General features: G+C 65.8%; 100 protein-coding genes and 1 other RNA gene (2 of these 101 only partly in view). 51 read left to right on the forward strand and 50 right to left on the reverse strand.

Translation table 11 applies throughout. From position 1 onward, the window contains the following. Positions 1–527, reverse strand: partial view of an NmrA family NAD(P)-binding protein gene (locus CRO39_RS02555; protein WP_097120286.1) — the 5' portion only. 373 nt of this gene lie to the left of the window's left edge; 527 of the gene's 900 nt are visible here — the first part of the coding sequence; it begins with the start codon at positions 525–527; its stop codon lies beyond the left edge, outside the window. 128 nt (positions 528–655) lie between these two features. On the opposite strand from CRO39_RS02555, the gene CRO39_RS02560 reads away from it, so the two are divergent. Continuing rightward, positions 656–1,039, forward strand: a complete 384-nt coding sequence (locus tag CRO39_RS02560; protein ID WP_097120287.1) for a winged helix-turn-helix transcriptional regulator — start codon at positions 656–658, stop codon at positions 1,037–1,039. Positions 1,040–1,195: 156 nt separating this feature from the next. On the opposite strand, the gene CRO39_RS02565 is transcribed toward CRO39_RS02560, so the two are convergent. The 5 genes from CRO39_RS02565 to CRO39_RS02585 all read right to left on the reverse strand — a co-directional run bounded on the left by CRO39_RS02565 (position 1,196) and on the right by CRO39_RS02585 (position 11,313). Further along, positions 1,196–4,366 carry an efflux RND transporter permease subunit gene (locus CRO39_RS02565; protein ID WP_097120288.1) on the reverse strand — a complete coding sequence of 1,057 codons (3,171 nt, stop codon included), beginning with the start codon at positions 4,364–4,366 and terminating at the stop codon, positions 1,196–1,198. Between the two features lie 12 nt (positions 4,367–4,378). After that, positions 4,379–5,524 (reverse strand): efflux RND transporter periplasmic adaptor subunit, encoded by a 1,146-nt coding sequence (locus CRO39_RS02570; RefSeq protein ID WP_217991830.1) that lies wholly within the window; start codon positions 5,522–5,524, stop codon positions 4,379–4,381. A gap of 725 nt (positions 5,525–6,249) precedes the next feature. Then, on the reverse strand, positions 6,250–9,393 hold the full coding sequence (locus CRO39_RS02575) for a multidrug efflux RND transporter permease subunit (protein WP_097120290.1): 3,144 nt from the start codon (positions 9,391–9,393) through the stop codon (positions 6,250–6,252). Positions 9,394–9,405: 12 nt separating this feature from the next. After that, positions 9,406–10,644 (reverse strand): efflux RND transporter periplasmic adaptor subunit, encoded by a 1,239-nt coding sequence (locus CRO39_RS02580; protein ID WP_097120291.1) that lies wholly within the window; start codon positions 10,642–10,644, stop codon positions 9,406–9,408. Between the two features lie 21 nt (positions 10,645–10,665). Then, on the reverse strand, positions 10,666–11,313 hold the full coding sequence (locus tag CRO39_RS02585; protein ID WP_097120292.1) for a TetR/AcrR family transcriptional regulator: 648 nt from the start codon (positions 11,311–11,313) through the stop codon (positions 10,666–10,668). Between the two features lie 757 nt (positions 11,314–12,070). Between CRO39_RS02585 and CRO39_RS02590 the strand changes: the two genes are divergently transcribed. From CRO39_RS02590 to CRO39_RS02605, 4 genes are all read left to right on the forward strand, one after another. Beyond that, positions 12,071–17,002 (forward strand): NAD-glutamate dehydrogenase, encoded by a 4,932-nt coding sequence (locus tag CRO39_RS02590; RefSeq protein WP_238394509.1) that lies wholly within the window; start codon positions 12,071–12,073, stop codon positions 17,000–17,002. Positions 17,003–17,304: 302 nt separating this feature from the next. Beyond that, the gene (locus tag CRO39_RS02595; protein WP_097120294.1) at positions 17,305–18,075 is read left to right on the forward strand and encodes an NAD kinase; all 771 of its coding nucleotides are present in this window, start codon (positions 17,305–17,307) and stop codon (positions 18,073–18,075) included. Between the two features lie 134 nt (positions 18,076–18,209). After that, positions 18,210–18,704 (forward strand): hypothetical protein, encoded by a 495-nt coding sequence (locus CRO39_RS02600; protein ID WP_097120295.1) that lies wholly within the window; start codon positions 18,210–18,212, stop codon positions 18,702–18,704. A gap of 195 nt (positions 18,705–18,899) precedes the next feature. Next, on the forward strand, positions 18,900–19,850 hold the full coding sequence (locus tag CRO39_RS02605; protein WP_097120296.1) for a 5'-nucleotidase: 951 nt from the start codon (positions 18,900–18,902) through the stop codon (positions 19,848–19,850). Between the two features lie 534 nt (positions 19,851–20,384). Here the strand turns inward: CRO39_RS02605 and CRO39_RS02610 are convergent. The 8 genes from CRO39_RS02610 to CRO39_RS02645 all read right to left on the reverse strand — a co-directional run bounded on the left by CRO39_RS02610 (position 20,385) and on the right by CRO39_RS02645 (position 28,579). Further along, positions 20,385–20,921: a DUF2939 domain-containing protein gene (locus tag CRO39_RS02610; RefSeq protein WP_097120297.1), complete on the reverse strand. Its 537-nt coding sequence runs from the start codon at positions 20,919–20,921 to the stop codon at positions 20,385–20,387. Positions 20,922–20,988: 67 nt separating this feature from the next. Next, the gene (locus CRO39_RS02615) at positions 20,989–21,675 is read right to left on the reverse strand and encodes a DUF2461 domain-containing protein (RefSeq protein WP_097120298.1); all 687 of its coding nucleotides are present in this window, start codon (positions 21,673–21,675) and stop codon (positions 20,989–20,991) included. Positions 21,676–21,784: 109 nt separating this feature from the next. Continuing rightward, the gene (gene sbcB / locus CRO39_RS02620) at positions 21,785–23,224 is read right to left on the reverse strand and encodes an exodeoxyribonuclease I (RefSeq protein WP_097120299.1); all 1,440 of its coding nucleotides are present in this window, start codon (positions 23,222–23,224) and stop codon (positions 21,785–21,787) included. After that, on the reverse strand, positions 23,224–24,606 hold the full coding sequence (locus tag CRO39_RS02625) for an FAD-dependent oxidoreductase (RefSeq protein ID WP_097120300.1): 1,383 nt from the start codon (positions 24,604–24,606) through the stop codon (positions 23,224–23,226). The genes sbcB and CRO39_RS02625 overlap by 1 nt, the downstream gene beginning before the upstream one ends. A 4-nt stretch (positions 24,607–24,610) precedes the next feature. Then, a complete protein-coding gene (gene kynU, locus CRO39_RS02630; RefSeq protein WP_097120301.1) occupies positions 24,611–25,885 on the reverse strand; it encodes a kynureninase in 1,275 nt (424 codons plus the stop codon). 98 nt (positions 25,886–25,983) lie between these two features. Beyond that, positions 25,984–26,994 (reverse strand): amidohydrolase family protein, encoded by a 1,011-nt coding sequence (locus tag CRO39_RS02635; protein WP_097120302.1) that lies wholly within the window; start codon positions 26,992–26,994, stop codon positions 25,984–25,986. A gap of 168 nt (positions 26,995–27,162) precedes the next feature. Continuing rightward, positions 27,163–27,402, reverse strand: coding sequence for a hypothetical protein (locus tag CRO39_RS02640; protein WP_097120303.1), 240 nt, complete (start codon positions 27,400–27,402; stop codon positions 27,163–27,165). A gap of 142 nt (positions 27,403–27,544) precedes the next feature. Next, complete coding sequence (locus tag CRO39_RS02645; protein WP_097120304.1) at positions 27,545–28,579, reverse strand: DUF4238 domain-containing protein; 1,035 nt, start codon at positions 28,577–28,579, stop codon at positions 27,545–27,547. 9 nt (positions 28,580–28,588) lie between these two features. Between CRO39_RS02645 and CRO39_RS20805 the strand changes: the two genes are divergently transcribed. Beyond that, positions 28,589–28,873 carry a hypothetical protein gene (locus tag CRO39_RS20805; protein ID WP_162125664.1) on the forward strand — a complete coding sequence of 95 codons (285 nt, stop codon included), beginning with the start codon at positions 28,589–28,591 and terminating at the stop codon, positions 28,871–28,873. A gap of 30 nt (positions 28,874–28,903) precedes the next feature. Here the strand turns inward: CRO39_RS20805 and CRO39_RS02650 are convergent, their stop codons facing one another. From CRO39_RS02650 to asnS, 21 genes are all read right to left on the reverse strand, one after another. Then, positions 28,904–29,227 (reverse strand): hypothetical protein, encoded by a 324-nt coding sequence (locus CRO39_RS02650; RefSeq protein ID WP_141400685.1) that lies wholly within the window; start codon positions 29,225–29,227, stop codon positions 28,904–28,906. 573 nt (positions 29,228–29,800) lie between these two features. Next, positions 29,801–30,301 (reverse strand): hypothetical protein, encoded by a 501-nt coding sequence (locus tag CRO39_RS02655; RefSeq protein WP_097120306.1) that lies wholly within the window; start codon positions 30,299–30,301, stop codon positions 29,801–29,803. Positions 30,302–30,376: 75 nt separating this feature from the next. Then, the gene (locus CRO39_RS02660; protein ID WP_097120307.1) at positions 30,377–31,051 is read right to left on the reverse strand and encodes a hypothetical protein; all 675 of its coding nucleotides are present in this window, start codon (positions 31,049–31,051) and stop codon (positions 30,377–30,379) included. A gap of 60 nt (positions 31,052–31,111) precedes the next feature. Further along, on the reverse strand, positions 31,112–31,417 hold the full coding sequence (locus CRO39_RS20380) for a hypothetical protein (RefSeq protein ID WP_141400686.1): 306 nt from the start codon (positions 31,415–31,417) through the stop codon (positions 31,112–31,114). Beyond that, on the reverse strand, positions 31,414–31,944 hold the full coding sequence (locus CRO39_RS02665) for a hypothetical protein (RefSeq protein WP_097120308.1): 531 nt from the start codon (positions 31,942–31,944) through the stop codon (positions 31,414–31,416). Before CRO39_RS02665 ends, CRO39_RS20380 begins: the two co-directional genes overlap by 4 nt. Beyond that, the gene (locus CRO39_RS02670; RefSeq protein ID WP_141400687.1) at positions 31,944–32,726 is read right to left on the reverse strand and encodes a hypothetical protein; all 783 of its coding nucleotides are present in this window, start codon (positions 32,724–32,726) and stop codon (positions 31,944–31,946) included. Before CRO39_RS02670 ends, CRO39_RS02665 begins: the two co-directional genes overlap by 1 nt. 14 nt (positions 32,727–32,740) lie before the next feature. Then, a complete protein-coding gene (locus CRO39_RS02675; RefSeq protein ID WP_097120310.1) occupies positions 32,741–32,986 on the reverse strand; it encodes a hypothetical protein in 246 nt (81 codons plus the stop codon). A gap of 293 nt (positions 32,987–33,279) precedes the next feature. Then, on the reverse strand, positions 33,280–33,660 hold the full coding sequence (locus tag CRO39_RS02680) for a hypothetical protein (RefSeq protein ID WP_097120311.1): 381 nt from the start codon (positions 33,658–33,660) through the stop codon (positions 33,280–33,282). 119 nt (positions 33,661–33,779) lie between these two features. After that, positions 33,780–35,159, reverse strand: coding sequence for a DNA primase family protein (locus tag CRO39_RS02685; protein WP_162125665.1), 1,380 nt, complete (start codon positions 35,157–35,159; stop codon positions 33,780–33,782). Between the two features lie 181 nt (positions 35,160–35,340). Further along, entirely contained in the window at positions 35,341–35,589 is a 249-nt protein-coding gene (locus tag CRO39_RS02690; protein ID WP_097120313.1) for a helix-turn-helix transcriptional regulator, read from the reverse strand. 48 nt (positions 35,590–35,637) lie between these two features. Further along, positions 35,638–35,949 (reverse strand): hypothetical protein, encoded by a 312-nt coding sequence (locus tag CRO39_RS02695; RefSeq protein ID WP_097120314.1) that lies wholly within the window; start codon positions 35,947–35,949, stop codon positions 35,638–35,640. A gap of 146 nt (positions 35,950–36,095) precedes the next feature. Then, entirely contained in the window at positions 36,096–37,361 is a 1,266-nt protein-coding gene (locus tag CRO39_RS02700) for a tyrosine-type recombinase/integrase (RefSeq protein WP_162125666.1), read from the reverse strand. Positions 37,362–37,752: 391 nt separating this feature from the next. Further along, the gene (locus CRO39_RS02705) at positions 37,753–38,298 is read right to left on the reverse strand and encodes a 3-hydroxyanthranilate 3,4-dioxygenase (protein ID WP_097120316.1); all 546 of its coding nucleotides are present in this window, start codon (positions 38,296–38,298) and stop codon (positions 37,753–37,755) included. A 69-nt stretch (positions 38,299–38,367) separates the two neighbouring features. Further along, positions 38,368–38,817, reverse strand: a complete 450-nt coding sequence (locus CRO39_RS02710; RefSeq protein ID WP_097120317.1) for a RidA family protein — start codon at positions 38,815–38,817, stop codon at positions 38,368–38,370. Then, the gene (can, locus tag CRO39_RS02715; protein ID WP_097120318.1) at positions 38,810–39,475 is read right to left on the reverse strand and encodes a carbonate dehydratase; all 666 of its coding nucleotides are present in this window, start codon (positions 39,473–39,475) and stop codon (positions 38,810–38,812) included. The genes CRO39_RS02710 and can overlap by 8 nt, the downstream gene beginning before the upstream one ends. A 108-nt stretch (positions 39,476–39,583) precedes the next feature. Continuing rightward, a complete protein-coding gene (locus tag CRO39_RS02720) occupies positions 39,584–41,011 on the reverse strand; it encodes an aldehyde dehydrogenase (protein ID WP_097120319.1) in 1,428 nt (475 codons plus the stop codon). 81 nt (positions 41,012–41,092) lie between these two features. Beyond that, positions 41,093–41,881: an SDR family oxidoreductase gene (locus tag CRO39_RS02725; protein WP_097120320.1), complete on the reverse strand. Its 789-nt coding sequence runs from the start codon at positions 41,879–41,881 to the stop codon at positions 41,093–41,095. A gap of 157 nt (positions 41,882–42,038) precedes the next feature. After that, a complete protein-coding gene (locus CRO39_RS02730; RefSeq protein WP_097120321.1) occupies positions 42,039–42,671 on the reverse strand; it encodes an FMN-binding negative transcriptional regulator in 633 nt (210 codons plus the stop codon). Positions 42,672–42,677: 6 nt separating this feature from the next. Then, a complete protein-coding gene (locus CRO39_RS02735; RefSeq protein WP_097120322.1) occupies positions 42,678–42,986 on the reverse strand; it encodes a hypothetical protein in 309 nt (102 codons plus the stop codon). After that, positions 42,983–43,285 carry a hypothetical protein gene (locus tag CRO39_RS02740; RefSeq protein WP_097120323.1) on the reverse strand — a complete coding sequence of 101 codons (303 nt, stop codon included), beginning with the start codon at positions 43,283–43,285 and terminating at the stop codon, positions 42,983–42,985. Before CRO39_RS02740 ends, CRO39_RS02735 begins: the two co-directional genes overlap by 4 nt. A gap of 123 nt (positions 43,286–43,408) precedes the next feature. Next, positions 43,409–44,809 (reverse strand): asparagine--tRNA ligase, encoded by a 1,401-nt coding sequence (gene asnS / locus CRO39_RS02745; protein ID WP_097120324.1) that lies wholly within the window; start codon positions 44,807–44,809, stop codon positions 43,409–43,411. A gap of 202 nt (positions 44,810–45,011) precedes the next feature. Between asnS and CRO39_RS02750 the strand changes: the two genes are divergently transcribed. The 9 genes from CRO39_RS02750 (at position 45,012) to CRO39_RS02790 (ending at position 54,647) form a co-directional block, all read left to right on the forward strand. Continuing rightward, a complete protein-coding gene (locus CRO39_RS02750; RefSeq protein ID WP_097120325.1) occupies positions 45,012–45,350 on the forward strand; it encodes a HesB/IscA family protein in 339 nt (112 codons plus the stop codon). A gap of 86 nt (positions 45,351–45,436) precedes the next feature. Next, a complete protein-coding gene (locus tag CRO39_RS02755; protein WP_097120326.1) occupies positions 45,437–47,203 on the forward strand; it encodes a DUF885 domain-containing protein in 1,767 nt (588 codons plus the stop codon). Between the two features lie 236 nt (positions 47,204–47,439). Further along, the gene (gene rpsF / locus CRO39_RS02760; RefSeq protein ID WP_097120327.1) at positions 47,440–47,871 is read left to right on the forward strand and encodes a 30S ribosomal protein S6; all 432 of its coding nucleotides are present in this window, start codon (positions 47,440–47,442) and stop codon (positions 47,869–47,871) included. 23 nt (positions 47,872–47,894) lie between these two features. Further along, entirely contained in the window at positions 47,895–48,125 is a 231-nt protein-coding gene (gene rpsR / locus CRO39_RS02765) for a 30S ribosomal protein S18 (protein WP_057657706.1), read from the forward strand. Between the two features lie 170 nt (positions 48,126–48,295). Next, positions 48,296–48,745: a 50S ribosomal protein L9 gene (rplI, locus tag CRO39_RS02770; RefSeq protein ID WP_097120328.1), complete on the forward strand. Its 450-nt coding sequence runs from the start codon at positions 48,296–48,298 to the stop codon at positions 48,743–48,745. Positions 48,746–48,978: 233 nt separating this feature from the next. Then, entirely contained in the window at positions 48,979–50,376 is a 1,398-nt protein-coding gene (locus CRO39_RS02775; RefSeq protein WP_097120329.1) for a replicative DNA helicase, read from the forward strand. A gap of 237 nt (positions 50,377–50,613) precedes the next feature. After that, a complete protein-coding gene (locus CRO39_RS02780; protein WP_097120330.1) occupies positions 50,614–52,035 on the forward strand; it encodes a cryptochrome/photolyase family protein in 1,422 nt (473 codons plus the stop codon). 346 nt (positions 52,036–52,381) lie between these two features. After that, a complete protein-coding gene (locus CRO39_RS02785) occupies positions 52,382–53,848 on the forward strand; it encodes a WS/DGAT/MGAT family O-acyltransferase (protein WP_097120331.1) in 1,467 nt (488 codons plus the stop codon). Between the two features lie 121 nt (positions 53,849–53,969). Continuing rightward, positions 53,970–54,647 carry a YiaD family glycine zipper/OmpA-like lipoprotein gene (locus tag CRO39_RS02790; RefSeq protein ID WP_097120332.1) on the forward strand — a complete coding sequence of 226 codons (678 nt, stop codon included), beginning with the start codon at positions 53,970–53,972 and terminating at the stop codon, positions 54,645–54,647. Between the two features lie 156 nt (positions 54,648–54,803). On the opposite strand, the gene CRO39_RS02795 is transcribed toward CRO39_RS02790, so the two are convergent. After that, positions 54,804–55,289: a DUF7004 family protein gene (locus CRO39_RS02795; RefSeq protein ID WP_097120333.1), complete on the reverse strand. Its 486-nt coding sequence runs from the start codon at positions 55,287–55,289 to the stop codon at positions 54,804–54,806. Between the two features lie 181 nt (positions 55,290–55,470). Between CRO39_RS02795 and CRO39_RS02800 the strand changes: the two genes are divergently transcribed. Both CRO39_RS02800 and CRO39_RS02805 read left to right on the forward strand, forming a co-directional pair. Further along, positions 55,471–57,834, forward strand: a complete 2,364-nt coding sequence (locus CRO39_RS02800) for a Tex family protein (RefSeq protein ID WP_097120334.1) — start codon at positions 55,471–55,473, stop codon at positions 57,832–57,834. A gap of 11 nt (positions 57,835–57,845) precedes the next feature. Beyond that, positions 57,846–58,397, forward strand: coding sequence for a sugar O-acetyltransferase (locus CRO39_RS02805; RefSeq protein ID WP_097120335.1), 552 nt, complete (start codon positions 57,846–57,848; stop codon positions 58,395–58,397). 115 nt (positions 58,398–58,512) lie between these two features. Here the strand turns inward: CRO39_RS02805 and CRO39_RS20385 are convergent, their stop codons facing one another. Beyond that, positions 58,513–58,755 (reverse strand): hypothetical protein, encoded by a 243-nt coding sequence (locus CRO39_RS20385; RefSeq protein ID WP_141400688.1) that lies wholly within the window; start codon positions 58,753–58,755, stop codon positions 58,513–58,515. Between the two features lie 126 nt (positions 58,756–58,881). Here CRO39_RS20385 and CRO39_RS02810 point away from each other — a divergent pair, with 126 nt between their 5' ends. Genes CRO39_RS02810 through CRO39_RS02820 form a run of 3 tightly spaced genes read left to right on the forward strand, consistent with a single transcriptional unit; the run spans position 58,882 to position 61,804 of the window. Continuing rightward, positions 58,882–59,646: an endonuclease/exonuclease/phosphatase family protein gene (locus tag CRO39_RS02810; RefSeq protein WP_097120336.1), complete on the forward strand. Its 765-nt coding sequence runs from the start codon at positions 58,882–58,884 to the stop codon at positions 59,644–59,646. Further along, positions 59,643–60,860, forward strand: a complete 1,218-nt coding sequence (clsB, locus tag CRO39_RS02815) for a cardiolipin synthase ClsB (RefSeq protein ID WP_238394510.1) — start codon at positions 59,643–59,645, stop codon at positions 60,858–60,860. Before CRO39_RS02810 ends, clsB begins: the two co-directional genes overlap by 4 nt. After that, positions 60,857–61,804: a lysylphosphatidylglycerol synthase domain-containing protein gene (locus CRO39_RS02820; RefSeq protein WP_238394511.1), complete on the forward strand. Its 948-nt coding sequence runs from the start codon at positions 60,857–60,859 to the stop codon at positions 61,802–61,804. The genes clsB and CRO39_RS02820 overlap by 4 nt, the downstream gene beginning before the upstream one ends. A 44-nt stretch (positions 61,805–61,848) precedes the next feature. Here CRO39_RS02820 and CRO39_RS02825 read toward each other — a convergent pair whose 3' ends face one another. Beyond that, positions 61,849–62,748 carry a LysR family transcriptional regulator gene (locus CRO39_RS02825; RefSeq protein ID WP_097120338.1) on the reverse strand — a complete coding sequence of 300 codons (900 nt, stop codon included), beginning with the start codon at positions 62,746–62,748 and terminating at the stop codon, positions 61,849–61,851. A 94-nt stretch (positions 62,749–62,842) separates the two neighbouring features. On the opposite strand from CRO39_RS02825, the gene CRO39_RS02830 reads away from it, so the two are divergent. After that, positions 62,843–63,910, forward strand: coding sequence for a YeiH family protein (locus CRO39_RS02830; RefSeq protein ID WP_097120339.1), 1,068 nt, complete (start codon positions 62,843–62,845; stop codon positions 63,908–63,910). Positions 63,911–64,141: 231 nt separating this feature from the next. Here CRO39_RS02830 and ssrA read toward each other — a convergent pair. Then, positions 64,142–64,495, reverse strand: a transfer-messenger RNA (tmRNA) gene (gene ssrA / locus CRO39_RS02835). Between the two features lie 160 nt (positions 64,496–64,655). Here ssrA and CRO39_RS02840 point away from each other — a divergent pair. After that, positions 64,656–67,091: a S8 family serine peptidase gene (locus CRO39_RS02840; protein ID WP_097120340.1), complete on the forward strand. Its 2,436-nt coding sequence runs from the start codon at positions 64,656–64,658 to the stop codon at positions 67,089–67,091. 95 nt (positions 67,092–67,186) lie between these two features. Here CRO39_RS02840 and smpB read toward each other — a convergent pair whose 3' ends face one another. Next, complete coding sequence (gene smpB / locus CRO39_RS02845) at positions 67,187–67,675, reverse strand: SsrA-binding protein SmpB (RefSeq protein WP_097120341.1); 489 nt, start codon at positions 67,673–67,675, stop codon at positions 67,187–67,189. A gap of 40 nt (positions 67,676–67,715) precedes the next feature. Here smpB and CRO39_RS02850 point away from each other — a divergent pair, with 40 nt between their 5' ends. Next, the gene (locus CRO39_RS02850) at positions 67,716–68,144 is read left to right on the forward strand and encodes a type II toxin-antitoxin system RatA family toxin (RefSeq protein WP_097120342.1); all 429 of its coding nucleotides are present in this window, start codon (positions 67,716–67,718) and stop codon (positions 68,142–68,144) included. A 25-nt stretch (positions 68,145–68,169) separates the two neighbouring features. Then, the gene (locus CRO39_RS02855; protein WP_425479645.1) at positions 68,170–68,430 is read left to right on the forward strand and encodes an RnfH family protein; all 261 of its coding nucleotides are present in this window, start codon (positions 68,170–68,172) and stop codon (positions 68,428–68,430) included. On the opposite strand, the gene CRO39_RS02860 is transcribed toward CRO39_RS02855, so the two are convergent. Continuing rightward, complete coding sequence (locus tag CRO39_RS02860; RefSeq protein WP_097120343.1) at positions 68,431–68,823, reverse strand: outer membrane protein assembly factor BamE; 393 nt, start codon at positions 68,821–68,823, stop codon at positions 68,431–68,433. 104 nt (positions 68,824–68,927) lie between these two features. On the opposite strand from CRO39_RS02860, the gene fur reads away from it, so the two are divergent. Then, entirely contained in the window at positions 68,928–69,332 is a 405-nt protein-coding gene (fur, locus tag CRO39_RS02865) for a ferric iron uptake transcriptional regulator (RefSeq protein WP_097120344.1), read from the forward strand. A 55-nt stretch (positions 69,333–69,387) separates the two neighbouring features. On the opposite strand, the gene recN is transcribed toward fur, so the two are convergent. Further along, positions 69,388–71,055 carry a DNA repair protein RecN gene (gene recN / locus CRO39_RS02870; RefSeq protein WP_097120345.1) on the reverse strand — a complete coding sequence of 556 codons (1,668 nt, stop codon included), beginning with the start codon at positions 71,053–71,055 and terminating at the stop codon, positions 69,388–69,390. A 95-nt stretch (positions 71,056–71,150) separates the two neighbouring features. On the opposite strand from recN, the gene hrcA reads away from it, so the two are divergent. The 9 genes from hrcA to dapB all read left to right on the forward strand — a co-directional run bounded on the left by hrcA (position 71,151) and on the right by dapB (position 80,898). Further along, positions 71,151–72,200 carry a heat-inducible transcriptional repressor HrcA gene (gene hrcA, locus CRO39_RS02875; protein WP_097120346.1) on the forward strand — a complete coding sequence of 350 codons (1,050 nt, stop codon included), beginning with the start codon at positions 71,151–71,153 and terminating at the stop codon, positions 72,198–72,200. A gap of 42 nt (positions 72,201–72,242) precedes the next feature. Beyond that, complete coding sequence (gene grpE, locus CRO39_RS02880; RefSeq protein WP_097120347.1) at positions 72,243–72,761, forward strand: nucleotide exchange factor GrpE; 519 nt, start codon at positions 72,243–72,245, stop codon at positions 72,759–72,761. 147 nt (positions 72,762–72,908) lie between these two features. After that, positions 72,909–74,831 carry a molecular chaperone DnaK gene (gene dnaK / locus CRO39_RS02885; protein WP_097120348.1) on the forward strand — a complete coding sequence of 641 codons (1,923 nt, stop codon included), beginning with the start codon at positions 72,909–72,911 and terminating at the stop codon, positions 74,829–74,831. A gap of 66 nt (positions 74,832–74,897) precedes the next feature. Beyond that, complete coding sequence (locus CRO39_RS02890; RefSeq protein ID WP_097120349.1) at positions 74,898–75,257, forward strand: four helix bundle protein; 360 nt, start codon at positions 74,898–74,900, stop codon at positions 75,255–75,257. Between the two features lie 79 nt (positions 75,258–75,336). Beyond that, entirely contained in the window at positions 75,337–76,455 is a 1,119-nt protein-coding gene (gene dnaJ, locus CRO39_RS02895; protein WP_097120350.1) for a molecular chaperone DnaJ, read from the forward strand. A gap of 287 nt (positions 76,456–76,742) precedes the next feature. After that, positions 76,743–77,855 (forward strand): prephenate dehydrogenase, encoded by a 1,113-nt coding sequence (locus CRO39_RS02900; RefSeq protein ID WP_097120351.1) that lies wholly within the window; start codon positions 76,743–76,745, stop codon positions 77,853–77,855. A 154-nt stretch (positions 77,856–78,009) separates the two neighbouring features. Continuing rightward, complete coding sequence (locus CRO39_RS02905; protein WP_097120352.1) at positions 78,010–78,498, forward strand: hypothetical protein; 489 nt, start codon at positions 78,010–78,012, stop codon at positions 78,496–78,498. Between the two features lie 174 nt (positions 78,499–78,672). After that, a complete protein-coding gene (locus tag CRO39_RS02910; protein ID WP_425479646.1) occupies positions 78,673–79,887 on the forward strand; it encodes an aminotransferase-like domain-containing protein in 1,215 nt (404 codons plus the stop codon). A 285-nt stretch (positions 79,888–80,172) separates the two neighbouring features. After that, on the forward strand, positions 80,173–80,898 hold the full coding sequence (dapB, locus tag CRO39_RS02915) for a 4-hydroxy-tetrahydrodipicolinate reductase (protein WP_097120353.1): 726 nt from the start codon (positions 80,173–80,175) through the stop codon (positions 80,896–80,898). Between the two features lie 53 nt (positions 80,899–80,951). Here the strand turns inward: dapB and CRO39_RS02920 are convergent, their stop codons facing one another. Then, positions 80,952–81,455 carry a hypothetical protein gene (locus tag CRO39_RS02920; protein ID WP_097120354.1) on the reverse strand — a complete coding sequence of 168 codons (504 nt, stop codon included), beginning with the start codon at positions 81,453–81,455 and terminating at the stop codon, positions 80,952–80,954. 239 nt (positions 81,456–81,694) lie between these two features. Here CRO39_RS02920 and carA point away from each other — a divergent pair, with 239 nt between their 5' ends. The 7 genes from carA to CRO39_RS02955 all read left to right on the forward strand — a co-directional run bounded on the left by carA (position 81,695) and on the right by CRO39_RS02955 (position 92,696). After that, a complete protein-coding gene (gene carA, locus CRO39_RS02925; protein ID WP_097120355.1) occupies positions 81,695–82,849 on the forward strand; it encodes a glutamine-hydrolyzing carbamoyl-phosphate synthase small subunit in 1,155 nt (384 codons plus the stop codon). After that, entirely contained in the window at positions 82,846–83,256 is a 411-nt protein-coding gene (locus tag CRO39_RS02930; protein WP_097120356.1) for a four helix bundle protein, read from the forward strand. The genes carA and CRO39_RS02930 overlap by 4 nt, the downstream gene beginning before the upstream one ends. Beyond that, positions 83,256–86,498, forward strand: coding sequence for a carbamoyl-phosphate synthase large subunit (carB, locus tag CRO39_RS02935; protein ID WP_097120357.1), 3,243 nt, complete (start codon positions 83,256–83,258; stop codon positions 86,496–86,498). The genes CRO39_RS02930 and carB overlap by 1 nt, the downstream gene beginning before the upstream one ends. Positions 86,499–86,506: 8 nt before the next feature. Further along, positions 86,507–86,971 carry a transcription elongation factor GreA gene (greA, locus tag CRO39_RS02940; protein WP_484564699.1) on the forward strand — a complete coding sequence of 155 codons (465 nt, stop codon included), beginning with the start codon at positions 86,507–86,509 and terminating at the stop codon, positions 86,969–86,971. Positions 86,972–86,978: 7 nt separating this feature from the next. Continuing rightward, positions 86,979–87,929 (forward strand): phosphoglycerate mutase, encoded by a 951-nt coding sequence (locus CRO39_RS02945; RefSeq protein ID WP_097120359.1) that lies wholly within the window; start codon positions 86,979–86,981, stop codon positions 87,927–87,929. Beyond that, positions 87,926–89,647, forward strand: coding sequence for a single-stranded-DNA-specific exonuclease RecJ (gene recJ, locus CRO39_RS02950; RefSeq protein WP_097120360.1), 1,722 nt, complete (start codon positions 87,926–87,928; stop codon positions 89,645–89,647). Before CRO39_RS02945 ends, recJ begins: the two co-directional genes overlap by 4 nt. A 160-nt stretch (positions 89,648–89,807) precedes the next feature. Continuing rightward, positions 89,808–92,696: a VIT domain-containing protein gene (locus CRO39_RS02955; protein ID WP_244904249.1), complete on the forward strand. Its 2,889-nt coding sequence runs from the start codon at positions 89,808–89,810 to the stop codon at positions 92,694–92,696. Between the two features lie 97 nt (positions 92,697–92,793). On the opposite strand, the gene CRO39_RS02960 is transcribed toward CRO39_RS02955, so the two are convergent. Next, positions 92,794–94,005, reverse strand: a complete 1,212-nt coding sequence (locus CRO39_RS02960) for an acyltransferase family protein (RefSeq protein ID WP_097120362.1) — start codon at positions 94,003–94,005, stop codon at positions 92,794–92,796. 156 nt (positions 94,006–94,161) lie between these two features. Here CRO39_RS02960 and CRO39_RS02965 point away from each other — a divergent pair, with 156 nt between their 5' ends. The 5 genes from CRO39_RS02965 to CRO39_RS02985 all read left to right on the forward strand — a co-directional run bounded on the left by CRO39_RS02965 (position 94,162) and on the right by CRO39_RS02985 (position 101,633). Beyond that, the gene (locus CRO39_RS02965) at positions 94,162–95,058 is read left to right on the forward strand and encodes a LytTR family DNA-binding domain-containing protein (protein ID WP_097120363.1); all 897 of its coding nucleotides are present in this window, start codon (positions 94,162–94,164) and stop codon (positions 95,056–95,058) included. Positions 95,059–95,109: 51 nt separating this feature from the next. Then, positions 95,110–96,235 (forward strand): peptide chain release factor 2 gene (gene prfB / locus CRO39_RS02970; RefSeq protein ID WP_097120364.1). Its coding sequence is split into 2 segments (ribosomal slippage): positions 95,110–95,184 and positions 95,186–96,235, totalling 1,125 coding nucleotides; the frame shifts between segments, so codons are not numbered across the junction. 215 nt (positions 96,236–96,450) lie between these two features. Continuing rightward, a complete protein-coding gene (lysS, locus tag CRO39_RS02975) occupies positions 96,451–97,974 on the forward strand; it encodes a lysine--tRNA ligase (RefSeq protein WP_097120365.1) in 1,524 nt (507 codons plus the stop codon). 320 nt (positions 97,975–98,294) lie between these two features. Next, positions 98,295–99,434, forward strand: a complete 1,140-nt coding sequence (locus CRO39_RS02980; protein ID WP_097120366.1) for a response regulator — start codon at positions 98,295–98,297, stop codon at positions 99,432–99,434. Positions 99,435–99,437: 3 nt separating this feature from the next. Further along, positions 99,438–101,633 carry an ATP-binding protein gene (locus CRO39_RS02985; protein WP_097120367.1) on the forward strand — a complete coding sequence of 732 codons (2,196 nt, stop codon included), beginning with the start codon at positions 99,438–99,440 and terminating at the stop codon, positions 101,631–101,633. A gap of 156 nt (positions 101,634–101,789) precedes the next feature. On the opposite strand, the gene CRO39_RS02990 is transcribed toward CRO39_RS02985, so the two are convergent. Together CRO39_RS02990 and CRO39_RS02995 are read right to left on the reverse strand one after the other, a co-directional pair. Then, positions 101,790–102,659: a crotonase/enoyl-CoA hydratase family protein gene (locus tag CRO39_RS02990; RefSeq protein ID WP_097120368.1), complete on the reverse strand. Its 870-nt coding sequence runs from the start codon at positions 102,657–102,659 to the stop codon at positions 101,790–101,792. 353 nt (positions 102,660–103,012) lie between these two features. After that, positions 103,013–104,698 carry a long-chain fatty acid--CoA ligase gene (locus tag CRO39_RS02995; RefSeq protein ID WP_097120369.1) on the reverse strand — a complete coding sequence of 562 codons (1,686 nt, stop codon included), beginning with the start codon at positions 104,696–104,698 and terminating at the stop codon, positions 103,013–103,015. A 95-nt stretch (positions 104,699–104,793) separates the two neighbouring features. Here CRO39_RS02995 and CRO39_RS03000 point away from each other — a divergent pair, with 95 nt between their 5' ends. Next, on the forward strand, positions 104,794–105,288 hold the full coding sequence (locus tag CRO39_RS03000; RefSeq protein WP_238394513.1) for a nuclear transport factor 2 family protein: 495 nt from the start codon (positions 104,794–104,796) through the stop codon (positions 105,286–105,288). 18 nt (positions 105,289–105,306) lie between these two features. Here the strand turns inward: CRO39_RS03000 and CRO39_RS03005 are convergent, their stop codons facing one another. The 4 genes from CRO39_RS03005 to acnA form a co-directional block, all read right to left on the reverse strand. Next, complete coding sequence (locus CRO39_RS03005; protein WP_097120370.1) at positions 105,307–105,861, reverse strand: hypothetical protein; 555 nt, start codon at positions 105,859–105,861, stop codon at positions 105,307–105,309. Then, on the reverse strand, positions 105,840–106,202 hold the full coding sequence (locus CRO39_RS03010; RefSeq protein ID WP_097120371.1) for a hypothetical protein: 363 nt from the start codon (positions 106,200–106,202) through the stop codon (positions 105,840–105,842). Before CRO39_RS03010 ends, CRO39_RS03005 begins: the two co-directional genes overlap by 22 nt. Positions 106,203–106,275: 73 nt before the next feature. Then, positions 106,276–106,728 (reverse strand): hypothetical protein, encoded by a 453-nt coding sequence (locus tag CRO39_RS03015; RefSeq protein ID WP_141400689.1) that lies wholly within the window; start codon positions 106,726–106,728, stop codon positions 106,276–106,278. A gap of 227 nt (positions 106,729–106,955) precedes the next feature. Next, on the reverse strand, positions 106,956–109,712 hold the full coding sequence (acnA, locus tag CRO39_RS03020) for an aconitate hydratase AcnA (RefSeq protein WP_097120373.1): 2,757 nt from the start codon (positions 109,710–109,712) through the stop codon (positions 106,956–106,958). 201 nt (positions 109,713–109,913) lie between these two features. Between acnA and CRO39_RS03025 the strand changes: the two genes are divergently transcribed. The 4 genes from CRO39_RS03025 to CRO39_RS03040 form a co-directional block, all read left to right on the forward strand. Beyond that, on the forward strand, positions 109,914–110,159 hold the full coding sequence (locus CRO39_RS03025; protein ID WP_097120374.1) for an AbrB/MazE/SpoVT family DNA-binding domain-containing protein: 246 nt from the start codon (positions 109,914–109,916) through the stop codon (positions 110,157–110,159). A 3-nt stretch (positions 110,160–110,162) separates the two neighbouring features. Next, on the forward strand, positions 110,163–110,567 hold the full coding sequence (locus CRO39_RS03030; RefSeq protein WP_097120375.1) for a type II toxin-antitoxin system VapC family toxin: 405 nt from the start codon (positions 110,163–110,165) through the stop codon (positions 110,565–110,567). Between the two features lie 28 nt (positions 110,568–110,595). After that, entirely contained in the window at positions 110,596–113,187 is a 2,592-nt protein-coding gene (acnB, locus tag CRO39_RS03035; RefSeq protein ID WP_097120376.1) for a bifunctional aconitate hydratase 2/2-methylisocitrate dehydratase, read from the forward strand. 791 nt (positions 113,188–113,978) lie between these two features. Continuing rightward, positions 113,979–114,513, forward strand: partial view of a ketoacyl-ACP synthase III gene (locus tag CRO39_RS03040; RefSeq protein WP_202926252.1) — the 5' portion only. It continues 470 nt past the right edge of the window; the window shows 535 of its 1,005 coding nt (coding positions 1–535); it begins with the start codon at positions 113,979–113,981; its stop codon lies off the right edge, out of view.

A 114,513-nucleotide genomic window follows, 5' to 3' on the forward strand; every position in this document is an offset into this window, starting at 1 on the left:
CGGCCTTCACCCGCTGCCGAGAACCATTGGCCGCCGGCCAATGCGCCGGGCACCGAATAGGCCAGGTTCTCGAAATACCAGGCATTGCGCAGCACGGTCCAGCCCAGCGGCGACGCCGCCAGTGCCTGTTCGGTGCCGAAATGGTCGGGCGCAAACGAGATGCGCGAACTGTCCGCCGACGGCAGTGAGGTATACGCCACATGCTTCACTCCGGCCTGCGCCGCGGCATGCACGGCGGCCCGGTGCTGGGCCAGACGCTTGCCTGGTTCGAGCAGCGCATCGGTGCTGACCAGCAGCAGGCGGTCGGCGCCGGCAAAGGCGGTTTGCAGCGACGCCGGGTCGTCGAAATCGGCGGCCCGCACGGTGACGCCGCGCGCGGCGAGATCGGCCAGCGCCTCGGGCTTGCGGCTGGTGGCGATGATGCGCCCGGCGGGAATCTGCAACGTGTCCAGCAGGTGGGTGACGGCGGCGCGACCGAAATGGCCGGACGCGCCGGTGACCAGCAGGGTGGGGGCGTTGGCGTTCATGCGGTTCCTTGTTAAGTAACGGAAAGGTTGTTGGTTACGGTATGGTACTAATGGCCGTCGCCCGCACAAGCAGGGCGGCTGGAGTAACCCGGTTACCGCGCGGTAACCGCCTGCTACCGGAACCTGCCATGACCCTGCACCGCCAATCCCTGATCCTTACCGAGGCCTGTCCCATCCGCGATGTGCTCGATCGCCTGGGCGACCGCTGGACCGTGCTGGTGCTGCACGAACTGGCCGCCGGCACACTGCGCTTCTCCGAACTGCGCAAGCGCATCGCCGACATTTCGCCGCGCATGCTGGCGCAGACGCTGCGCCACCTGGAGCAGGATGGACTGGTGAAGCGGGACGTATTCCCCACCGTGCCGCCGCGCGTGGACTACACGCTGACAGCGCTCGGGACATCGTTCTTCGAACGCGTGGAGATGCTGGCACGATGGGCCGCGGAGAACCACGAGGCGGTCAAGGCCGCGCGCAGGGCATACGTGGCGCCGGCGGCCAACGCACCGAAATAGGGAGAGGGGCCTTGGCCCCGGCCGCGCCCCGATAGCCGCCCGGTGCGCGCGGTGAAGAACGAGTGCCGCGCAGCCTGCCCGCATGGCGGCGGGCAGGTCTTGCCGCGGTCCGGTGGCGCGGCAAGACCGACGGCGCCATGCAGGAGACGGCCGCCTTCAGTACTGGCCGGCGGGTTCTCCCGGCAGCGCTCCTGCCGCTTCCTGGCGGCTTGCGCGCTCGTGCGCGTGGTCGCGTGCCAGGTACAGGTAGAACGCGGGCAGCACGAACAGCGTGAACAGCGTGCCGATGGTCATGCCCGAGGCGATCACCACGCCCATCGAGAAACGCGAGGCCGCGCCCGGGCCGCTGGCCATCAGCAGCGGGATCATCGCAAACACCAGCGCCGCCGTGGTCATCAGCACCGGACGCAGGCGGATGCCTGTGGCTTCCTCGATGGCCTCGCGCTTGGACAGGCCCTGTTCGATCTGCAGCTTGTTGGCGAACTCCACAATCAGGATGCCGTGCTTGGAAATCACGCCCACCAGCGTCACCAGGCCGACCTGGGTGTAGATGTTGATGCTCATGCCGGGAAACGCCTCGATCTGCATCATGCCCAGGATGCCGCTGATTATCGCCAGCACGTTGAGCGTCAGCAACGCGCCGCATATGGCCATGGGCACGGTCAGCAGCATGATCAGCGCATCGCGGAAACTCTCGAACTGCGCAGACAGCACCAGGAAGATCACGATCAGCGCCAGCGCCAGGGTCACCAGCATGGCTGCCCCCTCCTGCTTGAACTGGCGCGATTCGCCGGCGTAGTCCACCGAATAACCCGGCGGCAGCACTTCCCGCGCCGCCTGCTCCAGGATCGCCAAGGCCTCGCCTTTGCTGACACCCGGGCGTGGGGCGAAGGTGAACGACACCGCGTTGAGCTGCTGGAAGCGCTTGAGCGACTGCGGCTGCGCGCTTTCCTTCAGCGTCACCAGGGTGGACAGCGGAATCAGCTCGCCGTCGCGGGTGCGGGTGTAGTAGTTCTCCAGGTCGGTCGCGTTGAGGCGGCTGCTGCGCTGCACCTGCGGAATCACCAGGTAGGAACGGTTCTGCATGGCGAAACGGTTGGTGTAGCCGCCGGACAGCATCGCCGACATGTCCGCCGCCAGCGTACGCATGTCGATGCCCAGCGTGGCCGCCTTGTCGCGGTCGATTTCCACCTCGATGCGCGGCTTGTCGATCTTCAGGTCCTTGTCCAGGAAGATGAAACGCTTGCTGTCCATGGCCTTCTGCAGGATGGCATCGGCCAGTTCGTCGAGCTGGCTGAGCTCGCCCACGCCGCCGATGACGAACTCGCCGCCGCCGTCGCCACCGGCGCTGGGCAGCGAGGGGGGCACCAGCGCAAAGATGTTCAGGCCGCTGACCTCGCTCATCTTCGGCTGCAGTTCCTGCTGCAGCACCGCGTTGGTCGAGCGATCGCGCTGGCTCCAGGGCTTGAGCACGAAGCCGGCCATCGCCATTGGGCTGGCGCCGCCGCCGCTGCCGCCGAAGCCACCGTTGAACAGAAAGTAGTCCTGCACTTCCGGCACGCCCTTGGCGATCGCGGTGACCTCCTCGGTGTAGCGCTCCACGTAGTCCAGGGTGGAGTAGGGGTCGGCGTTGGCAATCGAGAAGATGAAACCTTCATCCTCCAGCGGCGCCGGCTCCTTCGGCGCGGTGGCGTACAGGAACACGCACGACACCAGCACCAGGATGCCGAACACGCCGATCACCGACTTGGTCTCCAGCGTGCTGTGCAGGCGCCGCTGGTAGCTCTGGTGCAGCCTGTCGAAGCGGGAGTCGAGCCACTTCTCAAGTCTGCCCTTGCCGCCTTCGGTGTGCGGCTTGAGGATCTTGGCGCACATCATCGGGCTGAGCGTCAGCGCGATCACGCCCGACAGCAGCACCGAACCCGCCAGGGTGAAGGCGAACTCGGTGAACAGCACGCCGGTCAGGCCGCCCTGGAAGCCGATCGGCAGGTACACCGCCACCAGCGTCGTGGTCATCGCCACCACCGGCCAGGCCAGCTCGCGCGCGCCCTTGACGGCGGCGTCATAGGGCGCCATGCCTTCTTCGATATGGCGGTGGATGTTTTCCAGCACGATGATGGCATCGTCCACCACGATGCCGATCGCCAGCACCATCGCCAGCAGGGTCAGCAGGTTGATGGTGAAGCCCATCAACAGCATCAGGAACAGCGCGCCGACCAACGACAGCGGCACCGTCACCGCCGGAATCAGCACGCTGCGCAGCGAGCCCAGGAACAGGAAGATCACCACGATAACGATGATCACCGCTTCCACGATCGTGCTGACCACCTCGTTGATGGCGTCCTGGATGGACTCGGTGCTGTCGTAGGGGATGGTGGCCTTGATGCCCTCGGGCAACTGCGGGACGATCTGGCTGTCCCACAATGCGCGCACTTCCTTGATCACATCCAGCGAGTTGGCGTCCGGGGCGACGAAGATGCCCATGAAGGTGGCGGCTTCGCCATTGATGCGCACCGATGTGCCGTAGTTTTCCGAGCCCAGCACCACGTCGGCCACATCGCCCAGGCGGACGATGGCGCCGTTTTCCTCGCGCACGATCAGCCGGCGGAACTCATCCGCGTTGCGCAGGTCGGTGCGCGCGGTCATGTCGATGGCCACCATCTCGCCCTTGGTGGAACCCACTGCCGACAGGACGTTGTTGGACGACAGCGCGGTGGCCACGTCGCTGGCGGTGACCCGCAGCGCCGTCATGCGGTCGGGTTTGAGCCACACGCGCATGGCGAAGGTGCCCGCGCCCAGGATGTCGGCGCGCTGTACGCCGGCCACCGTCACCAGCTTGGGCTGGACCACCCGGGTCAGGTAGTCGGTGATCTGGTTGTTGTCCAGCGTTTCGCTGGCGAAGGACACGTACATCGCCGCGATCTGCTGGCCTTGCTGCAGATCGATCACCGGGTCTTCCGATTCCGGCGGCAACTGGCCCCGCATCTTGTTGACCTTGGCGGCAATCTGGGTGAGGGCCTCGTTGGGGTCCTGGTCCAGCCGGATATAGGCCTGGATGGAGCTGACGCCGGCCGAACTGGTGGAGCTGAGATATTCGATGCCTTCGGCGCTGGCGATCTCGCGTTCCAGCGGCGTGGTGATGAAGCCCTGGATCAGGTCGGCGTCGGCGCCGTAATAGGTGGTGCTGACGTTGACCACGGCATTGCGCAGTTCCGGGTACTGGCGCACGTTCAATTCGGTGAACGAGCGCAGGCCGAACAGCAGGATGAACAGGCTGACCACGATCGCCAGCACCGGCTTGTTGATGAAGATGTCGGTGAATTTCATGCCGGCGGTCCGTCAACGGTTCTCGGGTGCCGGAGTGGCACTGGTGGTGGGCTGCACCTTGTTGTTGACCGCTACCTCGGCGTCGTTGCGCAGCTTCAGCAGGCCGCTGGTGGCCACGCGCTCGCCCGGTTTTAGCCCGTCCGTCACCGCTATCAGGTCGCCGCGGGTGGCGCCGGTCTTCACGAAACGCTGCTTCACCACCAGCTTGTTGCCGGTCAGCGGCTTGCCCTGCATGTCGGTTTCGCCCTTGCCGCGCGGCACTTCCTGGATCACGTAGACCGCGTTGCCATAGGGGTTGAAGCTGATGGCGGTCTGCGGCACCACCACGACCTTGCGCGTGCCGCCGGTGTCGAAGCCGACATGCGCGAAGGCGCCGGGGCGCAGGATGTAGTCGGGGTTGGCCAGCGTGGCCTGCACCTTGAAGTTGCGGGTGGCCGGGTCGACCTGCGGCTCGACGGCGGTCACCTTGCCATCGAACGTCCGCCCAGGCAGGGCATCGACCGTGGCGCGGATGGTGGCGCCGTTGGCGATCTGGCCGACCCGCTGTTCCGGCAGGGTGAAGTCCAGGTAGATCGGATCCAGCGCCTGCAGGCTGACGATCGCGTCGCCAGGATTGAGGTATTGACCCAGGTTGACCTTGCGGATGCCCAGCACACCGTCGAACGGGGCCCGGATCGTCTTTTGCGCGATAAGGGCGCGTTGCGCTTCGGCCTGCGCCAACGATGTCGCCGCCTGGGTGGCGCGCTCCTCGGCCTCGGCCTGCGAGACCAGCTTGTCGCGCGCCAGCGCCTGCCAGCGGTCGCGCTGGACCACCGCCAGTTTTGCCGATGCTTCCAGCGATTTCAGCACGGCCAGTTCGTTGGCGGTGTTGAGCTGGACCAGTACCGTGCCGGCCTTGACCGGCTGGCCGGCATCGATCGACAACTGGCGCACCACGCCGCCGGCCTCGGTGGTGACCTCGGTGCCGTTGATGGCGACGAATGTGCCGACCGCCTGCTGGGCATCGCTCCATTCCTCTTCCTTGGCGGTCCAGTCGGTCACCGAGGCGGCCGGCTGCGGCATGTTGTCGAAGAAGTCGTTCATGCCCTTGCCCATGATCGCCTTGACGGCGAATACGCCGCCGAAGATCACCAGCACGGCGACCAGCATTACGATCATGCGGCGGGTAGTGGAGGGCGGTTTCCTGGCGCTGGGGTCTTTCCGTGTCATGGGCAGGGTTCGCGAAAGAATGGGATCGGTAGGACGACGAATGGCGGGCATCCGGATCGACATCGTACGCTGCCGGATTATCACCGGCTGAGACCGCCGCGCAAGGCAGCATCGGCATGTTGCAGTCGCAACATTGTTCACTTTTGTTGTGGAAATGGACGGTTCTGCCCGTACAGCACGCTATGGACGCCGTCGCGAAGGCGGCACTCGCGCCGCAGGCAAGAAGAAGTTCATTCCCGTTTCTGGGTCGCCGGTCGTCAGGCTGGGGGGTGCTCCGCCCTCCTAACGACCTCGTGTCTTTAAGTCGGGCCGCAGGCTCGTTCCGCTTCGCGGCCGAACCGGCCCGGCGCAGTGCAGACCGGGCGTTCGCCAAGACGCGTGGCAGTGCCGCGCAAACCGCCTTGGCTCACCCATGGCCAGCTCTCCGCACCCCCAGCCCGCCGGCCGTCGCCTTTCGCGAGTTGGCAGGTCGCGACTTCGGAAGGCCATTCTTCGAGCGCCGATCAGGTGTCCAGAAGTCGGTGGCCAGGGCAGTGCGGGACCGTACGCGACATGGATGCATTTACGGCGTGTCCTGACATTGCCCTGTCACCGGCTTCCATAGCCATTCCGCTCATTTGGGAGAAAAAAAGCCCCGGCATGGCCGGGGCTCTGCGTTTGCCTGTACGGGCGAATCAGCGCGCCGGCGGCTTGTTGTGCTCTTCCAGGTATTCCCGCGATGGCTCGTCCATCTTGTCGCCCAGCATGCGGCGTACCGCGACGAAGAACACCGGGATCAGCAGCAGGCCCAGGAACGTGGCGAACAGCATGCCGCCAATCACGCCGGTGCCGATGGCATGGCGGGCGTTGGCGCCAGCGCCGGTGGAAATGGCCATCGGCAGCACGCCCATGATGAATGCGAACGAGGTCATCAGGATAGGCCGGAAGCGCAGGCGCGCCGCCTCCACCACCGCATCGCGCAAGGTCTTGCCTTCGCGGCGCTGTTCCACCGCGAATTCGACGATCAGGATGGCGTTCTTGGCCGCCAGACCGATGATGGTGATCAGGCCGATCTTGAAGAAGATGTCGTTCGGCAGGCCGCGCAGCAGCGCGAAGATGATGGCGCCCAGTACGCCCAGCGGCACCACCAGCAGCACCGACACCGGAATCGACCAGCTTTCGTACAGCGCCGCCAGGCACAGGAACACCACCAGGATCGACAGCACCATCAGCAGCGTCGCGGTGTTGCCGGCCAGGATTTCCTGGTACGACATGCCGGTCCAGTCGTAGCCGAAGCCCGCGGGCAGATCGTTGGCGACGATATCTTCCATGGCTTGCATCGCTTCGCCCGAACTACGCCCCGGCGCCTGCGAACCGACGATGTTGACCGACGCATAGCCGTTGTAGCGGGTCAGCGAGGGCGAGTTGGTCACCCATTCGGACTTCACCACATTGGTCAGCGGGATCATCGAGCCGCTCTGCAGACTGCTGGGTGTATAGAAGTTGCCCAGCGAATCCGGACTCATCCGGAACGGCGCGTCGGCCTGCATCGTCACCCGCTTGATGCGGCCTTCGTAGAAGAAGTCGTTGACGTAGACCGGAGCCAGCATCAGTCCGATGGCGTTGTAGATGTCGGACAGCGACAGTCCCATCGACTGTGCCTGCACACGGTCCACGTCGAGCTTCAGCTGCGGAGCTTCTTCCAGCGTGTTGGGGCGCACACCGGTCAACAGGTCCTGCTTCTCGGCGGCCTTGCCCAACAGGATGTTGCGCGCCTGCGTCAACGCCTCCTGGCCCTGGCCGGTGCGATCCTGCAGGTACATGTCGAAACCGCCGAACTGGCCCAGGCCGTTCACCGTGGGCAGGTTGACCACGAAGATGCCGGCTTCCTTGATCCCGAACAGGGCGCCGTTGGCCTGCTGGATGAAGGTAGCCGCATCGACGTCGCGCTCGCTCCAGTCCTTGAGCTTGATGAAGGCCATGCCGACGTTTTCGCCCTGGCCGACGAAGCTGAAGCCGGTGACCTGCATCATGCCCTCGAAGCCTTCCATGCCTTCCAGGATGCCGCTGATCTGGGTGAAGACCTTGTTGGTCCGCTCCATCGACGCGCCCGGCGGCAGTTGCACGATCGCCAGTGCGTAGCCCTGGTCCTCTTCCGGAATGAAGCTGCCGGGCATACGGGTGAACAGGAAGCCGCACAGCAGGGTCAGGCCGGCGAACGCCACCATCCAGCGCGGCGCGTGCTTGACCGCGCTGCCGATATGGCCGACGTAGGTATGGCTGATCTTGTCGTAGTACTTGTTGAACAGGCGGAACACGAAGTTGGACTTGTGGTGTTCGGTCGGCTTGAGCATCGTTGCGCACAGCGCCGGAGTGAAGCCCAGCGCCAGGAACGCCGAGAACGCCATCGCCATGGCGATGGTCAGCGCGAACTGCTTGTAGATTTCGCCGGCCGAGCCGCCCTGCAGCGCCGACGGGATGAATACCGCCGACAGCACCACGGTAATGGCGATCACCGCGCCGGTGATCTGATCCATCGCCTTGCGGGTGGCCTCCTTTGGCGGCAGGCCTTCCTCGGTCATGATGCGTTCGACGTTCTCGATCACCACGATGGCGTCGTCGACCACGATGCCGATGGCCAGCACCATGCCGAACAGGGTCAGCTGGTTGATGGTGAAGCCGATCACGGTCATGCCCAGGAAGGTGCCCAGCAGAGCGACCGGGATGACCAGGGTGGGGATGATGGTGGCGCGGAAATTCTGCAGGAAGATCAGCATCACCAGGAACACCAGCGCCACCGCCTCGAACAGCGTCTTGACCACCTCTTCAATCGAGATGCGGACGAAGGTGGTGCTGTCGTACGGCGAGAACCAGTTGACGCCCTGCGGGAAGGTGGGTTGCAGCTCGTCCAGCTTGGCGCGTACCGCACCGGCCACATTCAAGGCGTTTGCGCCGGGCAGCAGCTGCACTGCGAACGCACCGGTCGGCGCGCCGTTCCACTGGGTTTCGAAACCGTAGGAGGTGGCGCCGATGGCCACACGCGCAACGTCCTTCAGGCGCACGGTGGTGCCATCGCTGTTGGCGCGCAGGATGATTTCCTCGAACTGCTCCGGCGAGTTGAAGCGGCCTTCGGTGGTCACCGTGGCGGTGAATCCCTGGCCCTCCGGCGCCGGGTCGGTACCGATGGAGCCGGCGGCGAACTGCACGTTCTGGCCGCGGATGGCCGCCAGCACTTCGCTGGTGGACAGACCGAAGCCCTGCAACTTGTTCGGGTCCAGCCAGATGCGCATGGCGTACTCGGAGCCGAATTGCTGGGTGCTGCCGACGCCGGGGATGCGCGAGATCTGATCCAGCACGCGCGAACCGATGATGTCGTTGAGCTGGTCGCGGCCGACCGCCGGGTTTTCCGAGCGCAGCGCGGCCACCATCAGGAAGCCGGCATTGGCCTTGGCCACCACCACGCCCTGCTGCACCACTTCGGTGGGCAGGCGCGGCTCGGCCAGCGCCACCTTGTTCTGCACCTGCACCTGGGCGATATCCGGATCGGTACCGGTCTGGAATGTCAGCGTAATGCTGGCGCCGCCGCTGGCATCGGACGAGGAGCTGAAGTAAAGCAGGTTGTCGATGCCGGTGAGCTGCTGCTCAATGACCTGGGTGACCGCCTGCTCGGTGGTCGAGGCGCTGGCGCCGGGATAGGTGGCGCTTACCGTCACCTGCGGCGGCGCGATGTTGGGGTAGGACTCCACGCCGAGGTTGAAGATCGCGATCACGCCGCCGAGCGAGATCAGGATCGCCACCACCCAGGCGAAGATCGGTTTGTCGATGAAGAACTTGGGCATTGGGGGAGTCCCTTACTTCTGCTCAGCGTCGTCGGATGCGGCCGCCGCAGGCGGCGCCGGTTCGGCCTCGGCCTGAGCCTGCGCGGGCGGCTGTTGCCCGGCAGCGGGTGCACCGCCGGCCGGTGCGCCGGGCTGCCAGGGCGTGGCCTTGGCCGTCGCGCCGTCGCGGACCTTCTGCACGCCGGAAACCACAACCTGGTCGTTGGCCGCCAGGCCGCTGGTGACGATCCACTGGCCGTTGCGCGGGCTTTCGGCAACCACGTTCTTGCGCGCCACCTTGCCGTCGGCGCCGACTACGAAGACATACGCGCCGCTGGCATCGCGCAGCACCGCGTCCTGCGGCACCACGAAGGCGTTCTTGCGTTCGCCCAGCGTCGCCTTGAGGGTCACGAACATGCCCGGCAGCAGTTGCTGCTCGGGATTGGGAATCAGCGCGCGCAAAGTCACTGCGCCGGTGGCCGGATCGACCACCATGTCGGAGAAGTCCAGCACGCCGTCGTGGCCGTAGACGGTGCCATCGGACAGCACCACCTGCACCTTGGATTCGGAGGTGCCGGACAGCTCCACGCCGCCGTTGCTCTGCGCCCGCTGCAGCGATTCCAGCTCGCTGACGCTCAGCGAGAAATTGACATACAGCTGGTCGATCTGGTCCACCGTGGTCAGCAACGTGGCCTCGCTCTGGCCGACCAGCGCACCTTCGGTCACCTGCTGCTTGCCGGCGCGGCCGGAAATCGGCGCGGTGACGCTGGCATAGCCCAGATTGATACGGGCGGTGGAGACGTTGGCCTGGGCCTGCTGCACGGCGGCGGCGGCGCTGCGTTCGGCCGCTTCGGCGTTGTCGACATCCGACTTGGACACATAATTCTGCGGCGCCAGTTGGCGGGCACGGTCGGCGGCTACCTTGGCATTGGCGTAGGTGGCCTGGGCCGAAGCCAGATTGGCCTGCGCCGCGCTCAGCGATGCCTGCAACGGGGCCGGGTCGATCTGGAACAGCACCTGGCCTTCCTTGACGTCGCTGCCTTCCTTGTAAACGCGCTTGACCAGCACGCCGGCCACGCGGGCACGCACGTCGGAGCTGCGGAACGGCGACAGCCGCCCCACCAGATCGCGCTGCAGCGGGACGGCCTGCGGGTTGACCTTTACCACGCCCACTTCCGGCGGCGGCATTTCGGGTTGCTGTTGCGGTTTGCACGCGGCCAGCGCCAACAGGATGGCGCAGCCCAGGGCGAGCGATCGGACGGGGGAGGTCATGGGTGAAGCTCCGTGTCAGTTTTAGTTGTTTTGGAGAAGCGGTGCAGTAGCCGCCGGCGGAACCCCGGCGGTTGCGAAAGCGCGGAGGAAGGCATCCACGGCATACTCTGCCCATTGCCGTCGCGCGGATGGCCTGGCGCGGTGCGGCACGGCGAAGCGTTGTCTTTCGAAGTCGAGCCCGACGATCATGCTCAGCAGAAGCTCGGCCGCCAAGTGCGGTTGGTCATGCCTCAACTGGCCCTTCCGCATGGCGTTCTCGATCCAGCTGGCCAAGCGTTGCTGCAGAGTATCGCAGCCATCGCGGTACAGCGTCTGTGCTTGTTCGGGGAACTCGTGCGCTTCGGCGCTCAGCAACTGGCAGGTGGCGACCACCGAGGGCTCGCACAGATGCTCCAGGTGCTCCAGGGCGAAGTCGATCAGCGTCTGGCGCGGGTCTTGCCCGTGCCGGTCGAGGCTGGCGGCGGTCAGATCCAGGCGTTCGCGCATGACGCTCTGCATCAGGCCCTGTTTGCTGCCGAACTGCGAGTAGAGCGTCTGTTTGGAGCAACCCGCGCGGGCGGCAACTGCGTCCATGCTGATGCGGAATCCCTGTTCGGCCAGCAATTCGCGCACCGCACGGTGCACGCGCTGGCGGCGCTCGCTGGCGCTGGGAAGGGGAGAGGGTTGCATGGCGGCTGGACTATACCGTCCAGTTTAGAATTTGAATAGTCTTGCAAGGCCGAGGATTCTCTGTACAAACAAGTAGTTGTGAAAATTTCGTGATGAAAGACGGCAGGCGGCGCCAACCCTGTTGGCGGGAAAGAATCCATGAACCCGACATGCTGGCCGGCGGGCTTTAAGAAGCCATTAAAAAGTTCTTCCCGTAACTGCGGGGAACGCCCCTGTGCAATCCGGTGGCCGGGGCAGTGCGCGATAAGCCGTTACACCCGCGATGCGCCGCCGGCCCGCCCTCGCAGATGGAGGGCGTTCGGCGGCGCGCGAAGCCGTGCTTCGCAAGCGCAGGCCTCCCGCTGTGGGCTTCCGGCATTCGGGAAAGACATCCGAAGCGCGAACCCTCACGCTTGCTGGAAGGCGGCGACTGGCGAGGCGGGTAACCGACAGCCCGCCGCTATCGCCGCGCCGGCGCCGGCCCGCTTGCCGGTAATCAATCGCCGGCGGTTTTGCAAGCATTGCTTATGACGCCTCGCAACAAGGGTGTCATCGCCCGCAGAGCTACAATATCCAATCGCATACCACCTGTTGAGCCACGGCCTGCATGAACGCTGTTCGCAACCCGAAGAAGACGCAAAAACAAAAACCCAAACCCGAGTCCGGCAAAGCCGCCGCCAGGACTCAAGCAGGCAAGTCGAAGGCGCCGGCGGCGGCAAAAGCGGCCCCCCGTAAGGCGCCGGCAGGCCAGACCGCGGCGGCGGCCCCGAAAACGGCATTGCCGGGTCCGGCGGCGCCGTCGTTCTCGCTGGAACCGATCTTCGCGGCCATCCGCAAGCGCGTGCCCAGTGCCCGGCATGCCGAGACCCGGGCATTCGCCGAAGCGTTCTACAAGCGCATGGAAGCCGACGAGTTTCCGCACCACAGTCCGGAGGGCTGGGCGGCGATCGCCTGCGACATGCTGGACTTCGCGCGTACGCGCAAGCCGGGCACGGCCAGCGTGCGGGTATTCAACGCCACCCACAAGGCCAACGGCTGGGAATCGCCGCACACGGTACTGCAGGTGGTCAATGACGACATGCCGTTCCTGGTCGACTCGGTCAGCATGGCGCTGGCCGAAATGGGCGTGGGCGTACATGTGCTGGGGCATCCGCTGGTGCGCTTCAACCGCGACAAGAGCGGCAAAGTGACCGCGGTCGGCGAGGGCAAGCCGGAATCGCTGATGCTGCTGGAAATCGACCGCCAGCCGGCCGGCGACATGGCCGCCATCGAAACCCGCGTGCGCAAGGTGCTGGAGGAGGTCCGCGCCATCATCCGGGACTGGGGCCCGATGCGCGAGAAGATGCTGGCGCTGGCCGACGATCTGGCCACCCGCCGCCTGCCGATCAGCGATGCCGGCCGCCACGAAGCGCAGGAGTTCCTGCGCTGGGCGGCCAACGACCACTTCACCTTCTTCGGCTACCGCGAGTACCGGGTGGAGAAGGGCAAGGGCGATGGCATCCTGCGCGCGGTCGACGGCAGCGGCCTGGGCCTGCTGCGCGGCAAGGACAGCACCACGCCGCGCAGCGTCAAGTCGCTGGCCGCGCACTACATGGCGCAATCGGGTTCGGCCGATGCCCTGATTCTTACCAAGACCAATACCCGCTCCAGCGTGCACCGGCCCGGCAACATGGACTACATCGGCGTGCTGGAGTTCGACGCCAAGGGCATACCGGTCGCCGAGCAGCGTTTCATCGGCCTGTATACCTCCAGCGCCTACAACCGGCGCCCGTGGGAAATCCCGCTGGTGCGCGAACGCCACGAATACGTGATGCGCCAGTCCGGGCTGTCCCCCAACAGCCACAGCGGCAAGGCGCTGCGGCACATCCTGGAGACGTTGCCGCGCGAGGAACTGTTCCAGTCCAGCGAAGAGGAACTGGCGCGCAGCGCGATGGGCATCCTGGGGCTGCAGGAACGCGTGCGCAGCAGGCTTTTCCTGCGCCGCGACCGCTACGGCCGTTTCTTTTCCGCGCTGGTCTATATTCCGCGCGAACGCTTCAACACCGATGTCCGCCGCCGCATCGAGGCGCTGCTGAAGGAAACGCTGCACGGCGAGTACGTCGATACCAACGTGCAACTGGGCGAGTCGCCGCTGGCGCAGCTGCATCTGACCATCCGGCCCAAGGCCGGCGAACGGGTCGATGTGGACACCGCCGCGCTGGAAGAAAGCCTGGCCCATCTGCTGCGCAACTGGCAGGATGATCTGCGCGAGACCCTGATTGCCCGGCATGGCGAATCCGAAGGCTTGCGGCTGAACAGCAGCTACGGCCGGGTGCTGCCGGCCGGCTATATCGAAACCGTGTCGCCCGAGGTCGCCGCCAATGATGTCGAGCAGCTCGCCGCGCTGACCGGGCCGGACGATGTGCGCCTGAGCCTGCACCGCTCGCGCCGGCAGCGCGCCGGCGAAGGCCGGCTGCGGTTGAATCTGTACCGCCAGCAGCAGGACATCCCGTTGTCCGACGCGCTGCCGCTGATGGAGAACATGGGACTGCGGGTCATTTCCGAACATCCGTTCCGGCTGGAATCGCCGATTGCGCCGGTGTACATCCAGGAGTTCGAGGTCGAGGCGGTCAGCGGCGAGATCGATGTCGAGCGCCTGCATGGCCCGTTCGAGGAGGCGTTCGCGCGCATCTGGGGCGGCGATGCCGAAAACGACGGCTTCAACCGGCTGGTGCTGGGCGCGGGCCTGGGCTGGCGCCAGGTCGCGCTGCTGCGCGGCTACTGCAAATACCTGCTGCAGACCGGCGTGCCGTTTTCGCAGGGCTATATCGAAGAAACGCTGAACCGTTATCCGCTGCTGGCGCGGTTGCTGGTGGAACTGTTCGAGGCGCGCTTCGATCCGGCCACCGGCAACGAGAGCAAGGCGCAGATCAAGCTGGACCAGCAGCGCTTCGCCGAACAGCTGGCGGCGCTGGCCGCCGGCGACGAGGCCACGCTGAAGGCATTGCAGTACGTCATCGATGCGCGCGCCGAAAACCGCCAACTGCAGACCGAAGCCACCCACAAGACGCTGCTCAAGCTGATGGACCGGGTTTCCAGCCTGGACGACGACCGCATCCTGCGCGCGTACATGGGCGCCATCGAGGCCACCTTGCGCACCAGCTACTACCAGCGCAAGGACGGCCAGCCGGCGCACACCATCAGCTTCAAGTTCGACTCGGCCAGGGTGCCGGACCTGCCCAAGCCGCGGCCTTACCGCGAGATTTTCGTGTTCGGCCCTCGCGTGGAGGGCGTGCACCTGCGCTTTGGCCCGGTTGCGCGCGGCGGCCTGCGCTGGTCGGACCGGCGCGAGGATTTCCGCACCGAGGTGCTGGGCCTGGTCAAGGCGCAGATGGTCAAGAACACCGTGATCGTGCCGGTCGGCGCCAAGGGCGGCTTCTTCGTCAAGCGTCCGCCCGCTGCTACCGGCAACGCCGCAGCGGACCGCGATGCGGTGCTGGCCGAGGGTATCGCCTGCTACAAGATGTTCATCCAGGGCCTGTTGGACATCACCGACAATATCGTCAATGGCCAGATCGTGCCGCCGCAGGATCTGGTGCGGCATGACCAGGACGATCCCTACCTGGTGGTGGCGGCCGACAAGGGCACGGCGACGTTCTCCGATATCGCCAACGGCCTGGCCATCGATCACGGCTTCTGGCTGGGCGATGCGTTCGCCTCCGGCGGCTCGGTCGGTTACGACCACAAGGGCATGGGCATCACCGCGCGCGGCGCGTGGGAATCGGTCAAGCGCCATTTCCGCGCGCTGGGACGCGATTCGCAGTCGCAGGATTTCACCTGCGTCGGCATTGGCGACATGTCCGGCGACGTGTTCGGCAACGGCATGCTGCTGTCGCCGCATATCCGCCTGCTGGCCGCGTTCGACCACCGGCACATCTTCCTGGATCCCGATCCTGACGCCGCGGGCTCGTTCAAGGAGCGGCAGCGCCTGTTCGCGCTGCCGCGTTCCAGCTGGGCCGACTACGACGCCAAACTGATCTCCAGGGGGGGCGGCATTCATCCGCGCAGCGCCAAATCGATCGACATCACCGCCGAAGTGCGGCAGGCGCTGGGACTGGCCGAAACCGTCAAGGCGCTGTCGCCCAACGAGCTGATGAGCGCCATCCTGAAATCGCCGGTGGATCTGCTGTGGAACGGCGGCATCGGCACCTACGTCAAGGCCGGCAGCGAAACCCATGCCGACGTTGGCGACCGCGCCAACAACGGCCTGCGCGTGGACGGCCGCGAGCTGCGCTGCAAGGTGGTGGGCGAGGGCGGCAACCTGGGCCTGACCCAACTGGGCCGCATCGAAGCCGCCCAGCATGGCGTGCTGCTCAATACCGACTTCATCGACAATTCGGCCGGTGTCGACACCTCGGATCACGAGGTCAACATCAAGATCCTGCTCAACGGCGTGGTGCAGAGCGGCAAGCTGAAGCAGGCCGCCCGCAACCGGCTGCTGGCGGAAATGACCGACGAGGTCGGCGATCTGGTGCTGTGGGACAATTACCGGCAGAACCAGGCCATCAGCCTGATGGAGCGGATGAGCGTTTCCCGGCTGGGTTCCAAACAGCATTTCATCCAGACCCTGGAGGCGCAGGGCCTGCTGGATCGCCAGATCGAGTTCCTGCCGTCGGATGCCGAGCTGGCCGAACGCAAGGCGCGCGGGCAGGGCATGACCCGGCCGGAGCTGTCGGTGCTGCTGTCCTATTCCAAGCTGGTGGCGTTCCAACAGATGCTGGATTCGGATATCCCGGAGGATCCGTACCTGTCCAAGGAACTGCAGCGCTACTTCCCGCTGCCGTTGCAGAAGAAATACGCGGCGGAAATGGAAACCCATCGCCTCAAGCGCGAAATCATCGCCACCGCGGTCACCAATTCCACCATCAACCGGATGGGCGCGACGTTCCTGCTGCGCATGCAGGAGGACACCGGCCGCACCGCTGCGGAAGTGGCCAAGGCCTTCACGATTACCCGCGAAACGCTGGACGCGCGCGCGTTGTGGACCCAGATCGATGCGCTGGACGGCAAGGTGCCCGAATCGGTGCAGATCGACGCGCTGCAGGTGATCTGGTCGGTGCAGCGCAGCTTCACCCGCTGGCTGCTGGCCCGGCCGGGCGCCATTCCGGGTATTGCGGTGGCGGTGGACCGCTACCACGACGGCTACAACGAAATCCGCGCCGCCGACGGCGTGCTGCCCGATTCGCTGCGCCCGGCCTACGAGGCCAGCCTGCGGCAATGGAAGGAGAAAGGCCTGCCGGACGCGCTGGCCGGCCAGATCGCCGCGTTGCCGTACCTGGAACCTTCGTGCGACATCATCGAGCTGGCGCGCGAACGCAAGCTCAAGACGGTGGAGGTTTCCAAGACGCACTACCGCCTGGGCGAGGCCTTGCACCTGCCCTGGCTGCTGCAGCAGATCGATGCGCTGCAGGTCGACGGCCGCTGGCATGCGGTCGCGCGCGGGGTGTTGCGCGACGAGCTGGCCAACCATCAGCGCACGCTGACCGGCCAGGTGCTGTCGATGCCGGGCGCCAGCCCCGATGCCAAGGTTGGGCACTGGATGCGGCGTGATGACGCGGGCCTGCGCTTCACCCTGGCGATGCTCAACGAACTGGCTGCGCAGAAGACGCTGGATTACCCCACCGCATCGGTGGCGGTGCAGCGGCTGGGGCAACTGGCGACACAGGGCTAAGCCCCATGGCAGGCCGGGAAGGGGTCCGGCCTGCCTGACGCCCGCCACGTCGTCATGTAGGAGCGACGTGAGTCACGACCGCGACGCGAGCGGGAATGGGTGAGCCGCGATGGTGATGCCTGGAACGGTTGAAGCTTGCCTGTTCGCCATCCGGACGCGCTGCGGCGCGTTCTTCGTTGTTGGCACCGATGCCCATCGGGGCGCGGTCGCGACTCACGTCGCTCCTACGGGATGGCCTGGTCGTATCACCCGCTCGCGAGTGACACCGGCTATCCTTAGCGGCGTACCCTTGGAAGACGCGAATGAGCCAGACGCCACGCATCGCCTTTCTCGCCAGCCCGGCCGAGGAAGCCCAGCAGGCCCTCGTGGCCTTGATCGAACGGCATGGTAGCGCCTCCCCCGAACAGGCCGACGTGCTTTGCGCGCTGGGCGGCGACGGCTTCATGCTGCAGACGCTGCACCGTCACGGCGGGTTGGGAAAACCGGTGTACGGCATGAAGCTGGGCGCGGTCGGTTTTCTGATGAACCACTACCGCGGCGACGATCTGCTGGAACGCATCGCCGCGGCCGAGCCGGCAAAACTGCGGCCGTTGGAGATGCAGGCGCTGACCGAATCCGGCGCCACCATCGTTTCGCTGGCCTACAACGAAGTCTCGCTGCTGCGGCAGACCCGGCAGGCGGCGCATGTGCGCATCGACTTGAACGGCCAGACACGGTTGCCGGAGCTCGTCTGCGACGGCGTGCTGGTCGCCACGCCGGCCGGCAGCACCGCCTACAACTTTTCCGCGCACGGGCCGATCCTGCCGTTGGGTTCGCAGACCATCGCGCTGACGCCGATCGCTCCGTTCCGCCCGCGCCGTTGGCGCGGCGCGATTCTGAAAGCCGATACCGAGGTGCGGTTCCGCGTTCTGGACCCGTACAAGCGCCCGGTCAGCGCCACTGCCGATTCGCACGAAGTCCGCGACGTGGTGGAGGTCATCATCCGCGAGTCGCGCGACCGCACCATCACGTTGCTGTTCGACCCGGAACACAACCTGGAAGAACGCATCCTCAGCGAGCAGTTCATGGTGTGAACCGCTGCGGCGGTCACGCTTTGCGCCGGTGGAGTCCGGCGCCGGAATCCGCACGGCGGTTGCCAGCCGGGCGCGTCAGCGGGTATAGATGGCAAAACCGCGTTTCGATTCGCATCCGACCGGGGAGGGTTACGATGCAGATGAAGTTCGCCATGGCGCTGTGCGCCATGCTGGCGGTACCTGCCGCCGCCTGCCAGTTGTCCAGCGGGGTTGCGCCATTCGCCACCGGCGACAACCCGCCGCGCCAGGCCGATGCCGGCGCGTTGAAACCGCCGCAGGTGGAGATCGCCGGCATCACCCGCGGCGTTGGAACCCGTCATGCTTCCTGCGACGATACCGGGCTGCTGACGCTGCAACTGGAGTGGCCGCGCGGCACCGACTACAAGCTGCGCGATCTGGGTTTCGAGTTCCACGTGGTCGAGGGCGGCCAGGCTTATCCGATCTTTCCGGAAGGACCCGTGGCCGGTCGGATAAACGGCAAACGCAGCGAATTCCTGTTCATGTGGCGGGACGGCCCGCCCGACCAGCAGCAGCCGATCGACCTGGTGCTGGAAGTGCGCGCGGTCACCCCGGACAACCGCCGCGGGCCGCCGGCCCGGCTCAGAGTGGGCGCCGCGCCCGGCCGCTGAGAACTGTTCAACGACTTGCTGCGCTGGCCCTCCGGCGCGCCGGAGGCGCCGGTTGCTGATGGCCCTGCAGTACACGCACGGCCACGCACCGCGTATCAGCTACGGGGCAAGCTCTGGCTGCGCTCGCGACAGAGTCCGGAAGGTTCTGATCGGCAACTCTCGCCGGATGCGACCGCTATCGCCGATACTGCGCGCATGGCCGACAACACTCCCCGATTGCTGACCGTTGCGGTGACCTCGCGCGCCCTGTTCGACCTGGAGGAAAGCCACCAGCTGTTCGAGAGCCAGGGAGTGGAGGCCTACAGCGAATACCAACGCAGCCACGAGGATGATGTGCTGGCGCCCGGAGTGGCCTTTGCCGTGGTGCGCAAGCTGCTGGCGCTGAATGTCGGTGCGCCGGCCGATACTCCGCGGGTCGAAGTGATCCTGCTGTCGCGCAACTCCGCCGACACCGGCCTGCGTATCTTCAACTCCATCCAGCATTACGGCCTGGGCATCGTCCGCGCCACCTTCACCGCCGGCGAGCCCACCTGGCCCTACGTCAAGCCGTTCGGCACCGACTTGTTCCTGTCGGCCAATCCGGAATCGGTGCGGCGTGCGCTGGCCCACGGCATCGCCGCAGCCACCATCCTGCCCAAGCCGGCAGGCGAGCAGGCGCGGGAGACGGCCGCGGCCGGCGGCGACGCCGATGCCGGACGTCTGTCGACCCAACTGCGCATCGCCTTCGACGGCGACGCGGTGATCTTCGGCGACGAAAGCGAGCGCATCTCGCGCGAGCAGGGCGTGGAAGCGTTTGGCCGGCACGAGCGCGAGCGCGCCCGGGAAGCGCTTTCCGGCGGCCCGTTCAAGAATTTCCTGTCGGCGCTGCACCAGCTGCAGGCGGCGTTTCCCGCCGACGAGCGCTCGCCTATCCGCACCGCGCTGGTGACCGCGCGTTCTGCGCCTGCGCATGAGCGGGTCATCCGCACGTTGCGCGCGTGGGGCGTGCGTCTTGACGAGGCGCTGTTTCTCGGCGGGCGCCACAAGGGGCCGTTCCTGGAGGCCTTCGGTGCCGACATCTTCTTCGACGATTCGCAGCACAACATCGACAGCGCCCGCCTGCATGTAGCCGCCGGCCACGTCCCGCATGGGGTGGCCAATCCGTAGGGCGGGCCCCGGCCTGAGGTATCCCCACTATTTTCGAAGCCGGTCGTCCCCCTTGACCAGCCATTGAGCTGTTGAAAGACGCCCAAGAGGGTTCTTCTTCCAGGTGCGGGAAACGTCCGTGTGGAACCCGGTGGCCAGGGCAGTGCGGGACACGCCGTAGATGCCCGCTGCGTGGGCCCGGCCCGCCATCGCAGAGGGCGGGCGTTCGGCGGCGCGCGAAGCGATGCTTCGCAAGCGCTTGCCTCACCCATGCAGGCTCTTCCGCGGCATCCATGCCGCGGACGGTCCCGCACTGCCCTGGCCACCGACTTCTGGGCACTTGGCTGGCGCTAGAAGAAAGGCGTTCCGAAGTCGCGCTCTGTCATCTGCCCCAAAGTCGCCGAAGCCGAGCCCCCCGGAAGTGGGCGGAGAAGAATCTATGGGGATACTTCAGGCCTTGGCCCGCCATCGCCATCTGTCCGACCGGGCCGCGAATGGGCGGGCCCGCACGCGGCAATCTTTGCGCCTCATCCCAGTGGCAGGCCAGGGCCCTTCCTACAGCGGCAGGCGGATATCGGTCAGCCGCCAGCGCAGGCCCTGGCGGGTGAACACGAATACCACCAGGTCGCCGTCCTGGTCCGGAGCGGTGGCGGTGAAGCGGGACAGCGATTCGTAGCGGTGTTGGGCATGCTTCAGCGGGTCGGCCGGTGTCGCCGGCGCATGGGTGTCGCCGCCGATGGTTTCCCCAAGGGCTTTTTTCCACATCGATCGGCCCTGCAGCAGCGCGCCTATTCCCAATGGCGTGACCAGGGTGTCGACGCCGGCCCCCAGCACGCTGCCGGCAACCGACAGGGCGACGCTGCCGAACAGGCTGGATTGCATGTCGGCACCGGCTTCGCGCACCAGATGATCCTGCAACTGCGCGCGCAGGTTGACCCGCAGTGCGGGGAAATCGACATGCTTCTGCAGCCTGGCGGTGTCGTGCTCGGCCAGCGCCGTCCGGATGCCGTGGATGGCCAGATAGGGGCCGGCGGCGACATAGCCGCCCAGCGCCAGCAGCAGTACCAGGACAAGGGCGATCCATTTTTTCATGATGCTTGCCGGCGGCCACGGGAGAGGGCCAGCATCGCACAGTGCCGGCCGTGGGCGGCACCGCCGCTCAGAATTCCAGATCCAGCGCCGCGCACAGATAGTCGACGAACGGCGCCAACGCAGCCAGGTCGGCGGCCAGCGTCTGCCGCAGCCGCGGGCCGGTCAAGGCGGCATCGTCCAGCGACCGCCAGAACACGAAATTCCTGTGTTTCAGATCGTCGATGAACTCGAAATCGGCCGGAAACCCGCGCGGCGGGCGCACCAGCACTTCGCTTTCCTCGAAATCGAAACGCTTGCGGAACTTAGGCGCATGCGCGGCGGCCTTCCAACTGCCGGGATTGTCGAAGATGAACTGGCGCACGCGCCGCTGGGTATCCGGTTCCGGATGCCACAGCCCGGCGCCGACGAAGCTCTCGCCCGGCTGCAGATGGATGTAGAACGACGGCGCCGGTACCTGCTTGCGGCGTTCGTGATAGAGCCGCGCGCCCTGCCAGGGTTTGTACGGGGACTTGTCGGTGGAGAAGCGCGCGTCGCGATAGATGCGGAACAACGACCCGCCAACGGTCCTGGGGTCGGAGCGGAAGTGCGCGCTGACCTGCGCTAGGTCCGGCTGCAGATCGGTCAGCAGGCGCAGGAACGGCTGGCGGACGTGATCTTCGTAGCGTTGCTTGTGCGCGTTGAACCAGGTCTTGTCGTTGTTGCGCGCCAGTGCGCGCAGGAACTTGAAGCTGGCATCGGAGAAGTAGCTGGTCATGGAGGGATTGTAGGCAAGTGGGTGTCAAGGAGAGGGCGGGGCTTGGCACGCGCAACGGGTACAGGGCTGCGGTCGCGACTCGCATCGCTCCTACAGAAAGAAGCTGAAGTCATAGCTGCGCCTTCAGTTGCTCGCCCCAGGCCTGGACCTGGTCCAGCAGTGCCTGTCTGCCGCCATCGCCGGCGTGCTGCAGGCGCAGTGCGGCGATCTCCTGTTCGAAACTGTCGAAACCGTATTCGGACAGGCCATTGTCCGCGGCAAGGCGGTGGCGGCGGTAATCGTCCCAGCGCTGGCGTTCGGGCGCCGTCAACGTGTCCGGCCAGTTGCGCGCGCGGTAGCGGAACAGCAGTTCCGGCAGCCGGCCGTCGCGGAAACCGAAGTCGCGCAGCCCCAGTTGATCCGGTGGCGTGGCGCGCACGTCGGCGAAGCGGCGCTTGTCGGCGTCGGCCAGAAAACCATCGTAGATCGACGCATCCGGGTCGGAAGGGGCGAATTCGCGTTCGCCGGCGAAGACCCGCCGGACTTTCTCGGCCAGCGCCGGTCCGGCATCGCGCAGCGTCTGCGCATGGGCTTCGATGCGCACCGGGTCGATTTGCAGCCGTTCCATATCGGCCGGGCGCAGATGCGACCAGGCCACCAGCGCCGGGGCCTTGTTCAGGTGCACTTCCTTCAACGGCACGCGCTGTTCGCCCTCGGGAAGATCCGCGGCCGGGGTATACAGCCGGTCGGCAATCTCGTCGGCTTCCAGCCGCAGCAGCGCTTGCGGATCGCCGTCCAGGTCGTAGACGATGACGCGATTGTCGAATCGCGGGTGTCGGGCCAGCGGCAGCACCGGCGCCGCGCACAGTCGGCTGGCCGGGTAGCGCTGCGATATGTGCAGCACCGGCGTCATCGCCGTGGTATTGAGCAGGCCGGCGGCGAAGCGCTTGTCGCGCAGTTGCAGCGCATAGTCCCACAGGCGCGGTTGCGCCTGGCGCATCCTGCGGGCCATGCCGATGGTCGCCAGCACGTCCGACAGCGCCTCGTGGGCGTCGCCTTCGCGGACGCCGTTGGCGTTGGCCAGGTCTTCCAGCTTGAAAGACGTCGTGCCGTCCTCGCGCCGCGGCCAGTGGATGCCTTCCGGGCGCAGCGCGTGCATCAAGCGCATCGCATCCAGCAGATCCCAGCGCGAGTTGCCGCCGCGCCATTCGCGTTCGTACGGCTCGTAGAAATTGCGGAACAGGCCGTGGCGGACGAACTCGTCGTCGAAGCGCAGCGAGTTGTAGCCCAGCGTGCAGGTTTCCGGCCGCGCCATCTCGTCGAAGATGCGGGCGAAGGCTTCGGCTTCGTTGACGCCCTCGCGCAGCGCCTGTTGCGGCGCGATGCCGGTAATCAGCGCGGCGGCAGGCGAGGGCAGCAGATCGTCGGCCGGACGAACGAAGAAACTGATCGGTTCATCGACGATCTGCAGCTCGGCATCGGTGCGCACGGCGGCGAACTGGGCGATGCGGGTGCGGCGCGGATCCCTGCCGAAGGTTTCCAGATCGTAGAACAGGAAGCTGGCGGCCATCAGGCGGCGTCCACCAGTACGTCGAGTTGCTGCATCACCGCGGCGTCGACGGCATCCCAGTCGATCTGCGCCAGCGAGTCGCGGCCGCGGGTGGCATCGACCAGGATCCGGCGCTGGATTTCGCTGCGCCGGTGCGCCAGCGCGTACGGGATTAGCATGAAGGTGACCATGCTGTAGTGGGGCACGAAACGGCCCGGGTGACGCTCCTGCAGCGCGCGTTCGAGCTCGCGTTGCAGCAGGAAATCGGGATCGTCGACGCGGTCGCGCATCTCGACGTAGTTTTCCAGCGCCATCGCCTGGATCGCCTCGGCATTGGGCTTGCGTTCGGCTTCGAAAGCCGAAAACGCCGCGGCGCGGTCAGGCTGGGAGATCAGCTGGCGCGCCAGCGCCACGCAATCCTCGAAGGCGCAGTTCATGCCCTGGCCGTGGAACGGCACCATCGCATGCGCGGCATCGCCCAGCAGCACCGCACGCCGGTCGATGTGCCAGCGTTGCAGGTACAGTGTGGCCAGCAGGCCGGGCGGGTTGCGTTCCCAGTCCGCTTCCAGATCCGGGATCAGCGGCAGCGCGTCGGGGAAATCGCGTTCGAACAGCGCCCGCGCATCGGCGCCGCTGCGCACCGTGGCAAAACTGGGGTCGGCGTTGTCCGCGGCCGCTTCGTTGGGCAGAAACAGGGTGACGGTGAAGGTCTTTTCGTCGTTGGGCAGGGCGATGCACATGTAGCGGCCGCGCGGCCAGATGTGCAGGGCGTTGGGTTCGATGAGAAAGCCGCCATCGGCCGCCGGCGGGATCTCCAGCTCCTTGTAGGAATGGCCAAGGAACTCGGTGCGTTCGCCCAGATCGGTTTTCCGCATCATCGCCGCACGCAGCGACGAACCGGCGCCATCGGCGCCGACCAGCGAATCGAAGCCGATGGCCTGCCGGCCAGCGTCGCGTTCGTCGACGAAATCGGCCACGCCGGCGTCGAAGTCGACCGTGTCCAGCCGGCGGTGGAAATGCAGCGCCGCGCCCGCCTGCTCGGCCAGGTTCAGCAGGGTGATATTCAGATCGCCGCGGTGGATGGACCAGATGACTTCCGAGTCGTCGCGGCCGTAGCGTTGCAGCTGCTGGCGCCCGTCGCTGGTGTGCACCATGCGCCCGCGCATCATCACCGCCTGGGTCATCACCGCGTCGTCGGCATCGGCCTGGCGCAGCGCATGGCGTCCGCGTTCGGCCAGCGCCAGGTTGATCGAGCGTCCGCCCTCGTAGCCCTGCAAGCGCGGGTCGCCGCGCTTTTCGTACACATCCACCCGCCAACCCTCGCGCGCCAGCAGGGTGGCCAGCAGCGCGCCGGCCAGACCGGCGCCGATGATGGTGATGGAGCGGCTGTCGGCTGCGTTCAATCGATCACACTCCCCGCCACGTTTCCACTTCTTCGACAAACCGGTAGACGTCCATGAAGCGGTTGTACATCGGTGCGGGCGAGATGCGGATGACGTCCGGTTCGCGCCAGTCGCCCAGCGTGCCGACCGACACCAGGTAGTCGAACAACTCGCGTCCGCGTTCGCGCCCGCCGACCACCCGCAGCGACAACTGCGCGCCGCGCTGCGCCGGATCCGAGGGCGTGACGATCTGCAGCACGTCGCCGACGCGGGCGCGGATCAGCGATTCCAGAAAGCCGGTCAGCTTTTCCGACTTGGCGCGCAGCGCCTGCATGCCGCCGGCCTTGTCGAACAGATCCAGCGAAGCGCGCAGCGGCGCCAGCGCCAGCACCGGCGGGTTGCTCAGCTGCCAGCCTTCGGCACCTGCGGTGGGGACGAATTCCGGCCCCATCCGGAAACGGGTTTCCTTCTCGTGGCCCCACCAGCCGGCAAAGCGCGGCCGGTCGGTGCGCGCATGGCGTTCATGCACGAAACAGCCGGCCACCGCACCCGGGCCGGCGTTCATGTATTTGTAGTGGCACCACACGGCAAAGTCGGCGCCGCTCTCGTGCAGCCGCAACGGCAGGTTGCCGGCCGCGTGGGCCAGGTCGAAACCCACGCTCGCGCCCTGGGCATGGCCAAGGCGGGCGATTTCCGCCAAATCGAAGGCCTGGCCGGTGCGGTACTGGATGCCCGGCCACAGCACCAGCGCCAGGCGCGCACCATGCTCGGCGATGGCGCGCTCGATGGCCTGCATCGACAGCGTGCCGTTTTCCTGATCCGGTTCGAGTTCTATCAGATCGGTGGCCGGATCGAAGCCATGGAAACGGATCTGCGATTCCACCGCATGCCGGTCCGACGGAAACGCGCCGGCCTCGATCAGGATGGCGGAGCGCTCGGTGGTGGGCCGGTAGAAGCTGACCATCATCAGGTGCAGATTGGCGGTCAGCGAGTTCATCGCCACCACTTCGGCAGGCTGTGCGCCAACCACGCGGGCCAGCGGTTCGCGCATCAGCTCGTGGTAGGTCATCCATTGCGCGTGGCCGGTGAAATGGCCTTCCACGGCTTCCATCGCCCATTTGTCCAGCACCTCGTTGACCTGGGTACGCGCCGCGCGCGGCTGCAGGCCCAGCGAATTGCCGCAGAAATAAAGCTGCTCGTTGTGCTGGTGCTTGGGAATCAGGAATTCGTTGCGCAACAGGCGCAGCGGATCGGCGGCGTCCAGGGCGATGGCATGGGTGCGGGATAGAGGGTCGGTCATGGAGTTCTTGGGATGCTGTAGGAGCGACGTCAGTCGCGATGGTTTAGGGGGCCCGGGATGCGGTCGCGACTGACGTCGCTCCTACGGAGTGCAGTTGTTCATAGAAATCTCGACATCGGCAGCCCCAGCCATTCCAGCGCGGTGCCGTGGTACAGCCGCGCCTGCTGCGCTTCGTCCAGGCCCAGCGCGGCGATGCCGGCGCCCGGCTCCTGCTCGCCCAGCGGGAACGGGTAGTCGGTGCCCAGCATGACGCGCTCGGTGCCAACGGTGTCCAGCAGGTAGCGCAGCGCACGCGGATCGGCCACCCACGAATCGAAATACACCCGGCCCAGGTATTCGCGCGGGTTGCGCGGATTGTCGGTGGCCACCAGATCCGGCCGCATGTGGAAGCCGTGCTCGATGCGGCCGATGGTGTAGGGAAAGCTGCCGCCGCCATGGGCGAAACAGACCTTCAGGCCGGGCAACCGTTCCAACACGCCGCCGAAGATCAGGCAGCAGGCCGCGCGCGATTGCTCGGCCGGCATGCCGACCAGCCACGGCAGCCAGTACTTGGGCATCGAGGCGGTACCCATCATGTCCCAGGGATGCACCAGGATGGCCGCGCCCAGTTCGCTGGCGGCCTGGAAGAACTCGAACAGCTCCGGCGCATCCAGATTCCAGTCGCCCACATGCGAACCGATCTGCACGCCCTGCAGGCCCAGCTGATCCATGCAGCGTTCCAGCTCCTGCACCGCCAGCCGCGGCGACTGCAGCGGCACGGTGCCCAGGCCGGCGTAGTGGCGCGGATGATCGCGGCAGGCGGTGGCGGTGTGGTCGTTCAGCGCCTGGTGCAGCGCCAGCGCCCGGTCCGGCTTGGCCCAGTAGCTGAACATCACCGGTACCGTGCTGAGCACCTGCACCTGCACGCCGAAACGGGCGTAATCGTCGATGCGCACCTGGGTATCCCAGGTCTTGGGCAGGATTTCGCGGAAGAACTTGCCGTCCTTGTAGATGCGGTGGCGGCCGTCGTCGCCGTGATGGATCACCGGAAACCGCGCATCGCCGTACTTGCTGGCCAGGTCGGGCCAGTCGCGGGGCAGGAAGTGCGCGTGGGTGTCGATTTTGAGCATGAATTCCCGAAAGCCTTGTGCTGCCTAGCCTTGGCGGCTCGTCGGCGGATTCGGGCGCATTTTCACCCGCATCTACACCCCTGTTTCCAAGCCGCTGCACCAATGTGGTTAGGGTACCCGAACGCCGGCAACCGGTCAGGGTGATGCGCCCGGTTGCGCCCGCCCGGTTCAGCTCGCGGGCATCCGGTACACATGACCGACAAAGTTGGCGTCTTCGTCGTCGGGGTGGTTTAGGCTCATCGGGTCGTCCGCGGCCGTGGAGTAGGAGGTCGGCCACCGCATCGCTGGGTTGTCCTCGTCTTCCATCAACGCCCACAGCGCAACAGGCTGCTCGAACGTGCCCTCGGTATCCTTGAAGACGGAGAACCAGCCCGGAGGGGCGGCGGTGATGCTGATTGCTTTGGGCATGGTTGGATCCTTGCTGGCGAGGTCGATTAATCCTACTCTTACCGTCTATGACGGGCGGAATTTGATGCCCGCACCGTCAATATCCTTCGGACAAAAGCCCTCGCCACAAGTTGATGGCGGCATGGGCGAAGTTCTACGGCTACTAGGCGCGGTCGTCCTTACCGTCATTCCAGGGTGCCTTGTGCCAGCGCTTGTCGAATACCCAATGCCAGAACATGACCGGCGCGTTTCCGGGGTGTGTGACGGCATGCGTCCGCATCGTTGGCGATAGCTCAGCGTGCGCCAGCACAACCTCGTCGGACTGCCGCGAACTGGCGAAGACGCGCTCATAAGCGAACCGGCAGATCATTGAGTTCATCTGCTGCACCTTGTCGGCATCTGAGACGTCGACGTGCGTCCAATCGTCGGGCACGTCGTACCCCGTAGCCCCGTAGACCAGAAGCCAAGGGGTTACCGGAAACAGGAGTAGCACGTGGCCGTCCGGCTGATGGACATAGGGCAGAAGCCGGTCCGGTGGCAGCGTTGGATCAAACCAGACGACCGGGTTGTCACTGGTGACGAAGGGGATTCCGCTCGTGTTGTGGAGCAGAAAGAAAGTCGACTTGTTGAACACGCTCTCTGCATGCGTTATCGCCTCCGGGATCGCGTGGATAGAGGCGTGCGGATCCACCGCAAATCGAAGTTGATCGACCAACTCCCCGCTCTCCGATTGAAAGACAGCCTCAGCGAGGGCAGGCGGAGGTGGGGGCAGGACGATTCGCCCGGTCGCGATGTTGTAGCGGAGCTTGTGATGCAGCCTCTCAGCATGCAGGCGCTCGTATGCGTTTCGGGTACTGGGAACGCGCGCATACTGTGCGGCGATAAACTCCGCAAGTCTGTTGTAGTGCTGAGACGCAAGCGGTTCTCGCGTAAGCAGATAGTCGACGAGATCGTTCCAGCCATCCTCGACGGATCTACCCAGAAAGTCCTCAATGGAATTACTATCCCAGCCGCCGTCCGATGTTGGCTGGCGGTAGTAGTGAAACTCGTACCCGACTTGACTAGGGTGTCTCAGCTTCGGTCGGCGAGGATAATCCTTGCGGTAGGTGAATAGCTCACCTTGCGGGTTGCAGAACCGCTTCAGGTACACCATCGGCACAAAATGGTGCTTGTTCTTCTCTTCCTCAGCGGAGGACATGGCAGCTCCGTGATTGACACGCCAACACTACGCCGCCACGCGCCCTTTCTTCAAGCTGGCGATCCAGGCGTCTACCTCCGTCTCGGCCCAGCGGGACCGGTTGCCAATCTTCACCGGCACCGAGAAGGCGTCGACGTTGAACGCGATGAGCCGATGCTGTGGTTTCCAGAGAAGGATGCCGCGCTCCACGTTGCGAGGACCATCGCCGACGCTCGGAACTTCTACAGCGGCGCGCCCACGGCGGTTGAGGTGGAGATGGGCGATCGTCGTGAACGGGTGGCTGCGTTCACCTGACGGAGGTGCATCTTCCGCCGGCGCCGACTCTCAGTGCTGGGCTTTCCGCCCCGCACGCAGATCTTCCCGCGAAAGTGTCGGCTCAATGGCCGGCGGCGCTCCCAGGCGGTCGTCGAGGACTTCCAGCCTCAGCCGCTCCGCGTTGACGGCCGCCCAGCGCTCCACCATCCGCTTTGCGTGGGCCAACGTTGCGGCATAGCCATGCCCTTTTGCGTCCGAGCGTTGGCGGTTGACGGTCATCAGCCATCGTCCCTCTGACACCCTGTTAATCAGCGCAACTTCATGCCTATTGCGCCGCAGCCAATGATGGCCGTACCGATCGTCGAGGTGCCAGTGGAAGTCGTCGGGGAGCATGCAGAGAGGATACATCGGGCCATTCCATGGCCTGAGACCCTGCCGCGATGCAAAGCCGTGCTTCGGCTGTCGATTAAGCCTATAACAGCGACAGGCGCCTGGAAGCGCCCGTCCGCTTGTGCTCACTTTTCGTAATCACAGCAAGTGATTTACTTGTCGAAACGGATGAGATTCCTACCGGTTATCCACAAGGTTATCTGCAACGGTGTGGGCTTGGAGGATGTACCGTGGTGGTGCAGCAACAGGCTGCGATTCTAAGAGACTCGAAATGGCAGGTGAGCCGAAGCAATTCTTGCTATACAAAGACAATGCAAGCGAATGGCGCTGGACGCTTTATGCGGCCAATGCAAGAAGATCGCGGATAGCGCCGAAGGTTATAAGAACAAGGCAGACTGTATACACGGCGCGCGCCTTGTCGCGTCAGTATCGACTAGTGCCGGAATATGGAACTCCGTCAGCGAGGAGTGGGAATAGTATGCAATCGAACTCGCGTCAGGGTCCTGGCGCGAGTTTCTTGCGATACAACGTGAAGACGGTTTCCGATTTTTCTCTCTACGGCGCTGGCGCTAAGCATCACTTTGGAAATGTGAAAATCACTTGGTCGGCATTAGAATCATAATGGGACTTGCCCAGCACGCGGGTCAGCGCCTGTCCGGTTTCCCCAGTGCCCGCAGGTTGGCGGGCGTGGACGTGGACCGCGATCCACTCCTTCGCCGGGTTGCGACCCTGCGCGACCAGCGTTCGGAGTGCTGCCCGGGCGACGTGCTTTGTATCCGCGGCGACTTCTTCGTATCCGCCAATCGAGGCATCCTCCCGATAGTTGATCGCGAACCGATAGCTGCGATTATCAGACTCTAGAAGCTCGATGTCGTTCCAATTGGGGCGAAGCTGGCCGACTTCGGCTAGGAAGGCGTCTCTGAACCTCTCTTGGGCACTCATCACGGGCGCGGTATCAGACGAGGCGGTCACGTCCAGCGATTCGGCCTTGAATTTTTTCGATGGCCTACTGTCGTCGCTGCCGGCAGTGCATGCAGTGAGGAACAGTAGGGTGGCGAGTATCGGCAAGTGTTTCATGTGCCCTCCCCGGGCAGCGGGTCATTTCAGCATAGCGAGCAGTAGCGACGGCCGCCATCGCCACGTAATCCAGGTTCACGGCGCTTGCTGGCGTGCCGGCGCTTCCCCCACGTAGGTCCGCATCGTCGCCAGCGCCCGCTGTAGCGCCGGATTGCCATCAATCTGCGAGGCGACGTAATCGTGCATCCCCAGCGCCAGCAGACCCTCGCGGTTACGATCGAAGCTGCGCAGGTCGTGGACGATCTCGGCCTTGAATTCGGCGTCCTGGCGATCTTCGAGCAGGCGAATACCGTCGCAGATGGCGTCAACGCGGGTCCAATCGGTTTGCACAGGCTCGTTCCAAGGCGCAAAGCTCTCGGCCACGCGCGCCGCCTCGCCAGCGAGCGCTTGGTATCCGCGCGCAATGTGATCGACACGGCCTGATCGGCTGGTCGTTCCGGCCGCCAGTTCCAACTCACGGGCGCTTTCCTGCAAGCGTCGGGCAGCGGTTGCGAGGACGGCACGGGCCTCGCCAAGACGCTGCTGCAACCAACACAGGCCGTGACCGGTGTAGCGGTGGCGGATCGGCGCGCCCTCGGCCTCGATCGAAGCGGCCTCGTCGAGTTCGTCGAAATGGTCGAGGCGCTGGTACAGCTCGGCGGCGAGCCGGGCCGCATCCAGTTCCATCTCGTGCAGGGCGACAACGCGCTCCCGCTCCCCTTGGAAGTAGAGCGCGTCGCGCTCGGTCTTGGTGCTGGTGGTTGCGGTCATGGTTTCTCCTATGCGCCGGCGGCGCGTGCTCTGACATTCGGCTGGAATGCCCCTGAATCGTTACTCACTAGATCGCGATATTTCGCATCCGTTTAGCTGCATCGCCCGCCGCAGCAGACCGAAGTCGGGCGGATCGCGCCGGAGCGCCGCCAATGCCCAGCGGCGCCAGCGGACACGGGTTCGGCGATCGCGGGCGCTCGGGCACGCGTTGAGAGCACGCAGACGGTCACCCGCACGCAGAACGGCCCAAGCGGCAGCCACGGTGGCGCGGCGGTCGCCGGCCAGCACTGCGGCGGCCATGTCTCGCCGCGCGTCCCGGAAGGCGTGGCGCGCTTGCTGCAGGGATTCCGCAGCATGTTCGGTCATGGCTCGCCCTCCGCGTCATCCTCGTCATCGCCGTCTGCCACTTCCTCGAGGGCGCGGGAGATCAGTTCCTCAAGCATCTCTACCTCGTCGACCGTGAGGTGCGGCATGTGGCCCTTCGCTGCCCCGGGGACCGCCAGCAACCGGTTGCGAGCTTGCGTTACCAAGGTGACGTAGGCGGTCCTTATCTCCCGGGCGTCCACCAGGCGCCCGCGCTCCCGCTGGATCTCCAGCTCGACGCGGTCGGCCTGCAAGCGAGCCAGGCGCGCGCGCTGCTGGCGACCATCAATCGCAGCAGCAGCTACCTGGGGATCAACGGTAGTCGGCTTGGCTTTTGCCGCGGCGCGCAGGCTGGCGATGTAACCGCGCACGCCGGCCTGGGTTTCGTACCGACCGCCGGGTGCGCGAGGAACAACACCTTCCTGCGCGAGTTCGCGGATCCGGCGCGCGGACACGTCCAGCAACGCCGCCAGTTCGGCGGCGCTGCAGGTTGCGGGCCAGGGGGCGACGATGGCCGCTTTCGATGCCATCAACGGCGGTCCGGGCCCTGAGACACGATCGCCGCGCCACCGTCGATCGCCGGGAGCTCAATGCGCGCGGCGGTCAGATTGGCGGCGGTGACTTGGGGACGGATCATGCGCGACTCGGTGCGGTGGAATCGCGCGATCGGATCGTCCGGTCCGGCCCCCAGGCGGCGGCCCTCGCCATCAGTCACGCGCGGCCCGTGCTGTACGACCTCGACTTCTACCTCCTCAAATTCCGCCGGGCGGCTGCGCGTCTCGTGGGGAAGAACGAGGCCATCCGCCGATAGGTCATGCTGGCGCGCAATGCGCCGGGCGCGTTCGACCTGGGCGTGCAGCTCTGGAAGCTCGGCCAAGACCTCGGCCAACTGGTGCGCCAGGCCTTGGTACTTGAGCGTCCGATCCTCCGCGCGCTGGGCGGCATCGCGACCTGCCTGAACATCGCGCTCGGCGTGGGCGCGCTCCTCGGTGGCGACCAGCTCCGCGCGACGGATGGCTAGCCGCTCGGCAGCCACGGTCAGCCGGCGAGCTTCGTCCGCGAGGCGCTGGCCATGTGCGTCGTGCTCGGCCTCAGTTCCGGCCAGCAGGGCATCATCTCGGCTCTCAGCGTGAGCAGCCACCGCGTCGTTGGCGGGCTCCAGGCGTGCAGCGATCAGTGCCAGCGCGTCATCCGCCTCCGCCACCGTTCGGGGCGTCAGCAGGTCAGCAAGCGGCAGGGCTGCCGCCTCCTGGTCGAGGGTATGTCCTGCCTGTACGTGGCCGGCTTGGGCCGTCGATCGGTTGTTCGTCATCTTCATCTCCTCGGTCAGGCCAGGCCCATGGCCTTGGCGGTTGCGATCAGGTCGGTGGGCGCCGTAGCTTTCTCCAGCGCGGTCACGGCAGCGTCGGTCGGCATCGTCCCGGCGACCAATTGCAGCGCGAGCGCCGGCGCCTCGTTCGCGGCGGCGTGATTGAGGATGGCCCTCGCGCGCTGTAGTGCCGCGGCTCCTGAATCCAGTGATTGGCCGGCCTGCATCGCGCCTGCCTGCAGGGTCAATCGTGTTGCGTTCATCGTTGTTTCCTCGGTTGGTGCCGCGGTCGCGGCGGGTTGTGTATCCGGCTATACCGGCTAGCTCGCGATGTGCGCCTCGCTGGGCGCATCGGTTTTTTCGGTGGGTTCGTGGTCGTCAGAAGCGATTGGCGAGGCGTGGAGAGCCGATGGCGGCGGAAGCGGAGCAATTTCATTTCCGTGTTCGTGTAGTGAGGCATCAGGGTCTCCGTCCCCCATGTTTTGTTTTTGTCCCAGAGGGACCCACGCTGTCTCAGTCGGTCTCATCACGCGCCCAGGAGAGAGCAGGCCGACGATCACGCGCCACCTCGCACTGCCCAGCCAGCCCGACCGCGCTCGGCATGTAGGGCCTCACGCTGTAGCTGTGCCTGGCGCTCGGCGTCCTGCGCCTCGGCGTGGGCTCGGCGGGCCGCGGCTTTCGTTTCGGTAGTAGGCTTCATTGATCGCACCGGGAAGTAAGGCGAGCGCATTGCGTCGAGGCCCGCGGCCACTGCGATGTGGTCCAGTTCGGCACGCAGCGCAGCGAGTTGCTCCAAAATCTGAAGCGACGCGCGCCTCGCTGGATCAATCCACGAGACGAGACCCGAATCGTGCAGGCGGTGATCAACTCGGGTGCTGAGGCCGTACAGGGCCTCAATGTCGGCGGCGAGGAGGTGATGGTCGAATCTGCTGTTCATACCCTGTTCTCGTGGAAATGGTCTCGGAAGGTGAAGCGGGTGAAGCGTGTTGAAGCGCGCATCCTTCTATTGCTACCTGCGCTTTCTCTCGTGCAACCCACAATGGAAAAGTGCGCGTGTCAGCGCGTGTCGGGGTCGCCGACATGGCGGACCCGGAGTCCGGCGTAACAGCGGACCTGACGACCCTGGCGCCGAGGCTGCGTTGTGCGGATCTGCGGGAAGGCTGCTCGCAGCTTTTTTCCGAAGTCAGCAGCGGTTCCTGGGTGGTCGCGACCGGCGTCGCGGCACCAATCCAGCCAACGGTCATACAGCGACGAGATGGAGCCCTCGGCCGTCGGCGCGAGAACGCAGCAGTCCCGGACAAACATCGTGATTGGGGACGCCAGCGCCTCGAGTTCGTCGACCAGTTCCTGGCTGCTTGCGGGCTGCACTAGCCGTCCGCGCCTTCGCAGCCGGTCGAGACCGTCGAGCGCCCATAGCAGAATCGCCGGTAGTTCCTGCAACAATTTGGCCGTCAACTGGTGGTCTTCGGCACCGTAGAAGGTCCGAGTTAGCCGCAGGATCAGGAATCGAGACGAGAGCGCTGCGCTAGCATCTGCCATAGCTGGTAGCTCATTCGTCGCCACAGTGAAGCGGCTGGGCAGCGTGCCGTTCCAATCGATCTGGTGCTTGCGCGGCACGCTCACGGCATCTTCGCCAGTGATCCTCAACAGGTTTTCCGCGATTACAGCCACGTCCGCACGACCGGATAGCCGTGCATCGGAGAGCAAGGCGACCCGTTTGCCTATGAGGCTTTGCAGGCCAAACGGCATACCCAAGGACGCAAAGGTAGGGCTGCAGACATTTGCCGGTCCCGCCAGTTCGCGCAGGATTCTTAGGATCGTTCCCTTACCAGAGCGGCGCGGCCCAACGATCAGTAGGGCCTTCTGGTGGCTGGTATCGTCCGTCAACGCGCAAAGAGCGATCCATTCTTGCAACAGGGCGATCGCTTCGGGATCATCGGGCCACAGCATCGCCAAGAATCGCAGCCACGCGACGGGCTGTCCGGCCCTCGGGTTGAAGTCCACCGGCAGCACCGTGGTCGCGAACAGGCGCACGTCCGACTGCTGCAGCTTCCGGCTGGGCATGTCGAGGAGACCATTGCGGCATACCAACAAATTGCCGGGGGCACCTTCGCCAGCGTGACCTGGCAGCCAGTTGGGTTCGGACGCCAGAGCAAGGTAGACGTCGGAAGCGAGAGCGTCGAGCACATCGTTGACCAAGCGCCGGGTGGGCTTGATCTCCTGTCCTTGGTAGTCGGTGCAACCCTGCAGCCACTGATAGAGAAGCGCGCGCAACTCAGGCTCTGGCAGATGTCGCCAGTGTGTTCCCATCCACAGGTAGTGGTCACCGTTCCAGCATCGCAAGCCGTTTACGTTGCCGACCCGGTATTGCAGGCAGAAAGAACGCGCGGCATCCAACGGTGCCTTAGGGTCGACTTTTGCGGCACGACGACGCATTGGCACTGCTTCCGTCATTCCGTCACCTCGCAGCTGTGAACCGGAGATCGAAGGTAAGCGGACACTGGGGGCGCGTCACGAAGCGGCGGTTTCGAACGGAGACTGGCACGGATGTTCATGCGCAGCACGCTCGCAGCGACGCGGACCCTCGGCAACCCTCGATTTGTAGTTCGGCGAGGGTTCACTTCGCGCTGCCCACCTGGGTGCGGTCACGGGCGGCGATGCGGATCAGATAGTCGTTGATGTCCGACAAGCGCCATGCACGGGCGCGCGGACCTAGTTCGACTGCGGCTGGTGCGTCGCCGGCGGCAAGGCGTCGATACCATTCCGAGCGTGAGACAGGGATGATCTGGAGGACTTGGGGAAGGCGCAGCAAACGCTCGCCTTCGCGGAGTTCGCCACCTTGGGCGAGGATGAGCGGAGATTTCATTACGGTACCCTCGGGGATGAGTTGGGGTACACGTATGTTGTGCGGCAATTACGCCGTGGTCAGCAACTCCGCGATTTTTTGTCGGGTGTTTTTTTGCGCCATCCACCTCTCGATGGGAACGCTAACCGCATGGGCCGTGACTGCCTCAGCCTCGACGGCTTCGATGATTACGGCCATTTCGGTGTCTGATGCAGCGACGATCGGTTGCAGGTCAATGGTCAATAGCCGATACGCGCGATTCCATCGTTCTATGCCGGCGACCGCGGCTGGTGCCCATGAGAACCTGTCATGCAGACGCAACATGGTGTCGGCGAGCCGGCCAAGCTCCTTGTCCCATCGCTCGACGGTCCGCGTGCTCACGCCGTAACTTGTCGCGACACGAGCGCACGCGGGTACTTTTCTCCCACGAGCACCACGGCGGAATCGCCGCAACAGCATCACCGCATCCAGCGCGCGCTGCCCGTCTGCCCGCCGCACATCGAGGGCAGGGCGTCCACGCCCGCGCTTCACGCGACGCCTCGCAGTTCGATCACGTTATCCGCCGGCACACGAATGCGATCCAGCCAATCCGCCCAGGCCTGGAGCATGCTCCGGCGCTCCGGCAACCATTGGGCTTTGTTGTACGCGCCGCGCGTATCCTCGCGCCAGTGTGCCAACTGCAGCTCGATGTGGTCGCGGTTGAAGCCTTGGGCGTTCAACGTCGTGGATGCCAGGTGGCGGAATCCGTGCACGGTGGTAGGCAACTTCATATAGTCCCGCAGCGCGCGCAGCAGCGTCTCGCGGGCCATCGGCTTCTTGGTGTCGCGGCTATGCGGGAAAAGCCATCCCGCGGTGCCTGTCAGCGTCTGCAGATCGCGAAGTAGGGCGGTCGCCTGATCGCTCAGGGGGATGATGTGAGGTCGGCCGCGCTTCATCCTTTCGCCTGGGATCGTCCAAGTGGGCGCCGCTTTTCCATTCGCGTCGACGGCATCGAGGTCAAACTCTACCCAGCGCGCCTCGCGCAGTTCGGTAGGGCGGGTGAAGCACAGCAACAACAACCGCAGGGCGATAACGGTCTCCGGCCGGCCGCCGTAGCCGTCCAGCTTGTCCAGCAACGACCGGACCGCGGTGGATCCCTCAAGGTGGCGATACGACTGCTTGGCGCCCTTGGGGCGTTTTGGCGCGCGGACCTCGCGGGCGAGGTTGTAGGGGATCTGCTTTTTCGCAACGGCCTGGGCAAGCACACCGCGGATCAGCAGGAGCACATGGCCGGCGACGACTTTGCCCCGCTTGGCGACTCGATCCACGACGGTCTGCACGGCATCGATATCGATATCGGCCACGGGTAGGCGGCCAAGTGCTGGGAGGATGTCCCGCTCGAACATTTTGTCGTATTGCTTCCGGACCGCCGGTGACCAGGCCTGCCGCTTCCGCCAATCATCTGCGACCACGGCGAAACGGGCGGCGTCCGTTGTGGCTGCCTCGGCGGCTTGTCGGCGCTTCTCCTGGACAGGATCCACGCCACTGGCAAGCGTTCGGCGCGCCTCCTGCGCCTTCGTTCGTGCCCCGGCCAGGCCGAGCGATGGATAGCGGCCTAGCGCGATGCTTCGTTCCTTGCCGTGGATTCGGTACCGCGCCACCCATGACTTTGTGCCGGTTGGGGCGATGTGCAGGAAAAGTCCGTCCCGGTCGTGGAGCTTGGTGACCCGCTTCCCGGGCTCAGGTTTCGCGTTGCGAACCGCCGTATCAGACAGGGCCATACTCAAGAGCCTTTGGGTGAAGTTGGATTTCACCCGCATTTTCACCCCACTTTGTGCCGGGATGCAATGGGTGGCTCTGGTTCCCAATGAAACTCTAAGTGTTTGATGTATATCCGGATATACATCTTTCTAAGAACTGTGCGGGATGCCATGAAACCAACATGCTCAAGAGTGTCGATTTTGAGCATCGCCGCAGTTTAGCCGAGCGCGCTTGGGTGGGCACGGTGCGATGCAAGGCAAAACAGGGCCCGTACACGTGCGGGAAGGCCTTCTCCAGGGTTTGGCGGGGCCGGATTTTCCGCAGCGCTGGTGCGGACAGCCAATGGACGCGAGCGGCAGCGACGGAGCCTGTTAATCCCGCGGATCGGCCGGCAGCTTGCCGGACAGGGGTCGAGGGACAAGCTCCGTATTCCAGTCCTTCGGCTCAGGTTTCCGGCGTCGCGTACTTTGGCGGCACCGGATTCAGATGGCCACAAGCCTTGCAGGTACGCCGTTCGGCCGAGGAATAGAAGCGCTCGAACACCGGCGGGAAGTCGGTTTCGATGTTCTTCAGCGGGAAATACTCTTCGTACAGCTTGTGGTTGCAGTTTTCGCAATACCACAGCAGGCCGTCGTTCTCGTGCGGCAGGCGCCTGCGTTCGATCACCAGCCCGACCGAGCCGGGCATGCGCTGCGGCGAATGCGGCACGCGCGGCGGCAGCAGGAAGATTTCGCCGGCGCGGATGGGGATGTCGCGGGCGGTGCTGCTTCCATCGGGCATGGCCTCCTGGATCTTCAGCACCATTTCGCCTTCCAACTGGTAGAACCATTCGGCGCCTTCGTCCCAGTGGTAGTCGGTGCGCTGATTGGGGCCACCGACCACCATCACGATGAAATCATCGACATAGATCGTCTTGTTGCCGACCGGCGGCTTGAGCAGGTGGCGGTTTTCGTCGATCCAGGCTTGCAGGTTGATGGGATTGGGAAGCATGGAGTTTCTCCCCCTTTCCCGCTTGCGGGAGAGGGCCAGGGTGAGAGTGCGAGCCGCTCAGGCCCTCACCTAATCCTCTCCCGCGTGCAAGAGAGGGGACGTTAGCGCGGCCACGCACTTGAGCTCGATCGCGATGGGCGTCGGCAGCGCGGTGATGCCCAGCGTGGTGCGGCAGGGGGCCGTGGCGGGATCCGGGAAATACTCCGCCCAGACCCGGTTGTAGGCCTTGAAGTCGTGCGCCATATCGGTCAGGTACACGGTCACATCGACCAGATCTTCCCAGCGCGCGCCGCTGGCCTGCAGCACCGCGCGCACGTTGGCGAATACGGCGCGGCATTGCGCGTCGATGTCGTAGCTGATGAGACGGCCCTCGGCATCGTGCACGTTGCCGACGACGGCGTTGCTGGCCGGGTCGCGCGGACCGATGCCGGACAGGAACAGCAGGTTGCCGACCCGGCGCGCATGCGGGTACGCGCCCACCGGCGCCGGCGCGGCATCGGTGCGGACCGCATCACTCATCGCGCCTGCCCTTGACCGGCATGGCTGCCACCGCCTGCTGGTAGGCCGGCATCAGTCGATCGGCGGCGGCCACGTCCATGCCCAGTTCGCGCACGCGGCCATCGGACAGGGCGTAGACCCAGCCGTGCACGGCCAGCGCCTGGCCGCGTGCCCAGGCATCCTGCACCACGGTGGTCTGGCAGACATTGACCACCTGTTCGATGACGTTCAGTTCGCACAGGCGGGCATGGCGCAACGGTTCGCTCTCTACCTGCTCCAGCAGCGCGGCGTGCTTCTGGGCCACGTCGGCGACATGGCGCAGCCAGTTGTCGGCCAGGCCCACGCGCGCTCCGGTCATGGCCGCATGCACGCCGCCGCAGCCGTAGTGGCCGACCAGCAGGATGTGCTCGACCTTCAGGATGTCGACCGCGAACTGGATCACCGACAGGCAATTGAGATCGCCGTGCGACATCACATTGGCGATGTTGCGATGGACGAATACCTCGCCCGGGTCCAGGCCAAGGATCTGGTTGGCCGGCACCCGCGAATCCGAGCAGCCGATCCACAGGTAGCGTGGCGACTGCTGCTGCGACAGGCGTTCGAAGAAGCCCGGATCCTCCTGCCGGATCCGTTCGGCCCATTCGCGGTTGTTGCGCAGCAGTTTGTCGAGTTCGATCACTGAAGGTTTCCGTGCGATGGAGAAGGGGACAACAGGTCTGATCGCATAGTTTGCCTGCATCCGGCAGGGACGTCAGCAGCCGGCAGGACGATTGCAGCGCGAATCGCGTTAACCCGCCGCGATGCAGACGTTTTTGGCCCCGGTGAAGAATCGCATCGCTTCCGCGCCGCCTTCGCGGCCCAGGCCGGACGCGCCGACGCCGCCGAACGGCGTGCGCAGATCGCGCATCAGCCAGCTGTTGACCCAGACGATGCCGGCTTGCAGCTGCGCCGAAAGGCGGTGCGCGCGCCCCAGATCGTTGGTCCACAGCATCGCCGCCAGTCCGTACTCGCTGGCGTTGGCCAGCGCCAGCGCATGGGCATCGTCGTCGAACGGTTGCAGCGTGGCCACTGGGCCGAAGATTTCCTCGCGGTTGCTGGCCGTCTCCGGGCCCAGGCCTTCGAATACCGTGGCGGCGACGTACCAGCCCGCGCCGGGCAATCGCTGCCCGCCCAGCAGCACGCGTCCGCCTTCGGCCCTGGCGCGTTCGATGCAGGCCATGACCTTGTCGCAATGGGCTTGCGAAACCAGTGGGCCGAGCCGGGTCGACGCGTCGACAGGGTCGCCATGCTTGAGCGCGGCGACGCGTTCGATGAATGCCTCCCGGAATTCCTGGTAGATAGCGCGTTCTATCAGGATGCGCGAACCGCACAGGCAGATCTGGCCGGAGTTCTGGAACGCCGAACGCACGATGACATCCAGGTGCGCGCGCCAGTGGCTGTCGGCGAACACCAGGGTCGGGTTCTTGCCGCCCAGCTCCAGCGAGATCTTCTTCAGCAACGGCGAGGCGATGCCGGCGATGCGCCGTCCGACCGGGGTGCTGCCGGTAAACGAAATCGCCCTGACCGCAGGGTGGGCAACCAGCGCTTCGCCCACGTCGGGGCCGTTGCCATGGACAATATTGAGGACACCGTCTGGCAGGCCGACCTGGGCGGCCAGTTCGCCCAGCATCGTCGCCGTCAGCGGCGTGACTTCCGACGGCTTGGCCACCACCGTGTTGCCGGCGGCCAATGCCGGTGCGATTTTCCAGGTGAACAGATACAGCGGCAGGTTCCACGGCGAGATCGTCGCGACCACGCCCAGCGGCGCGCGCAGCGAGTAGTTCAGTCCTGCCTCGCCATGGTGGGATTCGCTGGCGAACTGGGTGGCCGCATGCGCGAAGAATCGCAGGTTGGAAACCGCGCGCGGAATTTCGGCATCGTGCGCCAGCGCGTAGGGCTTGCCGCCATCGAGCGATTCGGCGCGGGCGAATTGCTGGAGCCGCGCCTCCAGCGCGGCGGCCAGCTTCTCCAGCCAGGCCGCGCGTTCGGAATTGCGCAGCCCCGACCAGGCCGGAAAGGCGCGCTCGGCGGCGGCCACCGCGGCTTCGACGTCGGCGGCATCGCCGGCGGCGACCCGTGCGAACGCTTCGCCGCTGGCTGGATTGAATACCTCCAGCCAGCGGCCGTTGGCCGCAGGCCGTGCTTGGCCATCTATCCAATGGGTCAGGGTCTGCATGGCGGGTAGCTTAGATCGTCTGACGGCCAGTGCGGGACGGAGGCCTTCAGCGCGCCTTGAGCGGCGCACGGCCGGCAAGCGCTAGATCGACAGCATACGCCCGCCGTCCACCGCCAGGCTGACGCCATTGATATAGGCGGCCGCGGGCGAGGCCAGGAACGCGATGGCGGCGGCGACTTCGCTGGCGTCGGCAAAACGTCCGGCCGGCACGGCGGCCAGCATGCCGGCGGCCACTGCGTCTTCGTCCTTGCCGCTGCTGCCAGCGCGGTCGCGCAGAATCTGTTGCAGCCGCTGCGTGCGGGTATAGCCGGGCAGCACATTGTTGACGGTGATGCCGTCGCCGGCGAGCTCGCGCGACAGCGTCTTGGCCCAACTGGCGACAGCGCCGCGGATGGTGTTGGACACGCCCAGGTTGGCGATGGGCTCCTTCACCGACGTGGAAACGACGTTGACGATGCGGCCCCACTGCGCTTGCCGCATGCCCGGCACGGCTGCCTGCGCCAGGATCTGGTTGGCCAGCAGATGGCGCTGGAAGGCCTCGAGATAGGCGGAGGTGTCGGCATCGATGGCGCGGCCGACCGGCGGGCCGCCAGTGTTGTTGATCAGGATATGCAGCGGGCGCACGCTGGTCAGCGCGGCAAGGCGTTCGCGCAGGCTGTCGTGCTGCGCGACGTCGGCGGCGACCCATTCGTGCCGTTGTCCGGCGGCAATGCGCGGAAGCGATGCCGCCACGTCCTGCAGCACCGATTCGCGGCGGGCCAGCACGGTGACATCGGCGCCCAGCAGCGCAAGTTCGTGCGCAGCGGCGCGGCCAATGCCTTCGGAGGCGCCGCAGACCAGCGCATGTTTGCCGGACAGGTTCAGATCCATGCATCGACTCCTGGGGACTTGCCTTGAGTCTAATGCGTGCCGGCGGTTTCCGGCAGGGGCCAATCAGGGCGACGGCTGTAACCGTAGGAGCGACGTCAGTCGCGATGAAGCTTTCATGGGAAAGCCCCATCGCGGCATCGCTCCTACAGGGAGGCAGTTAAGGGTTCTGGCGCCGCGCCAACCTGTCCAGCATCAGCTCGGCAATCTCATCGGCCTGGGCGCTGGATTGCCGTTGCAGCGCCATGGCCGCGCTTTCGACGTTCGCCGCCGGATGGTTCTGGCTGAGCTTGAACTTCAGTTCGATGCGTTCGGGGACGAAACGGAAACCGACGATGCCGCGCAACTGCCGCGTGAATCGTTCGTCATCGTGCTCGAACCGCCAGTCGCTGCCGATCCGGGCCTCGTTGACCTGGCTCAGGCGGTCGACGATATCGGCCAGCGCCGCGCTGTCTTCGGTGGCATCGAGCCGGCCGTACAGATGGGCGGCCGCATAGTTCCAGGTCGGCACGCGCGCAGCTTCTTCCTTGTCCGGATACCAGCCAGGGGAGAGGTAGGCATGCGGTCCATGGACGATCATCAGCGCGGGACCACCATGGCGCGCCTGCGGGTTGGGTTTGGCCCAATGGCCTTCGATGATGACGCGCTCGCCGTCGCGCGCGTACAGCACCGGCAGGTGGCTGGCGAAGGGCAGGCCATCGGCGCTGGTGACCAGGGTGACGAACGGATCGCGCGCCAGCAGCCAGTCCAGTCCGGCCAGGTCGGTCTCCATGAATCTTGCTGGCTGATACATCGCGGCTCAGGCGCGTCCGCCCAGCGACTGCACCATCAACCCGCGCAGCGCCTCATCGCTGTCGGCGCGCGGCGGCGAGATCTCGTCCAGCGAAAAGCCGCGCGCCAGCGCGTCTTCCTCGTCCAAGCCGTCGAAAGCGACGAACTCGGCATCGAATAATGCCGCGCGGGCGCTGTCTTCACTGTCGTAGGGCAGGGTATTGCCGTCGCTGTCCAGCACCTCGGCGGTGCCGGCCTCGCGCACGCGCAGCCGCGCCCAGATCAGCGTGCGCCCCAGCGAGGCGACGAACCATTCATCACGGACATCTTCTTTCATAACGTCACCGACCACAGCCACAACAGGCCGGCCATCGCCAGCGCAAAGAAAATCACCAGCAGCGAAATCCGCGCGGGCGTGGCCAGCCCGGTCAGCGAACTGTCCGCGGTTTCCCGATAGCGGCCGCTGAGCAGCCAGCCCAGCGCCTGGCGCTTGAGGAACGCGCCTTCGCCCCACTGGCGCGACAGCGCATCATGCTTGTCGCGCACGTGCACCAGCGTCAGCGGCCAGAAAATCACGAACGCGCAGAAACCGGCGATGGCGATACCGACGAAGCACAGGGCGAGGAACAGGATCATGGTTTGGGAGCAGAAACGAGTGATGAGAAACGAGAAACGAGTAGTGAGAAGTGAGGAACGAGAGAGGAGCCGACCCGCTTCGCTGTTACTCGTTTCTCGTTCCTCATCACTCGTTCCTTGTTTTCAGAATTCCGCATTGCCGGGCGCGCGCGGGTAGGGGATGGCGTCGCGGATGTTGCTCAGTCCGCAAACGTAGACCACCAGCCGTTCGAAACCCAGGCCGAAGCCGGCGTGCGGGACCGTGCCGTAGCGGCGGAAATCGCGGTACCAGCCGTAATGCGCCGGGTCCAGGCCGAACTGCGCCATCCGCGCATCCAGCACGTCCAACCGCTCCTCGCGCTGGCTGCCGCCGATGATTTCGCCGATGCCCGGCGCCAGCACGTCCATCGCCGCGACGGTCTTCTCGTCGTCGTTCAGGCGCATGTAGAACGCCTTGATGTGCTCGGGGTAGTTCATCACCACCACCGGACGGCCGACGTGTTCCTCGGTCAGCCAGCGTTCGTGCTCGGTCTGCAGGTCCAGGCCCCATTCGACCGGGAAATCGAACTTCTTGCCGGCGCCCTGCAGCAGCTTGATCGCATCGGTGTAGTCGATGCGTTCGAACGGCGCGTTGATGAAGCCCTCCAGCCGGCTGATGGCATCCTTCTGCACGCGCTCGGCGATGAAGGCCATATCGTCGCCGCGCTCGTCCAGCACGGCGCGGAACAGGTACTTGAGGAATTCCTCGGCCACCCGCGCGTCTTCGATCAGGTCGGCGAAGGCGATTTCCGGCTCCACCATCCAGAACTCGGCCAGGTGGCGGGTGGTGTTGCTGTTCTCGGCGCGGAAGGTCGGACCGAAGGTGTAGACCTTGCTCAGGCTGAGGCAGTAGGCCTCGACATTGAGCTGGCCGGACACGGTCAGGAAGGTTTCCTTGCCGAAGAAGTCGCGCGAAAAATCCACCGAGCCGTCTTTCTCGCGCGGCAGGTTGGCCAGGTCCAGCGTGGAGACCCGGAACATCTGCCCGGCGCCTTCGGCGTCGGAGGTGGTGATGATGGGGGTGCTGATCCACAGGTAGCCGTTTTCGTGGAAGAACCGGTGCACGGCCTGGGACAGGCAGTTGCGGATGCGGGTGACCGCGCCGAACAGGTTGGTGCGCGGACGCAGGTGCGCCACTTCGCGCAGGAACTCCAGCGAGTGCGGCTTGGGCTGGATGGGGTAGGTCTCGGGATCTTCGACCCAGCCCACCACTTCCACGGTCTCGGCCTGGATTTCGAAACTCTGGCCCTGGCCTTGCGAGGCCACCAGCGTGCCGGTAGCCACCACCGCGCAGCCGGCGCTCAGGTGCTTGACCTCGGATTCGTAGTTGGCCAGCGTGCTCGGCGCCACCACCTGGATGGCGGCGAAGCAGGAACCGTCGCTGACACTGACGAAGGACAGGCCTGCCTTGGAATCGCGCCGCGTACGCACCCAGCCGCGCACCGTGACTTCGCCGCCCGCGGGGATCTTGCCCGCCAGCGCATGTTCGACGCTTACCACCGTCATGACTTGAATCCTTCGGCAACAGAACCATGTAGGGAACGCGGAGTTTACCGGGTGAACAGGCACGCTTGCGAGGCATCGCACCGCGCGCCGGGCGCCGCCCGGGCAGGGACGCCCGGATCGGACCTGCGCCAGCACACCGGCGCGAGCGTGCTGGGCTTCATCCGGGCTGCCTTATACTTGTCTTCCATCGGTTGAGATTGCTATGGCCATCACCCTGACCCCGGTCGCTTTGCAACGTGTGCAGCGTTTTGTCGCCGAGACGCCCGGAGCGCTTGGCCTGCGGTTCGGCGTTACCCGCACCGGCTGCTCCGGCTGGGGCCATGTGGCCGATCTGGCCCGCGAGCGGCGCGACGGCGACACCGTGTTCGAACAGGACGGGATCAGCATCTTCGTCGACGCCGACAGCCTGGCGCTGGTGGACGGCACCGAGATCGACTTCGGCAAGCAGGGCCTCAGCGAGACCTTCCTGTTCCGCAATCCCAACGCCACCGCCGAATGCGGCTGCGGCGAGAGCTTCACCACCGAGACCGACCTGGCCTGAGCGTTTGCCGGCCGGTACGACCGGCACTGACAGCGCAGGCATCCGAACGCTAAGCTCCGCGGATCGAAGTTATCGGGAGCCGTGCCATGCTGCGAAGACTGGGTTGGACTGCTTTGGCGTTGCTGGCCCTGGCCAGCGCGCCTTTATCGGCGCAGGCGCCGCAGAAGCATGCCGCGCTGCACCAGCTGTTCGCCGAAGAGTGGGAGCGCGGGCTGCGCGAAAACCCCGAGAACGCCACCTACAACGGCGACAACCGCTACAACGACCGCTGGACCGACTACAGCCTGGCCGCCATCGCCCGGCGCGAGGCCGGCGACCGCGCCGCGCTGCAGCGCCTGCAGGCCATCGATCGCGCCAGCCTGTCGCCGGCCGATCAGCTGAACTACGACACCTTCCAGTGGCTGTTGCAGCAGGCGCTGCTGCGGCAGAAATACAAGGAATACCTGCAGCCGCTCGGTCACCAGGGCGGCGTGCAGACCGCCGACGGCATTGCCGAGGCCATGCCGTTCGCCCAGCCGGGCGATTACCGCAACTGGATCGCGCGCATCCGCGGCCTGGACGCGCTGGTCGATCAGACCATCGTGCTGATGCGCGAAGGCGTGAAGCAGGGCTATGTGCCGCCGAAGGTGCTGATGCAGCGCGTGCCGGCGCAGATTGCCGCGCAGATCGTCGAAGACCCGGCCCAGAGCGCCTTCTACCGGCCGTTCCTGAAGATGGCCGGGACCATTGCCGAAGCCGAACAGGCGGCGCTGCGCAACGAGGCCCAGGCCGCCATCCGCGAAACCGCGGTGCCGGCCTTCCGCCGCCTGCAGGCCTATTTTGACACGGACTATCTGCCGCATGCCCGCGACAGCATCGCCGCGACCGCGCTGCCGGATGGTGCCGCCTACTACGCCTCGCGGGCGGCGTACTACACCACCACCGACCTGACGCCGGCGCAGATCCACGCCATCGGCCTGGAGGAGGTCGCCCGCATCCGCGCCGAGATGGAGGCCATCCGCAAGCAGGTGGGCTTTGAGGGCGACCTGCCTGCCTTCTTCGCCCATCTGCGCAGCGACCCGAAGTTCTTCTACCAGACCCCGGAACAGCTGCTGGAGGCGTACCGGGCGCTGTCCAAGCGCATCGACCCGGAACTGGTCAAGGCATTCCATACCATCCCGCGCCAGCCCTACGGCGTGCGCCCGATTCCCGACAACATCGCCCCCGACACCACCACCGCCTACTACCAGCCCGGCGCTGCCGACGGCAGCCGGGCAGGGTTCTACTACGTCAACCTGTACAAGCCGGAAGTGCGGCCGAAGTGGGAAATGATGGCGCTGTCGCTGCACGAAGCGGTGCCCGGCCATCATTTCCAGTTCGCCCGCGGGCTGGAACTGCCGGAACTGCCGATGTTCCGCAAGACCGCCTATTTCGTCGCCTACGGCGAAGGCTGGGGCCTGTACGCCGAGCGGCTGGGCTACGACATGGGCCTGTACGACGACCCCTACGACCGCTTCGGCCAGCTGACCTACGACATGTGGCGGGCGGTGCGGCTGGTGGTGGACACCGGCATGCATGCGATGGGCTGGAGCCGCGAACGCGCGATTGCCTACTTCACCGCCAACGCGCCCAAGACCGAGCAGGACATCGTCAACGAGATCGACCGCTATATCGCCTGGCCGGGGCAGGCGCTGGCCTACAAGATCGGCCAGTTGAAGATTTCCGGGCTGCGCGAGCGTTCGGCGCGCGAGCTCGGCGACAAGTTCGACCTGCGCAGCTTCAACGACGAGGTCCTGAACACCGGCTCGGTCCCGCTGGAGGCGCTGGAAAAGCATATCGACGCCTGGATCCTGGCGCAGAAGCGGGGCGGCTGAGGCTTGGCCGCCCCGGGGACTCTGGTTGTGGGAGCCCTTTAGTCCCCCAAGGACAAGCCCGGAGGTCCGGCCAGCCCCACCTTGCAGCTAAGTCATTGAGCTGCCATAATTTAGGGCTTCCTGCGGGCAGTTCGCCGCAGGACCCTTGCTCCACCGCGCCCGTTCCGGGCGGCCGGGGGGCTGTCCCGCCCGGGTTTCCCTGCGAAACCGGGCCAACATCCGAAAGGTAAACAACGATGCGTCATTATGAAATCGTGTTCCTGGTCCATCCGGACCAGAGCGAGCAGGTACCGGCCATGATCGAGCGCTACAAGTCGATCATCGAAGCCGGCAACGGCCAGATCCACCGTCTGGAAGACTGGGGCCGCCGCCAACTGGCCTACCCGATCCAGAACCTGGTCAAGGCCCACTACGTGCTGCTCAACATCGAAGCCGACCAGTCCGTGCTGGCCGAGCTGACCGAGACCTTCCGCTTCAACGACGCCATCCTGCGTCACCTGATCATGAAGCGCGATGCGGCCGATACCGAGCAGTCGCTGATCATGAAGAACAAGGACGAGAAGGGCGACAAGCCCGAGCGTGGCGAGCGCCGCCGCCGTGACGATGAGGAAGGCGAGGCACCTGCTGCCGCCGCCGATTCCGATTCCGACACCGCCGAAGCCGCTTAAGCGCGCCCTTTAGGAGCACACACATGTCCAAGTTCTTCCGCCGCCGCAAGTTCTGCAAGTTCACCGCCGAAGGCGTCAAAGAGATCGACTACAAGGATCTCAACACCCTGCGCCAGTACCTGACCGAGACCGGCAAGATCGTGCCGAGCCGCGTCACCGGCACCAAGTCGCGTTACCAGCGTCAGCTGTCCACCGCGGTCAAGCGCGCGCGTTTCCTGGCGCTGATCCCGTACACGGACAACCACGACGTCTGATAAGCGAGAAACGAGTGGCGCGGCTTCGCCGCAAGGAACGAGGAACGAGTAGAGGCAAACCCCTCACTCATTTCTCACTCCTTTCCACTCTTTTCTTTCCTCACCATCCCGTCCATTCGGACAGCACACGTTGCGGCTTAAAGCGCCGCTAACGAATACGGAGCAACACCATGGAACTGATTCTTCTGCAGAAAGTGACCAACCTTGGCGTCCTGGGCGACAAGGTCAACGTCAAGCCGGGCTACGGCCGCAACTACCTGGTCCCGCAGGGCAAGGCCGTGCCGGCCACCGCCGCCAACGTCGCCGAGTTCGAGGCCAAGCGCGCCGAATACGAAGCCAAGGCCAAGGCCGTGCATGACGAAGCCGAAAGCCGCCGCGCCAAGCTGGAAGGCGCCAGCGTCACCGTCCGCGCCAACGCTTCTACCGAAGGCAAGCTGTTCGGTTCGGTCGGCCCGCGCGATATCGCCGAGGCCTTCACCGCCGCCGGCCTGCCGCTGGAAAAGAGCGAAGTGGTCATGGGCGAAGGCGCGCTGCGCAACATCGGCGAGTACGAAGTCATCGCCAAGCTGCACGCCGACGTCGAGACCACCATCAAGGTCGTGGTCGAAGCCGAAGCCTGAACCGCCGTTTGAGTCAACGCTTCACGAACGGGCGCCGCAAGGCGCCCGTTCTGTTTCCAGTCGACGCAAGGAAAAGCGTGGCTGTCGCAGTTTTTGCGACAGCAACCGGCTATCAGAAGAATTGTTATCCACAGCTTGCTCCATCGCGAGTCCACAGGAGAAGCGCCTAGGATGGCCGGCCCGCAAGTGTCTCCTCCCGTCTCATTCTCGTTCTGTAGGAGTCTTCCCGCCCCATGCCCGCCAGCCAGAGTTACCGCTACGACCAGCATGAAGCACGGATCGAACAGCTGCGCGTGCCGCCGCACTCGATCGAAGCGGAACAAGCGGTGCTGGGCGGGCTGATGCTGGCGCCGGAGGCCTACGACCGCATCAACGACAAGCTGACCGAGCGCGATTTCTATCGCCGCGATCACCAGCTGATCTACCGCGCCATCTGCGAGCTGGCCGAGCGCAATCGCCCTTACGACGCGGTGACCCTGGGCGAGTGGTTCGAATCGCAGGGACAGATGGAGCAGGTCGCCGGCGGCGCCTACCTGGTCGAACTGGCCAGTTCCACGCCATCGGCCGCCAATATCGTCGCCTACGCCGAAATCGTCCGCGACAAGGCGGTGATGCGGCAGCTGATCGATGTCGGCACGGAGATCGTCAACGACGCCTTCCAGCCCGAGGGCAAGGAAAGCGGCGAGCTGCTGGCCACCGCCGAGCAGAAGGTGTTCGCCATCGCCGAAGCCGGCGCGCGCGGGCGCAGCGATTTCGTGGCGATGAACAGCGCGCTGAAGGACGCCTTCGAGGTGCTGCAGAGCCGCTTCGAGAACGGCGGCAGCGTCACCGGCCTGCCGACCGGCTACACCGAATTCGACGAGATGACCGCCGGCCTGCAGCCTACCGATCTGCTGATCCTGGCTGCGCGCCCGGCGATGGGCAAGACCACGCTGGCGCTGAACATGGCCGAGTACGCGGCCATCAAGTCGAAGAAGGCCGTCGCCATCTTCTCGATGGAAATGTCGGCCGCCCAGCTCGCGTTGCGCCTGATTTCCTCCAACGGCCGCGTCAACGCCACCCGCCTGCGCACCGGCCAGCTCGAGGACGAGGACTGGAGCCGCGTCACCAGCGCCATCCGCATGCTGAAGGAAACCAAGATCTTCATCGACGACACCCCCGGCCTGTCGCCGGAAGTGCTGCGCTCCAAGGCGCGCCGGCTCAAGCGCGAGCACGACCTGGGCCTGATCGTCATCGACTACCTGCAGCTGATGTCGGTGCCTGGCAACAGCGAGAACCGCGCGACCGAAATCTCGGAAATCTCGCGTTCGCTGAAGGGTCTGGCCAAGGAGCTCAACGTGCCGGTGATCGCGCTGTCGCAGCTCAACCGCTCGCTGGAAACCCGTACCGACAAGCGCCCGGTGATGGCCGACCTGCGCGAATCCGGCGCCATCGAGCAGGACGCCGACGTCATCATCTTCATCTACCGCGACGACTACTACAACAAGGAAACCTCGCCGGACAAGGGCCTGGCCGAAGTCATCATCGGCAAGCAGCGTAGCGGCCCGACCGGCTCGATCAAGCTGAAGTTCTTCGGTGAGTACACCCGCTTCGACAACCTCAGCCACGACAACATCGGCGCCTTCGAATAGGCGCCGTACGGTCGGCGGCCGGCCGGCTTCGCGCTGGCGGGTGCAGGGCAACCGCGCGGTGAAGACCATCGGCACCGCTGCAGGTACCATCGGCGCCAGACCGGGTCGTTCGCGTACCCGCCGGCCCGTTTGTTTCGGCGACGCGTGAGCGCCGGAGCGAGGCCGGTCGCGACAAAGCCATACCGGTAAGCCGCTTCACCGTTGACAACCGTCGCACCTGCAACGCACGGAGTCGCCATGCCCAATGCCATCGTCTGGCTTCGCAACGATCTCAGACTGGATGATCATCCGGCGCTGCGGGCCGCGTTGGAGGGGGGCTATACGCCGGTTCCGGCCTACATCCATGCGCCGGCGGAGGAGGGCGCCTGGGCGCCCGGCGCGGCGTCGGACGCCTGGCGCGCGCGTTCGCTGATTGCGCTGGATGCGGATCTGCGCAGCCGCGGTTCGCGCCTGCTGGTGCGCCATGGCCCCACTGCCGACGCGCTGGCGCGCCTGATTGCCGACAGCGGCGCCGAAGCGGTGTTCTGGAACCGCAAGTACGAGCCCACGACCCAGCCGCGCGATACCGCGCTGAAAAAGCAGTTGCGCGAACGTGGCCTGCGGGTGAAGAGCTTCAACGGGAGTCTGTTCTTCGAGCCCTGGCAACTGGCTACCCAGCAGGGAGGGCCATACCAGGTCTTCACCCCGTTCTGGCGCGCGGCGCAGGCGCAGTGGCGCGTGCCGGAGCTGTGGGATGCGCCGGCGCGGTTGCCGGCAGTGCCGGCGACGCTGGCCGATGAGAGCGCCGCATCGCTGCCGCTTTCGCCGCGGCCGGACTGGGACCGCAGCTTCTGGCAGCACTGGCAACCGGGCGAAGCCGGCGCGCGCGAGGCGCTGGAAGTCTTTGCCGACGGCGCCTTGCAGGGCTATCACAGCGAGCGCGACCGCCCCGACCGGATCGGCACCTCGCGGCTGTCGCCGCACCTGCATTGCGGCGAAATCGCGCCCTGGCGGATCGTGCGCATGCTGGAACCGCTCCGCAACCGGGACAACGGCGCCGACATCGATGCCTATGTGCGCCAGTTGGGCTGGCGCGAATTCGCCCACCATCTGTTGCACCACTTTCCGCAGACCCCGGACGAGGATCTCAATCCGCGGTTCCGGCGTTTCGATTGGGCCGAGCCGGACCTGACCCTGCTGGCGGCCTGGCAACGCGGCCGCACCGGCGTACCCATCATCGACGCCGGCATGCGTGAACTGTGGGCCACCGGCTACATGCACAACCGCGTACGCATGATCGCGGCCAGCTACCTGAGCAAGCACCTGCGCTATCACTGGTCGTATGGCGCGCGCTGGTTCTGGGAAACCCTGGTGGACGCGGACCTGGCCAACAACACGCTGGGCTGGCAGTGGGTGGCCGGCACCGGCGCCGACGCCGCCCCTTATTTCCGGGTGTTCAATCCGGTCACGCAGGCGGAAAGGTTCGACCTGGACGGGGTCTACATCGCGCGCTGGCTGCCCGAGCTGGCCGCGCTGCCGCTGCCGCTGCGGTTCGCGCCGTGGCGGCAGCCCGAGGCGCTGGCCACGGCGGCGCCGGATTATCCGCGCCTGCCGGTCATCGACCTGGATGCCGGCCGCGATGCCGCGCTGGCGGCCTACCGCAAGAGCGGGCCGCGCTGAGCGCGCGCGTTGACGCCTTCAACCGCCGCGTGCTTCACTCGCAACGGAAGGGCCTGTTAATACTCGGGACAGGTCACGCCGCAACGGAATGCGTGCGGGACAAGGAAGAGCGAGGAAGTGCATGTCAATACACGCCCGGGTGATGACGCGGTACCGCGTGCATTCCGTTGCGGCCCCGTATCAAGTACGGGGCAGGCTCTTCGGGTTGCTGCCCAGCGTCGCCAGGCGGTCGCGCGCGGCTTGAACAGGCGGCCAGCCTGCCGCTGCGCCACGCACAATCACCTGGCGACCGCTGGAAAGCAACGTGACCTATCCCAATAGCGTTAACAGGCCCTCAGGAGAACCGATGGCGACCAAGCAAGCGCTCAGGAAACCGCGCCGCGAACCGATGTCGCGGGTCGACACCGCCTGGTTGCGGATGTGCCGTCCCACCAACCCGATGATGATCACCGGCGTGCTGATGTTCGACGAGCCGATGACGCTGGAACGGCTGAAGCAGGTGATCAGGAAGCGCTTCCTGGCTTACCCGCGTTTCTGGCAGAAGGCGGTGGATACGCCGGCCGGCGCGTCTTGGGTGGAGGATGCCGATTTCGATCTGGATTGGCATGTCCGCATTTCCGCATTGCCTGGCCGCGGCGATCCGCGTTCGGAAAAAAGGGCGTTGGAGCGCTTCGTCAGCCAGATGGCTTCGACTCCGTTGGACAAGACCAAGCCGCTATGGCAGTTCCACCTGGTCGAGAAATACGGCAGCGGGTCGGCGCTGGTGGCGCGGATACATCACAGCTACGCAGACGGCATTGCACTGGTGCAGGTGCTGTTGTCGCTGACCGACACCACCCGCAAGCCGGACAGCGGCAGTGAGCTGCGGGCGGCCTGGCTGAAGAAGGACGGCGTGGAGGTCGTGCGCCGGGTCGGTGCCATCGACCGTTACGTCAAGCTGGGCGGCAAGGTGCTGGACAAGGGCATGGAGATGTACCGGGATCCGTCGCTGGCTGCGGTGCTGGCCAAGGAGGGCGGCGAGATCGGCCGCGAATTGTTGTCGGCGCTGGCGCTGTCCGACGACCCGCCGACCCTGCTGCGCGGCAGGCTGGGCGTGAGCAAGCGGGTGGCCTGGGCCGAGCCATTGAACCTGGACGAGGTCAAGGCGGTCGGCCGCGCCTGCGACTGCACCGTCAACGATGTGCTGATGGCTGCCGCCGCCGGCGCGCTGCGCGGCTATCTGATCGAGCGCGGCGAAAACCTGGACGGCATCACCCTGCGCGCCACGGTGCCGGTCAATTTGCGTCCGCTGGAACACGCCAAAAAACTCGGCAACCACTTCGGCCTGGTGTTCCTGGAACTGCCGGTTGGCGAGGACAATCCGATGCGCCGGCTGGAGCATGTCGCCAGTTGCATGCAGAACCTCAAGAATTCTAGGCAAGCCATTGTTGCCTTTGGACTTCTTGCCGCCCTGGGGATGGCGCCCACCGCGCTGCAAAGCGTCGCGCTGGAGTTGTTCAGCCGCAAGGCTTCGGCCGTGGCCACCAATGTGCCCGGGCCGCAGCAACCGCTGTACATGGGCGGCTGCCAGGTCCGCGAGATGATGTTCTGGGTGCCGCAGACCGGTTCCATCGGCCTGGGCGTGTCGATCCTCAGCTACAACAATCGCGTCCATTTCGGCCTGATTGCGGACGCCAAGCTGATTCCTGACCCGGATGCGGTGATCCGCCGTTTCGGGCCGGAATTCGAAAAGCTGCTGTTCCTGTCGCTGATGGGCGACTGGGATCACGCCATGAGCGCGGATGCCGCTGCCGCGTTGCTTCCGGCCAGCTGAACAGGACCGAAAATCGCAACACGTCTTTCACGGACCTTTAGCCAAGGTTGTCGTTCGCTTCGGTAGTTTGACAAGCCTGAACGAACTGACGGGGCCGCGCCCCATGACGAGGAGGATGACGATGAACAAGTCCGTAGTGAGAACCACCCTGGGTGCACTGGCGGCAACGGTGATGCTCGGTTCCTGCGCCACCTATACCGGCCAGACCAACGACCCCAACGACCCCAACCGCACCCGTACCGGCGCGCTGATCGGTGCCGGCATCGGCGCTGCGGTCGGCCTGCTGAGCGGCGGCGATGCGACCGAACGCCGCCAGCGCGCGCTGGTCGGTGCCGGCGTTGGCGGCCTGACCGGCGGCGCCATCGGCGCCTACCAGGACCGCCAGGAAGCCGAACTGCGCCGCCAGACCGCCGGCACCGGCATCGATGTCAGCCGCGAAGGCGATGTCATCAAGCTCAACCTGCCCGATGGCGTGACGTTCGATTTCGGCAAGGCCGACCTGAAGCCGCAGTTCTACCCGGCCCTCAACAACGTTGCCCGCACGCTGGCCGAGTACAACCAGACCATCGTCGAGGTGACCGGCCATACCGACAGCATCGGCAGCGATGCGGTCAACCAGCGCCTGTCCGAGCAGCGGGCGTCTTCGGTCGGCAATTACCTGATCGGCCAGGGCCTGTTGCGCGAGCGTTTCGAGATCGTCGGCATGGGCAAGCGCTACCCGATCGCCAGCAACGACACCGACGCCGGCCGCGCCCTGAACCGCCGGGTGGAAATCCGCGTGTTGCCGCTGCGTTCCTGAGTGCTGTCGAAGTGATGTAGAGAATCAGGAAAAGGCCGCCATGCGGCCTTTTCCTTTTTTGCAAAAGAATTCTGTTGTAGGAGCGACGTGGGTCGCGATTGGGCTTGCACGAAAAGCCGGTCGCGACTCACGTCGCTCCTACATAGGGCGAACGCCCTAGAACCCCCGCGCCAGGCACTCCTTGTCGATCAGCTTCCAGTCGCGGTGGCGGCTGAAGTTGGCCGCGTCTTCGGCGGCCATGTTCTCGATCAGGCACTGGTACATGCCCAGCCGCTTGATGCGCTTCTTCAGCGGCGCGTGGGTCTTGTTCTCCTCGGCAATCATGCCGGCGTAGACCACCGACAGCAGCCGGTCCACCTGCAACGCATCCTCGCCATAGCCGGCGGCCAGTCCGGTGATCAGCGCCAACAGTCCGGCATCGGGAATCGCGCAGGTACTGTCGTAGATGCGGACGAAATCGTCGTATAGCCGGTATCGCCCGTGCTTGTCGCCGAGCCGCTGCAGCTCGGCGAAGTACCAGGCATCGCGCGGGGCGAAGCGCGGCAGATCCGGCCCGGACAGGAATACGCACCAGGCGTCGAACTGGCCGCGCCCGTATTCGATCAGCGAGCCATCGCCGAATGTCTTGAACTGCCTGCGCATCGGTTGCTGCGGTGCGGATCGTTGCCGGTGGCCGGTTATCGTAACCCGTGCCGATGCCGTCGGCCGGACCTCGCGACGCAAGCCTGAATGGCCGCTGCTGTCAACCGGTTCCGTCGCGGCGCCGAGGTTGCCACAATCGCCATCCCGCCCGGATTGACCGGTGCTTCGCCGTACGGACTCAATGCAAGACAGCAATTCGAAGATTTCCCTCCAGATCGCCGCCACCATCGCCAGCGAAATCGGTGCGCAAACCGCACAGGCGCGTGCCGCCATCGCGCTGCTGGACGAGGGCGCCACCGTGCCGTTCATTGCCCGCTACCGCAAGGAAGTCACCGGCGGACTGGACGATACGCAACTGCGCAACCTGGAAACCCGGCTGACCTATCTGCGCGAGTTGGAGGATCGCCGCGCCGCGGTGCTGGCCAGCATCGAAGAGCAGGGCAAACTGAGCGAAGAGCTGCGTGCGGAGATCGTAGCGGCCGACAGCAAGGCGCGGCTGGAGGATCTGTACCTGCCGTACAAGCCCAAGCGCCGCACCCGTGCGCAGATCGCCCGCGAAGCCGGGCTGGAGCCGCTGGCCGAGGGCCTGCTGCAGGACCCGACCCGGGTGCCGGAGGAATTCGCCGCCGGTTTCGTCGATGCGGAAAAAGGCGTCGCCGACGCCAAGGCGGCGCTGGAAGGCGCACGCGCGATCCTGATGGAGCGCTGGGGCGAGGATGCGGCGCTGGTTGGCGAACTGCGCCAATGGCTGCACGAAGTCGGCGTGATCCGCGCCCGCGTCGCCGAAGGCAAGGAAAACGACGGCGCCAAGTACCGCGACTATTTCGACCACGCCGAGTCGCTGGCGAAGATCCCTTCGCACCGGCTGCTGGCGCTGTTCCGCGCCCGCCGCGAGGAAATCCTGTTCCTGGACCTGGAGCCGGGCAGCGAACCGGAGGCCGGACACCAACTGGCGGAAGGACGCGTGGCCAAGCATGCCGGCGTCTGCGCGCAAGGCCGCGCGGCGGACAAATGGCTGCTCGATGCCTGCCGGCTGACCTGGCGCGCCAAGCTGCACATGCACCTGCTGCTGGATCTTTTCAGCCAGGCGCGCGAGAAAGCCGAGGCCGAGGCGATCACCGTATTCGGCGACAACCTGAAGGATCTGCTGCTGGCCGCTCCGGCCGGGCCGAAGGCGGTGCTGGGCCTGGATCCAGGCCTGCGTACCGGGGTCAAGGTGGCGGTGGTCGACCGCACCGGCAAGCTGGTCGATCACGCCACCATCTACCCGCATGAACCCAAACGCCAGTGGGACCAGTCGCTGCATGTGCTGCGCGCCTTGTGCGCAAAACACCAGGTCGAACTGATTTCGATCGGCAACGGCACCGCCAGCCGCGAAACCGACAAGCTGGCCGGCGATCTGATCAAGCTGGCGCCGGAACTGAAGCTGCAGAAGATCGTCGTCAGCGAAGCCGGTGCGTCGGTGTATTCGGCCTCCGAGTTCGCCGCCCGCGAGTTTCCCGATCTGGATGTCAGCATCCGCGGCGCGGTATCGATAGCGCGGCGCCTGCAGGACCCGCTGGCCGAACTGGTCAAGATCGAGCCCAAGGCCATTGGCGTGGGCCAGTACCAGCATGATGTCGATCAGTTCCGGCTGGCGCGGGCGCTGGATGCGCGGGTGGAAGACTGCGTCAACGGCGTTGGCGTACACGTCAACACCGCCTCGGCGGCACTGCTGTCGCGGGTATCGGGGCTGTCGGCGACCGTGGCCGAGAACATCGTCCGTTTCCGCGACCAGCATGGTCCGTTCCGCAGCCGCAAGGCCTTGCTGGAGGTGCCGCGGCTGGGCGAAAAGACCTTCGAGCAATGCGCCGGCTTCCTGCGCATCGCCGACGGCGACCAGCCGCTGGATGCCTCGTCGGTGCACCCGGAGGCCTACCCGGTGGTCGAACGCATCGTCGGCAGCTGCGGCCGCGAGGTGAAGCAGATCATCGGCGATGCCGGCTTTTTGCGCAGTATCAAGCCGGAACAGTTCACCGACGACAGGTTCGGCGTGCCGACCGTGCGCGACATTCTGAAGGAACTGGAAAAGCCCGGCCGCGACCCGCGCCCGGAATTCAAGGCCGCGCGGTTCGCCGAGGGCGTCGAGGAAATCAAGGACCTGAAGGTCGGCATGATCCTGGAAGGGGTCATCAGCAACGTTGCCGCGTTCGGCGCCTTTGTCGATATCGGCGTGCACCAGGATGGCCTGATCCACATCTCGGCGCTGGCCGACCGCTACGTCAAGGACCCGCGCGAAGTGGTCAAGGCCGGCGACATCGTCAAGGTGCGCGTGCTGGAAGTGGACATCGCCCGCAAGCGCATTGCGCTGACCCGGCGCCTGGACGATGCGCCGGTGCCGCAGGCGCCGCGCGAAGACCGCAATGCATCGCGCGCAGCGACGGGCCAGCGGCCGCGCGCAGGCGCTGGCGGCGCGCGCGGGCAGGGCGGTTCCGCCAAACCGGCGCCGCCGCCGGCCGACAATGCGCTGGCAGCCGCATTCGCCCGCGCCAAGGGCACGGCCTGAGGCGCGGACGCATGGCCAGAAGCGAAAAGCAGAAGATGCTCGCCGGCGAGCTGTACCACGCCGGCGACGCCGAACTGCAGGCCGATCAGGCGGCGGCCAAGGCATGGATGGCGCGCTTCAACGCCGCCTCGACGCTGCCGGCCGCGGAGCGGCGGGCGCTGCTGCGCGAATGCTTTGCCGCGGTCGGCGATGGCGCGGTGATTCGGCCGCCGTTCCATTGCGACTACGGCTACAACATCCGTCTTGGCGCCGATGTCTTTCTCAACTACAACTGCGTGATTCTGGACGTGGTTGAAGTGGTCATTGGCGATGGCACCCAGGTCGGTCCTGCGGTGCAGATCTACACTGCCGACCACCCGCGCGACCCGCAGCAGCGCTGCAGCGGCGCCGAGTTCGGTCGCCCGGTCCGGATTGGCCGCAATGTCTGGATTGGTGGCGGCGCGATCCTGCTGCCCGGCATCACCGTTGGCGACGATGCGCTGATCGGTGCCGGCAGCGTCGTCACCCGCGACGTGCCCGCCGGTGCAACCGTGGTCGGGAATCCCGCGCGCGCCATCGGCTGAGCCCGCAATCGCATCCCCGGCGGATAGCGCCTGTTGCTGCGGCCGCAGGCGCATGTGCGTTGCATCGTCGTGCGGCGCGCTTGGCCGCCCTGTCGACGTGGACTTAACTGCAGGTTCACAGATGATTGATCGCCCGGCGCCGATGATGGCTGGGCGCGTTCCGGCGCGTCAGTCGATGGCGTGGCCGGTTGCCGCGGTGCGCCGCCTCCGCCATGCGGATTCGCCCGGACGCGGCAACGCCGAAGTGATCGACCGCAGGTAACGACCGTCGCCACCGGAGATGGACCATGGCCAGCGAAACACCGATTTTGCTGATTGCCGGCACCGCCGGCGGCGTCGGCGAATCGCGGGCCCACATGCTGGCCTCCGGTGGAGGTGGCGCAATAGATTCGCAAGCGCAATCGCAAGCGCAAGCGCAAGGGCGGCTCATCGCAGCGGCGGCGCGTCGGTCCGTTTCTGCAAGCCTGGGCGGGCGCTGCCACGGATGATCGAACTGACCGTGCTTACCGCCAATATCCATATGGGCTTCAGCTTCACGCGGCGCAGATTCGTGCTGCCGGAACTGCGCCAGGCCATCCGCGAGGTCTCTGCCGATGTGGTGTTCCTGCAGGAAGTGCTGGGCGAGCACAGCGGCCATTCGTCGCGGCTTGCCGACTGGCCGCAGGTGCCGCACTACGAATTCCTGGCCGACAGCCTGTGGCCGCAGTTCGCCTATGGCCGCAACGCGGTCTATCCGGCGGGACATCACGGCAATGCCCTGCTTTCCAAGTTTCCGATAGTCAGCTACCGCAATCGCGACGTCTCCATCGATGGCCACGAGAGCCGCGGGGTGCTGCACTGCGTGCTGCAGATGCCGGCCAGCGGGCAGCGGCTGCATGCGCTGTGCGTGCATCTGGGACTGCGCGAAACCCACCGCAGGCGGCAGCTGGAACTGTTGTGCCGTATCGTGGACAACGAAATTCCGCACGATGCGCCGCTGATCGCGGCCGGCGATTTCAACGACTGGCGCAAGGCCGGCCATGCGCTGTTGTTGCGCTGCGGTTTCCACGAGGCCTTCGCCCATGCCACTGGCCGCCTGGCGCGCACCTTCCCGGCGCGCTGGCCGTTGCTGCCGCTGGATCGCATCTACTTGCGCAATCTTCGCGCGATGGAGCTGGACGTCCTGTCCTCGCGGCCATGGTCGCACCTGTCGGATCATGCGGTGCTGCGCGCGCGCGTCGGCATTCCCGCCGCGGCAGGCGCGCCGTGAGAACGCCTCCCGCCACCGGCATCTGGCGCGCCGGCAACCGCGTGGCCTTGCTGGAGAACGGCGAGGAGTACTTCGAGCGGGCCTTCGCTGCCATCGCCGAGGCACGGCAGGAGGTGCTGCTGGAAACTTTCATCCTGTTCGAAGACAAGGTTGGCCTGGAGCTGCAGCGCCGGCTGGTGCGAGCGGCGCGGCGCGGAGTGAACGTGCAGGTCCTGGTTGACGGGTACGGATCGCCGGGGTTTTCCGAACCGTTCCTGACCGAGTTGGACAACGCCGGCGTGACGCTGCGCGTATTCGATCCGCATCGGCCGCTGTTGGGCATGCGCATGCACATCTTTCGCCGGATGCACCGCAAGCTGCTGGTGGTCGATGCACAGACCGCCTTCGTCGGCGGCATCAACTATGGCGCCGACCATCTGCACGACTTCGGGCCTACCTCCAAGCAGGACTACGCGGTCGAACTGCAGGGGCCTGTCGTGGCCGACATCCACGCGTTCGCCGCGGCCAGCCTTCGCAACGGTTACGGGCCGCTACGGCCATCGCCGGATGTGGCCGCCAGCGCGCGCGGCCAGGCAACGGTGTCGTTCGCGGTGCGCGACAACGACCGCCACACCACCGATATCGAGCGCGCCTACCGCGAGGCGATCCGTGCCGCGCGCCAGGAAATCGTCCTTGCCAACGCCTACTTCTTCCCCGGCTACGGCTTCCTGCGCGATCTGCGCCACGCGGCGCGGCGCGGCGTGCGCGTCACCCTGCTGGTCCAGGGCCAGCCCGATATGCCCATCGCGATGAGCGCAGCGCGTTCGCTGTACCGGCATCTGGTCGCCGACGGCATACGCATCTTCGAATACGGTCAGCGCGCTTTCCATGGCAAGGTCGCGCTGGTGGACCAGGACTGGGCAACCGTAGGTTCCAGCAATCTGGATCCGTTGAGCCTGTCGTTGAACCTGGAAGCGAATGTCTTCATCCGCGACGCCGCGTTCAACCAGGACCTGCGCCAGCGCCTGGAACGGTTGCGTGAGCGGCATTGCCGGCCCATCGATCCCGAGTGCCTGCCCGCACCGGGCGGACTGCGGCTGCCGGCGCCGGTGCTGTATCACATGCTGCGCCGCTTTCCGGCCTGGGCCGGCCTGTTGCCGGCGCATACTCCCAAGGTGGTGCTGATGGCGCCGGCCAACGGGGACGCCGCCGACAGCCCGGTGGCGGAGCCGTGAAGCGTCAATGGCGCGGCCGCATCGGCCGGATCATCGTGGCGGCGCTGTTCATCGTGGTAGCGGTGCTGATGGTGCGCTATGCGCGTTCGGTGGACTGGCCGGCGGTGGCCGAGGCGATGGCCGGCTACCGGCCGAAGACGATTGCCGCGGCGCTGGCGCTGGTTACGCTGAGTTATCTCATCTACTGCGGCTATGAATTGTCGGCGCGCGCGCATACCGGCCACGGGCTGCCGGCGCGGCGGGTGATGCTGATGGCATTCATCGGTTACGCCTTCAGCCTGAACCTGGGCGCATGGGTAGGCGGCGGCGGATTGCGGTTGCGCATGTACACCCGCAACGGCGTGCGTCCGGGCGTCGTTGCGCACATCGCGGCTTTCGCCATTGCCGCCAACTGGTCCGGGTATCTGCTGCTGGCCGGCGCGATACTGGCGGCGCGGGCCGTGCGGCTGCCCGAGAACTGGAGCGGCGGCGCCGCATTGGGACTGCAAGCCCTAGGGGTTGCCATGCTGCTGCTGGTTGGGCTCTATCTCTGGGCCTGCGCGCGCTGGCCGCACCGGCCGTGGAGCGTCCGTGGACAGGAACTGCGTCTGCCGTCGTTGCCGATGGCGGCGCTGCAACTGGGGTTGTCGGCGTTCAACTGGATGACGATAGCGGGCGTGGTATTCGTGCTGATGCCGGAGCCGGTGGATTACCTGGAACTGCTGGGCGTATTGCTGACCTCGGCGATCCTGGCTGCGGCGATGCACATCCCCGCGGGTCTTGGAGCGCTGGAAGGCGCGTTCCTGGTGATGCTGGGCGGACAGGTGGCCAAGCCGCAGTTGCTGGCCACGCTGCTGGCGTACCGCGCGATGTATTACCTGCTGCCGATGCTGCTGGCCGTTCCCGCCTATCTGGCGCTCGAGGCGAAGAGACGCGGCACCAGGACAGGGAAGGCGAGTGATTGAGCCCTGCGGGTTCGGCAACGCGCTTCGGGTCGACTGGCAACACGCTACTCCCGCAGCAGCGACAGCAACGCCTGCAGCGCGGGCGAACGCGGCCGGTTGGCCAGTTCCAGCCGGAACAGCGGGCGCGACATGCCGCCTTGCCCGATGGCAACGCTGTGCAGCCGGCGGGCGCCCAGCAGGTCGGCTACCACCACTTCCGGCAGCACGGCGATGCCCATGCCGGCGGCCACGGTGCGGGCGATGGCCTCGTTGCTGCCTATCTCCACACGCCTGCGCGGTTGAATGCCATGCGAGCGCAACAGGTGCTCGGTGACCTGCCGGGTTCCTGAGCCCTGCTCGCGCACCAGCCAGGTCTGAGAGGCCAGGGCGTCACGGTCGGGTTTGCGCCGCCGGGCCAGCGGCGAGTCGGTGGCGGCCACCAGCAGCAGGTTTTCGTCGCGCCAGGGCACGCTGCTGATGCCGGGCGCATCGACGTGGCCTTCGACGAAGGCCACGTCGATGCGATAGCCCACAATCGCCTCGCCGATCTCTTCGGTATTGGCTACCTGCAGTTCGAGCTCAAGATGCGGAAAAGCCTGGGAAAACCGGCTCATCACCGCCGGCAGCCAGTAGCCGGCCACGGTGGTGCTGGCGCCTATGCGCAGGCGTCCGCTGCGTAGTTCGACCCGGCTGCGGACCTCATCGACGGCGGCGCGCTCCATTGCGAAGATCCCGCGCGCGTGCTGGTAAAGCGCCTGGCCGCCCTCGGTCAGGCGCACGCCGCGCGCGCTCCTGCCATCGTGTCCCGCGCGTTCCAGCAGCGGCAGGCCGAGCTGGTGCTCGAGTTCGCGCACCGCCTTGGACATGGCCGACTGGGTGACATGCAGGGCAACCGCCGCGCGCGAGAAACCCTGGTGTTCCACCACGCCCATGAACATGCGCAGCAGGTGCAGATTCAGTTGCATGAGTAGAATTCATTGAAAACGGAATTATATGCCTTGGACTCTGCCCCGGGGGCCGGCTTAGGCTGCGCCGGTCCTCGTTCCGGCCGCGTCCCGCATGTTCCGTCGCGCAACCGCTGTCCTGCTGTCGCCGCTGGCCCACGGCCGGCAGGCGTCGTTCTGGCGGGGGTTGCTGCTGGCGGGGTCCATCGCTGCGCTGGGGCTGTGGCTGGCCGAGTTGCCGCGGCTGCGGGGCTGGGGACTGAGCGCGCTGACGCTGGCCATCGTGCTGGGCATGCTGGCAGGCAACAGCTTCTTCCCGGCCATCGCAAAATCGACCGCCGCCGGCGTGGATTTTTCGCGCAGCCGCCTGCTGCGGCTGGGCATCATCCTGTACGGGTTCCGGATCACGTTCCAGCAAATCGGCGAGGTTGGCGTTGCCGGACTGATCATCGATGCGGCGATGGTGGCGTCGGTGTTCGCGCTGGCGGTAACGCTGGGACCCAGGTGGTTGGGAGTGGACCGGCAGACCGCGATGCTGATCGGCGCCGGCAGCGCCATCTGCGGCGCGGCCGCGGTCATGGCCACCGAACCGGTGGTGCGCGCACCGGCGCACAAGGTATCGGTGGCGGTGGCGACGGTGGTGGTGTTCGGAACCGTCGCGATGTTCCTGTACCCGTGGCTGTATCCGTATCTGGGCATGGATGCGCACGCCTACGGCGTCTATGCCGGTTCCACCATCCACGAAGTGGCGCAGGTGATCGTGGCGGGCAATGCGGTGGACCAGACCGCAGCCGCCAGCGCCGTGATCGAAAAGATGCTCAGGGTGATGCTGCTGGCGCCGTTCCTGTTGTTGCTGGGATGGGCCTTGCGCCGCGGGCGGGGCAGGGTGGCCGCAACAGGCACGCCGCTGGCCGTGCCCTGGTTCGCGCTCGGTTTCATCGCGGTCTGCGGATTCAACTCGCTGCAACTGCTGCCGGCTAGCTGGGTGGAAGGCATCGTGCGCATCGATACCGCCTTGTTGGCGATGGCGATGGCGGCGCTGGGCCTGCGTACGCATGCCGGCGCCATCCGCCAGGCCGGCATCCGTCCGTTGTTGCTGGCGGCGGCGTTGTTCCTGTTCCTGCTGACCGGCGGCTGGGCCGTCAACGTGGCGGTAGCCCGGTGGTTCCAGTTGGCGTTCTGACCAACGCGCCGCACGAACCGGGACGCCCGGGAAGCCGAAGAGCCGGCCCAGCGGGGAACCTGCACGCGGCATGGCGGCAACTGCCTTGGCGGTAGCTGTTACCGCCATTGTTACCGCCACTGGGAGGCGGATTGCAGGGGCGTCTTCGGACCGCTACAGGCACAAAAAAGGCCGGAAGCCTTGAGGTTGCTGGGCTTTCCGGCCTTTCGTGGTCCGTCTTGGACCGTCTAATGGTGGAGGTGGGCGGAATCGAACCGCCGTCCGAAGGTACTCCATCCCCGGCACTACATGCTTAGCGTTCCGTTAGATCTCGTTCCCGGGCAGCACGGCACGCAAAGCGCACCCGGTAACCAGCCTGTTTTGGTTAAGCCGCGACTGACAGGCAGCCGTCACAGCCGGTTCCGTGATAATGACCCTACATCCACGAGCACGGGCACAAGTGGGTTCGGGGCTTACGCCTTAAGCGGCGAGAGCGTAGTTGTCGTCGTTGGCAACTAGAGTTTTGCCGCTGGATTAACGAGGAAAGCTGCCCCCTCGGCATGCGCCAGGCAATTTCGCAACCCCCGTCGAAGCCAGTGCACCCCCGGGAATCAGTCATTGCTGACGAACGGCAGTGTAAGGGCGTGCCGGGGTGCCCACAAGTGTGGCTCAATCAACGGTTACTCCGGCTTCACCCGTTTCAACACCGCCCCGAGCCGTATCGATACCGTGTTGTCTGCGCCCCCGCGCAAAAGGAGAACGATTCATGGCAGCCAAGAAGACCGCCAGCAAGACCGGCAAGGCCTCCCCGGCTTCATCGGCAACCCCGCGCCGGAAGCCTGCGGCCAAGGCCCGCACCGCCGCGTCTACCAACCCTATGGACGCCGAGTTCATGGCCATGGCGCAGGGCCATGCCTGCACCGTCATTTACGTGCATGGCATCGGCAACAAGCCGCCGGCCGAAGTGCTGCGGCGGCAATGGGACAACGCCTTGTTCGGCCGCGGGATGGGCGAACGCACGCGCCTGGCCTATTGGGTCAACCGGCAACGCTACCCATCGCCGGAGCCGGCCAGCATCGACCAGCGCGACGAAGGGCCCATGCTGAACCAGGCCGAGCAGCGCGTGCTGGGTGCGCTGGGCATCGACCCGGGCGTGCGCGATCTGGGCATCCTGGCCGATTCGCTGGCCGATAGCGAACAGGAACGGCGGTTGCTGCGGCAGATGCTGGCCGAACTGGAAGCCGGTGCGCCGGCGCCGGGCACCCCTGCCGCCAAGGGCATCGCCGGCAGCCTGAACCGCATCCTGTTGAAGATGATCTCGGCGGCGCTGCTGCAGGACGTGCACGACTTCTTCTTTGTCCCCGGCGAACGCGAACGGATGCGGCGCAGCCTGCTGGAGCGCCTGCAGGCCGGCGGCGGGCCGTTTGTAGTGGTCGCCCACAGCCAGGGCTCGATGATCGCCTACGACGTGCTGCGGGAGCTGTCGGCCGATCGGCACGAGGTGGCGCTGTTCGTCACCATCGGCTCGCCGCTGGGCCTGCCCAGCGTGCGCAGCATGTTCAAGCGCTGGACGCGGAAGAACAAGCTGCCGTTTCCTGCCTGCGTGCGGCGCTGGGTCAACATCGCCGACCGCCTGGATCCGGTGTCGCTGGACCACGATCTGCGCGACGACATCGAGCGCCCGGGCACTCGCTTCGCCAATGTTTCCGAACGCGGCCTCAATCCGGACTGGCGGCGCAATCCGCATTCGGCATCGGGCTATCTGTCCATTCCGCGGACGCGGGCCGAAGTGCGCGACGCGGTCGGTACCGGTTTCGACCAGCCGGTTTCCAACACCGTGCTGATCAAGGATCTGTCGGACCAGCTGGAAGCCCATGACGCCGAACACCGCCATGAAATCCTGATTGAGCTGGACAGGCTGCCCGCCGATGGCGACCGCGCCGCCACGCGTGAAGCGTTGCTGGCGCGCATCCGCCAGTTGGCGGCGGCAACCACCCGTCTGCACGGCGGCAAACTGGACGATGCCATCGAACTGGAGGACGGCCTGCAGCGCTTCGTTTCGGCGCGGCTGACCCGCTTCGAAATCGAGATGCTGCGCAACGACTACCGCACGCTCAGCTTCAAGCGGATGTGGCGCGACGCCAGCAAGCGCGCGCTGCTCAACCAGTCGCGCGGCGTCATCCATGCCGATGCCGCCGAGGCCTCCTACCAGGCGCGCGGCAGCCGGATCGGCTGGGCGGTGCTGGATACCGGCATCGCGGCTGGCCACCCGCATTTCTACCGCGACGGCGAGCGCGACCTGGTGGCAGCGCAATGGGACTGCACGCGGCGAGGCAAGCCGAAGAAGCTGGTACGCGGCGATGGCGAGGAATTCTCGCGGCTGGACGGCAACGGCCATGGCACCCATGTGGCCGGGATCATCGCCGGCCAGTGCCGGGCGCGCCTGCCGGAGGGCAGGGAAGACATCGACTTTCACGGCGTGGCGCCGGACACCCGCCTGTACGGCTTCAAGGTGCTGGACGATGACGGCAATGGCCGCGATTCGTGGATCATCAAGGCGGTGCAGCAGGTCGCCGATCTCAACGAACAGGCCGGCGAGCTGCTGATCCATGGCGTCAACCTGAGTCTGGGCGGCTATTTCGACGTCGAAAGCTACGGCTGCGGCCACACTCCACTATGCAACGAGCTGCGCCGGCTGTGGCGGCAAGGCGTGGTGGTGGTGCTGGCGGCCGGCAACGAAGGCCTGGCCTGGCTGGTGCAGAGCGACGGCCTGTCGTACCCGATGAACATGGACATGACCATCGGCGACCCGGCCAACCTGGAGGAAGCCATTGCGGTCGGTTCGGTGCACAAGAGCAATCCGCACACCTATGGCGTGTCGTATTTTTCTTCGCGCGGCCCCACCGCCGATGGCCGCCACAAACCGGACATCGTTGCCCCGGGCGAGAAAATCATCTCCGCCCACCATGGTTTCCGCTCTGACGATCCGAGCACCTGGATGGTGGAGATGAGCGGCACCAGCATGGCCGCGCCGCATGTGTCGGGCCTGATTGCCGGTTTCCTGTCGGTACGCCGCGAATTCATCGGCTTTCCGGACAGGGTCAAGCAGCTGTTGCTTGCCAATGCCATCGACATCGGCCGAGATCCGTACACGCAGGGCAGGGGCATTCCCAATCTGGTCCGGATGCTGGCTTCCACCTGATCCGGTCGATGTCTGGAGCGACGTCAGGCGCGAGAAGCTTTCATGGGAAAGCCAATCGCGACTGACGTCGCTCCTACGGCAAAGCCGACGGCGTGCTACGCGTTGCGGTTGTGCTGGCGCATGGTGCGCTGTTTTTCGCGCGCCCAGTCGCGGTCCTTGCTGGCCGCGCGCTTGTCGTGGGTCTGCTTGCCCTTGGCCAGCGCCACTTCGGCCTTGACCTTGTTGCCTTTCCAGTACAGGGCGGTCGGCACCAGCGTATAGCCGTCGCGTTCGACCTTGCCGACCAGGGTGTCGATTTCGCGCCGGTGCAACAGCAGTTTGCGGGTGCGGCGGTCATCGGCCACGACGTGCGTCGAGGCCTGGATCAGCGGAGTGATCTGCGCGCCAAACAGGAAAATCTCGCCGCCGCGGATGGTCGCGTAGGCTTCGGTGATATTGGCGCGGCCGGCGCGGATCGCCTTCAGTTCCCAGCCCTGCAGCGCCAGTCCCGCCTCGTAGCGCGTTTCCAGCGTGTACTCGTGGCGGGCGCGCTTGTTCAACGCGATGGTGCCAGTTGCTTTATTCTTGTCCGGTTTCTTGCCCATCCGTCCATTGTCGCCGAAGGCGGAACCACAAGCGAGTCAAATGCATACCATCCGCCGCAGCGCCCTGGTCGAACATTCGGCCGCCCGCATGTTCGACCTGGTCAACGATGTTGCCGCCTATCCCCGCCGTTTCGACTGGTGCCGCGGCGCCGAATTGCTGGAAGCCGGCGAGGACCGGCTGACCGCCAAGCTGGATCTGGGGCTGGGTTCGCTGCGGACCTGGTTCACCACCGAAAACGCGCTGGACCGCCCGCATCGCATCGACATGAAGCTGGTCGACGGCCCGTTCCGCAAGCTGCATGGCCAGTGGGACTTCCACGCGCTGGACGAATGCGCCTGCAAGGTGACGCTGACGCTGGAATTCGAACCCAACAGCCGCTTGCTGGCACCGGCGCTGGCGCTGGGTTTCCAGGGGCTGGCCGACCGCATGGTGGACGATTTCGTCCGTGTCGCCGATCGCGGCGACTAGGCCGCTGACGGGTATTGAGCCGCTGATGCGTATCGAAGTGATCCGTGCCTGGCCACGCCGGCACCAGTCGGTGGTGGTGCAACTGCCGGCGCCCGCCCGGGTAGCCGATGCGCTGCAGGCGTCGGGGTTGCTGGACGGTGCCGAAGAATGCGCCTATGCGGTCTTCGGCGCCATCGTCACCCTGGATGCGCCGTTGGCAGACGGCGACCGGCTGGAGCTGCTCAGGCCGCTGCAGATGGATCCGAAAGAAGCGCGCCGGCGGCGCGCGGGCAAACCCGGCGCGTAATCAGCGGCCGCGGCCCTTTTTCTTGTCCTTGGCCAGGTTGGGTCCCAGCTTGCGCACGTCCTTGGACAGCTGCAGATCGTTTTCGGGGAAGTAGTCGCCTTCCCAACGGACCAGGCTGTTGCTGTCGAAGTACAGGGTGAAATTCTTGATTTCGGTCTGGCCGCGGCGATTGGTGCGTTCGCTGGCGGTATAGTCCCAGCGGTCGGCATGGAACGGATCGGCGATGGACGGGCTGCCCAGCAGCGCCTGCACCTGCTGCTTGCTCTGGCCCACCTGCAACTGTTCCACTGCGCTCTGTTCGATCAGGTTGCCCTGGTAGATCGGCTGCTTGTAGAGGATGCCGCAACCGGCGGTGGTGGAGGCAAGGGCGGCAACCAGCAGGAATTTGCGCATGAGGCACTGAAGTCGATGAAATCGTGCCGATGATACACTCCTGCCGACCGCCGCAACCGCACGACAGGCAGCTGGCGCTAAACCGCTAATGAACGGAGACGCCAATGGAATCCCAGGACCTTCGCAAGCTCGGACTCAAGGTGACGCATCCCCGCATGCGCATCCTGGAACTGCTGGAACAGAAGACGCCCCAGCACCACCTCAGCGCCGAGGACATCTACCGCCAACTGCTGGATCACGGCGATGAGATCGGCCTGGCCACGGTGTACCGGGTGCTGACCCAGTTCGAAGCCGCCGGGCTGGTGCTCAAGCACAACTTCGAGGGCGGGCAGGCGGTCTACGAACTGGACCGCGGCGGCCATCACGACCATATGGTCGATATCGATACCGGCAAGATCATCGAGTTCGAAAGCCCGGAAATCGAGAAGCTGCAGCGCGAAATCGCCGCCAAGCACGGCTACGTGCTGGAAGAGCATTCGCTGGTGCTGTACGTGCGCAAGAAGCGCTGAAACAGGGATTCGCGGGAATGCAAGGCGGGTCCCGACCCGTCCTGCAAGGCGGGTGTCATACCGCGTCGGTCAGCAGCCTTCTGGCCGCTGCGCGGGCTTCCTTGCTGACTTCCACGCCGCCCAGCATGCGCGCCAGCTCTTCCTCGCGTTGCTTGGCGCTCAGCGATTCGACCGCGCTCTGGGTCATGCCGTCCACCGGCGCCTTGCTGACCCGGTAATGGGCATGGCCCTGGGCCGCGACCTGGGGCAGGTGGGTCACGCACAGCACCTGCCGCTTGCCGCCCAGCGCGCGCAGTTTCTGCCCGACAATCTCGGCCACCGCGCCGCCGATGCCCGAATCGACTTCGTCGAACACCATGGTCGGTACCGCGTCCAGCCCCAGCGCCGCCACTTCAATGGCCAGCGAGATGCGCGAGAGTTCGCCGCCGGAGGCGACCTTGCGTAGCGGCCGCGGCGGCTGGCCGGCATTGGCGGCGACCAGGAACTCGGCGCGTTCGGAACCGGCCGGGTCCGGGCGTTCGTTGTCGTTGGCCTCCAGCGCGATTTCGAAGCGTCCGCCGCCCATGCCCAGTTCGCCGATCAGCGCGGTGGTGGCGCGGGCCAGATCCTTGGCCGCGCGCTGGCGGGTCCGGCCAAGCCGCAGCGCCGCCTCGCGCCAGGCCGAACGGGCAGCGTCGATTTCGCCATTCAACCCGACCAGCCGCTCGCCGGCGCCGCGCAGGCCTTCCAGTTCGGCGGCCAGCGCATCGCGATGGGCGGCCAGTTCGTCGGGAATGACCCGGTGCTTGCGCGCCAGGTCGTGGATGCGCCCCAGTTTGTGTTCGAGTTCGTCGAACTGGGCCGGGTCGGCATCCAGGTCGTCGCGGATCTGTCCCAGCAGCGCCAGCGCCTCGTCGACCTGGATGTGCGCGCTTTCCAGCAGCGCATCGACTTCGCCCAGGCGATTCTCGTGTTCGCGCAGCCGTGCCAGATCGCTGCGCGTCTGCTGCAGCTGGCGCGATACCGATGGCGCCTCGTCGCTGCCCAGCTCCGCCAGCGCAGTGTCGCAGGCCTGGATCAGCCCGGCGGCATGGGCCTGGCGTTTGTGGTTGGCGACCAGCGCCTGGATGGCCGCCGGAGCCAAGTCCTCGCGCTGCAGTTCCGCCAGCTGATGTTCCAGGTAGTTGATGCGGTCGGAAACGTCGCCCTGCGCCGAAAGCGCTTCGCGTTCCTGCAGCAACGCGCTCCACCGCCGCGCCGCCTCGCGCACCGCGTCGCGTTCCTTGCCGTTGCGGGCGTAGGCATCCAGCAATTCCAGTTGGCTGCCGCGCGACAACAGCGCCTGGTGTTCGTGCTGGCCGTGGATTTCGACCAGCCGGCCAGCCAGTTCGGCCAGCTGCGACAGGGTCACGCTGCGGCCGTTGATCCAGGCCCGGGATCCGCCGTCGGCGCGGATGACCCGGCGCAACTGGCACTGGCCGTCGTCGTCCAGCTCGTTCTCGCGCAGCCAGCCACTGGCCAGGCTGTCCGCGGCGACGCTGAATTCGGCCGACAGCTCGGCGCGTTCGGCACCGTGCCGGACCACGCCGCTGTCGGCGCGCAACCCGGACAGGAAGCCGAGCGCGTCGACCAGCAGCGATTTGCCGGCACCGGTTTCTCCTGAAATGACGGTCATGCCGGCGCCGAATTCGAGCTCGGCGCTGCGGACGACGGCAAAATCCTTGATGGCGAGGTGTCTGAGCATGGGGAGCGATTGTAGGGCCTGCCGGCGCATCCGTTGAGACGGGCCGGCCGCCGCCGTCGCTTGCAAAGCCGGGGCCGGACGGCTATCTATCGGCTATGTCCGTGCCTTCCTCCCAGCTCGACCCGCGCGCGCGCCACTTGCTGCGCACGTTGATCGCGCGCTACATCCGCGATGGCGAGCCGGTGGGCTCGGCAACGCTGGCCAAGCACGCCGGCCTGGACGTCAGCCCGGCCACCATCCGCAACATCCTGGCCGAGCTGGAAGAAGTGGGGCTGCTGACGTCCCCGCATACCTCCGCCGGCCGGGTGCCTACCGCGCAGGGTTACCGGATGTTCGTCGACAGCCTGGTGCAGGTGAAGTCGCTGGGCGAGGGCGAAGTGGCGCGGCTGCGCGCCGAGCTGCCGGCCGGGGCCGGCACCCAGGCCTTGCTGGGCAATGCTTCGGAACTGCTGTCGGCGATGACCCACTTCGTCGGCGTGGTCAGCGCGCCCAAGCGCGAGCAGTTCGCGTTCCGCCATATCGATTTCGTGCCGCTGGACGCGCGCCGGGTGCTGGCGATTCTGGTGTTCGCCGACAACGACGTGCAGAACCGGGTCATCGAACCGCGCCGGAGCTACGACCGGTCGGAACTGGAACGCATCGCCAACTACCTGAATGCGCATTTCGCCGGCCGCCCGCTGTCGGATATCCGTACCACCCTGTTGCACGATCTGCGCGTGGCCCAGTCGGAGATGGAAGGGCTGTTGGCGCAGACCATCGAGCTGGCCGAACAAGCGCTGGTACCGCCGGGCGACGATGTGGTGCTGGCCGGGCAGACCCGGCTGATGGGGTTGCAGGACCTGGCCGATCTGGACCGCCTGCGCGAGCTGTTCGAGACCTTCGCCCGCAAGCGCGAGATCCTGCAGTTGTTGGAGCGCACCATCCGCGCGCCCGGGGTCCGCATCTTCATCGGCGAGGACACCGGGCTGGCGCCGCACGACAGCGTCTCGGTGGTGACCGCGCCGTACCTGGCCGGCGGCCAGGTGCTGGGCGTGCTGGGGGTCATCGGGCCGACCCGGATGGCCTACGACCGGGTGATTCCGGTGGTCCAGGCCGCCGCGGACGCGCTGGGTGCCGCCTTGAATCCTGAGCCGCCGCCCCCATAGGTTTCCGGTCACGCGGCCGGACCTGCCGCGACGGAACCCGCAATGAACCCGAACCAACAAGACACCGACCTTGGCCAGAGCGCCGAACAGCAAGACACCGAAAGCCTGCTGCAGGCGGAAATCGAAACCCTCCGCAACGAACTGGATCAACTGCGTGCCGCCTCGCTGCTGGAACGCGCGGATCTGGAAAACCAGCGCAAACGCGTGGCCCGCGACATCGAGCAGGCGCGCAAGTTCGCCAACGAGCGGCTGCTGGGCGACCTGCTGCCGGTGTTCGACAGCCTGGACGCTGGCCTGGCCGCCGCAGGCGAGGGCCCCAGCCCGCTCAAGGATGGCCTGGAGCTGACGTTCAAGCAGCTGCTGAAGGTCGCCGCCGACAACGGCCTGAGCGTACTGGACCCGACCGGCCAACCCTTCAACCCCGAGCATCACCAGGCGATCAGCCAGGCCGAAGCCGCCGGCGCCGAGCCGGGCAGCGTGGTGCAGGTGTTCCAGAAGGGCTACCTGCTCAATGGCCGCCTGCTGCGGCCGGCGCTGGTGGTGGTCGCCAGGCACGACTGACCGGGGGGCTGAACGGACCTTCGCCTGCGATGCGTTCAGGCCAACGCTGCCATCGCCGGCTTGAATGTTCCACGCCGACCCCCACATCCAACCCATCAACCCGGCCGCCAACCGGCCAATACTGAAATCTCTTACGGAGCAACCCTCATGGGCAAGATCATCGGCATCGACCTGGGCACGACCAATTCGTGCGTGGCGATCATGGACGGCGGCAAGGCGCGCGTCATCGAAAATTCCGAAGGCGACCGCACCACGCCCTCCATCGTCGCCTACACCAAGGACGGCGAAGTGCTGGTGGGCGCCTCGGCCAAGCGCCAGGCGGTCACCAATCCCAAGAACACCTTCTATGCGGTCAAGCGCCTGATCGGGCGCAAGTTCACCGACGCCGAAGTGCAGAAGGACATCGGCCTGGTGCCCTACGCCATCGTCGCCCACGACAATGGCGACGCCTGGGTGGAAACCAGCGACAGCCGCAAGATGGCCGCGCAGGAAATCTCCGCCAAGGTGCTGGAGAAGATGAAGAAGACCGCCGAAGCCTTCCTTGGCGAAACCGTCACCGAGGCGGTCATCACCGTGCCGGCGTACTTCAACGACAGCCAGCGCCAGGCGACCAAGGACGCCGGCCGCATCGCCGGCCTGGACGTCAAGCGCATCATCAACGAACCGACCGCGGCCGCGCTGGCCTACGGCCTGGACAAGACCGATGCCAAGGATCGCAAGATCGTCGTCTATGACCTGGGCGGCGGCACCTTCGACGTATCGATCATCGAGATCGCCAATGTCGATGGCGAAAAGCAGTTCGAGGTGCTGGCCACCAACGGCGACACCTTCCTGGGCGGCGAAGACTTCGACAAGCGCGTCATCGACTACCTGGTGGACGAATTCCAGAAGGACCAGGGCATCGATCTGCGCAAGGACCCGCTGGCCCTGCAGCGCCTGAAGGACGCGGCCGAGCGCGCCAAGATCGAGTTGTCCAGCTCGCAGCAGACCGAAGTGAACCTGCCGTACGTGACCGCCGATGCTTCCGGTCCCAAGCACCTGAACATCAAGCTGACCCGCGCCAAGCTGGAGGCCCTGGTCGAGGATCTGATCAAGAAGACCATCGAACCGTGCCGCATCGCGCTGAACGATGCCGGCCTGCGTTCCAGCGACATCGGCGAAGTGATCCTGGTCGGCGGCCAGACCCGCATGCCCAAGGTGCAGCAGGCGGTGGCCGAATTCTTCGGCAAGGAACCGCGCAAGGACGTCAACCCGGACGAGGCGGTCGCGCTGGGCGCGGCGATCCAGGGTGGCGTGCTGGCCGGCGACGTCAAGGACGTGCTGCTGCTGGACGTGACTCCGCTGAGCCTGGGCATCGAGACCCTGGGCGGCGTGTTCACCAAGATCATCGAGAAGAACACCACCATCCCGACCAAGGCCTCGCAGGTGTTTTCGACCGCCGAGGACAACCAGTCCGCGGTGACCGTGCATGTGCTGCAGGGCGAGCGCGAACAGGCCCGCTTCAACAAGTCGCTGGCCAAGTTCGACCTGGCCGGCATCGACCCGGCTCCGCGCGGCCTGCCGCAGGTCGAGGTGTCGTTCGACATCGACGCCAACGGCATCCTGCATGTGTCGGCCAAGGACAAGAAGACCAACAAGGAGCAGAAGGTCGAGATCAAGGCCGGTTCGGGCCTGTCCGATGAGGAAATCCAGCGCATGGTCGCCGATGCCGAAGCGCACCGGGAAGACGACAAGAAGTTCCACGAGCTGGTGCAGGCGCGCAACCAGGCCGATGGCCTGATCCACGCCACCCGCAGCGCCATCGCCGAGCACGGCGACAAGGTCGGCGGCGACATCATCGGCAAGGTCGAAGCTGCGCTGGCGGACCTGGAAACGGCGATGAAGGGCGACGACAAGGCCCAGATCGAAGCCAAGTCCAAGGCGCTGGAAGAAGCCGGCCAATCGCTGTACGCGGCTGCCGCCGCTGCCGGCCAGCCGGGCGCGCAGGCAGGCGGTGACGGCGCGGCTCCCGCCGGCGATGATGTCGTCGACGCCGAGTTCACCGAGGTCAAGGACGACGAGAAGAAGTAAAGCGGTAAACAGGAAAAGGAGAAGTCGCAAGTCGGGCTATGCCCGACTTGCTGCCAAGGAGGGCAGATGCGTCCACACCATGATTTACGGGTATGGCAGGAAGCCATGGAACTGGTCGCCGACGTTTATGCGGCTTCCAGGACTTTTCCTGCTGACGAACGTTTTGGATTGAGCCGCCAGAGTCGCCGGGCGGCGGTCAGCGTTCCCTCGAACATCGCGGAAGGCGCAGCCCGGGGTAGTCGCAAGGAGTTCATACAGTTTTTGATGATTGCCCGAGGTTCGCTTTCCGAACTGGATACTCAGCTGCGGATCGCTAAAAATCTGGAGTTTGCAGCGAATATCGATTCTCTACTTTCGGCTACGGAACGATTGCAGGCGGCGCTTGGGGCGCTGGTCGAATCGCAACGCGATCGATTGGCGAAATAGACCTTGTTGCAGCGATTTCCCTTTACAGGCGGCACCGCCGCCGAATTGACAGGCCGAAGGCCGAACTGACCATTGACCTATGTCAAAACGCGACTACTACGAAGTTCTGGGCGTGGCCCGCAACGCCAGCGATGAAGAGCTGAAGAAGGCCTATCGCCGCTGCGCGATGAAGCATCACCCCGATCGCAATCCGGGCGATGCCGCGGCTGAAGCGGCATTCAAGGAATGCAAGGAAGCCTACGAAGTGCTGTCCGACGGCGCCAAGCGCCGCGCCTATGATGCGCACGGGCATGCCGCATTCGAACACGGCATGGGCGGCGGCCATGGCGCGCCGGACATGGGCGATATTTTCGGCGATATTTTCGGCAACATCTTCGGGGGCGGCGGCGGTGCGCGTGCCGCACGGCGCGGCGCCGACGTCGGTTACGTGATGGAACTGGACCTGGAAGAAGCCGTCGCCGGACTCGAGAAACGCATCGAAATCCCGACGCTGTCGCCGTGCGAACCCTGCAAGGGTTCCGGCTCGGAAGACGGCAAGACCGAAATCTGCGGCACCTGCGGCGGCCGCGGCAACGTGCGCATGCAGCGCGGCATCTTCGCCATGCAGCAGACCTGCCCGGCCTGCGGCGGCCGCGGCCAGACCATCCGCAATCCCTGCAAGCACTGCCATGGCGCCGGCAGGGTGGAGGAAGAAAAAGTCCTGTCGGTCAAGATTCCGGCCGGCGTGGACACCGGCGACCGCATCCGCCTGACCGGCGAGGGCGAAGCCGGTCCGCCGGGAACGCCGCCGGGCGATCTGTACGTGGAAGTGCGCGTGCGCGAACACGAGATCTTCCAGCGCGACGGCGACGACCTGCACTGCGAAGTGCCCATCCGCATCTCGCAGGCGGCGCTGGGCGACACCATCCGCGTGCCCACCCTTAATGGCGAAGCGGAGATCCGCATCCCGGCCGAAACCCAGACCGGCAAGCTGTTCCGGTTGCGCGGCAAGGGCGTCCGATCGGTGCGCAGCCGCAGCGAAGGCGATCTGTTCTGCCGGGTGGTGGTGGAAACCCCGGTCAACCTGACGCCGGAACAGCGTGAGCTGCTGGAGAAGTTCGAAGCCAGCTTTTCCGGCGAGGACGCGCGCAAGCACTCGCCAAGATCGGCCACGTTCGTTGACGGCATCAAGGGCTTCTGGGACCGGATGACGTCCTGAGAACCTGCGCCTGGCTGTCCGGTTCCTGCTCCGGGATTGTGTACGATGGACCCGCTCCGCACCGCCGCGGGGCCGGACCCTGGAGCGTGTGACCTACTTTGAGGCGGGTCTCAACGTGCAGGACACGCTTTGAGCCGGGCCGTTTCATCGCAAGAGGCCAGACGTCGTATGAAACCTGGGCATGGGGAATGCGCGGCTGCGCCGTGCGCATCGCCGCGCGGCAATACCGCCGGCGACGGCCACATTCCATGCGCGGACGGATCGCCCGCGGTTGCGTTGAGCGATAGATGAACCCGCAACCGGTTATCGGCGTGGTCGGCATCGAGGGCGCCTACGGGCGCTGGTTGCGGCGTTTTTTTCGCGAGCGCATGGGCCTGGAGGTGATCGGGCGCGACCCGGCCGCGGCCGATTCGCCGCCGGAGCGGGAGCTGATCGAACGTGCCGACGTGCTGGTGTTCTCGGCGCCGATACGCCGGACGGTGGAACTGATAGGCGATTATGTGCGCCTCGCCGACGGCTGCGAGCGCGGCAAGCTGTGGCTGGACGTGACGTCCATCAAGGCCGGCCCGGTCGCCGCGATGCTGGAGTCGCAGGCGGAAGTGGCCGGACTGCACCCGATGACGGCGCCGCCGAAGGCGCCGACGCTGAAGGGCAGGGTCATGGTGGTTTGCGAAGCCCGCCTGGAGCGCTGGCGGGATTGGCTGCAGGCCTTGTTGCTGGCGATGCAGGCCGAATGCGTACGCAGCAGCCCGGAGCACCACGACCGGGTGATGGCGCTGGTGCAGGCGATGGTCCACGCCAGCCACCTGTTGCAGGCGGGCGTGCTGCGCGACTACGCGGCCGAACTCGGCGACCTGCAGGCGTTGTTGCCGTACCGTTCGACCTCCTTCGAGATGGACAGCGCCGTCATCGCGCGCATCCTGTCGCTGAACCCGGCGATCTATGAGGACATCCAGTTCGGCAACCCGTATGTGCCGGAGATGCTGGACAGGCTGGACGCGCATCTTGCCGGCCTGCGGGCGCTGGTGCAGGCCGGCGACGACGCGGCCCGGGCGGTTTTCCGGCGCGACTTCCTGCAGGCCAATCACGCGGCCCTGGGCGCAACCGCGCTGGACGAAGGCAACTACAACTACGAGCGGCTGGGCTACCTGCTGGCGGACCTGACCGAAGCCAATGCGCTCAGCGTCCACCTTCCCGAGGACCGTCCCGGCTCGCTGCGCGCGTTGCTGCATGTCTTCGAACGCCATGGCGTCAGTCTTTCCTCGGTGCATTCCTCGCGCACGCCCGAGGGCGAAGTCCACTTCCGCATCGGCTTTTCCGCCGACAGCGAAGCCGGCGCGCTGGCCGACGCCGTGCGGGATATCGAGCAAAGCGGTCTGGGCCGGGTACTGGCACGCTAGCGCATCGCTGGCGGCGTTTCGCGCCGTCGCCGCGAAAACCGCCAGGGTTGAACCAGCGGCCATGCTCGGGCAGGATTGCCGGACAGGCGCTGCGGGGAGCGGCGCCTGACGATAGCCGCGATGGCGGCCTGGAACGGAACTCCAAGGGGAACCCATGAAGAAACTGTTGCTGTGCCTGCTGCTGGCCGCCGCTGCCGCCTGGTACTTCTTCGGCCGTACGCAGGTGAACGAAGCCGAAGTGCGGGATTTCTACCAACGCCAGTTCGAAGCTTCCAGCAAAGGCGACGTCGGGCGACTGTGCGGGATGCTGGCCAGCGACTTCCAGGGCGTCAACATCACCCATGTCGGCCCGCGCCAGCTGCGTGAACTCAACGACCGCGACGAAACCTGCGATGCGCTGGAGAAGTTCTACGACCAGCTCAAGAAGCTTCATGCCATGGCCGGGGATCAGTTCGAGGTGGACGGCGACTACACGATCAACGGCGTCGAAGTGGCCGAGGACGGCAAGAGCGCGACGGTCAAGGTGCGCTCGGTCGCCCGCCTGGGGCGGATGCGGATAACCTCGCGCTCGACCGACACCGTGGTGCGCCAGCATGGCCGGCTGGTGGTGCGCCGCAGCGACTCGCGCAGCTGGATGGAATAGCGGCAATAGGAGCGAGAAACGAGGAACCAGGAACGAGAGGGGCAACGACAGCGGCGGGAAGGAGCTGGCGGGCGCGGCAAGGGAAGGGCGAGACAGGGCAGGGTAAGGCAAGGCGACCCGAAGCGGGCGGGCGTCTGGAACAGTCCCCCCAAAAGCCGCGGCAGCCACTAAACTATGGCCATGACCGTCAAATTCACTCTTTCCAAACGTGCGCAGGCGCTGACCAGCTCGGCGATCCGCGAAATCCTCAAAGTCACCGAGCGCCCGGAAGTCATTTCCTTTGCCGGCGGCCTGCCGTCGCCAGCCACCTTCCCGGTCCAGCGGATGCGTGAAGCCACCGACAAGGTGTTCGACGAAGCCCCGCATGCGGCGCTGCAGTACGGGCCGACCGAGGGCTACACCCCGCTGCGCGAGTGGATTGCGGCCCGCCACAGCAAGAACGGGGTGACCATCCGCCCCAGCCAGGTGCTGATCACGACCGGTTCGCAGCAGGGCCTGGACCTGCTGGGCAAGGTGCTGATCGACGAAGGCAGCAAGGTGCTGGTGGAAACCCCCAGCTATCTGGGCGCATTGCAGGCGTTTTCGCTGTTCCAGCCGCAGTTCGTGCCGATGCGGACGGACGAGCAGGGCATCGTCACCGAGGCGCTGACCGCCGAACAGTTGCAGGGCGGACGCTTCATGTACTGCCTGCCCAATTTCCAGAATCCGACCGGCCGCCGGATGCCGCTGGATCGCCGCCAGGCGCTGGTCCAGCGGGTCACCGAAGCCGGCGTGCTGGTGGTCGAAGACGATCCGTACGGCGAACTCAGCTACCACGGCGAGCAGCTGCCCAGCCTGCTGTCGATGAATCCGGACAACGTGGTCTACATGGGCTCGTTCTCCAAGGTGCTGGCGCCCGGGCTGCGCCTGGGTTACCTGATCGCGCCGGAAGAACTGCACGGCAAGCTGGTCCAGGCCAAGCAGGCGGCGGATCTGCATACGCCATCGTTTTCCCAGCGCATCGTCTACGAAGCGCTGCAGGGCGGCTTCCTGGACCGGCATATTCCGGAAATTCGCACTCTCTACGCTCATCAGTGCGAACTGATGCTGTCGGCGCTGGAGCGCCATTTTCCGGCCGAAGCGCGCTGGAACCGGCCGGCCGGCGGTATGTTCATCTGGGTCACCCTGCCGGAAGGCATCGATACCGGCGCGCTGCTGGCGCAGGCGATCGAGCAGAACGTCGCCTTCGTGCCGGGCGCACCGTTCTTCGCCGCCGACCCGCAGGTCAACACGCTGCGCCTGTCCTTCGTTACCGTGCCAGCCGAGAAGATCGAGCAAGGCATGGAAAAACTGGGCGTGCTGGTGAAGGCGGCGGTGGCCGCCAACAAGGCGGGCGCGGTCGCGGCCTGAGCGGCAACGGCACGCCCTGAGCGGCTCCGGGCAGGGCGAAACGCGCCTGGTCCCAGGGTCCTGATTGCGCGTTCTGCCGATTGAGCCGGTTCCCGGGCGGCAGGTGGGATGGGAGCGGCTGAGCGGCCATTCGGTTGTCGAAAACCAGCCGCGACGTCCCCACCGAAGCAGGCGTGGCTGAAACCGCTTCGGCAAACAAGGCGGCTATCCGCGGACTGGACCAGTGAAGCCGGTCCCGCACCGTGCCCGGTCGCCAATGCCGCCTGTCGCCGCTACCATGCCGACATGAGTACATCTCCCACCCGACTTCTTATCCATGGCGCTTCCGGGCGCATGGGACAGGCCTTGTTGCGGCTGGCTGCCGAGCAGCCCGAGCAGTTTGCCGTGGTCGCCGCAATCACGCGCAAATCGCCGCCGCAGCGCGTGGTGGCGGGAGTGCCGCACTTTTCGGCCAGCGAACTGTCCGCGGCGCCCGCTTTCGATGTCGCCATCGATTTCAGCCTGCCGGAGGGATTCGACCCCATCCTGTCGCTATGTGCGGAACGCGGCGCCGCGCTGGTGTCGGGCACGACCGGCCTGTCCGATGCGCAGCAGGCGGCGTTGCAGCAGGCGGCCACCCGGATAGCGGTGGTCTGGGCCTCCAATTTCAGCCTGGGCGTTGCGGTGCTGACCGAACTGGTCGAACGTGCCGCCTCGGCGCTGCAGGGATGGGACTGCGACATCGTCGAGTCGCACCATACCCAGAAGAAGGACGCGCCATCGGGGACTGCGCTGACGCTGGGGCAGGCCGCGGGAACGGCCGGCGGCGATGTCCGCTACGCCAGCCTGCGCGCCGGCGATATCGTCGGTGAACACACCGTGCAGTTCACCGGCCTTGGCGAGCGCATCGAACTGATTCACCGCGCGACCAACCGCGACATCTTCGCCCGCGGAGCGTTGCAGGCCGGCCAGCGCCTGCGCGGCTGCGCGCCTGGCTTGTACGGCATGCGCGATCTGCTGTTTGCCGGCTAGGTTCCGGATCTGCGGCTGCGAACGATGGCGGCCTCTAGGCGGCGGTCGGCCATTCAGGGTTCAAGCGGTCCGATCGCTTCCTCGAATCGCTGCGCCGCGGATTGGCCGCGCAGGTCGCGGACCAGTTCGCGGCCGCGCTGCAGCAGTTCCGGCAGTTGTTCGGGCGATTTCAGCGCTTCCATCCGCACCGCCAGCCCGTCGCCCATCGGGCCGAGTATTTCGTTCAGCAAGTGGGTCGCGCGCTGGCGCCGCTGCTTCCAGTCGGTATCGGCCGCTGGCGCCGGCGCTGCCGGTGGGGCCTTCACCGGTGCAGCCGGCGATGCGACCGCTGCCGACGCCGTCGTGGAAAGGCCGGTAATCAGCCCCAGTTCCAGCAACCGGGCCAGCATCGGCAGCAGCATGTCGCCACGGCCCAGTTGGGTCTCCAGGTCGGAAACGGCACGCTTGCCGTCCAGCATGATCAGCAGCGTGCGGTGGCGTATGTCCAGCCCGTGCGACCGGTGCTGCATCTCGCGCAGGCCGGCATCGGTCTTGGTGTAGATCGTATCGGCGTTCATGATTGTCCCCCACGCAGGTCTGCCGTGCGCCTGCCCCCGTTGCATGGGATACCAGAAACCCGGCAACGGCACAATCCAGGCCGCGTCAAAGCGGGGCGCCCGTTTTCTTTTGCGGCTTTCCCCAGTACAATTCTCGCTCGCCTGTTACCCATCGCCCCGGACCGGAGAAATACCGCGTTCGCGGTTTCTTGCAGCCGCAAGTCAGTGGAACAGGGTTCCTCCACCCCAAGGCGAGCCCCGTGACTCAACCCGCAATTCTCGTACTCGAAGACGGCACCGTGTTCGAGGGCGAATCCGTAGGCGCAAGCGGCCTGTCGGTCGGCGAAGTGGTGTTCAACACCGCCATGACCGGCTATCAGGAAATCCTGACCGACCCGTCCTACGCCCGTCAGCTGGTAACGCTGACCTATCCCCATATCGGCAACACCGGTTGCACCGACCAAGATGACGAAGCCGGCCAGGTCTGGTGCGCCGGCCTGATCGTACGCGATGTGCCGCGCCGCCCCAGCAGCTGGCGCAGCCAGACGCCGTTGCCCGAGTGGCTGATCGCCCGCGGCATCGTCGCCATCGCCGGCATCGACACCCGCAAGCTGACCCGGCTGCTGCGCGAACGCGGCGCCCAGAACGGTGCGCTGATGGCGGGCGAAGTCAACGTCGAGCAGGCGCTGGAAGCCGCGCGCAAGTTCCCCGGTCTGAAGGGCATGGACCTGGCCAAGGTGGTGTCCACCACCAAGGCTTACCCATGGCGCGATGGTCAGCTGGATCTGGACAGCGGCGCATTCGTGGCGGCAGAGCCCAAGTTCAAGGTCGTCGCCTACGACTACGGGGTCAAGCACAACATCCTGCGCATGCTGGCCGAGCGCGGCTGCGAAATCACCGTGGTGCCGGCGCAGACTCCGGCCGCCGAGGTCCTGGCGCTGAATCCGCATGGCGTATTCCTGTCCAACGGTCCCGGCGATCCGGAGCCCTGCGACTACGCGATTGAGGCCATCCGCGAGTTCATCGCCAGGAAAATCCCCACCTTCGGCATCTGCCTGGGCCATCAGTTGCTGGCCCTTGCCGCCGGGGCGAAGACGGTGAAGATGGGCCACGGCCACCACGGCGCCAATCACCCGGTGCAGGATCTCGACAGCGGGCGGGTCATGATCACCTCGCAGAACCATGGTTTTGCGGTCGATGAAACCAGCCTGCCGGCGAATGTCCGTGTAATCCACCGCTCGCTGTTCGACGGCACCAACCAGGGCATCGAGCTGACCGACGCACCGGCCTTCTCGTTCCAGGGCCACCCGGAAGCTTCGCCAGGTCCGCACGATGTGGCGCCGTTGTTCGATAGGTTCCTCGCATCCATGCGGGACCGGGGACCGGGGACCGGGGACCGGGGAAAGGTCCCTTGAACCCATCGCATTTCCGCGAACTGGAGGTCTGGCGCTTGGCCATCGATCTCGCCAAGGCGGTCTATGTCATGACGTCGGAGTTCCCAAGGGAAGAACGCTATGGTTTGAGTGCGCAGTTGCAGCGCGCCGCCGTTTCGATCCCCTCGAACATCGCCGAAGGCAACGCCCGGGCCTCCACCCGCGACTATGCGCGTTTCGTTTCGATGGCCAGCGGTTCGGTTGCCGAGCTGCAAACTCAGTTGACGCTGGCTACGGAGCTCTCATTGGCTGATGGGGACAGGATGATTCCCCTGATGGAAACCGCGGAGCGGGTCAGCAAGATGCTGCACAAGCTGCATCGTTCACTCATTCAACGACTGGAATCTACCGGGTCCCCGGTCCCCGGTCCCCGGTCCCGGAGCTACTGATGCCCAAACGCACCGATCTAAAAACCATCCTCATCATCGGCGCTGGCCCGATCGTCATCGGCCAGGCCTGCGAGTTCGACTACTCGGGCGCGCAGGCGTGCAAGGCGCTGCGCGACGAGGGTTACCGGGTGGTGCTGGTCAACAGCAATCCGGCCACCATCATGACCGACCCGGAAATGGCCGATGCGGTCTATATCGAGCCGATCAACTGGCAGACGGTCGAGAAGATCATCGCCAAGGAAAAGCCCGACGCGCTGCTGCCGACCATGGGCGGGCAGACCGCGCTGAACTGCGCGCTGGACCTGGCCGACCACGGCGTGCTGGAGAAGTACGGCGTCGAACTGATCGGCGCCAAGCGCGAGGCCATCATGATGGCCGAGGACCGCGAACTGTTCCGCGTGGCGATGGGCGAAATCGGCCTGGAGTGCCCGAAGGCCGAGGTCGCCAAGACCTTCGAGCAGGCGGTCGAGATCCAGACCCGGGTCGGCTATCCCACCATCATCCGCCCCAGCTTCACCCTGGGCGGCAGTGGCGGCGGCATCGCCTACAACCGCGAAGAATTCGAGGACATCGTCAAGCGCGGCCTGGAGCTGTCGCCGGTCAGCGAAGTGCTGGTCGAAGAATCCGTGCTGGGCTGGAAGGAATTCGAGATGGAAGTGGTCCGCGACACCGCGGACAACTGCATCATCGTCTGCTCGATCGAAAACCTGGACCCGATGGGCGTGCACACCGGCGACAGCATCACCGTGGCGCCGGCGCAGACCCTGACCGACAAGGAATACCAGCGCCTGCGCGATGCCTCGATCGCGGTGTTGCGCAAGATCGGCGTGGATACCGGCGGCTCCAACGTGCAGTTCGGCATCAACGCGCAGACCGGCCGCGTGGTGGTGATCGAAATGAACCCGCGCGTATCGCGTTCGTCGGCGCTGGCGTCCAAGGCCACCGGCTTCCCGATCGCCAAGGTCGCCGCCAAGCTGGCGGTCGGCTATACGCTGGACGAACTGAAGAACGAGATCACCGGCGGGCTGACCCCGGCCTCGTTCGAACCGGCCATCGACTACGTGGTCACCAAGATTCCGCGTTTCGCGTTCGAGAAATTTCCGGCCGCCGATGCGCGCCTGACCACGCAGATGAAATCGGTCGGCGAGGTGATGGCGATGGGCCGCACCTTCCAGGAATCGCTGCAGAAGGCGCTGCGCGGGCTGGAAACCGGCAAGGTCGGGCTGGATCCGACCGGGCTGGACCTGGCCAATGAGGAAGAACTGGTCGAACTGCGCCGCGAGCTGAAATCGCCAGGGCCGGAGCGGTTGTTCTACGTGGCCGATGCGTTCCGCGCCGGCATGAGCGTCGAACAGGTGCACGCGCTGTCGTTCATCGACCCGTGGTTCCTGGATCAGATCGAGGAACTCATCGCCGAGGAGCGGCAGCTCGCCAGCGATGGCCTGGGTTCGCTGGAAGCGGCGCGCTTGCGCAAGCTCAAGCGGATGGGCTTCTCCGATGCGCGGCTGGCGCAGCTGGCCGGCACCGACGAGGCGGCCGTGCGCACGCTGCGCCGCGCGCACAACATCAAGCCGGTGTACAAGCGGGTGGATTCCTGCGCGGCCGAGTTCGCCACCAGCACCGCCTACCTGTATTCGACCTATGAGGAAGAATGCGAGGCCGAGCCCAGCAACCGCGACAAGATCATGATCCTGGGCGGCGGTCCCAACCGCATCGGCCAGGGCATCGAGTTCGATTACTGCTGCGTGCATGCGGCGTTGGCGCTGCGCGAAGACGGGTACGAGACCATCATGGTCAACTGCAACCCGGAAACCGTGTCCACCGACTACGACACTTCCGACCGCCTGTACTTCGAGCCGCTGACGCTGGAAGACGTGCTGGCCATCGTCGAGCTGGAGCAGCCCAAGGGCGTCATCGTGCAGTATGGCGGGCAGACCCCGCTGAAGCTGGCGCGGGCGCTGGAAGCCAACGGCGTGCCGGTGATCGGCACCTCGCCCGATTCGATCGACCTGGCCGAGGACCGCGAGCGCTTCCAGCAACTGGTCGACAAGCTGGGCCTGAAGCAGCCGCCCAACCGCATTGCCCGCAACGCCGACGAAGCGCTGGTGCTGGCGCGTGAGATCGGCTATCCGCTGGTCGTGCGCCCGTCCTACGTGCTGGGCGGGCGGGCGATGGAAATCGTCTATGGCGAATCCGATCTGGCGCGCTACGTGCGCGATGCGGTCAAGGTCTCCAACGACTCGCCGGTGCTGCTGGACCGCTTCCTGGACAATGCCGTCGAGGTGGACGTGGACATCATTGCCGATCACACCGGTGCGGTACTGATTGGCGGGGTGATGGAGCATATCGAGGAGGCCGGCGTGCATTCGGGCGACTCGTCGTGCTCGCTGCCGCCGTATTCGCTGTCGGCCAAGACCCAGGACGAGTTGCGCCGGCAGGTGGTGGAGCTGGCCAAGGCGCTCAACGTGGTCGGGCTGATGAACACCCAGTTCGCCATCCAGTCCAACGATGACGGCGACGACACCGTGTTCCTGCTGGAAGTGAATCCGCGCGCCTCGCGGACGGTGCCGTTCGTGTCCAAGGCCACCGGCATGCCGCTGGCCAAGATCGCCGCGCGCTGCATGGCCGGCAAGTCGCTGGCCGGGCAGGGCGCCGTCAAGGAAATCGTGCCGGACTACTATTCGGTCAAGGAAGCCATCTTCCCGTTCGCCAAGTTCCAGGGCGTGGACCCGATTCTCGGGCCGGAGATGCGTTCCACCGGCGAGGTGATGGGCGTGGGCCGCAGCTTCGGCGCGGCGATGGCGCGCGCGCAGGAGGCCGGCGGCATCAAGGCGCCTGCACCGGGCAAGGCCTTCGTCTCGGTCCGCGACCCGGACAAGAAGCGCGTGCTGCCGGTGGCGCAGGCCCTGGTCGAACGCGGATTCAGCCTGGTCGCCACCCAGGGCACCGGCGCGTGGCTGCGCCAGAACGGCCTGCAGTGCGAGCTGATCAACAAGGTGGTCGAGGGCCGCCCGCACATCGTGGATCTGATCAAGAACGGCGAAATCGTGTATATCGTCAATACGACCGAAGGGCGCCAGGCGATTGCCGACTCGTTCTCGATCCGGCGCGAGGCGCTGCAACATCGCGTCACCTATTCGACTACCGTCGCCGGCGCCAGGGCGCTGGTGCATTCGCTGGAGTACCGCGGCACCGGCCCGGTCCTGGCGTTGCAGGAACTGCACAAGGAGCTACAAGGGTGAGAGCCCCATTGACGATGAAAGGCGCACAGCGTCTGCGCCAGGAACTGGATTTGCTGAAGTCGGTGAAGCGGCCCGAAGTCATCGCCGCCATTGCCGAGGCGCGCGCGCATGGCGATCTGAAGGAAAACGCCGAATACCATGCCGCGCGCGAACAGCAGGGCTTCATAGAAGGCCGCATCAAACAGTTGGAAAGCGAGCTGTCGCATTCGGAAATCATCGACGTCAGCAAGCTCAATGCCGGCTCGCGCGTGGTGTTCGGCGCCATCGTCACGCTGGCCGATGTCGATACCGACGAGGAGAAGCGCTACCAGGTGGTCGGCGATCTGGAAGCGGACATCAAGCAGGGCCTGATTGCCATCTCCTCGCCGCTGGCGCGCGCGCTGATCGGCAAGCATGAGGGCGACGCGGTCACCATCGACGCCCCCGCCGGCCAGCGCGAGTACGAAATCGTCAACGTTTCCTACGACGACTGACGCGATCATGGCCTCGGCCACGCTGCTGCTGCCTTTGCGCAGCCGGTTGCCCGGCCAGGCGCTGACGGTGGAGCTGGCGCGGGCGCTGGGCCGCGCCGATCGGTCGTTGGCCGAGGGCGGTGCGCGTGAGCAACTGCGCCGGCAATTCCAACTGCTGCCCGACCACTGGCCGGTGGCGGCGCTGACCCGGCAACTGGACAGCGACGATGCCGCGCATGGCGGCTGGCTGCGCGCCGATCCGGTAAGGATCGCTCCCGATGCCGCCGGCGCCAGGATGATGGCGCACGGCGAGGCGCTGGAGCTGACCGGAGAGGACGTCGCCCAACTGCTGCCGGCGCTGCGCCCGATGTTTGGCGATGCCGGCTTCACCCTGGACGCGCCGCATCCATCGCGCTGGTACCTGCGCGTGCCGCGCGAGGCCAGGTTGCCGGCGTTCGCACCGGTCGAGGAAGTGCTGGGCGACGATCTGTTCGCCCACCTGCCCGAGGGCGATGCCGGCCGCCGTTGGCGCGCGTTGCTGAGCGAGGCGCAGGTGACCTTGCACAATCATCCATGGAACGCGCAGCGCGTCGCGCAGGGCAAGCCGCCGGTGAATTCGCTGTGGTTCTGGGGCGGCGGCGTGCTGCCGGATTTCGTGCGTACGCGCTTCCGTCAGGTCAAGGGCAGCGAAGTGCTGCTGCGCTCGCTGGCCAAGGCCGCCGGTGTGGACGCCGATGGCGGCGACGATGGCCATATCGATGCGCTGATCGATCTGCGTCACCTGCGCAGTCTGGATCTGCTGGCACGCGATGCGCTGCAGCCGCTGCTGGCGGCGCTGGCGCGGCGCGAACTGGATGCGCTGACGCTGGACTTCCAGGACGGGGCGATCTTCCAACTGCAGCGCAACCAGCGCTGGCGGTTCTGGCGCCGGCCGCAGCCGCATCTGGATGCCACCAAGTCCGACGCCGTGCCGGCATGACCGTCAGTCCCAGTATCCGCCGCCGCCATGCCGAAATCTCCGGAGCCTGGCCGGCCAGCGTGCCGGCGCTGCTGCAACGGATCTATTGCGCCCGCGGGGCGACCGCGATCGAACAGGCGCAGCCGCGACTGGCGCAGTTGTTGTCGCCGGATCTGCTGAGCGGAATGGACAAGGCGGTCGGTCTGCTGGCCGAAGCGATCGCTGCGGATCGCCACATCGTTGTGGTCGGCGATTTCGACTGCGATGGCGCCACCGCCTGCGCGCTGGGAGTGAGAGGCCTGCAGATGCTCGGTGCCGCGCGGGTGACACCCGCAGTTCCCAACCGGATGGTGCATGGCTACGGACTGTCGCCGACGCTGGTCGAGGAGCTGGCGGCGATGCGGCCGGACCTGCTGGTCACCGTCGATCATGGCATCGCTTGCCACGCCGGTATCGCCGCCGCCAAAGCCAAAGGCTGGCAGGTGCTGGTCACCGACCATCATTTGCCCGGCGATGCGTTGCCGGCAGCCGATGCGATCGTCAATCCGAACCAACCCGGCGACAGCTTCCCGAGCAAGGCGCTGGCCGGGGTCGGGGTGATGTTCTACGTGCTGCTGGCGCTGCGGCGGCATCTGCGCCGGGCGGGGGCCTTCCCCGCTGGCGAGCCGGACCTGACCGTGCTGCTGGATCTGGTCGCAGTCGGCACGGTGGCCGATCTGGTGCCGCTGGATGTCAACAACCGGGCGCTGGTCTCCGCTGGACTGCGCCGGCTGCGGGCCGGGCAGGGCAGCGCCGGCCTGCGCGCGCTGATCGATGTGGCCGGACGCACTGCTGCCACGCTCAGCGCCAGCGATATCGGCTACGCCATCGCTCCGCGCCTGAATGCCGCCGGCCGCCTGGAAGACATGGCGCTGGGTATCGAGTGCCTGCTGACCGATGACCCGGTACAGGCCGCCGAGATCGCGCAACTGCTCAATGGCATCAATGCCGAACGCCGCGGCGTGCAGCAGCAGATGGTCGACGAGGCCGTGGCGGCGCTCGGGCAGTTCCACGTCGACGGCGATGAGCCGCCGGTGGCGCTGTGCCTGTTCGACGCCGACTGGCATCCCGGCGTGGTCGGACTGGTCGCGTCCAAGCTGAAGGAACGGCTGCATCGTCCGGTCATCGCGTTCGCGCCGGCCGAGCCGGGCAGCGACAGTCTGCGCGGATCGGCACGCTCGATTCCCGGTTTCCATATCCGCGACGCGCTGGCTGCGATCGACGCCGCCTATCCCGGTTTGATGGTCAAGTTCGGCGGGCATGCGATGGCGGCCGGGCTGAGTCTGCAACAGGCGGATTTTGCCCGCTTCGCAGAGGTATTCCATGCACGGGCACAGGCGTTACTGGATGCAAGCCTGCTGCGGGCCGAGCTGCACAGCGACGGCGAACTGCGCGGCGACGAATTCGAGCGTCTGCACGCCGAGGCCCTGCGCGACGGCGGGCCGTGGGGGCAGGGCTTTCCGGAGCCGCTGTTCGACGGCGAATTCGACGTGCTGGAATGGCGTGTGGTCGGCGAGCGCCACCTGAAGTTCTCGCTGCGCGCCGTCGGCCGGGCGCAGCCGGTCAACGCCATCCATTTCAGCGGTTGGAAGGATCAGCCACCGCCATTGCGCATCCACGCGGCTTACCAGCTGGATACCGACGATTACCAGGACCGCCGCGGCATCCAACTGGTGATCCGGCACTGGCTGCCGGTCTAGCCGGCACCGACCGGGCGAACTACCACGGCGTTCGCCGAAAGACGTGTAACCCCATCCGGACAGCCGGTCCGTTTGCTAGCCTGTCTTCCACTTCGGCAGCGGCACGCATATGACGCGGATCAAACGCAACGGACTGGCCTGGTTTGGACTATTGGCGTGGATGGCAGCTGCCTCGCTCTCTGGCGCGCAGGATCTGACTGCGCCGCGGTTGCCGCCGCTGCTGGAGGTCCATGATGGCGAATCGCCGGTCACGCTGCGTACTGCGGATGTGGACGCCACGGTTTTCGGCAGCCTGGCGCAGACCACGGTCGAGTTGGTCTTCTACAACCCGAACAACCGCCCACTGGAAGGTCAGTTGAATTTCCCGCTGCGCGACGGGCAGCGCATCACCGGCTTCGCGTTGGATTTCGAGGGGCGGATGCGTCCGGCGGTCCCCGTGGAAAAAGCCAAGGGGCAGCAGGTATTCGAGGCCATTGAGCGCCGCCAAGTGGACCCGGCGTTGCTGGAGCAGACCGCCGGCAATCATTTCAAGCTGCGTATCTTTCCGATACCCGCCCGCGGCAGCCGGCGGGTCAGGCTGCAGTACAGCGAAAGCCTGACGCAACGCGGCAGGATCAGCCGCCTATCCTTGCCGCTGGATTTCGCCCGTGGCGCCGATTCGCTTTCGCTGCGGCTGGAGGTACGAGGACAGACAGAAAAGCCGGTCGCCGAGGACACGCTGGGTGCGCTGGCATTCGAACGCGACGGCGATGGTTGGTCGGCGGAATCCCGTTTCGCGAAGTTCCGCGTCGGCGAACTGGCGGTTGACCTGCCGCGCACGTTGGAGCCGCGGGTTTACACGCAACGCATCGATGGCCAGGTCTATTTCCTGGCGGAAGTGCCGGCAGACGAAGGTTCCGCACAGCGCCGCTTGCCGAAGAAGATGGGACTGCTGTGGGACAGTTCGGCGTCCGCGCGTCGGCGTGATTTCGGCAGCGAGTCGGCCGTACTGGACGCCTACTTCAAGGCCGCAGGCGACATCGAGGTGTCGTTGATTCGGTTGCGTGATCGCGCCGAGCCTGCGGTGACGTTCCAGGTGCGCGGCGGCGACTGGCGGGCGATCAAGTCAGCGTTGCGCGAAACCATCTACGACGGGGCCAGTAATCTGGGTGACTGGCAGCCTCAATCCGGCACCGATGAGTACCTGCTTTTCAGCGATGGCTTGAGCAACTACGGCGCGCAGGCGTTCCCCGCGCTACCATCCGGCCAGCGCCTGTACACGCTGCATACTGCGGGGGCACACGCCGACGGCCAGCGCCTGCGGGCCTGGGCCGAAGGCAACGGCGGCGAATCGATCGCGTTCGATGCCGAGGGAGTTCCCGTTGCGGTGAAACGCCTGTTGAGCGAACGCCCGCGGCTGCTGTCGCACGATCTGGCCGGTGGCGAGGATCTGGTGTACGAATCCGCGGTTCCGCGCGACGGCGTGTTTCGCATCGCCGGCAAGCTGCGCGCGCTTTCCGGCGCCTTGCGCGTGGAATACCGGCATGCCGATGGTCGGCTGCGGACGCTGGAGTTGCCCATCGACGCGCGCCATGCAGCGCAGGGCGGACCTATCGGCCAGCTATGGGCGGCTTACTGGGTGGACGGCCTGTCTGGCGATGGGGAGGCCAACCGCGCGCGTATCCGTCGTCTTGGTCAGCAGTTCGGTTTGGTGACCGCCGAAACCTCACTGATCGTGCTGGAAACGGTGGAGGACTATGTACGCTACGACATCGCGCCGCCCGCTGGATGGGAGGCGCAGTTCGCGGCGCTGAAATCGGCGGACGATCGGCAGAAATCCGAGTCCGCGCACGAGCGCCTGGACTGGGTCGCGGAGGCCTTCGAGGAGAAGATCGCCTGGTGGCACAACAGGTGGCCGAAAGGCCCACCGCAGCGCTTGCTCGACAAAGCGGTGGCGGCAACTGGCGCGGAATTCGCCTCTTCGCCGCCTCCGGCACTGGCCGCACCTGCGCCTTCGATATCGTCGCCACAGGCGGCCGGTGATGCCTATCGGCTTCGGGAGCAGGCTGCCGCGAGCCAGCAAGGGACGTTGGACAGCATAGTCGTGACCGGCACCAGGTTGGCCGAAGAGGACAGGCAGGAAAGCCCGGCCAACTCCGGTGCCATCCGCATCGCACTGCAGGCCTGGCAACCGGAATCGCCCTACGGTCGCCGGCTGCGTGAGGCGGCAGCGGATCGGGTCTATGCCCTGTACCTGGATGAGCGAGACTCCTATGCCGATAGCGTCGCGTTCTACCTGGACGTGACCGATGTGCTGTTCGAGAAAGGACAGGATGACCTTGCGCTGCGCGTGTTGTCGAATCTGGCGGAAATGGAGCTGGAGAACCGCCACATCCTGCGCGTGTTGGCGTATCGGCTGATGCAGGCCAGGCAACCTGTGCTGGCGGTGCCGGTATTCGAGAAGGTCAAGCGCCTGGCCGAAGAAGAGCCGCAAAGTTTCCGCGATCTGGGCCTGGCCTACGCGGCAGTCGGCAGGACCCAGCCGGCTATCGAGCAGTTGTACGAAGTGGTGAAACGCGACTGGGATGACCGATTCGATGGCGTCACGCTGATCGCATTGGCCGAGCTCAACGCCATCATCGCCAACGCACGTCAGCGGCCGGATACGCGTGCCCTCGATCCGCGGCTGCTGAAGAATCTGCCGCTGGATCTGCGCGTGGTACTGAGTTGGGACAGCGACAACAGCGACATGGATCTGTGGGTCACCGATCCCAATGACGAGAAGTGCTACTACGGCAACTCGCTGACCTACCAGGGAGGACGCTTGTCGGACGACTTCACTGGCGGCTACGGGCCGGAGGAGTTCTCTCTGCGCGACGCCAAGCCCGGCAAATACAAAGTGGAAGCCAATTTCTTCGGCGACCAGCAGCAACTGGTGACAGGCGCCACTACGCTGCAGCTGAAGCTCACCACGCACTTCGGCACCGCCAAGGCGCAGGAGCAACTGGTGACGATGCGCCTGAAGGAAGAGTCCGAGACCGTGCTGGTCGGCGAATTCGAGGTGAAGTGAAACCCGGAGCGATAGCACGGCGCCAGTTGCGACGTTCGAACGGATGTCCCGCACGGATCGAGCGGTCGGCTCGCCGCGACCCGTGCCGGACTGCCGTTCAGCTTTCCGATACCGGCGACACCCGGGCCGTCTTCATCTGCCGAGGTTCCATCTTCAGGCCGAACAGCGGCCGCAACCAGCCGATGCGGCGGACAAGTTCGTATCCGGCAAAGCACAGGCCCAACGTCAGCACGACCAGCAATGGCCCCTCGGCCAGTGGGGGCAGGGCGAACGCCTTGAAGTGGTGGGCCAGCACCACGATGACCGTCTGGTGGAGGATGTACACCGGGAACACCGCCTGAGACAGATAGCGCAGCGCCGGGCTGTCGCCGGGCGCCAGGCGGCTCGCGAAGCCGAGGATGGCGATGATGGCGCACCACTGGTTCAGGCCCCACGCTGCCCGCATCAGCAACCGCAGCCAGTGCGCAGGCGCAACCTCGACGAAATGGCCGAAATAGGCCGTGATGGCCCACCAACTGCCCAGCCAGAGCGCCAGGGCGAGCCAGCGGAAGCGCTGCATCGCGGCCCAGATGCCTTCGCTGCGTGCGATCAGGAAACCGAGCAGGAAGATGCCGAAGTACTGGACGTGGTTGTACCAGTCATCGACCAGGGCGTGAGTGGAGTCGAAAATCCCGATCAGCGTGACGCGCGCCACCGCGAAGAACAGGATCGGCCACAGCAGGATGCCGCTCCCCGACAGCGCCCGGGCCACCGGCGCCCTGGCCGCGTCCAGCAGGCGTGGCAGCCACCTCCACAGCAGCCACAGCGCCACGGTGTACACCCACAGGTAGGCGACGAACCACAGGTGATTCCAGGTCGGCAGGATCAGGCAGCCGCCATCGGCGCCGCAGAAGCCCTGGTAGGCGCCCAGGTAGCGTCCGTAGAAGGCCAGGTAGCCTTCGTGGTAGCCGCCCGGCAACTGTTCCACCACCTGGTAGTAGGACTGCGGCGGCACGATTACCAGCATTCCGAAGATCAACGGCGGCAGCAGCCGCCACGAGCGTCCGCCCAGGAAGCGCACCCGGGTGCCTGCTGCCGTGGCCGCGCGCTGCGCCTTGCCCAGCAGGAAGGCGGTGGCCACGCCGGACACCAGGAACAGCAGCGACAGCCGCCATGGCGAGCTGAGCATCATGAACGGCTCCAGCGCCGTCCCGGCCTCGGGGCTTTTCACATGCCAGTCCCAGCTAACGTAGTACATGCCCACGTGGTACAGGACCAGCAGCCCGAAGGCGCAGACGCGGACCCAGTCCAGATCATGGCGGCGTTGCATCGAATCGTCTCCCGTCTAGTAGTGTCCGCACAGGCTCGCGACGCGGCTGCCGTATGACCACTGCGAGGGGACGGCGCGCCCTGAAACAGGGACGAATCGCGGAAGCTGGGGACGAAGCGGGACGGATGCAGAAGGTTCGAGGCTTAGAATGCGCGCATGAGCCATGCCGATTCGATGAGCTACGAACGCTACCTGCCATGGAGGCGCTGGGTCGAGATCGGCTTCTGGGTCGCGATGATCGGCGCCAACTGCGTCGGCAACAGCATCACCACGGTGATGGATTTTCGTCGCGGCGGTTCGTCCATCCAGGCGTGGGAACCGGTGGTCTGGGAGGCCAGCAGTGGCCTGATGTGGCTGTTGGTGGTGCTGCCGGCCATCGCCTGGTACACGCGCCGGTTCCCGTTCCACTGGGGGAACTGGCGGCGGCAACTGGCCGGTTATGTTGGGGCCAGTGTGGCGGTCTGCCTGGTGCATGTGGCGGGCATGGTGGCGCTGCGCATCGTCGCCTACCGGACGCAGGGCATGGGCTACGACTTCGGCCCGTGGCCACGCGAGCTGTTCTATGAGTACCTCAAGGACGTCCGCAGCTTTGTCTATATCGTCGTGACCATGGAGGGCTACCGGATGCTGCTGCGGCGCTGGCAGGGCGAGGCCAGCCTGCTGACCGAACCGGACGAGGGCCCGCCGCTGGAGCCGGTGGAGCGGCCGGAACGCTTCCTGGTGCGCAAGCTGGGCCGGGAGTTCCTGGTGGCCGCCAACGACATCGAATGGCTGCAGGCGTCCGGCAACTACGTCAATCTGCGCGTGCGCGGGCACGACTACCCGCTGCGCAGCACCATCGCCGGCATCGAGGGCAAGCTGGATCCCGGCCGCTTCGCCCGCATCCACCGCAGCTACATCGTCAACCTGGACCAGGTGGCTTCCATCGAACCGCTGGATACCGGCGATGCCCGCATCCACCTGAAGGACGCCACCGCCTTGCCCTGCAGCCGCCGCTACCGGAGCGACCTGCGGGAGCGGGTAGGGGGCGAAAACGCGGTTACAGGCGCCTGAGCGCGCCTTGCTGCTAGAATTTGCGGCCGTTTCGCACCGCTCCCCACCACCATGATCGAATTGAACCCCATCCGCCAGCGCATCGCCGACCTGCAGGAACGGCTGGTCTCGCTACGGGGGTATCTTTGACTACGACGCCAAGAAAGAGCGTCTGGAAGAAGTCAACCGCGAGCTGGAAAACCCCGACATCTGGAACAATCCCGAATACGCCCAGACCCTGGGCCGGGAACGTTCGCTGCTGGACAAGACCGTCGGCGGCATCGCCAGCGTCAGCGAGGGCCTGAGCGAAGCCCTGGAACTGCTGGAACTGGCCGAAAGCGAAAACGACGAGGACACCGCGCTGGCGGTGGTGGCCGATGTCGACCGCTACGCCGCCCATGTCGAGAAGCTGGAATTCCAGCGCATGTTCTCCGGGCAGATGGATTCGGCCAATGCCTTCGTCGACATCCAGGCCGGCGCCGGCGGCACCGAGGCCCAGGACTGGGCGGAAATGCTGCTGCGCATGTACCTGCGCTGGTGCGAATCGCGCGGCTGGAAGACCGAGCTGATGGAAGTCAGCGGCGGCGATGTCGCCGGCATCAAGTCGGCCACGTTGCGGGTGGAGGGCGATTTCGCCTACGGCTGGCTGAAGACCGAAACCGGCGTGCACCGGCTGGTGCGCAAGTCGCCGTTCGACTCGGACAACCGGCGCCATACCAGCTTCACCTCGGTGTTCGTATCGCCGGAAGTCGACGACAACATCGACATCGACATCAATCCCGCCGACCTGAAGACCGACGTCTATCGCTCCTCCGGCGCTGGCGGCCAGCACGTCAATAAGACCGAATCGGCGGTGCGCATCACCCATGTGCCGACCGGGATAGTCGTCGCCTGCCAGAACGGCCGCAGCCAGCACCAGAACCGCGACACCGCGATGAAGATGCTGGCGGCCAAGCTGTACGAACTGGAAATCCAGAAGCGCAACGCCGAGCGCGATGCGGTGGAGGCCACCAAGTCGGACATCGGCTGGGGCAGCCAGATCCGCAACTACGTGCTGGATCAAAGCCGCATCAAGGACCTGCGCACCGGCATCGAGCGCACCGACACCCAGAAAGTGCTGGACGGCGACCTGGACGAGTTCGTCGAAGCCAGCCTGAAGTCCGGCCTGGAGGCCGGAGCCAAACGTGTTGACGCTTGAGAGCGAGAAACGAGTGGAGAGGAGTGAGGAACGAGAAGCGAGAAACGAGTGGAGAGGAGTGAGAAACGAGTAAAGGCGGTACCTCTTCACTCCTCACTTCTCACTCCTCACTCCTCACTCCTCATTTCTCACTCCTCATTTCTCACTCCTCATTTCTCACTCCTCATTTCTCACTCCTCACTCCTCACCCCCCTCTCACTCGCAGACTCCCCGCCATGACCGACCAGAATCCCGCGCCGCAGACCCACGCCGACGAGAATAGCCTCATCGCCGAGCGCCGCGCGAAACTGACGGCGCTGCGCGGGCAGGGCATCGCCTTTCCCAACGATTTCCGCCGCGACGACTACGCCGGCGACCTGCAGGCGCAATACGCCGATCCGGAACTGTGGTCGGCCGAAGCGCTGGAGGCGTCGGGGCGCCAGGTCAGATTGGCCGGCCGGCTGATGGCCAAGCGGGTCATGGGCAAGGCCAGTTTCGTGCAGATCCAGGACGAGTCCGGGCGCATCCAGCTGTTCCTGCAGTCCAATGCGCTGGCCGAGGTCTATGACGCGTTCAAGGGCTGGGACATCGGCGACATCATTGCGGTCGAGGGCGGGTTGACCCGCACCCGCACCGGCGAATTGTCGGTAAAGGCCCAGTCGCTGCGCCTGCTGACCAAGTCGCTGCGCCCGTTGCCGGACAAATGGCACGGCCTGTCGGATGTGGAACAGCGCTATCGCCAGCGCTATGTCGATCTGATCGTCAATCCGGAGGCGCGCGATGTCTTCGTCAAGCGCTCCAGGATCGTCCGCGCCATGCGCGAATGGCTGGACGCCCGGCGCTTCCTGGAAGTGGAGACGCCGATGATGCATTACATTCCCGGCGGCGCTGCGGCCAAACCGTTCACCACCCACCACAACGCGCTGGGGCTGGACCTGTACCTGCGGGTGGCGCCGGAGCTGTACCTCAAGCGCCTGGTCGTCGGCGGGCTGGAGCGCGTCTACGAAATCAACCGCAATTTCCGCAACGAAGGCGTCAGCACCCGGCACAACCCGGAATTCACCATGCTGGAGCTGTACGAGGCCTACGCCACCTACAACGAGGTGATGGACCTGACCGAGGCGGTGATCCGCGATGTCGCCCATGAAGTGCTGGGCACCGGCAAGGTGGCCTGGGAAGGCAACCAGATCGATCTGGAACCGGCATTCCGGCGCTGGCGCATGGACGAAGCCGTACGCCACCACAACCCGGAAATCAGCGTTGCCGACTGCACCGACCGCGAAGCGCTGCTGCGCCATTGCGAGCGCTTGAACATTCACGTCAAGAAGGGATACGGGTGGGGCAAGCTGCTGCTGGAAATCTTCGAGAAGACGGTAGAGCACACCCTGATCCAGCCGACCTTCATCACCGACCATCCGGTCGAGGTGTCGCCGCTGGCGCGGGCCAACGACAGCGATCCCGGTTACACCGACCGCTTCGAGCTGTTCATCAACGGCAAGGAACTGGCCAACGGCTTTTCCGAGCTCAACGATCCCGAAGACCAGGCGGCGCGTTTCCAGGCGCAGGTCGAGGCCAAGGAGGGCGGCGACGATGAAGCCATGCATTTCGATGCCGACTACATCCGCGCCCTGGAGGTCGGGTTGCCTCCCACCGGCGGCCTGGGCATCGGCATCGACAGGCTGGTGATGCTGCTGACCGGCTCGGACTCGATTCGTGACGTACTGCTGTTTCCGTACATGCGCCCGGAAAGCCATGGTTGAGCTGGCCATCAGCGGCTTGCTGGTAGGATGGGAGTTGACGTTGCAGGGCCGCGGCCGCCGCGATTGGGCAGCTGCCGGGTAGAACACGCCGGAGGAAACTCGGCCTTCGGGGCCTCGATGGTGCAAATAGCGTGACAGCCATCACATTAAGTGTTTCATTCATTCACTTTTGTGAATGGCATGTTTTCTGCTTGCTTTTCACGCACGCTCAATGCGAAACCGCGCTGGCCGATAATCCCTAGGCAAGCACCCGGTTCCGCCCAGGGGCGAAGGGCACGGTGTCCCTGCACCGGCGTTCCAACTGAGAAGGCGTACGGAAAATGCTTGATGCCAGCGCAGTCAACAGCGGAGTATCCTTGCCCGATAGCCACTTGCTGTGGCCCCAAGGGGTAGGTAGCGCTTTGAACATCGTCATCGTCGACGATCAGACTTCTGCGCGCACCATGTTGCGCCATGTGATCGAGGATATCGCCTCGGAACTGACCGTGTACGATTTTGGCGACCCGCAGGTGGCCCTGGAGTGGTGCGAGCAGAACCGTACCGACCTGCTGCTGCTGGACTACCGGATGCCCGGCATGGACGGGCTGGAATTCGCACGCCGTTTCCGCCGCCTGCCCAAGCACCGCGACATCGCCATCATCCTGGTGACCGTGGTCGGCGATGAGCCGATCCGCCAGGCGGCGCTGGAGGCCGGGGTCATCGATTTTCTGGTCAAGCCGGTGCGGCCGCGCGAATTGCGGGCGCGCTGCCGCAACCTGCTGCAGCTCCGGCAGCAGTCCGAGAACGTCAAGCAACGCGCGCTGTCGCTGGAGCAGCGCCTGCTGTCGAGCATGCACGAGGTCGAGGAACGCGAACGCGAGACGTTGTCGCGGCTGGCGCGGGCCATCGAGTTCCGCGACAGCGGGACCAGCGCCTATCTGGAACGCATGGCCCACATCGCCGGCCTGATCGCCGAACAGCTGGGCCTGCCGGAAGACGACGTGCGCACCATCGAAATGGCCGCCCCGCTGCACGACATGGGCAAGATCGCCATTCCCGACTCGGTGCTGCTCAAACCGGGTCCGCTGACCGAGGAGGAGGCCCAGGTCATGCGCCGGCATCCGAAAATCGGCCACCAGCTGCTGTCCGGCAGCCAGAACCGCTTCATCCAGACCGGCGCGGTCATCGCATTGCGCCACCATGAGCGTTACGACGGCAGCGGCTACCCCGATGGCCTGGTGGGCGACGAGATTCCGTTGGAAGCCAGGATAGTGGCAGTTGCGGACGTATTCGATGCATTGGTTTCGCCGCGCCCGTACAAGAAGGCCTGGGAGAAGGATGCCGCCCTGGCCTACCTGTACGCCCAGCGCGGCCGCCTGTTCGACCCTGCATGTGTCGACGCGCTGATTCGGGGGCGGGCGCGGTTGGACGACATTTGCGATCGATACTCGACGGTGCAGAGCCGTCCAGGGATGGAGTAAGCCATGGGCAACCTGTCTGACTGGGTCAAAACCCGGCTATCCAACCGGCCCGACAGCGAACACGGGCAGGCGCTGATCCGCGTCGCCATTTTTACCGGCGTCATCCTCTACATGACCGGCGCCGCCTGGCACGGCAGCCTGTCGCCGGATGTGTACGTGGCCGCCATCGCGATGAGCGCGGCCGGTGCCGGCATCGGGCTGGCGCTGTTCATGAGCATCCTGGCCTCGCCCGGCAAGTCCAACGTCCGCCGCATCATCGGCATGGTCACCGACTACGGTCTGATGACCGTGGCGATGACGTGGAAGGGCGAACCGCTGGCCTGGCTTTATGTGATTCTGATGTGGGTGACCGTCGGCAACGGCCTGCGCTACGGAAACCGTTTCCTGCTGGGCGCGGTCGCCTCGGCATGCGTGTCCTTCGGCACCGTCGTCGCGCTGAACCCATACTGGCAGCAGAACCTGAGCCTGGGCATCGGGCTGTGGTTCGGGCTGATCGCGGTGCCGATGTACCTGTCCGGGCTGCTGCGCCAGCTGACCCGCGCCACCGAGGAAGCCCGCCGCGCAAACGAGGCCAAGAGCCGCTTCCTGGCCAATATGAGCCACGAATTCCGCACCCCGCTCAACGGCCTGTCGGGCATGTCCGAGCTGCTGGCGACCACCCGGTTGGACAGCGAACAGCGCGAATGCCTGTCCACCATCCAGGCGTCCGCGCGCAGCCTGCTGGCACTGGTGGAAGACGTGCTGGACATCTCGGCCATCGAGGCCGGCAAGCTCAAGCTCAACCTGGTCGATTTCTCGCCGCGCGAGATCGTCGACAACATCGGCATGATCCTGGCGCCGCAGGCGCGTTCCAAGCAGTTGAACTACGAGGTCAGTTTCGCGCCGGGCGTACCCGAGCGGCTGCGCGGCGATGCTGGCCACCTGCGGCAGGTGCTGTTGAACCTGGCCGGCAACGCGGTCAAGTTCACCGATGCCGGGCATGTCCGCTTGGAAGTGGCCCCAGGCGCGGCGCGCACCGACGGCGGCGTATGCCTGCGCTTTACCGTCAGCGACACCGGCGTCGGCATACCGGCAGCGGTGCGCACCCGCCTGTTCGAAGCGTTCGAGCAGGCAGATGCCAGCCTGGCCCGCCGTTACGGCGGCACCGGCCTGGGCACCACGATTGCCAAGGGCCTGACCGAGGCCATGGGCGGCACCATCGGCTTCGAGAGCACCGAGCAGCAGGGCAGTTCGTTCTGGGTCGAGCTGCCGTTCGAAACCGTGCAGGCCCGGCCGGCAGTGGCGCCCGTCCATGCTCCGGAAAGCTGGCTGGAAGAATCCGTGCCGGCCGGCTCCGAGAACATCATCGCTTTCTCGGATCCGTTCCTGCGCCACCGCGCCCGCGTGCGCAGCATGCAGTTGCTGGTCGCCGACGATCATGAGGCCAACCGGATGGTGGTGCAGCGCCTGCTGCAGAAGGCGGGCCACAAGGTGACCTGCGTCAACGGCGGCGAAGACGTGCTGAATGCGCTGGAATCCTCCGATTACGATGCGGTCATCTGCGATTTGCACATGCCCGATGTCAGCGGACTGGATCTGCTCAAGCAGCTGCGGGTCATGGAAGCCGGCGGCGGCAGGCGCACGCCGGTGCTGATCCTCAGCGCCGACGTCACTCCCGAGGCGATCCGCAACTGCGAAAAGGCCGGTGCGCGCGCGTTCATGGCCAAACCGGTTGTCGCCAGCCGGCTGCTGGATGTGCTGGCCGAAGTGGCCACCAACGGCAACATCAGCGTCACCGCGACTCCGGCCGCGCCGGCGTCGGCGCCGATGCGCCTGGGCGATGAGATCCTGGATCTGACCGTACTCGACGAGCTCAGCGCGCTGGGCATGGGCGATGTTTTCGAGCGCGAGTTCATCGCGCAATGCCTCAACGACGCCGATGGCTGCATTGGCGCCATGGCGCATGCGATGGAGCAGGAGACCGGCGAGAATCTGCGCGACCACGCCCATGCCTTGAAGGGCGTCGCCAGCAATCTGGGCCTGGTCAAGGTTGCAGCGGCTGCCAGCGAACTGATGCGGCTCAGCGACTGGCAGATTTCGCGCGAATGGAAACAGCGGCTGGCTGCGCTCAATTCCTATCTGGCGCAGGGCCGTTCTGCGTTGGAAACGCGCGCGCGCGCGCGTCAGCAGAGCAGCGAGCACGGCAGCGATCGTACCTGAGCGTATGCCTGTGCCGGCAACGGCAGAGGCCGGAGGATGGCTGCTGGCGGAAAGGGAAGGCAATGAAAGCGGAGTGCTGGCGGGCGGAACGATCCGGCCCGCCACTCCAAAGAACGGCTATGTTCTTTGCCCCCTGTCAGTTGGCGTTGGCGGTTCTCAGGCGGCCTTGATACTTGCGCGCTTTTCCTGCGCCCGCACGATGCGCTCCATCATCCGCAGCGATTTGTCGCCCAGGGCCAGTGCGGTATCCACCCAGATTTCGGTGATGCCCATCAGCTCGTCGTAGCTGACCCGCTGCGAGATGCCGCGCACGCTGTTCATCGCCAGATGCGAGTAGGGTGCGCGCTGCTGCTGGCGGATGAGATCCTGCACGGCCACTTCGCCCTGACCCTTCGGCACCAGCACATCGACGATGCCCATGCGATGGAATTCCTCGCTGCTGTACATGTGGCCATCAAGGATGATGCGTTCGGCCAGCTGCGGCGAGACCCGCTTGCACAGGAACGAATAGGCGCCCATACCGGGGAACAGCCCGAACAGAACCTCAGGCAGCCCCATCTCGACGCCTTCCTCGGCGACGATGGTGTGGCACGCCAGCGCCATTTCCAGACCGCCGCCCAACGCATCGCCCTGTACCAGCGCAATCGTGCGCACGTCGCCGCCCAGGCCGGTATGCAGGGTGTAGACGCCTTCCACGCAGCGGCGCGCGTAGGCGAGCAGGTGCGCACGGTCGTTGGCGCGGATCAGTTTCGAGAACAGATCCAGGTCCCCGCCCAGGTTGAACGCCGAAGCGGCGGAAGCCAGCACGAAATGCCGCAGCCTGCCGGGCTGGCGTTCGCTTTCGCGCAGCGTGATGGATGAAGTGAAGCTCCACATTTCGTCCAGCAGTTCGTTGCGGAAGCATGGACGCGAGCCGGTGCCGGCATCGTTGTGCATGTACATCCAGTGGCTGTTGGCATCGGGAGCGGATTCCACGCGAATGGTGGAGTAGTGGCGGGTACGTTGCAGTTTTTCGATGTTGCTCATGTCGATGTCCTCGGCAGGTGTGGGTCCGCGATGTCGTGGCGGCGGGTGCGGATAATGTGACGGATTTGGCATCACGTCGCGATGCTACACCTGAACGAAGAGTTAAAAGCAAGTGGAGATCATCGCTTGCAGCACTGGTAAGCCGGTAACAGCCGGGCTAAGCACAAAAATGTGATGAAAATCACGCAACATAAGGCCGGTTCCTGGCTCGAACACCAGTGCGCGCGCTGGGAGAGCATCCGAGAGGAAGCCGGCGACCGCGGTATTGCCCGGACATGCCGCAAACATGACGCCCTCGGCGCCTGGGAGAAGAACAAAAAAAGGCCGGCGTGGAGCCGGCCTGGTCGTCGCGTCTAGTGCGCTGGCGCTTGCGGCGGGTCGCGCAACTCCTTCCGCAGGATCTTGCCGACGTTGGTCTTCGGCAGTTCCGTCCGGAACTCCACATGCTTAGGCTGCTTGTAACCGGTCAGCTTGTCGCGGCAGAACGTCCGGATCTGCTCCGCAGTCAGCGCGGGATCCTTCTTGACCACGAATACCTTGACTGCCTCGCCGGATTTATCGTCGGGAACGCCAATCGCGGCGACTTCCAGTACGCCGTCCATGCCGGCGATGACATCCTCGACTTCGTTGGGATAGACGTTGAAGCCGGACACCAGGATCATGTCCTTCTTGCGATCGACGATGTAGAAGAACCCATCGGCATCCATCTTGGCCATGTCGCCGGTATGCAGCCAGCCATCGCCGTCGATGACCTTGGCGGTTTCCTCCGGCCGCTGCCAGTAGCCCTTCATCACCTGCGGCCCCTTGATGCACAGTTCGCCCACTTCGCCAAGCGCCACCATGTTGCCGTCGTCATCCTTGACGCAGGCGTCGGTGGAAGGAATCGGCAGGCCGATGGCGCCGTTGTAGTCCTTCAGGTTCATCGGATTGATACAGGCGGCCGGCGAGGTTTCGGTCAGCCCGTAGGCTTCCACCAGGGTCACGCCGGTGACCTTCTTCCAGCGTTCGGCCACTGCGCGCTGCACCGCCATGCCGCCGCCCAGGGTCATCTTCAGGCTGGAGAAATCGATCTGGTCGAAACCGGGCGTATTGAGCAGGCCGTTGAACAGCGTGTTGACGCCGGTGATGGCGGTGAAGCGCGTCTTGGACAGTTCCTTGACGAAACCGGGCATGTCGCGCGGATTGCTGATGAGATAGTTCAGCCCGCCCAGCTTCATGAACACCAGGCAGTTCGCGGTCAGCGCGAAGATGTGATACAGCGGCAGCGCCGTGATGATGATCTCGTGGCCCAGTTGCAGATCGTTGCCCAGCCACGCGCCGGCCTGCTGCATGTTGGCCACCAGGTTGCGGTGGGTCAGCATGGCGCCCTTGGAAACGCCGGTGGTGCCGCCGGTGTATTGCAGGAACGCGATATCTTCCGAATCGATGTCCATTTCAGGCAGCTTGTGCAGCTTGCCCAGGGTCAAGGTGTCCTTGAACCGCACCGCGCCGGGAATGTCGTAGTCCGGCACCAGTTTCTTGACGTACTTGAGCACGAAATTGATCAGCGCGCCTTTCGGGAAACCGAGCAGATCGCCCAGGCCGGTGGTGATGACCTGCTTGACCGGCGTCTCGGCGATGGCTTCCTGCACCGTCTTGCCGAAATTGTCGACCACCAGCAACGCGGAGGCTCCCGCGTCGGCCAGCTGGTGCTTGAGTTCGCGCGGCGTGTACATCGGATTGACGTTCACCACCGTCAGCCCGGCGCGCAGGATGCCGAAAATGGCGATCGGATACTGCAGGCAGTTGGGCGCCATGATGGCGACGCGATCGCCTTTCTTGAGCTTGAGTTCCCCCAGCAGGTAGGCGCCGAAATCCCGGCTCAGCGCGTCGATTTCGCCGTAGGTCAGCGACTTGCCGAAATTGCTGAAGGCAGGCCGGTCGCGGTAATCGGCGACCGCCGTTTCGAATACCGAAACGATCGACCGGTACTGCCCCAGATCGATTTCATGCGGCACGCCTTGCGGATAGCTGTTGAACCACGGACGATCCTGACTCATCTTGTACTCCCTCCCCAGGGTTTATGGGCTCGGTTCCGGCGCATGTCGGCGCATGCGGCCTTGTGGGGGTCCACGACAGGAGCATACCGTTCCGGATGGAAAAGGCGAAGCGGTTACAGCGGTTACCGATTGCAGCGGCGCTCAATGCGCCGGGATGGACCGGGCTGCTCAAGGCGACGGCGCTGCTGTTGATGCTGGCGGCGCTGGCCGCCTGCGAGCGGGCGACTCCGGAGCAGCGATTGTGCGAGCGACTGGACGCAATGCAGACGGCGTTGTCGGAACGCCGCCCGGCGGAGTTCATCGACGGCGTCAGCGAGGAGTTTTCCGGAAATGGCGGCATGGATCGTGCTGCGGTGCACAACCTGTTGCGGGTACAGCTGCTGGCCAACCGGCATGTCGGCGCCAAGCTCGGCCCGGCCCAGGTGGAGATGCACGGACGGCAGGCCACTGTCCGGTTCACCGCCGTGCTGACCGGCGGCAGCGGCCGGTTGCTGCCGGATTCGGCGCAGGTCTATCGTGTCACCAGCGGCTGGCGGGAAGAAGGCGGCCAATGGCGGATCCATTACGCGCAGTGGGAACCGCAGTTGTAGCGCCGCCGCGGATTCGGCTCAGAACCGATAACAGGACGACAGCGCCGCTTTTGCCGCCGCATCGGCACCGTCGAGCGCAAGCTGCCCCTGCAATCCGTTGTTGATGGTCAGCACGGCAGAGCCGCGCCTGGCGAGCAGAAGGCGTGGCAGCGGCGAAGGCCGCAAGTCGCCGTACCAGACGCTGCCACCGGCCGATGGCTGGGTCAGCGTCAATGACACGCGCTGGCCGGCAAAATCCAGGCCCAGCACCACCGGCCCGGCAGGCGGCTTGGCCTTCAATGCGAACGCCGCTATCGGTACGTTCTTTTCGCAGAGCAGGCTCATGCTTTGCACGACGCCCGGGCCGCTCACCGTGGCCACCGGCGGACGGCCGCCGACGGGACGTATCTGCCACCCTTGGGCAGTGGGCGCCGCTGCTGCCGGGGCAGCCCGCGCCGCTGCCGGACTGGTCTGCAATAGCCGGTTGCCTTGCCAGCGGTAGTACGCGGTCTTGTCGATGCTCGGGCAGCAGCGCGGGTCGTTGGGCCCCGGCCACTTGGCCTTGACCCGGATCAACCCACGCTCGATATCCATTTTCTCCACGCTGCCCAGTGCATCGGAAGACTCCGCGGCCAGCGCATAGCCGTTGCCGCGGTCGGTGAATACGGCCAGCGAATTGCTCCAGAAGGTGGCCCGTAAGAAACGGTCAACAGCACTATTTCGGCCTTTCCGTCGCCATCGAGATCGGCGATTTCGGTCTGGCTGGGCTCGACACTCTCCTGGTTCAGCCTGGCCTGGACGTTGGCGGCTGCGACATGGCGCTGCACGACGCTTTCCACGCTGGCGGCATCCGGCGTCGCCGCCCCGGCATCGCCGGCAGTGCCGGCCAGCACCGGCAACAACGCGGCGTGCATGATGACAATCAGCGATTTCATTGCCGCTCTCCATCGATTCGCCAGGGGACTGGCAGCAGCGCGGGCTTGCGATCCACTGGCGCGCTGTCCGGCGTCAGCGGCACCTGGCATAGGGCGAGCCGTCGACCAGCGCCCGATTGCGCGCGGTAAAAGGCGGGCCGCCTTTCCAGCCTTCGTCCTGGCCCTCTATGGTCATGGCGCCTTCCTTTTCGTTGGCGTTGAACGTCATCAGCAGCGGGTAGTTGCCGTTCCCTCCGAAGGGAAAGAACCATTGGCTGATGCCTTCGTAGAAATTGCCGCCGTAACTGGCGGCAAATTCCATGCGCGAGACTTTTTCCTTGCCGCCGGAAACTTCAAAAGTCATTCCGCTGGCGTCCACCAGCACCTGCGGCTGACGCTTGCAGTCTCCGCCGGGTGCATAACGGCCATGCAGGGCCTTGAAGTCCTGCAGGCCGGTTATCTCCACCGCGTGGGCGGGGATGGCTGCGGCCATGGCGAGGGACAGGAGACATCCGGACAGAACGGGGCGGTCGTTGCGGCTTCGCATGGCAATCTCCGTGAAGGGGAGCCGCTTCGGGAGAGGCTCCTTTTCACCGCAACGCAAATCCGCCGCAGGGCCGGCCAATGGCAATGCGCCTGCCGTTTCTCCCGGGCAGGCTGCGCCGCATGGGGTGTTTCAGGCGTTCCGCCAGGACGGGCAATGAGCCAACAGTGAGCGGCAAACCCGAACGCCCGCCGCGTAGCGGCGGGCGGGTCTTCCGCCGGCGCCGCGGGTCAGGCGGCTCTGCGCGCCGCCAGTTGGCGCAGTACGTAGTGCAACAGGCCACCGTGGCGGAAGTACTCCACTTCCTTCGGCGTCAGCAGCAATACCTTGGCCTGGAACTTCACTTCATGCCCATCGGCCTTCTTCGCACTGATGGTGGCGACCTTGGCGGCGCCATCCTGCAGGCCGGTGATGTCAAACACCTCCGAGCCGTCCAGGCCCAGCGTCGCAGCGTTCTGGCCCTCGATGAACTGCAGCGGCAGCACGCCCATGCCGACCAGGTTGGAACGGTGGATGCGCTCGAAGCTTTCGGCGAACACGGCCTTGACTCCCAGCAGGTTGGTGCCCTTGGCCGCCCAGTCGCGCGAGGAGCCGGTGCCGTATTCCTTGCCCGCCAGCACGACCAGCGGCGTACCGTCGGCCTTGTACTTCATCGCGGCGTCGTAGATGGACATCTTCTCCGGCGATGCGCCACCGAAGTAAAGCGTATTGCCGCCTTCCTCGCCGCCGAACATCAGGTTCTTGATGCGGATATTGGCGAAGGTGCCGCGCACCATGACGTCATCGTTGCCGCGGCGCGAACCATAGCTGTTGAAGTCGGCCGGCAGCACGCCACGCTCCTGCAGGAAGCGGCCCGCCGGCGAGTCCTTCTTGATGTTGCCAGCCGGCGAGATGTGGTCGGTGGTGATGGAGTCGCCGAACAGCCCCAGCACGCGCGCGCCGTGGACGTCGGAGATGCGGCCCACCGCCATCGACATGCCGTCGAAGTAGGGCGGGTTCTTGATGTAGGTGGAAGCGCCGTCCCAGTCGTAGAGCTCGCCGTCGGGCGAGGCGATGGCGTTCCAGCGGCTATCGCCCTTGAATACATCGGCGTAGTTCTTCTTGAACATTTCCGGGCCGATGGTGCGGGCGATGAAATCGCCGATTTCCTTGTTGCTTGGCCAGATGTCCTTCAGATAGACCGGCTGGCCGTCGCTGCCTGTGCCCAGTGGTTCGCTGGTCAGATCGATGTCGGTGGTGCCGGCGATGGCGTAGGCCACCACCAGCGGCGGCGACGCCAGGTAGTTCATCTTCACTTCGGAGTGGATGCGGCCCTCGAAGTTGCGATTGCCCGACAGCACCGAGGCCACCACCAGGTCGCCGGCGGCGATAGCGGCGCTGACCTCGACCGGCAACGGGCCGGAGTTGCCGATGCAGGTGGTGCAGCCGTAGCCGACCACGTAGAAGCCGATCTTTTCCAGTTCGTCCAGCAGGCCGGCCTTCTTCAGATAGTCGGTGACCACCAGCGAGCCCGGCCCCAACGAGGTCTTGACCCACGGTTTGCGGGTCAGGCCGCGGGCGGCGGCGTTGCGGGCAAGCAGGCCGGCGCCCAGCATTACCGCCGGGTTGGAGGTGTTGGTGCAGGAGGTGATGGCGGCAATGACCACCGAGCCGTCCTTCAGTTCCACGTCCTGGCCATCGATGCGGACCTGCGCGCGCCCCTTGGGCAGGACTTCGCGATTGCCGATGGCGGTGCCGCCGCCTTCGTCTTCCAGGCGCGCTTCGGCTGTGCCGTTCTTCTCGCGCACCGCGGTCATCGGGACCAGGTTGTCGCGGAAGTTCTGTTTTACATCCTGCAGCAGCACGCGGTCCTGCGGGCGCTTGGGGCCGGCCAGCGATGGCTTCACCTCGGCCATGTCCAGGTGCAGCGTGGCGCTGTATTGGGCATGCGGGCTGTCGGCGTCGTGCCACAGGCCCTGCGCCTTGGCGTAGGCCTCGACCAGGGCGATCTGCTCCTCGCTGCGGCCGGACAGGCGCAGGTAGGTCAGCGATTCGGCGTCGATCGGGAAGATGCCGCAGGTGGCGCCGTATTCGGGCGCCATGTTGCCGATGGTGGCGCGGTCGGCCAGCGGCAGGTGCTGCAGGCCGTCGCCGTAGAATTCGACGAACTTGCCGACCACGCCGTGGGCGCGCAGCATCTGGGTGACGGTCAGCACCAGGTCGGTGGCGGTGGCGCCTTCGGGCAGCCGGCCGCTCAGCTTGAAGCCGATCACCTGCGGGATCAGCATCGACGACGGCTGCCCGAGCATCGCCGCCTCGGCCTCGATGCCGCCGACGCCCCAGCCCAGCACGCCGATGCCGTTGATCATCGTGGTGTGCGAGTCGGTGCCGAACACGGTATCGGGGTAGGCCAGCGTTTCGCCGCCTTGGTCGGCGGTCATCACCACCCGCGCCAGGTTCTCCAGATTGACCTGGTGGACGATGCCGGTGTTGGGCGGCACCACCTTGAAATTGTCGAACGCCTTCTGCCCCCAGCGCAGGAAGCCGTAACGCTCCTTGTTGCGTTCGAATTCGATCCGGCCGTTGATGTCCAGCGAACCGGCGTTGCCGAACGAGTCCACCTGGACCGAGTGGTCGATGACCAGTTCGGAGGGAATCAGCGGGTTGATCTGTTCCGGATCGCCGCCCAGCTTGACCACCGCATCGCGCATCGCCGCCAGGTCGACCACGCAGGGCACGCCGGTGAAGTCCTGCAGCACCACCCGGGCGGGCATGAAGGCGATTTCGGTGTCCGGCTCCTTGGCCGCATCCCAGCGCGCGACCGCTTCGATGTGCGCCGGAGCAACGCTGACGCCGTCCTCGCAGCGCAGCAGGTTTTCCAACAGGATCTTCATCGAGTACGGCAGGTGGGCAATCTGGAACTGCTGGCCCAGCTTGGGCAGGCTGAAATAGGTGTAGGACTTGCCGTTGACGTCCAGGGTGCTGCGGGTGGCGAAGGAATCACTCATGTGGGGAGGCTCCTGTAGCTGGGAAGTGGAAAGGCGCGCGGTTCCGAGCGTAACCACCCGGGCAAAGCCGCCTTGTGAATGCTGGCGTTCATTATCCGCCAATTGGATGACAGGGCAGGATTATCCGCCGCAGCCACCGCCGCAGTTTGAGTATGCATGGAAAAGTATGTATTATTTGCGCATACTTTCGAGGGCATAGCGATGGAAGCCACCGTTGCCGAACGCGGGCAGATCACGCTGCCGAAGGCCGTGCGCGATGCGCTGGGCCTGACCAAGGGCAGCGTACTGAAAGTGGAGTTGGACGGCAGCCGCATCGTGCTGCGCAAGAGCGTGGACGACGCCATTTCGCGCGCGCGCGGGCGCTTCAAGCTGGACGGCTTTGCCTCCACCGACGAGGCGATGCGCGCCATTCGCGGCCGCGCGCCCGGCGAAGCGCTGGATCCGTAGGCCTTGATCGCGCTGGATTCTTCCGTGCTGGTCGACCTGCTGGCCGACGGCCCCCAGGCCGACGCCGCCGAGGCCTGCCTGCGCCAGTGCCTGAGCAGCGGGCCGGTGGTGATCTGCGATGTGGCGCTGGCCGAGGTCTGCAGCGCGCTGCGCGACGGCTCCGAGGCGCTGGCGGTGCTGGAGGAAATGAGCATCCGTTACAGCCCGCTGGAGGCAAAGTCGGCGCTGCGCGCCGGCGAGATGCTGCGCCGTTACCGCCAGCGCGGCGGCAGCCGGGTCCGCGCGGTGCCCGATTTCCTGATCGGCGCCCATGCGCTGCTGCAATGCAATGGCCTGATCACTCGCGACGACAGTTTTTACCGGGACTACTTCAAGGGCTTGAAGCTGATCGTCCCGGCCACCGAATAACCCCCTTCACCGAACCACCGGAGTCACCATGTTGGAAGCCTACCGCCACCACGTTGCCGAGCGCGCCGCGCTGGGAATCCCGCCGCTGCCGCTGACCGCGCAGCAGACCGCCGAGGTCATCGAACTGCTGAAGGCGCCGCCGGCCGGGGAAGAGGAATTCCTGCTGGAACTGATCGGCCACCGCGTGCCGGCCGGCGTCGATGATGCGGCCAAGGTCAAGGCCTCGTATCTGGCCGCCGTCGCCTTCGGCACGGAGCAATGCCCGCTGATCACCCGCGAGCGCGCCACCGAACTGCTGGGCACCATGCTGGGCGGCTACAACATCCATCCGCTGGTGGAACTGCTGGAGGACGCCCAGGTCGGCACCATCGCCGCTACCGCGCTCAAGCACACGCTGCTGATGTTCGACGCCTTCCATGACGTGCAGGAAAAGGCTTCGAGCGGCAACGCCAACGCCCAATCCGTGCTGCAGAGCTGGGCCGACGCCGAATGGTTCACCAGCAAGCCGGAAGTGCCGGAAAGCCTGACCGTCACCGTGTTCAAGGTGCCGGGCGAGACCAACACCGACGACCTGTCGCCGGCCCCCGACGCCACCACCCGCCCGGACATCCCGATGCACGCGCTGGCGATGCTGAAGAACAAGCGCGACGGCGCGCCGTTCCAGCCGGAAGAAGACGGCAAGCGCGGCCCGATCGCCTTCATCCAGTCGCTGGCCGAAAAGGGCCACCCGGTCGCCTATGTTGGCGACGTGGTCGGCACCGGTTCCAGCCGCAAGTCGGCGACCAATTCGGTACTGTGGTGGACCGGCGAGGACATCCCGTACATCCCCAACAAGCGCTTCGGCGGCGTCTGCCTGGGCAGCAAGATCGCACCGATCTTCTACAACACCATGGAAGACGCCGGCGCGCTGCCGATCGAGCTGGACGTGTCGAAGATGGACATGGGCGATGTGGTCGAACTGCGCCCCTACGAGGGCAAGGCGCTGAAGGACGGGCAGGTCATTGCGGAATTCCAGGTCAAGAGCGACGTGCTGTTCGACGAAGTGCGCGCCGGTGGCCGCATTCCGCTGATCATCGGCCGCGGCCTGACCGCCAAGGCGCGCGAGGCGCTGGGCCTGCCGCCTTCCACGCTGTTCCGCCTGCCGCAGGTGCCGGCCGATACCGGCAAGGGCTTCACGCTGGCGCAGAAGATGGTCGGCCGCGCCTGCGGTCTGCCCGAAGGGCAGGGCATGCGCCCGGGTACCTATTGCGAACCGAAGATGACCTCGGTGGGTTCGCAGGACACCACCGGTCCGATGACCCGCGATGAGCTGAAGGACCTGGCCTGCCTGGGCTTTTCCGCCGACCTGGTGATGCAGTCGTTCTGCCACACCGCGGCCTACCCGAAGCCGGTCGACGTCAGGACCCACCACGAGCTGCCGGCGTTCATCAGCAACCGCGGCGGCATTTCTCTGCGTCCGGGCGATGGCGTGATCCACAGCTGGCTCAACCGCATGCTGCTGCCGGACACCGTCGGCACCGGCGGCGATTCGCATACGCGCTTCCCGGTGGGCATTTCGTTCCCGGCCGGCTCGGGCCTGGTCGCCTTTGCCGCGGCCACCGGCGTGATGCCGCTGGACATGCCCGAATCGGTGCTGGTGCGCTTCAAGGGCCAGCTGCAGCCGGGCGTGACCCTGCGCGATCTGGTCAACGCCATCCCGCTGTACGCGATCAAGCAGGGCCTGCTGACGGTGGCCAAGCAGGGCAAGAAGAACATCTTCTCCGGCCGCATCCTGGAGATCGAAGGCCTGCCGGACCTGAAGGTGGAGCAGGCGTTCGAACTGTCCGACGCCTCGGCCGAGCGTTCCGCTGCCGGCTGCACCGTGCACCTGGACAAGGCCCCGATCATCGAATACATCAACAGCAACATCACGCTGCTGAAGTGGATGATTGCCGAGGGCTACCAGGACCCGCGCAGCCTGCAGCGCCGGATCAAGGCGATGGAAGCCTGGCTGGCCGATCCGCAGTTGTTGAAGGCCGATGCCGACGCCGAATACGCCGCCGTCATCGAAATCGATCTGGCCGATGTGCACGAGCCCATCGTGGCCTGCCCGAACGATCCCGACGACGTGAAGACGCTGTCGGAAGTCTCCGGCGCGGTGATCGATGAGGTCTTCATCGGTTCGTGCATGACCAATATCGGGCATTTCCGCGCGGCGTCGAAGCTGCTGGAAGGCAAGCGCGACATCCCGACCAAGCTGTGGGTTGCGCCGCCGACCAAGATGGACGCCGCCGAACTGACCAAGGAAGGCCACTACGGCACCTTCGGCACCGCTGGCGCGCGCATGGAAATGCCGGGCTGCTCGTTGTGCATGGGCAACCAGGCGCAGGTCAAGGAGGGCGCCACCGTGTTCTCCACCAGCACCCGCAATTTCCCCAACCGCCTGGGCAAGAACTCCAACGTTTACCTGGGCTCGGCCGAACTGGCCGCCATCTGCTCGCGCCTTGGCCGCATCCCGAGCAAGGCCGAGTACATGGCCGACATCGGCGTGCTGGATGCCAACGGCGCCGAGATCTACCGCTACATGAACTTCGATCAGATCCAGGACTACAAGGACGTGGCCGACACCGTCAGCGCCTGATCGCGACGGCTGCATGCTGTACCCAAAGCCCGGCCTTGCGCCGGGTTTTTTTTATTCTTTTCCTCAATGTGGGGAGGCACTACCGGGGCGCTCATGGGCGGGCTCCGGAAGGGCGCCGTATCCTGGCGACCGGGGACCGCTTTTCCCTCGGTCAGGGCCGCTTCGCGGTCCGGCCCGGCGCAGCGCGCCGGGCGTTCGCGCGCACGCGCGGCGATGCCGCGCAAGCCGTCCGCGCTCACCCTGCCCTGACTCGGGCGCGCGCCATCCCTGGCGCGCTCTGCGCGGCCCCCCGGCCGCCAGGACACGGCTCACAGCCTGGCCAGGCCATCGGGGCTTCGGTGGCAGGCCATAGAAGCGGTAATAACGAATCGCCGATGCGGCGTCCCGATCGGGGTATACGGACAGCAGGCCATGGATGGCCTGCGGCGGCGAGTCAGCCAGGGATGGCTGACCGAGCCGGGCAGCATGCCCCGGTCGGGACGCCGCTGCTTCCGAAGCCTGCACACAGAACGTTCGCCTGGGCAACGGATTCCACATAGAAGTTCCCTGTACTTGGGAGCTTTTTGTGGGTGGCTTCTGCGGAAGTCATGCCGGTATGCCGGCACGACCCGAATAACGAAGGTCTGCCGAATGGCAGACGGATTGCGCTCCTGGAGCGTCCGGTTTGCCCCGGATTGCGCGTTCAACCTGGCAACAGGTAGCGATGTCGGCGCACGGAGCCGGCGCAGTACCGTCATTCGACATAACAGGGGCAGGGCTGCGTGGCTCAAGCACGGATCCAGGGATTTCGCGTGGCGGGTGTCAGCACCTGCGTTCCTCCGCAGCGCGTGGACAATCTGGCCGATAGCGAACGTTTCGGCGCCGACGAAGTACGCAAGGTGGTTTCGATGGCCGGCGTGCGGCACCGGCATGTGGTGGAACCGGGAACGACCGCGGCGGACTTGTGCTTCGAAGCGGCGACCGCGCTGATGGAACGGCTTCGATGGGCGCCCGACAGCATCACCGGGCTGATCTTCGTCAGCCAGTCGCCCGATTACTTCCTGCCGTCCACCAGTTGCCTGTTGCACAAGTGGCTGGGCCTGGCGGACAGCTGCGCTGCGTTCGACATCGGCCTGGGTTGTTCCGGCTACCCGTATGGCTTGTATGTGGCCGCATCCATGCTCAAGGCCGGCGGCCAGCAGCGCATCCTGATGCTGCACGGCGAAACCCCCAGCCGCTTCAGCCATCCAGACGATCATGCCACTACGCTGCTGTTCGGCGATGCCGGTTCGGCGACCGCGCTGGAAAGCAGTGCGGACGGCGAGGCGAGTTTCTGCCTGCACACCG

Origin of the sequence: Pseudoxanthomonas wuyuanensis, assembly GCF_900215535.1 — a bacterium.
GTDB lineage: Bacteria > Pseudomonadota > Gammaproteobacteria > Xanthomonadales > Xanthomonadaceae > Pseudoxanthomonas_A > Pseudoxanthomonas_A wuyuanensis.

What these genes read in the sequence shown, in the direction of transcription:
- CRO39_RS03005 (WP_097120370.1), bottom strand. Translation starts at nt 105,861, where the DNA reads ATGGATATCGAGCGTGGGTTGATCCGGGTCAAGGCCAAGTGGCCGGGG.
- CRO39_RS02610 (WP_097120297.1), bottom strand. Translation starts at nt 20,921, where the DNA reads ATGAAAAAATGGATCGCCCTTGTCCTGGTACTGCTGCTGGCGCTGGGC.
- CRO39_RS02855 (WP_425479645.1), top strand. Translation starts at nt 68,170, where the DNA reads ATGCGTATCGAAGTGATCCGTGCCTGGCCACGCCGGCACCAGTCGGTG.
- CRO39_RS02685 (WP_162125665.1), bottom strand. Translation starts at nt 35,159, where the DNA reads ATGCGTCGTCGTGCCGCAAAAGTCGACCCTAAGGCACCGTTGGATGCC.
- CRO39_RS03015 (WP_141400689.1), bottom strand. Translation starts at nt 106,728, where the DNA reads ATGCGAAGCCGCAACGACCGCCCCGTTCTGTCCGGATGTCTCCTGTCC.
- rpsR (WP_057657706.1), top strand. Translation starts at nt 47,895, where the DNA reads ATGTCCAAGTTCTTCCGCCGCCGCAAGTTCTGCAAGTTCACCGCCGAA.
- CRO39_RS02965 (WP_097120363.1), top strand. Translation starts at nt 94,162, where the DNA reads ATGAGCCATGCCGATTCGATGAGCTACGAACGCTACCTGCCATGGAGG.
- CRO39_RS02775 (WP_097120329.1), top strand. Translation starts at nt 48,979, where the DNA reads ATGCCCGCCAGCCAGAGTTACCGCTACGACCAGCATGAAGCACGGATC.
- CRO39_RS02730 (WP_097120321.1), bottom strand. Translation starts at nt 42,671, where the DNA reads ATGTATCAGCCAGCAAGATTCATGGAGACCGACCTGGCCGGACTGGAC.
- CRO39_RS02840 (WP_097120340.1), top strand. Translation starts at nt 64,656, where the DNA reads ATGGCAGCCAAGAAGACCGCCAGCAAGACCGGCAAGGCCTCCCCGGCT.
- CRO39_RS02750 (WP_097120325.1), top strand. Translation starts at nt 45,012, where the DNA reads ATGGCCATCACCCTGACCCCGGTCGCTTTGCAACGTGTGCAGCGTTTT.
- CRO39_RS02780 (WP_097120330.1), top strand. Translation starts at nt 50,614, where the DNA reads ATGCCCAATGCCATCGTCTGGCTTCGCAACGATCTCAGACTGGATGAT.
- CRO39_RS02955 (WP_244904249.1), top strand. Translation starts at nt 89,808, where the DNA reads ATGGCAGCTGCCTCGCTCTCTGGCGCGCAGGATCTGACTGCGCCGCGG.
- CRO39_RS02600 (WP_097120295.1), top strand. Translation starts at nt 18,210, where the DNA reads ATGCAGATGAAGTTCGCCATGGCGCTGTGCGCCATGCTGGCGGTACCT.
- CRO39_RS02665 (WP_097120308.1), bottom strand. Translation starts at nt 31,944, where the DNA reads ATGGCATCGAAAGCGGCCATCGTCGCCCCCTGGCCCGCAACCTGCAGC.
- CRO39_RS02830 (WP_097120339.1), top strand. Translation starts at nt 62,843, where the DNA reads ATGTTCCGTCGCGCAACCGCTGTCCTGCTGTCGCCGCTGGCCCACGGC.
- asnS (WP_097120324.1), bottom strand. Translation starts at nt 44,809, where the DNA reads ATGACGGTGGTAAGCGTCGAACATGCGCTGGCGGGCAAGATCCCCGCG.
- CRO39_RS02660 (WP_097120307.1), bottom strand. Translation starts at nt 31,051, where the DNA reads ATGACCGCAACCACCAGCACCAAGACCGAGCGCGACGCGCTCTACTTC.
- CRO39_RS02645 (WP_097120304.1), bottom strand. Translation starts at nt 28,579, where the DNA reads ATGTCCTCCGCTGAGGAAGAGAAGAACAAGCACCATTTTGTGCCGATG.
- smpB (WP_097120341.1), bottom strand. Translation starts at nt 67,675, where the DNA reads ATGGGCAAGAAACCGGACAAGAATAAAGCAACTGGCACCATCGCGTTG.
- recJ (WP_097120360.1), top strand. Translation starts at nt 87,926, where the DNA reads ATGACCGTCAGTCCCAGTATCCGCCGCCGCCATGCCGAAATCTCCGGA.
- recN (WP_097120345.1), bottom strand. Translation starts at nt 71,055, where the DNA reads ATGCTCAGACACCTCGCCATCAAGGATTTTGCCGTCGTCCGCAGCGCC.
- CRO39_RS02690 (WP_097120313.1), bottom strand. Translation starts at nt 35,589, where the DNA reads ATGAAATCTCCGCTCATCCTCGCCCAAGGTGGCGAACTCCGCGAAGGC.
- CRO39_RS02810 (WP_097120336.1), top strand. Translation starts at nt 58,882, where the DNA reads ATGATCGAACTGACCGTGCTTACCGCCAATATCCATATGGGCTTCAGC.
- CRO39_RS02675 (WP_097120310.1), bottom strand. Translation starts at nt 32,986, where the DNA reads ATGAACGCAACACGATTGACCCTGCAGGCAGGCGCGATGCAGGCCGGC.
- CRO39_RS02905 (WP_097120352.1), top strand. Translation starts at nt 78,010, where the DNA reads ATGAAGAAACTGTTGCTGTGCCTGCTGCTGGCCGCCGCTGCCGCCTGG.
- CRO39_RS02720 (WP_097120319.1), bottom strand. Translation starts at nt 41,011, where the DNA reads ATGCAGACCCTGACCCATTGGATAGATGGCCAAGCACGGCCTGCGGCC.
- CRO39_RS02575 (WP_097120290.1), bottom strand. Translation starts at nt 9,393, where the DNA reads ATGCCCAAGTTCTTCATCGACAAACCGATCTTCGCCTGGGTGGTGGCG.
- CRO39_RS03025 (WP_097120374.1), top strand. Translation starts at nt 109,914, where the DNA reads ATGGAAGCCACCGTTGCCGAACGCGGGCAGATCACGCTGCCGAAGGCC.
- CRO39_RS03010 (WP_097120371.1), bottom strand. Translation starts at nt 106,202, where the DNA reads ATGAAATCGCTGATTGTCATCATGCACGCCGCGTTGTTGCCGGTGCTG.
- CRO39_RS03000 (WP_238394513.1), top strand. Translation starts at nt 104,794, where the DNA reads ATGGAAAAGGCGAAGCGGTTACAGCGGTTACCGATTGCAGCGGCGCTC.
- CRO39_RS02825 (WP_097120338.1), bottom strand. Translation starts at nt 62,748, where the DNA reads ATGCAACTGAATCTGCACCTGCTGCGCATGTTCATGGGCGTGGTGGAA.
- lysS (WP_097120365.1), top strand. Translation starts at nt 96,451, where the DNA reads ATGACCGACCAGAATCCCGCGCCGCAGACCCACGCCGACGAGAATAGC.
- CRO39_RS02725 (WP_097120320.1), bottom strand. Translation starts at nt 41,881, where the DNA reads ATGGATCTGAACCTGTCCGGCAAACATGCGCTGGTCTGCGGCGCCTCC.
- acnA (WP_097120373.1), bottom strand. Translation starts at nt 109,712, where the DNA reads ATGAGTGATTCCTTCGCCACCCGCAGCACCCTGGACGTCAACGGCAAG.
- carB (WP_097120357.1), top strand. Translation starts at nt 83,256, where the DNA reads ATGCCCAAACGCACCGATCTAAAAACCATCCTCATCATCGGCGCTGGC.
- CRO39_RS02605 (WP_097120296.1), top strand. Translation starts at nt 18,900, where the DNA reads ATGGCCGACAACACTCCCCGATTGCTGACCGTTGCGGTGACCTCGCGC.
- CRO39_RS02735 (WP_097120322.1), bottom strand. Translation starts at nt 42,986, where the DNA reads ATGAAAGAAGATGTCCGTGATGAATGGTTCGTCGCCTCGCTGGGGCGC.
- kynU (WP_097120301.1), bottom strand. Translation starts at nt 25,885, where the DNA reads ATGACCGACCCTCTATCCCGCACCCATGCCATCGCCCTGGACGCCGCC.
- CRO39_RS02670 (WP_141400687.1), bottom strand. Translation starts at nt 32,726, where the DNA reads ATGACGAACAACCGATCGACGGCCCAAGCCGGCCACGTACAGGCAGGA.
- CRO39_RS02790 (WP_097120332.1), top strand. Translation starts at nt 53,970, where the DNA reads ATGAACAAGTCCGTAGTGAGAACCACCCTGGGTGCACTGGCGGCAACG.
- CRO39_RS02900 (WP_097120351.1), top strand. Translation starts at nt 76,743, where the DNA reads ATGAACCCGCAACCGGTTATCGGCGTGGTCGGCATCGAGGGCGCCTAC.
- CRO39_RS02860 (WP_097120343.1), bottom strand. Translation starts at nt 68,823, where the DNA reads ATGCGCAAATTCCTGCTGGTTGCCGCCCTTGCCTCCACCACCGCCGGT.
- CRO39_RS02680 (WP_097120311.1), bottom strand. Translation starts at nt 33,660, where the DNA reads ATGAACAGCAGATTCGACCATCACCTCCTCGCCGCCGACATTGAGGCC.
- CRO39_RS02635 (WP_097120302.1), bottom strand. Translation starts at nt 26,994, where the DNA reads ATGCTCAAAATCGACACCCACGCGCACTTCCTGCCCCGCGACTGGCCC.
- rplI (WP_097120328.1), top strand. Translation starts at nt 48,296, where the DNA reads ATGGAACTGATTCTTCTGCAGAAAGTGACCAACCTTGGCGTCCTGGGC.
- CRO39_RS02945 (WP_097120359.1), top strand. Translation starts at nt 86,979, where the DNA reads ATGGCCTCGGCCACGCTGCTGCTGCCTTTGCGCAGCCGGTTGCCCGGC.
- CRO39_RS02565 (WP_097120288.1), bottom strand. Translation starts at nt 4,366, where the DNA reads ATGAAATTCACCGACATCTTCATCAACAAGCCGGTGCTGGCGATCGTG.
- CRO39_RS02740 (WP_097120323.1), bottom strand. Translation starts at nt 43,285, where the DNA reads ATGATCCTGTTCCTCGCCCTGTGCTTCGTCGGTATCGCCATCGCCGGT.
- CRO39_RS02710 (WP_097120317.1), bottom strand. Translation starts at nt 38,817, where the DNA reads ATGAGTGATGCGGTCCGCACCGATGCCGCGCCGGCGCCGGTGGGCGCG.
- dnaJ (WP_097120350.1), top strand. Translation starts at nt 75,337, where the DNA reads ATGTCAAAACGCGACTACTACGAAGTTCTGGGCGTGGCCCGCAACGCC.
- acnB (WP_097120376.1), top strand. Translation starts at nt 110,596, where the DNA reads ATGTTGGAAGCCTACCGCCACCACGTTGCCGAGCGCGCCGCGCTGGGA.
- CRO39_RS02570 (WP_217991830.1), bottom strand. Translation starts at nt 5,524, where the DNA reads ATGATCGTAATGCTGGTCGCCGTGCTGGTGATCTTCGGCGGCGTATTC.
- CRO39_RS02560 (WP_097120287.1), top strand. Translation starts at nt 656, where the DNA reads ATGACCCTGCACCGCCAATCCCTGATCCTTACCGAGGCCTGTCCCATC.
- CRO39_RS02615 (WP_097120298.1), bottom strand. Translation starts at nt 21,675, where the DNA reads ATGACCAGCTACTTCTCCGATGCCAGCTTCAAGTTCCTGCGCGCACTG.
- CRO39_RS02795 (WP_097120333.1), bottom strand. Translation starts at nt 55,289, where the DNA reads ATGCGCAGGCAGTTCAAGACATTCGGCGATGGCTCGCTGATCGAATAC.
- CRO39_RS02655 (WP_097120306.1), bottom strand. Translation starts at nt 30,301, where the DNA reads ATGAAACACTTGCCGATACTCGCCACCCTACTGTTCCTCACTGCATGC.
- hrcA (WP_097120346.1), top strand. Translation starts at nt 71,151, where the DNA reads ATGTCCGTGCCTTCCTCCCAGCTCGACCCGCGCGCGCGCCACTTGCTG.
- rpsF (WP_097120327.1), top strand. Translation starts at nt 47,440, where the DNA reads ATGCGTCATTATGAAATCGTGTTCCTGGTCCATCCGGACCAGAGCGAG.
- CRO39_RS02980 (WP_097120366.1), top strand. Translation starts at nt 98,295, where the DNA reads ATGCTTGATGCCAGCGCAGTCAACAGCGGAGTATCCTTGCCCGATAGC.
- CRO39_RS02990 (WP_097120368.1), bottom strand. Translation starts at nt 102,659, where the DNA reads ATGAGCAACATCGAAAAACTGCAACGTACCCGCCACTACTCCACCATT.
- CRO39_RS02800 (WP_097120334.1), top strand. Translation starts at nt 55,471, where the DNA reads ATGCAAGACAGCAATTCGAAGATTTCCCTCCAGATCGCCGCCACCATC.
- CRO39_RS02640 (WP_097120303.1), bottom strand. Translation starts at nt 27,402, where the DNA reads ATGCCCAAAGCAATCAGCATCACCGCCGCCCCTCCGGGCTGGTTCTCC.
- CRO39_RS02920 (WP_097120354.1), bottom strand. Translation starts at nt 81,455, where the DNA reads ATGAACGCCGATACGATCTACACCAAGACCGATGCCGGCCTGCGCGAG.
- CRO39_RS02850 (WP_097120342.1), top strand. Translation starts at nt 67,716, where the DNA reads ATGCATACCATCCGCCGCAGCGCCCTGGTCGAACATTCGGCCGCCCGC.
- CRO39_RS02755 (WP_097120326.1), top strand. Translation starts at nt 45,437, where the DNA reads ATGCTGCGAAGACTGGGTTGGACTGCTTTGGCGTTGCTGGCCCTGGCC.
- sbcB (WP_097120299.1), bottom strand. Translation starts at nt 23,224, where the DNA reads ATGGCCGCCAGCTTCCTGTTCTACGATCTGGAAACCTTCGGCAGGGAT.
- CRO39_RS02910 (WP_425479646.1), top strand. Translation starts at nt 78,673, where the DNA reads ATGGCCATGACCGTCAAATTCACTCTTTCCAAACGTGCGCAGGCGCTG.
- CRO39_RS02785 (WP_097120331.1), top strand. Translation starts at nt 52,382, where the DNA reads ATGGCGACCAAGCAAGCGCTCAGGAAACCGCGCCGCGAACCGATGTCG.
- CRO39_RS02995 (WP_097120369.1), bottom strand. Translation starts at nt 104,698, where the DNA reads ATGAGTCAGGATCGTCCGTGGTTCAACAGCTATCCGCAAGGCGTGCCG.
- CRO39_RS02585 (WP_097120292.1), bottom strand. Translation starts at nt 11,313, where the DNA reads ATGCAACCCTCTCCCCTTCCCAGCGCCAGCGAGCGCCGCCAGCGCGTG.
- CRO39_RS02985 (WP_097120367.1), top strand. Translation starts at nt 99,438, where the DNA reads ATGGGCAACCTGTCTGACTGGGTCAAAACCCGGCTATCCAACCGGCCC.
- dapB (WP_097120353.1), top strand. Translation starts at nt 80,173, where the DNA reads ATGAGTACATCTCCCACCCGACTTCTTATCCATGGCGCTTCCGGGCGC.
- CRO39_RS02960 (WP_097120362.1), bottom strand. Translation starts at nt 94,005, where the DNA reads ATGCAACGCCGCCATGATCTGGACTGGGTCCGCGTCTGCGCCTTCGGG.
- CRO39_RS20380 (WP_141400686.1), bottom strand. Translation starts at nt 31,417, where the DNA reads ATGACCGAACATGCTGCGGAATCCCTGCAGCAAGCGCGCCACGCCTTC.
- CRO39_RS02595 (WP_097120294.1), top strand. Translation starts at nt 17,305, where the DNA reads ATGAGCCAGACGCCACGCATCGCCTTTCTCGCCAGCCCGGCCGAGGAA.
- CRO39_RS02805 (WP_097120335.1), top strand. Translation starts at nt 57,846, where the DNA reads ATGGCCAGAAGCGAAAAGCAGAAGATGCTCGCCGGCGAGCTGTACCAC.
- CRO39_RS02650 (WP_141400685.1), bottom strand. Translation starts at nt 29,227, where the DNA reads ATGCTCCCCGACGACTTCCACTGGCACCTCGACGATCGGTACGGCCAT.
- CRO39_RS02580 (WP_097120291.1), bottom strand. Translation starts at nt 10,644, where the DNA reads ATGACCTCCCCCGTCCGATCGCTCGCCCTGGGCTGCGCCATCCTGTTG.
- dnaK (WP_097120348.1), top strand. Translation starts at nt 72,909, where the DNA reads ATGGGCAAGATCATCGGCATCGACCTGGGCACGACCAATTCGTGCGTG.
- fur (WP_097120344.1), top strand. Translation starts at nt 68,928, where the DNA reads ATGGAATCCCAGGACCTTCGCAAGCTCGGACTCAAGGTGACGCATCCC.
- CRO39_RS02890 (WP_097120349.1), top strand. Translation starts at nt 74,898, where the DNA reads ATGCGTCCACACCATGATTTACGGGTATGGCAGGAAGCCATGGAACTG.
- grpE (WP_097120347.1), top strand. Translation starts at nt 72,243, where the DNA reads ATGAACCCGAACCAACAAGACACCGACCTTGGCCAGAGCGCCGAACAG.
- CRO39_RS20385 (WP_141400688.1), bottom strand. Translation starts at nt 58,755, where the DNA reads ATGTGGGCCCGCGATTCGCCGACGCCGCCGGCGGTGCCGGCAATCAGC.
- CRO39_RS02705 (WP_097120316.1), bottom strand. Translation starts at nt 38,298, where the DNA reads ATGCTTCCCAATCCCATCAACCTGCAAGCCTGGATCGACGAAAACCGC.